The 103,198-nt window shown below is 70.9% G+C and carries 94 protein-coding genes and 2 pseudogenes (2 of these 96 only partly in view); 49 read left to right on the forward strand and 47 right to left on the reverse strand.

All coding sequences use genetic code 11. The features are described from left to right. The 4 genes from ACSRUE_RS11005 to ACSRUE_RS11020 form a co-directional block, all read right to left on the reverse strand. Window positions 1-3,914 carry the 5' portion of an AAA family ATPase gene (locus tag ACSRUE_RS11005; protein WP_441290965.1) on the reverse strand. It extends 1,111 nt beyond the left edge of the window, so the window shows 3,914 of its 5,025 coding nt (coding positions 1-3,914); the start codon lies at window positions 3,912-3,914; the stop codon falls past the left edge of the window. 909 nt (window positions 3,915-4,823) lie between these two features. Next, window positions 4,824-5,069 carry a hypothetical protein gene (locus ACSRUE_RS11010; protein ID WP_441290966.1) on the reverse strand — a complete coding sequence of 82 codons (246 nt, stop codon included), beginning with the start codon at window positions 5,067-5,069 and terminating at the stop codon, window positions 4,824-4,826. 396 nt (window positions 5,070-5,465) lie between these two features. Then, window positions 5,466-5,861 carry a type II toxin-antitoxin system VapC family toxin gene (locus ACSRUE_RS11015; RefSeq protein ID WP_437943399.1) on the reverse strand — a complete coding sequence of 132 codons (396 nt, stop codon included), beginning with the start codon at window positions 5,859-5,861 and terminating at the stop codon, window positions 5,466-5,468. Next, window positions 5,858-6,097 carry a hypothetical protein gene (locus tag ACSRUE_RS11020; protein ID WP_437764093.1) on the reverse strand — a complete coding sequence of 80 codons (240 nt, stop codon included), beginning with the start codon at window positions 6,095-6,097 and terminating at the stop codon, window positions 5,858-5,860. The genes ACSRUE_RS11015 and ACSRUE_RS11020 overlap by 4 nt, the downstream gene beginning before the upstream one ends. Before the next feature lie 757 nt (window positions 6,098-6,854). Here ACSRUE_RS11020 and ACSRUE_RS11025 point away from each other — a divergent pair. Further along, window positions 6,855-7,166, forward strand: coding sequence for a LysR substrate-binding domain-containing protein (locus tag ACSRUE_RS11025; RefSeq protein WP_441290967.1), 312 nt, complete (start codon window positions 6,855-6,857; stop codon window positions 7,164-7,166). A 320-nt stretch (window positions 7,167-7,486) separates the two neighbouring features. On the opposite strand, the gene ACSRUE_RS11030 is transcribed toward ACSRUE_RS11025, so the two are convergent. From ACSRUE_RS11030 to ACSRUE_RS11055, 6 genes are all read right to left on the reverse strand, one after another. Next, the gene (locus ACSRUE_RS11030) at window positions 7,487-7,621 is read right to left on the reverse strand and encodes a hypothetical protein (protein WP_441290968.1); all 135 of its coding nucleotides are present in this window, start codon (window positions 7,619-7,621) and stop codon (window positions 7,487-7,489) included. Between the two features lie 340 nt (window positions 7,622-7,961). Further along, window positions 7,962-8,912 (reverse strand): TauD/TfdA dioxygenase family protein, encoded by a 951-nt coding sequence (locus ACSRUE_RS11035; RefSeq protein WP_441290969.1) that lies wholly within the window; start codon window positions 8,910-8,912, stop codon window positions 7,962-7,964. A 1,089-nt stretch (window positions 8,913-10,001) separates the two neighbouring features. Next, window positions 10,002-10,496: a DUF3368 domain-containing protein gene (locus ACSRUE_RS11040; RefSeq protein WP_441290970.1), complete on the reverse strand. Its 495-nt coding sequence runs from the start codon at window positions 10,494-10,496 to the stop codon at window positions 10,002-10,004. After that, the gene (locus ACSRUE_RS11045; RefSeq protein ID WP_441290971.1) at window positions 10,493-10,780 is read right to left on the reverse strand and encodes a UPF0175 family protein; all 288 of its coding nucleotides are present in this window, start codon (window positions 10,778-10,780) and stop codon (window positions 10,493-10,495) included. The genes ACSRUE_RS11040 and ACSRUE_RS11045 overlap by 4 nt, the downstream gene beginning before the upstream one ends. A gap of 159 nt (window positions 10,781-10,939) precedes the next feature. Continuing rightward, entirely contained in the window at window positions 10,940-11,233 is a 294-nt protein-coding gene (locus ACSRUE_RS11050; RefSeq protein WP_441290972.1) for a hypothetical protein, read from the reverse strand. 89 nt (window positions 11,234-11,322) lie between these two features. Beyond that, the gene (locus tag ACSRUE_RS11055; RefSeq protein ID WP_441290973.1) at window positions 11,323-11,883 is read right to left on the reverse strand and encodes a hypothetical protein; all 561 of its coding nucleotides are present in this window, start codon (window positions 11,881-11,883) and stop codon (window positions 11,323-11,325) included. A gap of 85 nt (window positions 11,884-11,968) precedes the next feature. On the opposite strand from ACSRUE_RS11055, the gene ACSRUE_RS11060 reads away from it, so the two are divergent. The 5 genes from ACSRUE_RS11060 to ACSRUE_RS11080 all read left to right on the forward strand — a co-directional run bounded on the left by ACSRUE_RS11060 (window position 11,969) and on the right by ACSRUE_RS11080 (window position 15,786). Next, window positions 11,969-12,232, forward strand: coding sequence for a hypothetical protein (locus tag ACSRUE_RS11060; RefSeq protein WP_441290974.1), 264 nt, complete (start codon window positions 11,969-11,971; stop codon window positions 12,230-12,232). 580 nt (window positions 12,233-12,812) lie between these two features. Beyond that, window positions 12,813-13,244: a hypothetical protein gene (locus ACSRUE_RS11065; protein WP_441290975.1), complete on the forward strand. Its 432-nt coding sequence runs from the start codon at window positions 12,813-12,815 to the stop codon at window positions 13,242-13,244. A 126-nt stretch (window positions 13,245-13,370) separates the two neighbouring features. Further along, a complete protein-coding gene (locus ACSRUE_RS11070) occupies window positions 13,371-14,720 on the forward strand; it encodes a helix-turn-helix domain-containing protein (protein WP_441290976.1) in 1,350 nt (449 codons plus the stop codon). Further along, window positions 14,717-15,532, forward strand: a complete 816-nt coding sequence (locus ACSRUE_RS11075; protein WP_441290977.1) for an ExeA family protein — start codon at window positions 14,717-14,719, stop codon at window positions 15,530-15,532. The genes ACSRUE_RS11070 and ACSRUE_RS11075 overlap by 4 nt, the downstream gene beginning before the upstream one ends. After that, window positions 15,529-15,786: a hypothetical protein gene (locus ACSRUE_RS11080; RefSeq protein ID WP_437277927.1), complete on the forward strand. Its 258-nt coding sequence runs from the start codon at window positions 15,529-15,531 to the stop codon at window positions 15,784-15,786. Before ACSRUE_RS11075 ends, ACSRUE_RS11080 begins: the two co-directional genes overlap by 4 nt. A gap of 392 nt (window positions 15,787-16,178) precedes the next feature. Here ACSRUE_RS11080 and ACSRUE_RS11085 read toward each other — a convergent pair whose 3' ends face one another. From ACSRUE_RS11085 to ACSRUE_RS11110, 6 genes and pseudogenes are all read right to left on the reverse strand, one after another. Continuing rightward, window positions 16,179-17,192 carry an ImmA/IrrE family metallo-endopeptidase gene (locus ACSRUE_RS11085; protein ID WP_441290978.1) on the reverse strand — a complete coding sequence of 338 codons (1,014 nt, stop codon included), beginning with the start codon at window positions 17,190-17,192 and terminating at the stop codon, window positions 16,179-16,181. A 334-nt stretch (window positions 17,193-17,526) separates the two neighbouring features. After that, the gene (tnpC, locus tag ACSRUE_RS11090) at window positions 17,527-19,209 is read right to left on the reverse strand and encodes an IS66 family transposase (RefSeq protein WP_441290979.1); all 1,683 of its coding nucleotides are present in this window, start codon (window positions 19,207-19,209) and stop codon (window positions 17,527-17,529) included. Between the two features lie 42 nt (window positions 19,210-19,251). Beyond that, window positions 19,252-19,623 carry an IS66 family insertion sequence element accessory protein TnpB gene (gene tnpB, locus ACSRUE_RS11095; protein WP_437296052.1) on the reverse strand — a complete coding sequence of 124 codons (372 nt, stop codon included), beginning with the start codon at window positions 19,621-19,623 and terminating at the stop codon, window positions 19,252-19,254. Beyond that, complete coding sequence (tnpA, locus tag ACSRUE_RS11100; protein WP_437296051.1) at window positions 19,620-19,961, reverse strand: IS66 family insertion sequence element accessory protein TnpA; 342 nt, start codon at window positions 19,959-19,961, stop codon at window positions 19,620-19,622. Before tnpA ends, tnpB begins: the two co-directional genes overlap by 4 nt. 85 nt (window positions 19,962-20,046) lie before the next feature. Next, window positions 20,047-20,849: pseudogene (locus ACSRUE_RS11105) on the reverse strand (IS5 family transposase). A gap of 29 nt (window positions 20,850-20,878) precedes the next feature. Next, complete coding sequence (locus ACSRUE_RS11110; protein WP_441290980.1) at window positions 20,879-21,094, reverse strand: helix-turn-helix domain-containing protein; 216 nt, start codon at window positions 21,092-21,094, stop codon at window positions 20,879-20,881. A gap of 457 nt (window positions 21,095-21,551) precedes the next feature. On the opposite strand from ACSRUE_RS11110, the gene ACSRUE_RS11115 reads away from it, so the two are divergent. The 3 genes from ACSRUE_RS11115 (at window position 21,552) to ACSRUE_RS11125 (ending at window position 24,009) form a co-directional block, all read left to right on the forward strand. Continuing rightward, window positions 21,552-22,502 (forward strand): integron integrase, encoded by a 951-nt coding sequence (locus ACSRUE_RS11115; RefSeq protein WP_441290981.1) that lies wholly within the window; start codon window positions 21,552-21,554, stop codon window positions 22,500-22,502. A 365-nt stretch (window positions 22,503-22,867) separates the two neighbouring features. Then, entirely contained in the window at window positions 22,868-23,377 is a 510-nt protein-coding gene (locus tag ACSRUE_RS11120; protein ID WP_441290982.1) for an RNA polymerase sigma factor, read from the forward strand. A 5-nt stretch (window positions 23,378-23,382) separates the two neighbouring features. Then, window positions 23,383-24,009, forward strand: coding sequence for a JAB domain-containing protein (locus ACSRUE_RS11125; RefSeq protein ID WP_441290983.1), 627 nt, complete (start codon window positions 23,383-23,385; stop codon window positions 24,007-24,009). A 286-nt stretch (window positions 24,010-24,295) separates the two neighbouring features. Here the strand turns inward: ACSRUE_RS11125 and ACSRUE_RS11130 are convergent, their stop codons facing one another. Continuing rightward, the gene (locus tag ACSRUE_RS11130) at window positions 24,296-24,601 is read right to left on the reverse strand and encodes a hypothetical protein (protein WP_441290984.1); all 306 of its coding nucleotides are present in this window, start codon (window positions 24,599-24,601) and stop codon (window positions 24,296-24,298) included. A 24-nt stretch (window positions 24,602-24,625) separates the two neighbouring features. Next, the gene (locus ACSRUE_RS11135) at window positions 24,626-24,751 is read right to left on the reverse strand and encodes a hypothetical protein (RefSeq protein ID WP_441290985.1); all 126 of its coding nucleotides are present in this window, start codon (window positions 24,749-24,751) and stop codon (window positions 24,626-24,628) included. 44 nt (window positions 24,752-24,795) lie between these two features. Between ACSRUE_RS11135 and ACSRUE_RS11140 the strand changes: the two genes are divergently transcribed. Both ACSRUE_RS11140 and ACSRUE_RS11145 read left to right on the forward strand, forming a co-directional pair. After that, window positions 24,796-25,065, forward strand: coding sequence for a hypothetical protein (locus ACSRUE_RS11140; RefSeq protein WP_441290986.1), 270 nt, complete (start codon window positions 24,796-24,798; stop codon window positions 25,063-25,065). A gap of 242 nt (window positions 25,066-25,307) precedes the next feature. Beyond that, complete coding sequence (locus ACSRUE_RS11145) at window positions 25,308-25,475, forward strand: hypothetical protein (RefSeq protein ID WP_441290987.1); 168 nt, start codon at window positions 25,308-25,310, stop codon at window positions 25,473-25,475. 21 nt (window positions 25,476-25,496) lie between these two features. Here the strand turns inward: ACSRUE_RS11145 and ACSRUE_RS11150 are convergent, their stop codons facing one another. Continuing rightward, window positions 25,497-26,156 carry an HNH endonuclease gene (locus ACSRUE_RS11150; RefSeq protein ID WP_441290988.1) on the reverse strand — a complete coding sequence of 220 codons (660 nt, stop codon included), beginning with the start codon at window positions 26,154-26,156 and terminating at the stop codon, window positions 25,497-25,499. A gap of 910 nt (window positions 26,157-27,066) precedes the next feature. On the opposite strand from ACSRUE_RS11150, the gene ACSRUE_RS11155 reads away from it, so the two are divergent. From ACSRUE_RS11155 to ACSRUE_RS11170, 4 genes are all read left to right on the forward strand, one after another. Then, window positions 27,067-27,654 carry a hypothetical protein gene (locus ACSRUE_RS11155; protein WP_441290989.1) on the forward strand — a complete coding sequence of 196 codons (588 nt, stop codon included), beginning with the start codon at window positions 27,067-27,069 and terminating at the stop codon, window positions 27,652-27,654. A gap of 28 nt (window positions 27,655-27,682) precedes the next feature. Continuing rightward, window positions 27,683-28,108, forward strand: coding sequence for a hypothetical protein (locus ACSRUE_RS11160; RefSeq protein WP_441290990.1), 426 nt, complete (start codon window positions 27,683-27,685; stop codon window positions 28,106-28,108). Between the two features lie 386 nt (window positions 28,109-28,494). After that, window positions 28,495-28,686, forward strand: coding sequence for a hypothetical protein (locus ACSRUE_RS11165; RefSeq protein WP_441290991.1), 192 nt, complete (start codon window positions 28,495-28,497; stop codon window positions 28,684-28,686). Next, the gene (locus ACSRUE_RS11170) at window positions 28,661-29,149 is read left to right on the forward strand and encodes a nucleotidyltransferase (RefSeq protein ID WP_441290992.1); all 489 of its coding nucleotides are present in this window, start codon (window positions 28,661-28,663) and stop codon (window positions 29,147-29,149) included. Before ACSRUE_RS11165 ends, ACSRUE_RS11170 begins: the two co-directional genes overlap by 26 nt. Before the next feature lie 204 nt (window positions 29,150-29,353). Here ACSRUE_RS11170 and ACSRUE_RS11175 read toward each other — a convergent pair whose 3' ends face one another. The 3 genes and pseudogenes from ACSRUE_RS11175 to ACSRUE_RS11185 form a co-directional block, all read right to left on the reverse strand. Continuing rightward, window positions 29,354-29,746, reverse strand: a complete 393-nt coding sequence (locus tag ACSRUE_RS11175; RefSeq protein ID WP_441290993.1) for a GFA family protein — start codon at window positions 29,744-29,746, stop codon at window positions 29,354-29,356. Between the two features lie 190 nt (window positions 29,747-29,936). Then, window positions 29,937-30,641: an NADPH-dependent F420 reductase gene (locus ACSRUE_RS11180; protein ID WP_437974755.1), complete on the reverse strand. Its 705-nt coding sequence runs from the start codon at window positions 30,639-30,641 to the stop codon at window positions 29,937-29,939. Between the two features lie 430 nt (window positions 30,642-31,071). After that, a pseudogene (locus ACSRUE_RS11185) lies at window positions 31,072-31,512 on the reverse strand (oxidoreductase); the annotation flags it as partial. A gap of 48 nt (window positions 31,513-31,560) precedes the next feature. On the opposite strand from ACSRUE_RS11185, the gene ACSRUE_RS11190 reads away from it, so the two are divergent. From ACSRUE_RS11190 to ACSRUE_RS11205, 4 genes are all read left to right on the forward strand, one after another. Continuing rightward, entirely contained in the window at window positions 31,561-32,181 is a 621-nt protein-coding gene (locus ACSRUE_RS11190) for a glutathione S-transferase family protein (RefSeq protein ID WP_441290994.1), read from the forward strand. 718 nt (window positions 32,182-32,899) lie between these two features. Next, window positions 32,900-33,232 (forward strand): RNA recognition motif domain-containing protein, encoded by a 333-nt coding sequence (locus ACSRUE_RS11195; RefSeq protein WP_441290995.1) that lies wholly within the window; start codon window positions 32,900-32,902, stop codon window positions 33,230-33,232. Window positions 33,233-33,557: 325 nt separating this feature from the next. Then, a complete protein-coding gene (locus ACSRUE_RS11200) occupies window positions 33,558-33,740 on the forward strand; it encodes a hypothetical protein (RefSeq protein ID WP_044966793.1) in 183 nt (60 codons plus the stop codon). 545 nt (window positions 33,741-34,285) lie between these two features. Continuing rightward, window positions 34,286-35,509, forward strand: a complete 1,224-nt coding sequence (locus tag ACSRUE_RS11205; RefSeq protein ID WP_441290996.1) for an MFS transporter — start codon at window positions 34,286-34,288, stop codon at window positions 35,507-35,509. A 9-nt stretch (window positions 35,510-35,518) separates the two neighbouring features. On the opposite strand, the gene ACSRUE_RS11210 is transcribed toward ACSRUE_RS11205, so the two are convergent. Next, window positions 35,519-36,316: an alpha/beta fold hydrolase gene (locus tag ACSRUE_RS11210; protein WP_441290997.1), complete on the reverse strand. Its 798-nt coding sequence runs from the start codon at window positions 36,314-36,316 to the stop codon at window positions 35,519-35,521. Between the two features lie 210 nt (window positions 36,317-36,526). Here ACSRUE_RS11210 and ACSRUE_RS11215 point away from each other — a divergent pair, with 210 nt between their 5' ends. Then, a complete protein-coding gene (locus ACSRUE_RS11215) occupies window positions 36,527-37,150 on the forward strand; it encodes a glutathione S-transferase family protein (RefSeq protein ID WP_441290998.1) in 624 nt (207 codons plus the stop codon). Between the two features lie 114 nt (window positions 37,151-37,264). Here ACSRUE_RS11215 and ACSRUE_RS11220 read toward each other — a convergent pair whose 3' ends face one another. From ACSRUE_RS11220 to ACSRUE_RS11235, 4 genes are all read right to left on the reverse strand, one after another. Beyond that, a complete protein-coding gene (locus tag ACSRUE_RS11220) occupies window positions 37,265-39,436 on the reverse strand; it encodes a penicillin-binding transpeptidase domain-containing protein (RefSeq protein ID WP_441290999.1) in 2,172 nt (723 codons plus the stop codon). 1 nt (window position 39,437) lies between these two features. After that, entirely contained in the window at window positions 39,438-39,818 is a 381-nt protein-coding gene (locus ACSRUE_RS11225; RefSeq protein WP_441291000.1) for a BlaI/MecI/CopY family transcriptional regulator, read from the reverse strand. Between the two features lie 55 nt (window positions 39,819-39,873). After that, window positions 39,874-40,281 (reverse strand): hypothetical protein, encoded by a 408-nt coding sequence (locus ACSRUE_RS11230; protein ID WP_441291001.1) that lies wholly within the window; start codon window positions 40,279-40,281, stop codon window positions 39,874-39,876. Window positions 40,282-40,413: 132 nt separating this feature from the next. Beyond that, window positions 40,414-41,040: a hypothetical protein gene (locus tag ACSRUE_RS11235; RefSeq protein ID WP_441291002.1), complete on the reverse strand. Its 627-nt coding sequence runs from the start codon at window positions 41,038-41,040 to the stop codon at window positions 40,414-40,416. 609 nt (window positions 41,041-41,649) lie between these two features. On the opposite strand from ACSRUE_RS11235, the gene ACSRUE_RS11240 reads away from it, so the two are divergent. The 4 genes from ACSRUE_RS11240 (at window position 41,650) to ACSRUE_RS11255 (ending at window position 45,492) form a co-directional block, all read left to right on the forward strand. Next, window positions 41,650-42,324, forward strand: a complete 675-nt coding sequence (locus tag ACSRUE_RS11240; RefSeq protein ID WP_441291003.1) for an HAD hydrolase-like protein — start codon at window positions 41,650-41,652, stop codon at window positions 42,322-42,324. Between the two features lie 112 nt (window positions 42,325-42,436). Next, window positions 42,437-43,435 (forward strand): hypothetical protein, encoded by a 999-nt coding sequence (locus tag ACSRUE_RS11245; RefSeq protein ID WP_441291004.1) that lies wholly within the window; start codon window positions 42,437-42,439, stop codon window positions 43,433-43,435. Continuing rightward, window positions 43,425-44,606: an alpha/beta hydrolase family esterase gene (locus ACSRUE_RS11250; RefSeq protein WP_441291005.1), complete on the forward strand. Its 1,182-nt coding sequence runs from the start codon at window positions 43,425-43,427 to the stop codon at window positions 44,604-44,606. The genes ACSRUE_RS11245 and ACSRUE_RS11250 overlap by 11 nt, the downstream gene beginning before the upstream one ends. Window positions 44,607-44,790: 184 nt before the next feature. Continuing rightward, a complete protein-coding gene (locus tag ACSRUE_RS11255) occupies window positions 44,791-45,492 on the forward strand; it encodes a tRNA-uridine aminocarboxypropyltransferase (RefSeq protein WP_441291006.1) in 702 nt (233 codons plus the stop codon). A 15-nt stretch (window positions 45,493-45,507) separates the two neighbouring features. Here ACSRUE_RS11255 and ACSRUE_RS11260 read toward each other — a convergent pair whose 3' ends face one another. From ACSRUE_RS11260 to ACSRUE_RS11275, 4 genes are all read right to left on the reverse strand, one after another. After that, window positions 45,508-46,368 carry a CAP domain-containing protein gene (locus ACSRUE_RS11260; RefSeq protein WP_441291007.1) on the reverse strand — a complete coding sequence of 287 codons (861 nt, stop codon included), beginning with the start codon at window positions 46,366-46,368 and terminating at the stop codon, window positions 45,508-45,510. 75 nt (window positions 46,369-46,443) lie between these two features. Further along, entirely contained in the window at window positions 46,444-46,923 is a 480-nt protein-coding gene (locus tag ACSRUE_RS11265) for a hypothetical protein (protein ID WP_441291008.1), read from the reverse strand. 49 nt (window positions 46,924-46,972) lie between these two features. Then, window positions 46,973-47,497: a hemerythrin domain-containing protein gene (locus ACSRUE_RS11270; protein ID WP_441291009.1), complete on the reverse strand. Its 525-nt coding sequence runs from the start codon at window positions 47,495-47,497 to the stop codon at window positions 46,973-46,975. 183 nt (window positions 47,498-47,680) lie between these two features. Next, complete coding sequence (locus ACSRUE_RS11275; RefSeq protein ID WP_012240084.1) at window positions 47,681-47,908, reverse strand: hypothetical protein; 228 nt, start codon at window positions 47,906-47,908, stop codon at window positions 47,681-47,683. 275 nt (window positions 47,909-48,183) lie between these two features. Between ACSRUE_RS11275 and ACSRUE_RS11280 the strand changes: the two genes are divergently transcribed. Then, the gene (locus ACSRUE_RS11280; protein WP_441291010.1) at window positions 48,184-49,467 is read left to right on the forward strand and encodes a hypothetical protein; all 1,284 of its coding nucleotides are present in this window, start codon (window positions 48,184-48,186) and stop codon (window positions 49,465-49,467) included. 18 nt (window positions 49,468-49,485) lie between these two features. On the opposite strand, the gene ACSRUE_RS11285 is transcribed toward ACSRUE_RS11280, so the two are convergent. Both ACSRUE_RS11285 and ACSRUE_RS11290 read right to left on the reverse strand, forming a co-directional pair. Continuing rightward, window positions 49,486-50,379, reverse strand: coding sequence for a class I SAM-dependent methyltransferase (locus ACSRUE_RS11285; RefSeq protein ID WP_441291011.1), 894 nt, complete (start codon window positions 50,377-50,379; stop codon window positions 49,486-49,488). A 288-nt stretch (window positions 50,380-50,667) separates the two neighbouring features. After that, complete coding sequence (locus tag ACSRUE_RS11290) at window positions 50,668-51,375, reverse strand: TVP38/TMEM64 family protein (protein WP_441291012.1); 708 nt, start codon at window positions 51,373-51,375, stop codon at window positions 50,668-50,670. 62 nt (window positions 51,376-51,437) lie between these two features. Between ACSRUE_RS11290 and ACSRUE_RS11295 the strand changes: the two genes are divergently transcribed. Beyond that, window positions 51,438-52,187 (forward strand): TetR/AcrR family transcriptional regulator, encoded by a 750-nt coding sequence (locus ACSRUE_RS11295; protein WP_441291013.1) that lies wholly within the window; start codon window positions 51,438-51,440, stop codon window positions 52,185-52,187. Between the two features lie 39 nt (window positions 52,188-52,226). On the opposite strand, the gene ACSRUE_RS11300 is transcribed toward ACSRUE_RS11295, so the two are convergent. Beyond that, the gene (locus ACSRUE_RS11300) at window positions 52,227-52,499 is read right to left on the reverse strand and encodes a DUF2277 domain-containing protein (protein ID WP_441291014.1); all 273 of its coding nucleotides are present in this window, start codon (window positions 52,497-52,499) and stop codon (window positions 52,227-52,229) included. 389 nt (window positions 52,500-52,888) lie between these two features. Here ACSRUE_RS11300 and ACSRUE_RS11305 point away from each other — a divergent pair, with 389 nt between their 5' ends. Then, window positions 52,889-55,666, forward strand: coding sequence for a hypothetical protein (locus tag ACSRUE_RS11305; protein ID WP_441291015.1), 2,778 nt, complete (start codon window positions 52,889-52,891; stop codon window positions 55,664-55,666). Between the two features lie 111 nt (window positions 55,667-55,777). Here ACSRUE_RS11305 and ACSRUE_RS11310 read toward each other — a convergent pair whose 3' ends face one another. After that, window positions 55,778-57,217, reverse strand: a complete 1,440-nt coding sequence (locus ACSRUE_RS11310; protein WP_441291016.1) for a PAS domain-containing protein — start codon at window positions 57,215-57,217, stop codon at window positions 55,778-55,780. Window positions 57,218-57,887: 670 nt separating this feature from the next. On the opposite strand from ACSRUE_RS11310, the gene ACSRUE_RS11315 reads away from it, so the two are divergent. The 12 genes from ACSRUE_RS11315 (at window position 57,888) to ACSRUE_RS11370 (ending at window position 77,527) form a co-directional block, all read left to right on the forward strand. Continuing rightward, the gene (locus ACSRUE_RS11315) at window positions 57,888-59,102 is read left to right on the forward strand and encodes an ATP-binding protein (protein ID WP_441291017.1); all 1,215 of its coding nucleotides are present in this window, start codon (window positions 57,888-57,890) and stop codon (window positions 59,100-59,102) included. A gap of 342 nt (window positions 59,103-59,444) precedes the next feature. Further along, the gene (locus ACSRUE_RS11320; RefSeq protein ID WP_441291018.1) at window positions 59,445-61,004 is read left to right on the forward strand and encodes a cation:proton antiporter; all 1,560 of its coding nucleotides are present in this window, start codon (window positions 59,445-59,447) and stop codon (window positions 61,002-61,004) included. Between the two features lies 1 nt (window position 61,005). Continuing rightward, window positions 61,006-61,710, forward strand: a complete 705-nt coding sequence (locus ACSRUE_RS11325; protein WP_437764148.1) for a potassium channel family protein — start codon at window positions 61,006-61,008, stop codon at window positions 61,708-61,710. A gap of 38 nt (window positions 61,711-61,748) precedes the next feature. Beyond that, on the forward strand, window positions 61,749-63,053 hold the full coding sequence (locus ACSRUE_RS11330; RefSeq protein ID WP_441291019.1) for a monooxygenase: 1,305 nt from the start codon (window positions 61,749-61,751) through the stop codon (window positions 63,051-63,053). A 145-nt stretch (window positions 63,054-63,198) separates the two neighbouring features. After that, window positions 63,199-63,786, forward strand: a complete 588-nt coding sequence (locus ACSRUE_RS11335) for a hypothetical protein (RefSeq protein WP_441293078.1) — start codon at window positions 63,199-63,201, stop codon at window positions 63,784-63,786. Next, the gene (locus tag ACSRUE_RS11340) at window positions 63,783-64,061 is read left to right on the forward strand and encodes a hypothetical protein (protein ID WP_437764150.1); all 279 of its coding nucleotides are present in this window, start codon (window positions 63,783-63,785) and stop codon (window positions 64,059-64,061) included. The genes ACSRUE_RS11335 and ACSRUE_RS11340 overlap by 4 nt, the downstream gene beginning before the upstream one ends. Before the next feature lie 231 nt (window positions 64,062-64,292). After that, entirely contained in the window at window positions 64,293-64,682 is a 390-nt protein-coding gene (locus ACSRUE_RS11345; RefSeq protein WP_441291020.1) for a nuclear transport factor 2 family protein, read from the forward strand. Between the two features lie 316 nt (window positions 64,683-64,998). Next, on the forward strand, window positions 64,999-69,069 hold the full coding sequence (locus tag ACSRUE_RS11350; RefSeq protein WP_441291021.1) for an nSTAND1 domain-containing NTPase: 4,071 nt from the start codon (window positions 64,999-65,001) through the stop codon (window positions 69,067-69,069). Between the two features lie 130 nt (window positions 69,070-69,199). Next, on the forward strand, window positions 69,200-70,213 hold the full coding sequence (locus ACSRUE_RS11355; RefSeq protein ID WP_441291022.1) for an ADYC domain-containing protein: 1,014 nt from the start codon (window positions 69,200-69,202) through the stop codon (window positions 70,211-70,213). Between the two features lie 244 nt (window positions 70,214-70,457). Then, window positions 70,458-71,660, forward strand: a complete 1,203-nt coding sequence (locus tag ACSRUE_RS11360; RefSeq protein ID WP_441291023.1) for a ferritin-like domain-containing protein — start codon at window positions 70,458-70,460, stop codon at window positions 71,658-71,660. Between the two features lie 193 nt (window positions 71,661-71,853). Continuing rightward, on the forward strand, window positions 71,854-72,687 hold the full coding sequence (gene ypfJ / locus ACSRUE_RS11365) for a KPN_02809 family neutral zinc metallopeptidase (protein WP_441291024.1): 834 nt from the start codon (window positions 71,854-71,856) through the stop codon (window positions 72,685-72,687). 202 nt (window positions 72,688-72,889) lie between these two features. Further along, a complete protein-coding gene (locus ACSRUE_RS11370) occupies window positions 72,890-77,527 on the forward strand; it encodes a capsule biosynthesis protein CapB (RefSeq protein WP_441291025.1) in 4,638 nt (1,545 codons plus the stop codon). 307 nt (window positions 77,528-77,834) lie between these two features. On the opposite strand, the gene ACSRUE_RS11375 is transcribed toward ACSRUE_RS11370, so the two are convergent. From ACSRUE_RS11375 to ACSRUE_RS11385, 3 genes are all read right to left on the reverse strand, one after another. Continuing rightward, window positions 77,835-78,593, reverse strand: a complete 759-nt coding sequence (locus ACSRUE_RS11375; RefSeq protein WP_441291026.1) for an NAD-dependent deacylase — start codon at window positions 78,591-78,593, stop codon at window positions 77,835-77,837. 115 nt (window positions 78,594-78,708) lie between these two features. Continuing rightward, window positions 78,709-79,071 (reverse strand): GFA family protein, encoded by a 363-nt coding sequence (locus ACSRUE_RS11380; protein ID WP_441291027.1) that lies wholly within the window; start codon window positions 79,069-79,071, stop codon window positions 78,709-78,711. Between the two features lie 197 nt (window positions 79,072-79,268). After that, window positions 79,269-80,036 (reverse strand): SDR family NAD(P)-dependent oxidoreductase, encoded by a 768-nt coding sequence (locus ACSRUE_RS11385; RefSeq protein WP_441291028.1) that lies wholly within the window; start codon window positions 80,034-80,036, stop codon window positions 79,269-79,271. A 73-nt stretch (window positions 80,037-80,109) separates the two neighbouring features. On the opposite strand from ACSRUE_RS11385, the gene ACSRUE_RS11390 reads away from it, so the two are divergent. Both ACSRUE_RS11390 and ACSRUE_RS11395 read left to right on the forward strand, forming a co-directional pair. Continuing rightward, on the forward strand, window positions 80,110-80,289 hold the full coding sequence (locus tag ACSRUE_RS11390; RefSeq protein WP_441291029.1) for a hypothetical protein: 180 nt from the start codon (window positions 80,110-80,112) through the stop codon (window positions 80,287-80,289). Next, the gene (locus tag ACSRUE_RS11395) at window positions 80,283-80,573 is read left to right on the forward strand and encodes a hypothetical protein (RefSeq protein WP_441291030.1); all 291 of its coding nucleotides are present in this window, start codon (window positions 80,283-80,285) and stop codon (window positions 80,571-80,573) included. The genes ACSRUE_RS11390 and ACSRUE_RS11395 overlap by 7 nt, the downstream gene beginning before the upstream one ends. A 29-nt stretch (window positions 80,574-80,602) precedes the next feature. On the opposite strand, the gene ACSRUE_RS11400 is transcribed toward ACSRUE_RS11395, so the two are convergent. Both ACSRUE_RS11400 and ACSRUE_RS11405 read right to left on the reverse strand, forming a co-directional pair. Next, window positions 80,603-81,892, reverse strand: coding sequence for a putative metal-binding motif-containing protein (locus tag ACSRUE_RS11400; protein ID WP_441291031.1), 1,290 nt, complete (start codon window positions 81,890-81,892; stop codon window positions 80,603-80,605). Between the two features lie 246 nt (window positions 81,893-82,138). Then, the gene (locus ACSRUE_RS11405; protein ID WP_441291032.1) at window positions 82,139-82,600 is read right to left on the reverse strand and encodes a PIN domain-containing protein; all 462 of its coding nucleotides are present in this window, start codon (window positions 82,598-82,600) and stop codon (window positions 82,139-82,141) included. A 238-nt stretch (window positions 82,601-82,838) separates the two neighbouring features. Here ACSRUE_RS11405 and ACSRUE_RS11410 point away from each other — a divergent pair, with 238 nt between their 5' ends. The 3 genes from ACSRUE_RS11410 to ACSRUE_RS11420 all read left to right on the forward strand — a co-directional run bounded on the left by ACSRUE_RS11410 (window position 82,839) and on the right by ACSRUE_RS11420 (window position 85,383). Beyond that, on the forward strand, window positions 82,839-84,239 hold the full coding sequence (locus tag ACSRUE_RS11410; protein WP_441291033.1) for a hypothetical protein: 1,401 nt from the start codon (window positions 82,839-82,841) through the stop codon (window positions 84,237-84,239). Between the two features lie 157 nt (window positions 84,240-84,396). Next, window positions 84,397-84,954 carry a hypothetical protein gene (locus tag ACSRUE_RS11415; RefSeq protein ID WP_441291034.1) on the forward strand — a complete coding sequence of 186 codons (558 nt, stop codon included), beginning with the start codon at window positions 84,397-84,399 and terminating at the stop codon, window positions 84,952-84,954. A 120-nt stretch (window positions 84,955-85,074) separates the two neighbouring features. Next, a complete protein-coding gene (locus ACSRUE_RS11420) occupies window positions 85,075-85,383 on the forward strand; it encodes a hypothetical protein (RefSeq protein WP_441291035.1) in 309 nt (102 codons plus the stop codon). Window positions 85,384-85,437: 54 nt separating this feature from the next. Here the strand turns inward: ACSRUE_RS11420 and ACSRUE_RS11425 are convergent, their stop codons facing one another. Then, complete coding sequence (locus ACSRUE_RS11425) at window positions 85,438-86,835, reverse strand: cytochrome-c peroxidase (protein ID WP_441291036.1); 1,398 nt, start codon at window positions 86,833-86,835, stop codon at window positions 85,438-85,440. A 460-nt stretch (window positions 86,836-87,295) separates the two neighbouring features. Between ACSRUE_RS11425 and ACSRUE_RS11430 the strand changes: the two genes are divergently transcribed. Continuing rightward, complete coding sequence (locus ACSRUE_RS11430) at window positions 87,296-90,100, forward strand: protein kinase domain-containing protein (RefSeq protein ID WP_441291037.1); 2,805 nt, start codon at window positions 87,296-87,298, stop codon at window positions 90,098-90,100. A gap of 5 nt (window positions 90,101-90,105) precedes the next feature. After that, complete coding sequence (locus tag ACSRUE_RS11435; RefSeq protein ID WP_441291038.1) at window positions 90,106-91,974, forward strand: PEGA domain-containing protein; 1,869 nt, start codon at window positions 90,106-90,108, stop codon at window positions 91,972-91,974. Between the two features lie 19 nt (window positions 91,975-91,993). Here ACSRUE_RS11435 and ACSRUE_RS11440 read toward each other — a convergent pair whose 3' ends face one another. Continuing rightward, window positions 91,994-92,524: an FHA domain-containing protein gene (locus ACSRUE_RS11440; protein WP_441291039.1), complete on the reverse strand. Its 531-nt coding sequence runs from the start codon at window positions 92,522-92,524 to the stop codon at window positions 91,994-91,996. Between the two features lie 305 nt (window positions 92,525-92,829). Between ACSRUE_RS11440 and ACSRUE_RS11445 the strand changes: the two genes are divergently transcribed. Next, window positions 92,830-94,776, forward strand: coding sequence for a ribonuclease R family protein (locus ACSRUE_RS11445; protein WP_441291040.1), 1,947 nt, complete (start codon window positions 92,830-92,832; stop codon window positions 94,774-94,776). A 19-nt stretch (window positions 94,777-94,795) separates the two neighbouring features. Here ACSRUE_RS11445 and ACSRUE_RS11450 read toward each other — a convergent pair whose 3' ends face one another. The 4 genes from ACSRUE_RS11450 to ACSRUE_RS11465 all read right to left on the reverse strand — a co-directional run bounded on the left by ACSRUE_RS11450 (window position 94,796) and on the right by ACSRUE_RS11465 (window position 100,656). Further along, window positions 94,796-96,661: a hypothetical protein gene (locus ACSRUE_RS11450; RefSeq protein WP_441291041.1), complete on the reverse strand. Its 1,866-nt coding sequence runs from the start codon at window positions 96,659-96,661 to the stop codon at window positions 94,796-94,798. Between the two features lie 34 nt (window positions 96,662-96,695). Beyond that, window positions 96,696-98,777: a serine/threonine protein kinase gene (locus ACSRUE_RS11455; protein WP_441291042.1), complete on the reverse strand. Its 2,082-nt coding sequence runs from the start codon at window positions 98,775-98,777 to the stop codon at window positions 96,696-96,698. A 108-nt stretch (window positions 98,778-98,885) separates the two neighbouring features. Then, complete coding sequence (locus tag ACSRUE_RS11460) at window positions 98,886-100,277, reverse strand: ABC1 kinase family protein (protein ID WP_441291043.1); 1,392 nt, start codon at window positions 100,275-100,277, stop codon at window positions 98,886-98,888. A gap of 40 nt (window positions 100,278-100,317) precedes the next feature. Next, window positions 100,318-100,656 (reverse strand): DUF3634 family protein, encoded by a 339-nt coding sequence (locus tag ACSRUE_RS11465; RefSeq protein ID WP_441291044.1) that lies wholly within the window; start codon window positions 100,654-100,656, stop codon window positions 100,318-100,320. Window positions 100,657-100,872: 216 nt separating this feature from the next. Here ACSRUE_RS11465 and nadA point away from each other — a divergent pair, with 216 nt between their 5' ends. Further along, entirely contained in the window at window positions 100,873-101,832 is a 960-nt protein-coding gene (gene nadA, locus ACSRUE_RS11470; RefSeq protein ID WP_012240033.1) for a quinolinate synthase NadA, read from the forward strand. Window positions 101,833-101,853: 21 nt separating this feature from the next. Here nadA and ACSRUE_RS11475 read toward each other — a convergent pair whose 3' ends face one another. Beyond that, complete coding sequence (locus ACSRUE_RS11475) at window positions 101,854-102,687, reverse strand: hypothetical protein (protein WP_441291045.1); 834 nt, start codon at window positions 102,685-102,687, stop codon at window positions 101,854-101,856. Between the two features lie 160 nt (window positions 102,688-102,847). On the opposite strand from ACSRUE_RS11475, the gene ACSRUE_RS11480 reads away from it, so the two are divergent. Continuing rightward, window positions 102,848-103,198, forward strand: partial view of a DUF4920 domain-containing protein gene (locus tag ACSRUE_RS11480; protein WP_441291046.1) — the 5' portion only. 192 nt of this gene lie beyond the right edge of the window; 351 of the gene's 543 nt are visible here — the first part of the coding sequence; its start codon is at window positions 102,848-102,850; its stop codon lies off the right edge, out of view.

The raw sequence follows: 103,198 nt of genomic DNA on the forward strand, positions 1-103,198 counted from the left end.
CCGAGCCCGCGGTTGGTGCTCGTCGAGCGGCCCGTGCTGTGCCCGGCGCGCGCGGGCGCGGGCGGGGCGAGCAGGTCGGCGCGGGTGAGCAGCAGCTGGCTCGCCTTGGCGGCCGCGCCCCAGCGGGCGAAGCCGACGTGGGCGTCCTGCAGGTAGGCGCCGGCCAGCGCGCGACGGTTGCGGCGCAGGTGCAGCCGCGCCGCGCACTCGCTCGCCAGCGCCGCGTGGAGCACGAACCCGCGCGCCTGCGCCTCGGTGATCGCCTGCTCGTAGCCCGCGATCGCCTCGGCGTCGCGGCCGGCCAGGCGCGCCGCCTCGGCGTCGAGCAGGTGCTGGAGCGCCACGAACTGCGACGGGTTGCTCGTCGACCACGGCCGCAGGGCCGCGCGCTCGCGCTCGAGCTGTCGCGCCAGCGCCTCGCGCTCCGCCTCGCCGGCCGCGTCCCAGCGGGCCGCGGCGACCAGGCCCGAATAGGAGTACTGCTCGGGCGAGTACATGTGCCCGGCCCCGGCGCCGCTCTCGTGCAGCTCGCGGGCGCGGGCGGCGAGCTCGAGCCCGCGCTCGTACTCGCCGTACAGGTAGGCGAGGCGCAGCTTGCTGACCGCGTAGAGCCACGGCACGAGCCCCCCGGGCGGCATGTGGGCGACGAACGCGTCCTCGTCGAAGCCGTCGCCGCCGAGGGCGCTCGTCGCCGACTCGCCCATCAAGTTGACGACCACGCGGCGCATGAACTCGACCACCGCCGTCGACGCGACGTCGCGGGTCTTCCGCAGGAGCGCCGTGACGTCGTCGATGCGGGCCTCGGCGCCGCGGATGTCGGCGTCGGCGATCAGCGCCAGCGCGGCCGATTGCAGGCAGTAGAACGACACGTAGGCGAAGTTGCCGACCTCGAGCGCGACGCGCCGCGCCGAATCGCGGTACTCCTCGCCGGCCGCGTACGGCTGGCGGTAGAACACGACCGACGTGCCGAACAAGAAGTGCACCATGCAGCGGGTGCGCAGGTTGCCGGTGCGCTCGTTGAGCTTGACCCCGAGCTCGCCGAACTCGTAGGCCTTGCCGAGCTCGCCGGTGACGCCGGCGAGCAGGAGGCTGTACACCGCGTAGCTGTAGTCCGACCCGTCGACGTTGCCGTGGCGCAGCGACAGGTTGACCATGTGCAGCACGATCAGGGGGAACAGCGCCGGCCTGCCGACGAACACGGGCCCCGACATCGACGCAAGGAGCCGCATCACGACCTCGACGTCCGGGTCGCGCGCCGGCGGGGCGTCGAGCAGGGCGCCGATCCGCCGCTCGCCGAGGTGCTCGTGGGCCGCCGCGAGCGCGGCCGCGACGGCCTCCTGCAGCGCCGGGCCCTCGTCGGGCAGGCCGATGCCGTACATCGCCAGCGCCGCGCGCCCGGCCGCGACCACCGCCGCGAAGTCGCCCATCGCCGCGTGCAGGAGGACGCGGAGGTCGTAGACCTGCGCCCGCTCCTCGCGGGAGCGCGCCCGCGCGAGCGCCTCCTCGAACAGCGCGTCGGCCTCGGCGAACGCCCCGCACAGGTACGCGCACTCGGCCAGCTCGACGCGCAGCGCGAACCCGAGCTCGAACCAGCGCGCCCACGGGTCGGCGCCGAGGCACTCGCAGCCGGCCTGGAAGTACTGCCGCGCCGCGTGGTAGGCCGTCGCCGCGCGCGCCCGCCGGCCCGCGCGGAGGTTGAGTCGCGAAAGCTCGAGCCGCTCGTCGCCGCCGATCCGCGGCAGCGCCAGGTCGAGGTGGCCGACGACCTCGAACAGCGCCTCGTCGGGCACGCCCGCCGGGTGCGCGTCGCGCAGCAGCCGGCCGACGCGCAGGTGCGTCGCCTCCCGCACCTCGCTCGCCAGCAGCGAGTCGGCGGCCTGCTGCACGCGGTCGTGGAGGAAGCGGTGGAGATCGTCGCCCTCGCCGCCGGCGAGCGGTACCACCAGGCCCTCGCGGATCAGCTCGCCGAGCGCCGCGGTCGCGTCGTCGTCGCCGTCGTCGCCGCCGACGGCCGCGAGCACGCGCCACGAGAAGCGATAGCCGACGCACGCGGCCCGCTGCAGCAGCCGCTGGGCCGCGGGGGTCAGGCGGCGGATCTTGCTGGTGACGAGGGTAACGACGTTGTCGGTGACGTCGCGCGCCTGCACCTGCGCGTCGTCCCACACCCACCGGCGCGCGGCGGGGTCCCAGCGCAGGAGGCCGTCCTCGGCGAGCAGCAGCAGGAATTGGCCGATGAAGAACGGGTTGCAGTGGGTCTTCTCGCCGACGATCCGCGCCAGCGCGGCGACCTGCGGCCGCTCCATCACCAGCGTGTCCGCCAGCAGCTCCTCGACGTCGGCGAGCGCCAGCGGACCGAGCGGCACGTCGCCGACCTCGACCCCCGCCGCGCGCAGATCGGCGAGCGCGGCCGGCAGCGGGTGCTCGCGGCCGACGTCGTCGTCGCGGTACGTGCCGAGCACCAGCAGGTACCTGCATTCGGCGTCGAGCAGCATCTCTTGCAGGAGGCGCAGCGACGCCGGGTCGACCCACTGCAGATCGTCGAACACGAGCACGAGCGGGTGGTCGGCGGCGGCGAAGACCCGCAGCAGGGCGGTGAAGATCAGGTTGAAGCGGTTCTGCGACTCGGCCGGGCCGAGCCGCGGGACCTCGGGCTGCGGGCCGACGATGAGCTCGAGCTCGGGGATCAGATCGGTGAGGAGCTTGCCGCTGCTGCCGAGGGCGGACGCGAGGGCGCGCCGCCACGCCTCGAGGACCTCGGGCGCGGCCGTCAGCAGGGTGCGGCACAGCTCGCGCAGCGCCATGGCGATCGGGGCGTACGGCGCGCCGTGGTCGTACTGATCGCACTTGGCGGCGACGAAGAACCCGCCGCCGCGGGCGACCGGCGCCGCCAGCGTCTGGACCAGCGCCGACTTGCCGGCGCCGCCGGGCGCGCGCACGAGCAGCAGCGTGCGCGCGCCGTCGGCGACGCGGGTGAAGGTCGCGAGCAGGGCGTCGATCTCCTGCTGCCGTCCGTACAGGCGCGGCGGGATCCGCGGGGTCGACGGCCGGTCGGCGCTGCCGAGCGCGAACGGCTCGATCGTCCCCGTCGCTGCCCACGCGGCCGCGCAGCGCTGCAGGTCGGCCCGCAGCCCGGCCGCGCTCTGGTAGCGATCCTCGGCCGCCTTGGCGAGCAGCTTCATGATGATGTCCGACAGCACCGGCGGCACCTTCGGCATCAGCGCCGCCGGGGCGACCGGCACGCGCGCGAGCTGGCTGTGGACCAGCGCCATCGCGTCGCCGGCCTCGAACGGCAGCACCCCGGTCACCAGCTCGTAGAGCGTCACGCCGAGCGAGTACAGGTCCGAGCGCGCGTCGACCGGCCGGTTCATGCGCCCGGTCTGCTCGGGCGACATGTACGCCAGCGTGCCCGCCATCCCTGCGCCCGCATCGACGCGCGGCGCCCCGTCCTCGCCGCCGGCGATCGCCAGGCTGAAGTCGATCAGCTTCACCTGCCCGGTCGCCGGGTTGTAGACGATGTTGTGCGGCTTGACGTCGCGGTGCAGCAGCGGATAGCGGTGCAGCAGGTCGAGCGTGCCCGCCACCTCGACGCCGATCGCCAGCACGGCCGCGAGGTCGAGGGCGCCGGCGTGGAACAGCACGTCGAGCGAGCGGCCGCCGCAGTCCTCGAGCACCAGCGCCAGCTCGTCGCCGATCGTCTCGAGCGCGTGCGGCTTGATCACCCCCGGCAGATCGAGCGATCGCAGCACCGCGAACTCCCGCCGCAGCGCGCCGTGGATCGCCGGCGCGAGCGGCCCGCCCTTGCCGATCTTGACGACCACGCGGGCGCCGTCGCGGGCGCGGACGGCCCGATGGATCACCACGCCCTCGCTCTCGTGCAGCTTCGCGGTGAACGTGTACGCGCCCTGTTCTGCCATGCTCTTGTGCCTCGTGATCCGTCGATCGTCGCGCCCAGCCGCCGCGCGAATCCTCGATCGCGCCACCGCTTCCGAGCGTACGTCCCGAGCGTACGTGACGCGGCGCGACCGGGTAAAGCATCCGCGCCAGCGCATCGTCGCATCGCTTACCGCCGCGGCGATCCGAGGCTCGCGGAGACCGCGGACTGTGCGCGGCAACACGCGCCGGCGTCGGCTGCAAGTGCCGGTCAGGCGCCTCTTGCTGACCGGCAAAGCTCCTGCGGAGCGGGGTACGTCGACGCAAGATGCTCCCGCCACGCCGCTCCAGTCGCAGCAGTGTCCGGGGACATCGCCACTCTCCGAGGCCGCGTGCTGCTCCGCCCCACGTCGCGCCGGACCTCGATGACGATCGCCAGCACGAGCGTGCCCTTTTCGTCTCGAAGCTCGAGCACGCGGGCGGCCTCCTGTGCAGCCCGTCGGCCCTCCTGAGCAGCCCCGGCGGGCCTCCTGCGCAGCCCCGGCGTCGTCTCGCGCGCCTTTGTGGTTGCTGCGCAATTGTTCCTCCCTCGTGCGCCCCCCTCCGCCAGCTCCGTGGCCCGCTGCCCGCGGCGCCGGGCACGCCGCTCCCTTCGATCTGATGCGCGGCACACCGCCTCTCCTGGCCCTCGGCCTGAGCGCCTCCTTTGAAAGACCGTACCCCGGTCTTTACCCGCCCGACGCCCTGCCAATCTGCCGCGGTCCGGGCAGCCCGCGAAGCGCGCTGCCCGGACCGTCGGCAGCATTGGCTCGTTGGGCAGCTCCGCGTGTATCGCGCGGCTCACAAACGCGGCTCCCATGGAAGTTAGTCAAAGCCTGGTTCCTGCAGACTCGTGCTTCTTGAGCTTCACGCCCATTCTCAGGCTTCTCCGGCGGCTGCGAGGACGTGCTGCTTCAGCGCGGCGCCGCCAGCGCGATGGCCGCAGCCTCTCCGGGGTCGAGCTGCACGAGGAGCTGCCGCAGAAAAGGCCCATCGAGCGGCGCGGCCACGACCAACGCATTGGCACCTGGCGCCTCACGCCAAGCGCCGAGGGCGTGCTGGCCTCGATCGAGCTCGTCGACCACCTGGGCGGGAACGAGCACGCGCCCGAACAGAAGCCCGAGCAACGGAAGCTGTCCGATCCGGAGGAGGTGCGACACGGGCGTGTTGTTCTGTCGTTCTCGAAGCAGGGCACGTGGTGCTTGCTCCAGATTCGTGACGGCGTTCGACTGTGGATCGACGCTCCGTCGGCCCAACGTCGCAATCAGCTGTGCTGCGCGACGAAGGCGCGCGCGGCACCGTCGGCGCACCCGGCCAGGGCATCGGGCGCATCAGCGAGGCCGGCTGGGAAGCGGACTGGGCCGGCGACGGCGGCTGGGGCACGCCGGGCCAGGGAGGCGGCGGACGCGGCGGCCGCAGGGGCGGGCTCGGCGTGTGCGGCGCGGCGTCCAAGGGGGGCGCCGGGGGAGGATCGGGAGGGGCCGGCGGCTGGGCGGACGAGGCGGCGACGGGGGCGAGAACGGCTACCCGAGCATCGGCATCGTCGCGCTGCACGCTCATGCATCTGCCCAGATCACACGGACATCGTAGGGCGTCATGAGCCGATCGGCGGTGACGAGCTGGATGTCCTCGACCTGGGCCTGCGCGACCAGGATCCGATCCAATGGATCCTTGTGATGCGGGGGAAGTCCGGCGACCTGGAGGGTGTGCCGTTGCTCGATGGGCAGAGAAAGGTGACCGAGGGCGGCCATGCGAGAAGGAATGTATTCGGCAGGCGGGATGGGAAGGGAGAGCTTTCCGAGCGCGTGCTTGATGACGATTTCCCACGCTGTCGCTGCCGAGATGTAGACGTCAGTACCTTCTGCGACGAGCATCTCCACGACGTCGCGCCTGATCCTCTCGGGGTCGGCGACGAGCCAGAGCCAGCAGTGTGTGTCGAGCAGCAACCTCATGTCTCGCCATCGAACGCTCGCTGTAGGTCCTCCGGCAGCGGCGCGTCGAAGTCATCGGCGATCTGGACCGTACCCCGATCCATGCCAAGCGCTGCCCGCTTGTCGCGTGGCGCAGCCTTCTGCGGGGCGGTGATGAGGACGATCACCTCCGCTGGACCTTCTGGAAGGTCTGCGGGCACCAGCAGCTCTACCCGACGGTCTGCGGGGATGACGATGGGGATCTTGGCGGCTTGCACGGTGCTTCCTCCTGCGCCGTTATCGGCGATCTCAGTCTAGCGTCAGAGCTCCCCGGCGTCACGCGCGATGCCCGAGGCGGGCCGCCCGGTGCGCGCGGCCCGGACGAACACGTCCGGCAGGCGCCGGCCCGACCCGGCGCGATGTGCCGGAACCTGTGCCTGAAAGACCGTACCCCGGTCTTTATCCGCCCAACGACTGCGGTTCTGCCCGCGAGTTGGGCGGCACGTGCCGCGAGAAATCCGCCGGGATGGGCACAAGTTCAACCACCGCCGACCACGATTGGGACGAGGCCGGAGAGGTCGATCTGCGCGACGATATCGACGGCGAATCAGCGCGTCAGAGTGCCTTCGATGTCCCATCGGGTAATTGGTCGAGGGCGTCACCTTCACGCTGGGGCCGCCGGGCAAGGGCGGCATCCGCTGGGACGACCAGGGCGAGATGATCTCGGGAGAGGACGGCGTCGCCGTGGAGACGCTCCGGTTTCCTGAATGGCTGGATTGGAGCTCGCCCAGCGAGCCGCGTCGGTGGAAGCGGGCGCGTCCTCAGGCCCGGGGGGGAGGACCACCGAGCGCGGCACAGAGCCGCCGCTGATGGGCTGCGTCGTTACGAAGTTCTTCATCGAGCCACCGCGACCGGGCCTGGCGGGCCGTGCGCCGTGTTCAGCATCTGCCTAGAGGAGGCCATGGCGAGGCCCGCCATCGCCCTTCCGTGATAGGAGACCGCACCAGTCGCCGGTATGTACGGGACGCTTCCCACGTGGTCGCGGAGCCGCGCGCGCGGGTCGCGGTCAATTCGCCCGCTGCGGCGGTGGTGGCGGCCAAGGCAGGCCTGGGGATCACGAGAGCCCTGGACTACCAGATCGCATCGGAGCTGCGAAGCGGAGCCCTCACGCCGCTCCTCGAGGCCTTCGAAGTGCCTGCTCTTCCGATCCACCTCGTCTTCTCCGGTCAGGGCCGCCTACCGCTGAAGGTCCGCGCCTTCCTGGACTGGATGGCGCCCCGGCTGCAGGCCCGGCTTGCGGCCGAAGGCGTCGGGGCGCTGGCGGGGCAACCGAGGCCAGGCGCCTAGCGGCCCGCCGAGGCGACGGCAGCCTCTCGTTTTACGAGAGGGAGCCTCACGATCTGATCCACTGCAGCGCCGCCGGCGCGACGGCTACCTCGTCAATGATGGAATCGGAATAGCGCATGATGTTACTCCTCCACGAGCTCCAGAGGCGTGCAGATAATCGGAGGCTCGAAGCCACCAGATCGGCAGATCTCCTCGCTCTTGGGGCGCATCGTGGCGTTGGCGAGCGGCTCGCCGCTACGACGTCGGGTGCAGAGCCCGGGTTGGCTCGTCACTGGACGTCCAACCATCAGGGCTTGATGGGACCGCATGCGGCGCTCCCATCACCTCTTTCTCCAGTAGTCCTCGGTCGTCAGCTCGGTCTCATCGAGGCTCTGGATCAGCGCGGCCGCCACGGCCGCTCGGTCCTCCGCCGACAGACGCAGCGCTGCGACCAGGACATTCTCGACGTCGCTCATGATGCAGGGAGCTTACCGCAAGTTCGGTCGGGTCACGAGCCGGGCCCGCCTCGGCGCGGGTCCTGGGCGAGGGGCCGTGGCTCGCGGCGGCCCTGGTCCTTGGTCCGCTGCCCGGCGAGGGCCGGCATGCAGGTCACGAAGAACGGAGCCTGGCTCCTTCCCGACCAGAGGCCGCTCGTACCCGAGCTGAAGCGTTCCTCGCCGCCGGCGAGCCGCCCGCCCGGGCTTCACGGAGAACTCGATCCGCCTTGACAGGCGGCCATCGTCGGCACGGTCTTCGGAGCGCGAGACCACCCGACCAGCCGGGGCGCCGGCGCGGAGACGGCGTGGGGGCGCGGCGTCAGCCGAGCACGCCGAACAGCTCGCCTTCGAGCGGCCGCGAGCGGAACCCGTCGGGCCCCTGGGGCAGCTCGCCTGCGACGGTGATGCGGCGGACGACGCGCGGCAGGTCGAAGTGGGCGTAGTCGATGGGGCCGGCGTGGGCTGTGGCCTGGTTGTCCCATACGGCGATCGCGTTGGGCGTCCAGCGGAAGCGCACCGCGTACTCGGGCCGTGTCACCTCGTCGGCCAGCATGTCGAGCAGCGCCTGGCTCTCGCGCTCTCGCAGGCCCACGATGTGGCTCGTCGTCCCCGGGTTGACGAACAGCGATTTGCGGCCGGTCCGCGGGTGCACGCGCACGAGCGGGTGAAGCGCGGCGAACGGGCCCACGGCCCTGCGGCCCGGCCTGGGCTCTGCGCTATCGTAGCTGCTCGTGCGGTGGACGGCCTGGAGCCCATCGACGAGCGCCTTGATCGTGGGCGACAGGCCGTCGTAGGCGCACTCGAGGTTGCTCCAGAGCGTGTCGCCGCCGTACGGCGGGATCTCCACGCCGCGCAGGATGGAGTACCTGTTCGGGTTGGCGACGAAGGTGATGTCGATGTGCCAGCCCTTGTAGTCGCGCGGCGGCTTGGCGGTGGGGATGGAGAGGTCCGACCGGTGGTTCTCCTTGTACTCGGCGGCCTTTCGTTCCCAGATCTCCGGGTGCTCAGGGAGCCCCAGCGCGATCGGGTGGGCCGGCGTCAGCGGGCCGAAGGAGCGGCCGAAGGTGAGCAGCTGTTCGTTGGAGATGTCCTGCTCGCGGAAGAAGATCACCTTCCATTGGAGCAGGGTTTGCTCGATTGACTGCACCGTGGCGGGGTCCAGCGGCTTGCGCAGGTCGACGCCGTGGATCTCCGCCCCGATCACGGGCGTCAGCGGTCGTACATCCAGCCGCAGAGGGTCGGTGTGTTGTTCGGCAATGAGGGCGGACATGGCACTCTTCTCGCAGTCTTGAACGAGCCTGGACGCCAGCTCGCGGCTCGCCCTGAGCATGCGCCGTTCCAGTCCGGTGACTCGAGCAATTCTTGTAGGGCCGCACAGCTCGGGGCATGGCGCCACCCCGCCGTGGCGACGCGGTCGCGCGGTCCGTCGCGCCGAGCGCGCGTGGAGCAAGGGGGTGCTCTCGACGATGCACGGCGAGGGGGCGGAAGCGTGATGTGCCGCCGCGCCTGTTCCGCAGGCAGCAGCCTTGCGGGTGCAGTGTTGCGCACGAAGCAGTCCCCGGGGGGACCGAGCAGCGAGGTCGGCTAGGAAGCGGACTGGGCCGGCGACGGCGGCTGGAGCATGCCGGGCCAGGGCGGCGGCGGAGGCGGCGTGCGGGGCGCGCGGCGCGCACGGCAGGCAGTGAGGTGATCGCGGGGCGGGGGACCAGGCGGAGCGGCGGCGCGGCGGCCTCCTGCGCACTGCGCAGCGCCGCCGGCCGTCCTGCGCAGGCCATTGGCCTTCCTGCACAAGACCCGGCGCCTTCCTGTGCGGCCCCGTCGACCCTCCCGCGCAGCCCCGGGGGGTCTCCTGCGCGGCCTGGGCGCCTTCCTGTGCACCCGCGTTGGTGTCCTGCGCAACATTCGCCCCTGTCCTGCGCGGCCTCCGCGCCCCTCCTGCGCGCCCCCGTTGGTGTCCTTCGTCACCATCGTCTGGCTCCTGGGCAGCCCCGGTGGGTCTCCTGGGCAGCCCCGGCGTCGTCTCGCGCCCGTGGCCGCGGCGGCGCCGTCCGCGATGCAGGAGAACTGCACGCTCGGCGGGCTGTGGTGGTCATGCATCTGCCCAGAGCACACGGAAATCGTAGGGCGTCATGAGCCGATCGGCGGTGAAGAGCTGGATGTCCTCGACCTGGGCCTGCGCGACCAGGATCCGATCCAATGGATCCTTGTGATGCGGGGGAAGTCCGGCGATCTGGAGGGTGTGCCGTTGCTCGATGGGCAGAGAAAGGTGACATCGCACGGCTCACAAACGCGGCTCCCATGGAAGTTAGTCAAAGCTTAGTTGATGCAGACGTGTGCTTCTCGAGCTTCACGCCCATTCTCAGGCTTCTCCGGCGGCCGCGAGGACGTGCTGCTTCAGCGCGGCGCTGATGTGAAAACCTTGACGACCGAGCGCGTCGATCCACGCTCGCACCTCGCCAAGGTGCCCCTGACGTTTCCCCTCGAGCAAGACGCCGAGGGTCCCCGTCATCCGTAGCCCGTGTCGCCGGCCCACCTTTCTGCCGTCAACCTCGTCGATGAGCAACAGCGACGCGCTCCTCTCGACCGCCAGCGCGATGGCCGCAGCCTCTCCGGGGTCGAGCTGCACGAGGAGCTGCCGCAGAAAAGGCCCATCGAGTGGCGCGGCCACGACCAACGCATTGGCACCTGGCGCCTCACGCCAAGCGCCGAGGGCGTGCTGGCCTCGATCGAGTTCGTCGACCACCTGGGCGGGAACGAGCACGCGTCCGAACAGAAGCCCGAGCAACGGAAGCTGTCCGATCCGGAGGAGGTGCGACACGGGCGTGTTGTTCGTCACCACCAGCGGCGTCGTCATGGGAGTCCGCCACTGCCCGCGGCTCGCCGGAACGCAGCGAAGTCGGCGAGATCCTCATCGAAGTCCTCGACCGTGAGCCGTGACGGGATCCCGCGCTGCCCGAGGAGGTCGTCGAAGGCAACCCGATCCATCCCCGACAGCCGGCGAGCGGCGGCCTTGGGCAAGAGCTCGCGAGCGTACAGCTGCACGGCCAGCTCCCGCTTGAGCACGGCCTCCCGCTCGAGTGGCGGAATGCGTGCCTCGTCGAGGATGTCGTCCGAGATTTCGAGGTTGAACGTTCCCATGCTGCCTCACGTCCTGCCGGTGCACCCCGACGATCCCACCCGACGCCGCCGCCTGCAAGGCCGAGATGCTCCCCGCCCTACACAGCCCGCGGTCGACGGCCGGGCGAACGTTCACGTGACCCCGGGGTCCACTCCAGGCGAATCTCGCGTCGACGCAGCTCACTCATCGTCGGTGGGATCGTCGTCGGGAGCGACGTCCGCCGGGAGGGCGCGCTCGCCCGTATTCTTGAGGGCGGACCACGTGGGCGGATTCTCGATGGCCGCACCGAGGCGGCGCATGTCCTTCTCGAAGTAGGGCACGTAGTGCTTGCGTATCGAGTCGTAGCTCGACTTCGGCAGCGCTCGCTCCTTGACCTCGTGAAGCAGTTCGTTGATGCGGTCGTTGCTCATGCCGCCGAGGACGCCCCCATAGATGATCGCGCGGTGGGCGGGATGTCGTCGTTTGCCGGCCATAGAAATCCTTTGCGTTCAGAATCAAAAATCCAGATTCGTGACGGCGTTCGACTGTGGATCGACGCTCCGTCGGCCCAACGGCTTCCCGCTCACCCGCGGGGCGCCGTGCCGAGCTTGCGAGGCACAGCCGCACCGTCGGGTGCAGCGGGTTGTTGGGCGGCACTGAATGCGAGCAAAAATGCCCGCAAAGCGCGAAGCCCGAGTTCCTCCGGGTCATGCCCCAAGCGGGCCGCCAAGCGATTCCACTCGGTGCGCTCGTCTTGCGACTGAAAGGTGACGAACAGGGTGCGCGTGTCGTAGTTTTTGGCCAAGACAGGCCACAGCTGATTGTGGCTATGGGACTCACCCGTCCTTTTGATCTGTGCAACGAATACGGTGCCTTCCAAGCGAAACTTGCGATGCTCCTGGTCCCTATTGCAGTAGCCGCGGGAGTGCTCCGCGATCAACCCGAGCACATCGTCGTACTCGACTGGGTCGCCATCAAGGATAGCGCTCCTGATCTTCGCATCCCAAGTCTGGTCGAAGCGGCCGACCGCTTCTTCGTCGGACATGCAATCCCGCTCCTCGAAGTCCGTTCCGAAGAGATGGTACCTGCTCGGACGAATGAAGTAGACCTTCTGCTTCCTCGGGATATCGTTCATGATCAACATGGTAACTCCTGTACCCACGACCCAGCTACTCTTCCGCTTGCTGGCCGTGCCGAGCTAGTCTCTGCATGAGATATTCGTTACGGAGGTGAACTCGACATTGGTATCTGTTACCGGCCAAGGTCGCCTGAATGACATCCAAATCGTACTCCGTAACCTCGCAGCGGTGCGCAGCATCAATCAGGACGTCTTCGGTCGACTGCCAAGCACTCACTCGCATGTGGGCGGCGAGTCGTCGCTTCGCTCGATCATCGGTCAGCACACCACCGCCGTCTCGTTCCGCGACAAGAGCGCACGCGATTTCCCCGAGGTCAGCGGTGCGCGGCCCCATGTTACTGAGCACCGTCGTTGATGCCGATGGTGCGCCTGTCGATCCAGCTCTTTGATGGCGGGGTGCTCGACCTACCAGAGAACACCATCGCCGAGGCGGATCAGGCGCGATGACGGGGGAGGTGTCCGAGGGCAGCAAGCTGGCAGGGCGCTCCCCGGCCATGCATTGCGCCGAGTCCGATGAAATTCTCATCGTAGCTCGTCCTGAGCACGATCGCGCCGGTCGAATCCAGGAGCACAGGAAAAGAGGGAGCGCGCATTGCGTTCGCCTCTCGAAAATTACCAGCACGACTCCTCACCCGTCGGCGTAACGAACGGAGTAGGTCAGCGGCAGGAGCGGAGCATCGGCGCGGCGCCGGCCACAAAATAGGCGACGGGAGGAGCTCGTTTGGCCGCGTGCCCCCTCCCGTCGTGCTCCGAATCGCTTGAAAGAGCGGAGCCCTCAACAGATCGTCCATTTGGACCTCGATGTCAAAGGCTGGCTCGCTTCCCCGCCCACCGTAGACCGCGCGCGGCCAGCCCGCTGCCCCCGTTGCGGCGCGGCGGGGTGCCCGCTGGGGGGCGGGTTGGGGCTGTGGGGTCACGGAACGCGCTCGCGGCAGGTGCGCGGGCCGCTGGCTGCCGGCGAGCGCGGCGGGCTCGTCACGATCGAGGCGCGCCGCTATCGATGCCGCCGCTGCAGCGCCGCAATCACGGTCGTGCCACGGGGCATCGCGCCGCAGCGGCACTTCGCCGCGACCGCGATCGGTCTGGCCCTGCTGCTCGTCGGCGTTGCCGGTGCAGCGCTCATCGAGGTACGGCGGCGCGTCAGCCCCTGGTCCGCCAGCTTCGATGCTGACAGCTGGGTGACCGTGCGGCGTTGGCTACGCGCCATCGACCAGGGGCGCCTCTCTGCTGCGGTCCGCCCCAGTCCCCTCGCTTCATCGCTGCGGCAGCGGGCCGAGCGGGCCGCGATGACGCTCGTCGCGATGGCGCCTTGTGCGGCCGAGGTCCCCGAGGCCGCCGTCATGGCGGGCGCTGCGCGGGCTGCGTGATGGCAACAGGCCCGCTCGTCGGGCTCATGTCGGACCCCACCCGGTTGGATCCTCGGTCGGCGGAGCGCCTTGCGCTTGGATGGCTGTGCGGCCGGTGCGGTGTCACCGGCGCGGAAAGGACACGACGTGCAAGACCTCCTCCAGCCGAAGGACCAATCGGAAGCGGTGGCGCTCTATCGCAGCGAGATCATCGGCTCGCTCATGCACCGCGAGCTCGACCGCGGAGAGCTCGCCGAAGCGCTCGCCGAGCTGAGCAAGCAGCGGTTTCGCCCACCGCGCGCCCATTCCCCGCGCACCTACTCCGTCCCCACGCTCGAGCGCTGGTATTACGCGTACAAGACCGAAGGTCTCGAGGGCTTACGCCCCAAGCCCCGCAAGGACAAGGGGCGGGCGCGCGAGCTCACCCCCGAGCAACGGCAGATGCTGCTCGAGATCCGAGAGGAGCACCCGAGCGCCTCGGTCTCGCTCATCCTCGACACCTTGATCGCGGCGGGCCGCATCGACAAGGGCGCCATCTCCGCCACCACGGTGCGACGGCTGTATGCCGAGCACCACCTCGATCGCGTCGCGCTGCGCGATCGCACGGGCGGCAAGGTGCGGCTGCGCTGGCAGGCCGAGCATCCCGGCGCCCTGTGGCACGGCGATGTGTGTCACGCGTCGCCGATCCTCGTTAACGGCAGCCCGGCGCCGGTGCGCATTCACGCGCTGCTCGACGACGCCTCGCGGTACGTCCTCGCGATCGAGGCGATGAGCGCCGAGCGGGAGGTCGACATGCTGGCGCTCTTCATCCGGGCGCTGCGCAAGCACGGCGCTCCCGACGCCCTCTACCTGGACAACGGCTCGACCTACCGCGGGCACACCTTGCACCTTGCGTGCGAGCGACTCGGCACCACCCTGATCCACGCCCGCCCCTACGACGCCCCCGCGCGCGGCAAGATGGAGCGCTTCTGGAGGACGTTGCGCGAGAGGTGCCTGAACTTCACCGGAGCGCTCGGGTCGCTCCACGACCTCAACGTCCGGCTCTACGCATGGGTCGACGAGCACTACCATCGCACACCGCACGCGGCGCTCTTCGGCAAGTCCCCCGCGCAGGTCTACGAGGAGTATCCCCACGTCACCGACGACCTCGACGAGCGGAAGCTGCGCGACGCGCTCACGACCCAGGCCCGCCGGCGCGTGCGGCGTGACAGCACGCTCTCGATGGATGGGGAGGACTGGGAGACCGATCTCGGCTTCCTCGCCGGCCACCTCGTCACGGTGTCGAGGTGCCTCGTCACGCCGAACGAGCCGCCCTGGATCGAACACGAGGGCAAACGCTTCGCCCTGCACCGGGTCGATCCGGTGAAGAACGCCCATCGGCCGCGACCGGCCTGCAACCTCGATGTCGCTCACGAGGCGCGCGTCCCTTTTGACCCGCCGAAGGCCCTCCTGGACAAGGCCCTCGGACGAACGCCCCGCGATGACGAGGAGGGATGACCATGGACTTCTGCAGCTACTTCAGCTTCACCGCAGAGCCATTTTCCAAGGAGGTCGAAGACGGCGAGCTCTGGCTCCCCCCGTCCAAGCAGATGCTCCTCGAGATGCTCATCGAGGCGGTGCACGCCAGAAAGAGCGTGCTGCTCGCCGGTGACCCCGGCGTCGGCAAGACGTGTCTGCTCCGCGCGCTCCGTCATGCCCTTTCGCCGCAGACGTTTCGCTTGACCTACTGCGCCAACGTGACGCTTGGACGCCGGGACTTCTATCGACAGCTCTGTCTGGCCCTCGGTCTCGCGCGCTGCAGCACCGCTGGAGACGTCTTCTACGCGGTCAGCACGCACGTCGAGGAACTCGCAAAGGAGCGCGTATTTCCGGTCTTCGTCCTCGATGAGGCCCATCTACTTCATCAGGACACACTCGATCATCTTCACATCCTCCTTAATTACGCCTGGGATAGCCGCGCACTGCTTTCGCTCGTGTTGCTTGGCTTGCCCGAGCTCGGCGAGCGGCTCCGCGTGCGCCGCAATCGCTCCCTGTATTCGCGCCTCCATTACCGATTGACCATCGACCCGCTCACGCCGGACGATACGGCCGACTATCTGCGCGTACGTCTCGGCCGAGTCGGCTGCACCAAAGAGCTCTTCACCTCGGACGCGATCGCGATGCTGCACGAGGCGGCCGCCGGCAGCCTGCGCGACACCGACCGACTCGCCACGGCCGCGCTCCGCGCCTCTGCGCGCAAGAAGCGCAAGCTCGTCGAGCGCGACGTCCTGAGCCGCGTCCTGCAGCTGGACGCAGAGGAGGCCGGATGAACCCCGTCCCCTTGGCCGAGGGGGACACGCGGCGCGGCGACGCCGCGGGCAGCGCAGCCGCCGCCCTCGTCGCGGCCCTCGCGCTCGCCCGCGACGCGCTCACCGCGCGCTACCCGGGCGACCCGGATCCGCTTTGCCCTCGCCTCTACGCCGTCGACGTCGTGCTCCACTACCTCGATCGGCTCGACGACGCTCTCGCTCGCTACCACGCCGTCCTCGACGGCGATGACCGCCTCCCCCTCCGCATCGACTGAGAGCGCCGGCGCTCTGCGACCGCCGCAGTCACCCGACGCATCGCCTCGCTGCAATCGCGGTGAGCGGAGATCCAGCTCGATAATGGCCATCACAGAGCCGGATCTTCCGGCCATCAAACAGCCTGCTCGGTAACACCCCAAAGACGCGATGCGAGTCAGGTCTCCTACCGAGAGAAAACTCACGGAGATCTGCCCCGTGGAGATGGCCGCATGCGCAGCCTCACGCGTGTCGCGATGGGAGCGCGGACCAGTGAGCTCGTACTTGTAGACGTATTCGGGGACGCGCAGCGGCGATCGGCAGCGTACCAGAGTGCGGACGTGTCCGATTGCGTGAAAATTGATGAACACGCACGTGTCGAGCATCCAAACCTTCACTCTGAGCGCGTCGTCCGTCATAGTGCCATCCCCATCGACTGCGCGAATTCATGGGCATCGCGCAAGTTCATACCCAGAACCTCGGCATAGCGTCCGAAAGTAATCTTGCCCTCAATCAAGGCCCGTCGCAGGAGTTCCAGGAGCTGTGAACTGACGCCGGTCTGTAGCGCACGGTTGCGTCGCTGACTTTGCGCCTCCGTGAGACCATCGGGCACTTCAGGGTCACGCTTTTCGGCGCGCGAAACGACGACTGGCTTCTTCCTCTGAAAAGACCGCGCGGTTCGCTCGCTGATCCAACCCGCATCAAGCATCCTATAGACTACGGTCTCAGTGTTGAGATGATACTCAAGCGCGATTCTGCGAATGAGACGCAACAAGCCATCGATGTCTTGCGGCCGATCGTAGGAAGCAAGCGCGGCTGAGGGGAGCAAAAAATGCGCGGCAAATCTGTTCGCGCGCAGCTCAGCGAGTTCTGCTGAGCTGTATCGATAGGAAACGACGCACCCCTCGGCCTCAATCGTATCGCGATCAAATAAAGCATGAGCATATTCATGCGCCGCAGAGAAGAACTGCCTATAAAGATCGTCGTCATAGTTGACGAGAATGCAGATTCCAGAATGCGGATGCACAACGGTAAGGCCCGATAGGTCGGAGTCCTCAAGAATGTGCCGAAGCACTCTGCATCCTTGGGAACGCAGAACGTCGAAAATATTGTGAACGGGAGCAACTCCGAGCCCCAATCGAACGCGCTCTGCCTCTGCGGCATGTGCAGCCTGCTCAATGTGCTTCGCACGGCGAAGCTGGTGTGGCGGATAGAGGGGCGGGAGCGAAGGACGACTGGCACCGACAATGCTCTCTACCTCGGCTTCGGCGAGGCACATTGCCATGAACCGTCCAATGGCATAAAGATCGGCGGGCTTCGGATCCGAGAGTGCACGGTACACGCGACGGGTTTGTTCTTCGTCCGCATCCAGCTCAGTGGAGATGAAGTAGCGGAAATCCCTATTAAGTATGCGTTCTGTAGACCCCATCCTCGCGCGGTCCGCGCAGTCGCCGTAGATTCGCGGCGCGATGCGAGGGCGAGAGCGGCCTACGGAGCAGAGTGGCGGAGACCGGCAGCGAGCGGCGGAAGGCGCGATGGCCCCCAGCGCCGCGGCCAGCGTCGTTCGCAGGCGCAGGTCGAAGCCGAAGGCGGCCGAGGCGCCTACGGAGCCGGCGTTGTCGACAAGGCGCCGAACACCACGCGCCGACAGGGGGAGCGTCGACGAGGTCGCGCCAGCACGTCCAATCCGGCGAGCTGCGCGCCCGACAGCCGGAAAGCATGCGTCCGTGCCCGCGGCAGCGGCCGGCGATGCCGACGATCGATCAGCTGGGCGTCGCGTCCGGCGCCCGGGGCCACGGACTGGCCGCGAGCCGCTGCCGAGCGTCGGCGTTCTCGAGGGTCTGCTTCCAGGACTTGGGAGCGAGCTCGATGACCCGCTCGGGAGGCCAGGTGGGCAGCAGGATCAGCACGTCGCGCAAGTAGGCCCAGGGCTCGATGCCGTGCAGCGCGCAGGAGGCGATGAGCGACACGATGGTGGCGTTCCACTCGGCGCCGTCCTTGCTGCCCACGAAGAGCCAGTTCTTACGGCCCACGGCTTCACGGCGGAGCTCAAGCTCGCTCCGGTTGTTGTCGAGGCGGAGCCGGCCATCCTCGAGGAAGCGAGTGAGTGCGGTCCATTGGTTGAGCGCGTAGCCGATGGCGCCTGCGATGGGGCTCCTCGGCAGGACGAGCAGGTCCTCTGTCTCAAGCCACGCGCGGAAGGCCACGAGCACGGGCTCGGCATCCGTCCGGCGCTGCTCGGTTCGACGGTTCGGAGCCAGCTCCTTGGTCGCCTTGTCGATCGCGTAGAGCTTGCGAATGAAGCCGATGGCTACCGTCGCGCGGTCCCGGTCGGAGGTCATCGCCTCGAAGAACTTTCGCCGGCAATGGGCCCAGCAACCGACCTCGGTCACCCCCTCGGTGCGGAAGAGCTGCTCGTAGACGTTCGAGGCGTCGGCCTGGACATAGCCCTTGTAGCCGCGGAGGAACTCCTTCGGGCCATCCTGGTTGTGATGCGGCGTGAAACGGAACAGGACGTGCTCGCGGTCCGCCACCAGGACCCAGAAGTGGCCCCGCCGGCACTTCTCCTTTGCTTGCACGAGCACGCCGGTGGCGTCGATGGCGATGCAGTGCGCGTTCAGGGCGTCCTTGGCCATCGCCCCGACGAGGATCGCGAGCTTGTCGGCGCACGACTCGACCCAGCCGCACAGCGTCGAGCGCGAGAGGTGAAGGCCCCAGCGCTCGAACATCTTCTCCTGCCGGTGGAGCGGCAAGTGGTCGGCGTACTTGCTGACCAGCACGTGCGCGAGCAACCCCGGACCGGCGAGGCTGCGCGGGACAGGGCTGTCGGGGACGTCGGCGATCGTGATGCCTTGCTCGGGCTCACCTTTGACCGCGAACTTCGGCCTCACGATCTGCAGTCGCACGAAGCTCGCGGGCCGCCACTCCAGCGTCTCCGACACCTCCTCGCCGATGCGGACAAGCGCGGTCGCGCGCTCGTCCTGCGCCTCCGGCGGCAACAGCTCGATCCGCTCGACCGGCAGATGCTCGGGCAGCCGTTGCCGCCCGTGCGGGCGAGCCTGGCGCCCCTTGTCCCCGCCTCCGGAGGAGCCGTTCGGCGCCGCGCCATCGCGACCGTCGGGTGAGCCGGTCGCGCCCGCATCCGGCTGCGCCCCGGTGCCCGCGAGCATCTGCACGATCGCATCGAAGGCGAGCTGCATCTGCCCGGGGTCGACGTGCTCGGCCTTCTGGCCGAAGATGTGCCGGCGAAGCCGCTCCAGCTCGATGCTGGCGAGCTCGTAGAGCTTGCGGTACTCGTCCCGCTCGTGGGCAGCGCGCGCGAGCTTGTCCTTGAGCTCGCGAATCTGCTCTTCGACCGGCTTGCTCACGGAGCGGTAAGTACTCGTGAGCTCTTGCTTTTTGAAGGGGCTTGTGGAGGAAAATTTATGTCGCTCGAGGCAATGCAACCGTGGGGGCTACCCAGGAGCGTGCGAGGCTGTCAGGCGAGATCAGGGGACCTGCGGCGGTGCGGTCTCGGCGAACGGAACCGCTCGCCGCAACTTCGAGGGCGACAGGGCGATGCCTTCCAGGATCTTCGCGAGCTCGGCGGCGTCAATAAGGACGCTCGTGGCTCCCGGAGTGACGGCACGTGGGGCTCGAAATGCCCCACGCTCGAGCCTTTTGTAAAGTAGACAGTATCCGCTGCGGTCCCACCAAAGGGCCTTGCAGCGATCGGCCGCCCGGTTGAAAAAGAGAAACAGCGCTCCGGAGAGCGGGTCTTGTCGCAGCACCTCGCGCACGACGGCAGCGAGACCATCGAACGAGCGCCGTAGATCGAGCGGCTCGGTGGCAACGTAGATCGAGACGCGGCCAGGGATCATCGTGCCCCCCCGAGCGCACGAACAACGCGCGCCAGCGTAACCTCGTCGAACGACGGCGGGACGCGGACGACCGCCCCGTCCGGCAAGACGATCTCCAGCGCCGCGCCCGAAGAGGGCGTCGTGGCTGCAGGCGGGGCGACCACCACGGGCAGCAGCGCCGGAAGCGTCGCCTTCTCCGAGCGCTGCCGGTGCTCGCTCCGCTTCATGCCCAGTCGGCGGCTCCAGGAGTACAGTGTGCCGGCGTTGACCCCCTCCTGCTCCGCGAACACGCGGGCGGAGTGCCCGCTCTTGTGCCAGCGCGCCACGCGGTCGCGCCAGGTGCGTGTGCTCTCGTCCATCGGTACCTCCGGCGCGGGTTTCTAAGCGGCGCAGAGGCTCGAAGACAGGATGTGGTCCGCAGAACGCGTACCCTATTAAGAGCGCCTAACAAAAGCCCGTCGGGATATAGTTGAGGCAGATCAGGCATACGGCGAGCAGGAGGAACGCTCGGTGAATGTCGGCACGGCGCTCATACCGCACGGTCAAGCGCCGGAAGCGCCGGAGCCAAGCGATCGTCCGTTCGACGACCCAGCGGTAACGGCCGAGTTTCTCCGACGACTCGATGCCCTTGCGAGCGATGCGGGGCACTATGTGGCGCAGATGACAAGCCAACCGCAGGGCCGGGTCGTCGTAGGCCTTATCGGCATGCAGTTTCTTGGGGCGGCGCCGCGGTCGGCCGCAAGGACGCGCGATCGGCGGCACCGCGTCCACCATAGGAGTGAACATCCTCGAGTCATGGACGTTCGCCGGCGTCATCTCAACGGCGAGCGGGATACCATTCTGATCGACCAGAAGGTGATATTTCGAGCCCGGCCGGCCGCGATCCGTGGGGTTCGGGCCAGTTTTTTCACCCCCCTTTTTGCCGGAACCAGCGAGGCATCCAGCGCAGCACGCTCCCAGTTGATCCTATCGGCTTCGCCGAGCTCATCAAGCAAGACCTCGTGGAGCCGATCCCAGACGCCAGCCTGCTGCCAGTCGCGCAACCTGCGCCAGCACGTCATGCCGCTGCAGCCGAGCTCTTGCGGGAGATACTCCCAAGGGATCCCGGTCTTGAGCACGAACAAGATACCGGTCAGCGCGATCCGATCGGGCGTACGCGGCCGGCCCCCCTGCGGCTTCGGCTCCGTTTTCGGCAATAGAGGTACGATTCGTTCCCAGAGTTCGTCCGGCACCAACAGCTTGCCCACGCTGTATTCTGCCGCACCATCAGCTTCCTTCAAGCAAGCGGGGTGAACGGGCTTTTGTTAGGTGCTCTAAGCGCGCGAGCCGCAATAAGAATGTAGTCGCCCGGCAACGGCGAGAGGGTGCCCTCTTCAAGCTTGTCGACGACGGTCAACTCCACGCCGAGAGCTTCCGCCAGAGTGAGACGCGAAACGCCAACGTCCTGGCGCACGGCTCGAATGCGGTTGCCGATCTCGACGCTGCTGAACATTGCGGTTTTACTCCTTAGCTTAGCTTGCTTAGGCTTCGGCACTCTTCTGTTAGCCACACCGGCCGCCCGCCCAACGTCGCAATCAACTGTGCCACGCGCAATATCTTCGCGTTTTCGTATGTAGGCTGCAGGCCGTGGCGCCTATCCCCGAATTCTCGCAGATTAGTCGCAGCACCCCGTAGCATATCTTCGGATTCCCGCGGATAGGTCGCGATCTTTCGCGGGCTATCTGCGCATCTCCGGAGATAGGCCGCCGCTGCATAACTACGTATCATCCGCTGATGGGCTTCGGACGGCGACGGCGTACCGCGGGCAAGATGCGTGCCTGTGGTTGATTGCCTCGGGCGACTGAAGTGCGGCCGAAATATCCTCCGGCCGCCGCAACTCGCGCCCGCCCTGCGCCGATAAGGGTCAATGCGGGTCCGACGAACCCGTCCCAACCACTCGGAACCATCCCATGACCCTCATCGAAGCCGTACGCGCCATCATCCGACGCCTGCATTACTCTCCGCGTACCGAAGAGGCGTATGTCCACTGGATCCGGCAATTTATCCGTTTCCATCACGGCAAGCACCCACGGCAGATGGGTGCGGAAGAGGTCACCGCCTTCCTCAACGATCTTGCGATCGCGCGCCGCAGCGCGGCGTCCACGCAGAACCAAGCGCTGTGCGCGCTCCTCTTCCTTTACAAATGGGTCCTCGACCTGCAGATACCCCGGCTCGAAGCGCTCGAACGTGCCCGCCGGCCGGAGCACCTCCCCACGGTCCTCTCGCGACAGGACGCTCTCACCTTGCTCGAGCACCTGATCCGACCTTTTCGACTCATCGGCGAGCTCCTCTACGGAAGCGGCCTCCGCCTCCTCGAAGCGCTTTCGATTCGCGTCAAAGGCGTCGACCTCGATCGACGGCAAATCATGGTGCGCCGCGGAAAAGGACAGCACGACCGGCCGGCCTTGCTCCCCGCTCGGGCGCGCGACGAGCTGCAGGCCCAGCTCGACGCCGTGGCGCAACGGCACAAGAAGGAACTCGCGGCTGGCCGCGGCGAGGTCGACCTGCCCCACGCTCTGCGAGCGAAGATGCCAGGAGCAGCCACGAGCCTCGCCCGGCAGTACCTCTTCCCCGCCTCTCGCCCTTGCACCGATCCAGCGACTGGTCGACAGGTCCTCTACCGCCTGCACGAATCGGCGGTGCAAAGGGCCGTGCACGATGCCGGCCGCGCGACGGGGCTCACCAAGCGCGCGACATGCCAACCCCTCCGCCACAGCTTCGCGACCCACCTGCTCGAGGCGGGCATCGACATCCGGACGATTCAGACATTGCTCGGCCACAAGGATGTGCGGACCACGATGATCTACACCCACATCGTCGACCGTGGCCCTCTCGGCGTGATCAGCCCTCTCGACCGCTGACCGCCGCTTCCGCGTGGAGCGCCTCGACCTCCGGACCCACCCCCTCGTGCCGCCCCCACGCATCGTGGAAAGATAGCGTATCCGAGGGCTGCCCCACCTTGTCAAGGAGACCAGCGCAGGACCGTGCAGGCTCTACACCGGACGAAGGCGCGAGCGGGCCCTCGATGCCCTACCCCTCCGAAAGCGAAGAAGTGGCCCTGCAATGGCACGGCAGAACAGCGGCAGGGCTGTTCAGGTTGCCGCAGCTTGCCGAGTTCTCCACCACGCGGGACGGCGTCCGAAGCCGCAGCAAAGCACGCGCCGGCGATGCGCCAAGTGGAGAAGCTCGCGGTTGGCTGCGGGCTGTCGAGGTGCGGGCACCGGGAATGGCTGTCAGGTCCCGGCGGAATGCTTGCGCGGCCGGTCGCGCCCTCCGCGCCCGCGGCGTTCTCCCCGCCGATCTCGACGACCTCACCCAGGACACCCTCCTCGGCGCCTGGCGCAGCATGCGCGCCGGCCGCTTCCGCCCGCCCCCCGCGCTTCCTCCCGCCGACGCCCTCCGCCCCTGGCTCGCCGGCATCGCCTCGCGGCAGGCCTCGCACTACCGCGACAAGGCGCACCGCCGCTACGAGCTCGCCGCGGCCGACCCTGACCGCCTTTCCGCCTTCGCCGCCCCCTCTCCCGAGGCCCGCCTCGTCGCCCGCGGCCTCCTCCGCGCCTTCCACCGTCTCCGCCCCGAGCTGCGCGAGATCCTGTCGCTCGCCGCCACCGGTCTGTCCTCGCTCGAGATCGCCGCCTCCCTCTCGCTCCCGCGCCCCACGGTCGTTACCCGCCTCCGCCTCGCGCGCCGCCTCTTCGCCCGCGCCCTCACCCGCTCTCGGGGGTGGCCCCGATGAGCCCGATGAGCCGCGCCCCCGTGGACGCCCCCGCCGAGACGGCGGCCGAGCTGCCGACCGCGACCGAGGCCGCCCTCCTCGAGATGGTGCTCGGTCTGCCCGGCGTCGGTTCGCGCATCCTCGGCACGGCCGCTCTTCCCTCCCTCGGCCGCCTCTCGCCAGCGGCGCTCGCCGAGCGCACCCAGATCGCCCTCTTCGACGCGACCCGGCTCGCCGCCGCCTTCGAGCTCGGCCGCCGCTACCATGCCGCCCGCGCGCGCCGGGGCGCGCTCCTCACCGACGCCGCCCGCGTGGCGCGGTACTTCGGCCCGAGGCTGGCGTCCCTGGTCCACGAGGAGCTCTGGATCGCGGCGCTCGACAGCCACGGCCGCGTCCGCGAGACGCGCCTGCTCGCCCGCGGTTCCGACGACGCCCTCCACGTCGGCCGCTCAACCGTCCTGCGCACGGCGCTGGAGATGGCCGCTCACAGCTTCGTCCTGGCCCATAACCACCCGAGCGGCGACCCGACGCCGACCCGCGAGGACGAAGCGATGACCCTGGAGCTGCGCCACCTCTCCGCGGAACTGCACGTCCCGCTCACCGCCCACGTCATCGTCACGCCCAGCGGCCGCTACGCCGCCGTCCACGAGTAGGCCCTCGGGGCGCGCAGCGCCCCTGCGCATCCAGCCCGCCACCTCCAGCGCACCACCCCCGCCCGCATCTCCGTAGCCTCCGGCAGCCGCACAATCAGCTGGAGCGGGCGGAGCCGAAGGCGGTGCCTTGGTTCTCCCAACCTCGGTCGGGTCACTCCGCCTCGTGGCCGGGGACCGTCGCCTCTCACGACGAGCGGCGCGTCCACGCGCGGGTCGAAGGGATCGTCCGGCAAGAAAGGCGTGGTCGCGCGGACAGAGCTCACGCCGGACGAAGCCCTGTCAGGGGTCAAAGAGCGACTTCGGGTGGATCTGGAGGGATCACGATGCGCGGCGAGCTCGGAGCGGTAAGCCGGAGGAAGTCCGAGCCGTTGAACGTCACGAGCGCATCCGCGCCGGCATGCTCGGCAGCCGCGAGGTGCAGGGCATCGAAGAGGACGCCGGAAGAGAGCAGGCGATCGGTACACCGCTGCATCGCCTCGTCGTACACGGCCGGATCCACTGGGCGAACGTCGTACACACTCCGGACCCGACGGACGACTTGCAACGCCTGCTCCGGGCTCGCTCGCGCCGGCTTCGGCAGGCGGGTGAGCACGGACCAGAGCTCCGCGAGGGCGTGTCAGGTGGCCAGGCCGCTCACCCGTCCCTCGGCCACCGCGTCGATCCAGACGACGGCGCGACCGTGGAGCGGATGCGCCCGGTGCAGCCCGGCGACGAGCACGCTCGTATCGAAGGCGACCTTCACGAGTCTCCCTGGATCCGGTCCGCTCGTGCATCGCGATCGGGGCGATGGTCGAATACTTCGGCCGGCATGGCGGCGTCAGCGTCGACGAGCAGCAGGCCATGCCGTTCGGTCAAGGTGACGCCCTCACCTCGATCTGGATGATCTGCAGCAGGGACGTCGCTGGCGGCCTCGTGCGCGACCAGCTCGATCACGCGAAGCCGATCGGTTACCGGGAGGGCACGGTGGCGGCGACGGTCGGCCCCGACGGTCATGCCCGGCAGGATGCCATCCCCGCAGCCAGGAAGGAAGTCGAGGATCGGTTGCAGATGCCTTGAACAGGCGGAGCGAGCGCGGCCGCGTCCTCGGCGAGCAGCGCCGCGACGTCGTCCAGAATATCCGCATTAACGGGCAACTCCTTGCACAGCCACGCTATCTGCTCAGGCTGAAGCGGCGAGATCATCACGCCCAGCATCTCGGCCACCTCGCGGGTGCTCGGCGGCATGGCCGCCCTCGACGTCATGCTGGCCGATAGAACCACCCCAGCGGCGACCCGACGCCGACCGGCGAGGACGAAGCGATGACCCTGGAGCTGCGCCACCTCTCGGCGGAGCTGCACGTCACGCTCACGGCCCACGTCATTGTCACGCCCAGCGGCCGCCACGCCAGCCTCCGAGCTGCTCCGTTCTCATATCGAGGAGGCCGACCGGCGCTGCTGTCAACACTGCATGACAAGCGAGGCCAATAGCGGGATTCCCCTGACCTGCGATCACATCACGCCGGTCCCGATGGGCGGCCCGAATTTGCTGGGCTGAGGATATTTTACGGGGACGTGCTCAATCGAAAACGTCACCGATGGCCTTTCCACGAGCTTCGCGCCCATGATTTGACGTGCCTCCGCCTCCGCCATCGCGAGCTTCAGGTATCGGCGCAACAGGAGCAATGGAGGAAACTTCTCCTTGGACGCGTACCACTCGAGCAGGTCTCGTGCATTCTTGCTGCTGTTGCAGGAGCGGCACGCCCAGACCAGATTGTCGCCCGATTCGGGACCACCTCGATGCCTGGGGATCAGATGGTCACCATGGAGCTTTGGCGGCGGCGTGGCGCCGCAGTAGACGCATCGATCACTCGGCATGTCGCGAACATCGGCGAAGAGCGAACCGACCTTCATGGTGCCCGCGCGAAGCCCCTTGAACAGCCTAGCGCGGATCATCCAGCAGCGAGTGTCGTAGCGCGCGAGCCCTGCCTCCGCAGCGGCGCACGCGGCCGCGAGACAGGCGTACGACCAATGGAGCAATTCGCCAACGGTCTCGACCTGGCCGGTTTGCTTCTTCGTCGGAGCAGGCGCAGCCCCCTCCGAGGTGGTCGAGTCCAGTGAGCGCTCCGCGTCGCGCGCCTTCCGTCCTCGGGACTTGGTACGTTCTTCCATGACCCTTCTCGAGACTACAAGGTGCGACTATTCACGATCTGCGTCCCAGTTCCTGCCGGACGCGCGGAGGGGTTCGCCAGGCGCGAGGCATGCCACACGCTCCGCCTCAGCATTGCGACAGATCTGCTCCAGGCGGGAACCGATATCCGGGCGATTCAGAGAGTGTTCGGCCGCAAGGATGTACGGTTCACGACGGTCTGTACCCACATCGTCAACCACGGCTCTCGCGGCGTCATCAGTCCTCAGGGCCGCTGGCCGCCGCCACCGCGTGGAGCGCTTTGACCTCCGCCACCGCCGTGTCGTGCCGCCTCCATGCATCGTGAAAAGATAGCGTATCCGACGGCTCCTCTGTCTTGTCAAGGAGACCAGCACAGGCGCACGGGGGATCCATCGCGGACGACCGCGTGAACAGGCCCTCGTGGCCTATCCTCCGAGCCGAGGAAGTGGCCCCGCAACGGCCCGGTCAGTCATCGACCTGACACTTGATGGCCGCCCCTTCTCGCTCCCGCGCCCCACGGTCGTCCCCCGCCGCCGCCTCGCGCGCCTCCTCGTCATCCGCTTCCTCACTCGCTCTGGAGGTAGCCCGGATGAGCCCGGCGGGCCGCTTCCTCGTTGCCGCCCCCGCCGAGGGCGGCGGCCGAGCTGCCGGCCGTGACCGAGGCCGCGCTGCCGTCGCTCGGTCGCCTCTCGCCCGCGGCGCTCGCCGAGCGCACTCAGGTCGGACCCGTGCGATGACGGCCGGCGAGACGCCTTGGTCCTCACCGACGCCGCCCGCGTGGCGCGTCACTTCGGCCCGAGGCTCGCCTCCCTGGCCCACGACGAGCTCTGGCTGGCCGGGGAGCAGCGGGGGTGCTCCTCGTGCTAGGCTCGACGGCGAAGCGGGCTTGCCTCCCGCGTCCACCCCTGCTCGATGTCGACCGCCACCGTCACCCTCGCTCTCCCCGAGGCGCTCTACCAGCGGCTGAGGGGGACTGCGCTCGCGACCCGACAGCCGCTCGAAGCCGTGATGCTGCGGGCGCTGAGCCTCGGCAGCCCTCCCGCCTGGGACGACGCGCCCCCGGAGTTCCAGGTCGACCTCGCCTGCCTCGACAAGATGGACGACCAGGCACTCTGGCAAATCGCAAAGAGCCACAGGTCCGAGGCAGAGCTCGCGCGCCACGACGAGCTGCTCGACCGGAACGCCAAGGGGCTCCTCACGCCGGGGGAGCGTATCGAGATCGAGCGTCTTCGCCACGAGAGCGACCTGTTCATGCTCCGCAAAGCGCACGCTGCGGCGCTCCTGCGATGGCGCGGGCACGCGGTCGCTTCGCCCTCCGACGCCGAGAAGAGCTGGGATCAGCGGATACTCGAAAGAGTCCCCTCCGGCGTTGATGCATCGCTCATCGCCGAGAACCTGCGCTTGACTCCCACCGAGAGAGTCGAGCGGATGCGGAAGGCACTGGAGTTCATCGAGGAAGCGAAGGCAGCCCAGGGTCACCGACTTTCGGCGCGTCGTTGAAGCGCTCGTCGGTGAGCGTGTCGATTTCGTGATCATCGGCGGGCTCCCGCTGGTAATTCAAGGATCGAGCCGCACGACGAACGACATCGCTATGTGCTACTCGCGCGATCGCGAGAACTTGCGGCGCCTCGCACGCGCCCTGGCTCCGTTCCATCCGACGCTTCGCGGGTTTCCTCCCGAGTTGCCCTTCTTCTGGGATGACCAGACGTTATGGAGCGGGCTCAACTTCACGCTGAGCACGGATATTGGCGCCATAGACTTGCTGGGCGAGGTGCCCGGAGTGGGTAGCTTCGACGACGTTGTGAAAGGGTCGGAGGAAATCCAGCTCTACGGCTCCGCGGTTCGAATCCTGGGGCTGGACGCCCTGGAACGCGCCAAGCGCGCGGCCGGTCGTGCCAAAGATCTGCTCGATCTCGGTGAGATCGCTGCGATCCGTTCGCGCCGATCCCCCTGATGCTGACCGACGTCGGCCCGCGAGAACGAAGCGACGCCGGCTACCGCAAGCCGGCTACCGCAACCTGGGTCGGGTCACCCCCGGCGTCGGCCCGCGCCTCCTCGGCACGGCCGCTCTCCCCTCGCTCGGCCGCCTCTCGCCCGCGGCGCTCGCCGAGCGCATCCAGATCGCGCTGTTCGACGCGACCCGGCTCGCCGCCGCCTTCGAGCTCGGCCGCCGCTACCACGCCGCCCGCGCGCGCCGGGGCGCGCTCCTCACCGACGCCGCCCGCGTGGCGCGGTACTCAGCGAGACGCCTGGCGTCGCATGCCTGGCTGGAGTGCGGCACAGCGCGCCGCGATGCGGGGGCTCGTCCGTCGTATCCGTGCGTGATACGCTCCACCCAAGATGGTCGATCCTGAAGCGGCACCTCCGGTCTACAACGAGGACGGCGTCGACCTCACGCTCATCCGCTGGATGTTGAGCCTCACGCCAGAGGATCGGCTCGCCACCCTCCAGGCCCACATCGACTTCGTCACGCTCGCCCGTGAGAGCAGGCGCGCGCGAGAACCGCATGCCCGCTCCGACGAAGATCGCTGAACTCCTCGGGGTGCTCGCCCGGCATGGAGTCGACTTCATTGTCGTCGGCGGCGTCGCCGCCGTGATCCAGGGAGCCCCCGTCAACACGTTCGATCTGGACGTCGTACACGCTCGCACGCCGGACAATATCGAACGGCTGCTCGGTGCGCTGCGTGAGCTCGATGCCGTCTACCGGATAGATCTCCAGAGGAGGCTTTCACCAACCGCCTCTCATCTGGCCTCCAGTGAGCACCAGCTGCTGGCGACCAACATGGGAACGCTGGACCTTCTGGGCACAATCGAGGAAGGGACATCGTACGGCGAACTCTTGGCCGACAGCGAGGAGCTGGATCTCGGTGGGATCTCGATACGTGTCATCACGCTCGAACGGCTCATCGCGATCAAGGAGAAGCTCACCCGACCCAAGGACCAGCTCATGCTCCAGGTGCTCCGCGCGACGCTCGACGAACGGAGACGGACCTGAGCACGGATGCCGTTGGCATCTCTCGCGTCCCTCGTGCACGAGGAGCTCTGGATCGCGGCGCTCGACGCCCACGGCCGGGTCCGTGAGACGTGCCTGGGTGGGAGGTCGGCTCCGCTGGATCTGGCAAGGAGCTCGGACGTCGGCCGGGAGCGAGCGCGGGGCGAGGGAGGGCACCCCGCCGGAACACCCCACCGTTCGTGCGACCTACTCTTCAAAGCGACCCGTGGCGTCACGATCGCGGTCGTATCGTCTCGTGAGTGGAAACGGCGGCAACCAGGACTCGCGACGAACGATCCAGCTTTCGTAGGTAGGCATCAGCTGATCTGGGGCATCCAGGGATCCTAGGTTCACTTCGATTTCGTCTGCGCTGCGCGCAAAAATAGACGAGCCGCAGCGGGGACAGAAGAACCGCCCGGCGTAGTCGCGGGTTTCGCCATCGATCGTCACCGCATCCTGAGGGAACACCGCAGAAGCGTGAAAAAGGGCTCCATGATGCTTGCGGCAGTCGAGGCAGTGACAAAGGCCGACCCGGTAGGGGAGTCCCGTCGCCACGATTCGCACGTCGCCGCACAGGCAGCCGCCGGTGAATCGGTCCATGCTGCGTCTCCTCTAAAATCAAGCGGTCGGAATGGTTGCAGCGAACAGCACTGTCATCGCTATTGCGCTGAAGCCCAGCCGGTGAAGGCAGGCTCGGGAAGATCCGCCGCATCAGCGACGCTTGGATCAATCTGAGGAACCTGTGTCCTCGAGGCAGCCGCTGCGGCCGACGGTTCCGCTTGCGCTCGGATCAGCTCGGGCTCTGTGACGCGATGAGCGATCGCAGCCAGTCGTCCGAGGCCTTGCGGTACTCGGGGATGCGGCTCCGCTCGGCCGCGGCGAGCGCCTCCTTCAGCCGAGGCGCGTCGAGGTCGTGGATGTAGCCGGGGGTCCCCGGCTGCTGGCGCCACGAGTCCTCGAGGCCGCCCGCGTCGACCGCATCGAAGCCGAGCTCGTCGACGAGGCGCATGACCTTCGCCCGCGCTTCCGGCGGATCCCCCGCGATCGGGAGCGCGACGCGCCCCGGCGTGCCCTTCGGCTTGCCCTTCGCGAGCAGGCTCTCGAAGTAGATGTTGTTGAACGCCTTGACCACCGGCCGCCCGATCTGCTCGGCGACCCACGCGCTCTCGACCTGCCCCGCCTCGATGGCCGGGATGCTGCCGTCGCGGACCGGGTAGTAGTTGTTGGTGTCGATCACGACCACGTCGGCGGGCACGCCGGCGAAGAGATCCTTCGGCAGGTCCACGACCGCGCGCTGGGGGATCGTAACGACCACGATCTCGCCGCCGCGCGCGGCCTCCGCGGCCGTGACGGGGGTGGCCCCGCTCTCGGCGGCAAGCTCGCGGAGCGTGTCCGGCCCGCGCGAGTTCGCGATCACGACCTGGTGACCGAGCTTCCCCAACAGCTTCGCCAGCGACCCGCCGATCGAGCCGGCGCCGATGATTCCGATCTGCATTCGTCACTCCTTCGAGCCGAGCCGCCCGCGATCGAGCGCGGACGCCGGCGGTCCAGGTGCATCGTGTGACGCAGACGGGCGATCGCTCGCGCCGTTCACGTCGGGGATGGGCTGTACCACGACCAGCCGCCTTCGGCCCGCGCAGGAGAAGCACACTGCGCCCCGCCGGCGCTGCGCCCCTGCGCATCCAGCCGCCAGCCTCAGCGCATCGCGCCGGCCCACTGCTCCGCAAGCCTCCGGCAGCGGCGGCTCAGGCTGGCGGATGGCGCCCCCGCCCCATCTGGTCCGGCCTGGTGGAGGGCCATCGCGGAAGTCTCTGGTCACAACACCGGGCAGGCTCCGCGCAATGACGGCCGGCGAGATGCCTGGCGCCGCATGCCTGGATGGAGTGGAGTGCGGGCATCGTGCCGAGTGGGTCCGGTGTTTGCCGTCAAACGGTGGGCACAGTGCCCCCGTCGATCAGGTACTCGCTCCCATGGATGGACGCCGCCCTGTCGGAGGCAAGGAATGCGACGAGCTCCGCGACCTCTTCGGGCCATGCGGGACGCCCGATGGGGATACCACCGAGCGCGTTCATGATGCTTTGCCGGGCCGTGTCCTCATCCGTACCGGCGCCGTCGGCAAGGCGCTTCACCAGGGCGTCGGCTGCCGTCGTGCGGATCCATCCCGGGGCGATCGAGTTCACGCGGACGCCCTTCGGTCCCAGCTCCTTGGAGAGCGCCTTGCTGTACGTGGACAACGCAGCTTTCGCCGACGCGTACGCGATCGTCGCGTCGTGGAGAGGGAGCCGGCGCTGGATGGACGAAACGTGGAGGACGACCTCCGCGCCTCGCGCGATCATGTGCGGGAGGAGCGCGCGATCGAGCGCGACGAACGAAGCCCCCTTGCGGCTCGCGCGCGGCGGGGCTCTGCTCGCCGCATGTCCGACCTCACATTCTATTACGCCCCCATGACGAGCGCAGACCGGGTGCACTGGGCGCTCGAGGAGCTCGGCGTCCCCTACGAGAAGGTCAAGCTCGACCTCGCGGCGGGAGATCAGCGCAAGCCCGAGTACCTCGCGCTCAACCCGAACGGCAAGGTCCCGCTGCTGGTCGCGGAGGGGAAGCCGATCTTCGAGGGGCTCGCGATCCTGCTCTACCTCGGCGAGCGCTTCGGCGTGGACAAGGGCCTCTTCCCGCCGCTCAGCGCCGATCGCGCCGAGGCGTTCAAGTGGATGGCCTGGGGCAACGTCACGCTGTTCGAGGCGACGACGCGGCTCCTGCGCAACACCCTGGAGCGCTTCCCCGCCGACGAGCGCAACCCCAAGGTAGCCGAGGGCGCGAAGCAGGACCTCGCGAACGGGATCGAGATCCTCGACCGCGCGCTCGAGGGCAAGGAGTACCTCGTGGGCAACCAGTTCTCGATCGCCGACGTGTCGCTCGTGACCGCGCTGCCGTTCCTGGCCCGCTTCGGCGTGGACCTCTCGCCTTTCGCGAACGTGAACGCGTGGATCGCCCGCTGCACGAGCCGGCCCGCGGCCAAGCGGGTCAGGCCGGGCTGACGTCTCCGCCCTGGCCGCCCCGCCGCGCTGGCGGCTATCTCATGAGCTTCGTGAGCGCCAGCCGCGGCGGCGGCCACCCAACGCCCAGGCCGACTGGATGAACTGCCGGCTGCTCGACAGGCTGCGCGAACGTCCGCTCCGGACGACGTGTATCCGCAGTACCGGATGCTCCCCTGCTGCGCCAGCAGCAGACGCGCGCGACGGGGCGCCGGGGAAGGGGAGCTGCGACAGACGGATGGGCTCGTCGAGGTCGCGCGTAGAGCTCGCTAGCTTGTTCGCGGACAGCCGCCTCGCACGGTCTCCGGCCGCACTGCCCGCCGCGTCGCGGCGGGATCATCGGCGGGTTGCGCTGGGGCACAGCGGCCGGCTCATCGCTGATGAGCCGGCGCGGCGCTGCGCGGCCCCTCCGCGCTGAGGGTCGCAGGTTCGCCGCGAGCCGCTGCAGGGGGGGAACGAAAAAGATGCTGTGCCGCTTGCATATCGCGTTGTAGCGGAGTAGAGTGCCGTTTCCTCACGACGTCACTGGCTCTCGACACGATGCTTTCTCTCTCCCTTTCATAAGGGAGGCTATTGCTCGCGCGGATGACTGGACGACGCACCGTGTGCTTGCGCAGGTTTCGCTGCGCGGCACCTTACCGTTCGATCCGTAGCGGCTTCATCGAATGGCAGGCGGAAGAGCGCTCGCGAGCGCGTCTAGAAGCCGTGAAAGCAACGTGTCATGGGTAATCGTCTTTACGTCGGCAATCTTTCGTACAACACTTCGCGCGAGTCCCTCGAGGCCGCGTTCGCCGGCAGCGGTGAGGTCCGGGAGGTCGCGATGCCGACCGACCGCGAGACCGGCCAGCCGCGCGGGTTCGCGTTCGTCACGATGGGCTCGGCCCAGGCGGCGAACAGCGCGATCTCGCAGCTCAACGGCATGATGCTCGATGGGCGCTCGCTCAAGGTGAACGAGGCGCAGGAGCGCCCGGCCGGCGGCGGCGGCGGCGGCGGGCGCGGCTTCGGCGGTGGCGGCGGTGGCGGCGGGCGCGGCGGCGGCCGCGATCGTTACTGAATCGCTCCGTTCGTTCGATCGACATAGGGCGGCGGACCCCCGAAGGTCCGCCGCTTTTTTTTTGCTTATCGATAGAGCTCGCGGGTGAGCCAGTCGCCGGATTCAGGCAGATCGCCGAATGCGTTGCAGAGGGCGACCTTGCGTGCTCGCACGTCCGGAATCAATGGGTCTTTCCGGTGAGGATTCACGCTTGTTGTCGAGTCTCTCCCTGGACCGTGAGCGGATGCGCTTCGTGCACCGAACCGGTCCGGGTGGAGCTCCCGACGACCGCGGAGCTCGCGTCAACCACCACGCCCGTCCAGGGGCGTCCTGAGATGGAGTCATCATGCAACGACAGACCGCGTTGAAGCGACAGAAAGAGCGCGCTCGTATCGAGAAGCAGCGCGAGAAGACGGCGAGCCGCCTCGAGCGCCGCAATGACAAGCCGTCGAGCGTCGCCCTGGCGCCGGGAGAAGATCCGGATCTCGCGGGCATCGTCCCGGGACCTCAGCCGCAGATAGTCGACTGAGGCCCGCGGCCGAGGGGAGCCTGCCGGCCGAGGGCGACGTCACCTCGGCGGTCCAACCCACCTGCTCGAGGCCAAGGGGACAAGCGCGCGTATGGCCGCGGGCTGTCGAGGTGCGGACACCAGGGTCCGGCTGTCAGCGCCCAGCGGCCGCCACGCCGCCGTCCACGAACAGGCCCTCGTGCGGCGGAGCGCCCCGCCGCCGGCGCGCTGCGCCCCTGCGCATCCAGCCGCCAACCCCCCCCGCTGTCGACGACCCAGCCGCCGCCCTCGCCGACGCCCGTCAGCCCGAGCCCGCCCTCGAGCGTCCGTTTTGAAAGACGCGTATCCTTAATGACGGATGTTACCCTTGCTGCGCCAGCAGCAGGCGTGTGCTGCGCGTGTGCTGCTGGAGCAGCAGGCAGCGGGAGGCGCGGCGACGAGGCGGTCGCCATGGCCCTGCTCCGGCTCGGGAGCGTGGCTTGCAAGGCGCCGGCGCGGCAGCACCACCCGATTCGGCACGGCGGACGAACGCGCCGATCGACAGGCCGCTCGCCTCGGTTCGCCTGATGACACCTTCGCCGCCTCTCCCCCAGCGTTATCTCCTCGGCTTCATGGCGCTCGGCCTGCTCGCGGGCTCGAGCAACGGCGTGGCCAAGGTGGTCCTGCCGCTGTATGCCGCCTCGCTCCACGCCTCTCCCTGGCAGATCGGCCTGGTCGGCGGCCTGCAGTTCACCGGCATGCTGCTGCTCTCGATGCCTGTCGGAGGCTTAATCGACCGCCACGGCAGCCGGCCGCTGTTCCGCTTCGGCGGCCTCGCGGGCGCGGCGCTGTACCTGCTCGGCTTCACCCACATGGATCGGCCCTGGCAGCTCATCGCGGGCGTGATCCTCTTCGGGCTGCTCAACCCGTTTCGCATGGTCGCGACCCAGACCGAGTTTCTTCACCTGCTCCCTCGCCTCGGCCCGCGCAAGGCAGGCTGGCAGCGCGCGTCCCACTCGCTCGGCATGTTCTTCGTGGGCCCGATGCTCGGCGCGCAGCTCCTCGGCCTGCTCGGCTACACCGGCGTGTTCGTGGTGACCGGACTCGGGCTGCTGGCGACGGTCTTCGTCGGCGATCGCGTGCTCTCCGGGGCTCCCCCCGGCCGCGGGCGCTCGGCCACGCCGCTTCTCGAGCGCCTGCGCGGACAGGTCGGGATCATCCTGTCTCGCCGCGAGCTGCGCCAGAGCATGCTCATCGAGCTGTGTGGTCAGATGGCGATGTCCTACTTCGCCGTGTTCGTTGTGGTGATCGGGATCCGCGAGTTTCACCTCTCGGTGCCCCAGGCCGCGAGCCTGGTGACCCTCCAGGGCGCCGTGTTCGTGCTGACCTTGCTCCTCGCCGGGGGCGCCCTGGCGCCGCTGCGCGACGCTGCCCGCTACGCGATCGCCTTCTCGCTGCTGCTCGCGACCGAGCTCCTGCTCGCTTTTCCCCTCGGCGTCGCGTCGCTGTGGATCGGGGCGGTCTTGCTCGGGCTCGGGCTGGGCGTGCAGCACCTCACGAGCGTCAACCGCTTCGCGGCGCTCACCGCCGAGCTCGGCCGCGGCCGGGTGGGCGGCCTGTTCTCGCTCTCGGGACCGGCCGGGGGCCTGATCGGCGCGGTGGCGGGCGGCTCGCTCGGCCAGCGCTTCGGCCTGTTCAGCGGCTTTCGCGTGCTCGCGGCGCTCTATGCGGTGCTGATGGTGTGGCACGGGCGCGGCATCCTGACCGAGAACGCCCAGCCGGTCGCGCTCGCCGAGGGCGAGCCGGAGTGACCGCAGCAGCTACGCCAGCTCACGCAAGAACGACAGGACCACCTCTCCCAGGCGCTCGGGTTGTTGAAATGGAAGTCCGTGGCCGGCGTCCTGTACCTGTTCGAACCGTACGCGTGGGTTGAGACCCCGCAGCTCCGTTGCCATCTCGAGCGTGACGACGGGGCTGTCGTCACCGATGACGAGCAGGCTCGGGACGTCAATCGCGCTCACCACGTCGCGGTACGCGGGGTTGGGCGGCGTGAGAACGTCGAACGCGCCCATGCGGGTCTTCAGCCTCGCCTCGGCTTGCAGCTCGATGATCTCGAGCGAGCGACGCGGGTCTCGGGCTCGGGCCTTCGCAACGAGGTCCGACTTCTGCAAGCCGAGGAGCTGGCGGTGTTGATCGGCGACGTCGCTGGCGTGCACCTCGCGCTGGCGCTCGGGGCTCAAGAACGTCGGGTCGACAAGGATGAGGCCGCGGACGACCCCCGCCCCTCGGCTCGCCACCACCGCGGCGGTCATGCCGCCCATCGAGTGGCCGAGCAGGACCGGACGAGAGAGCGAAAGGTCGTGGATGAGGCCCACGACGTCGCTCGCGTGATCGTCGTACCGGTATCCGTGGGGCGGCGCGCTCGAGCCGCCGTGCCCTCGGGCGTCGGGCATGACGACGTCGAACTCCCCTTCGAGCGCCCGCGCCAGGGGAGTCCAGCAGGCGCCGCTCCCCATCAATCCATGGAGCAGGACGACGGGAACCTTGGCGCCTCCCGTCCGGAGGTAGTGGAGGGTGACGCCGTTCGTTTCGCAGACTCCGCTGATCCAGGTCGTCATGGGGCTGTTCCTGCCTGCCGCAGCTTCGCACGTGGGATGTCTCCCGTCGCCCATTGCTGCGCGACCGCCGCGCGCGCGCGCTGCTCGCGAGCCCGGCGTCGCTCGACCGATGAGCTTCCCATCCGCTTCCCGCCTCCCCGCCTTCATGGTCAGATCGGGCCGCGGCCAGCCCGCCTCTCGAACCATGGATCGCGAGCAAGGAGACCAGCGATGATCAAGGTCTACAACTTCGCGCGCGGGGCCCGCGGCCTGCGCGTGATGTGGCAGTGCGAAGAGATGGGTTTGCCCTACCAGGTCGAGATGGTCTCGTTTCCGCCGAGCGAAGCCTACCTCGCGCTGCATCCGCTCGGCACCGTGCCGTTCCTCGAGGATGAGGGCGGCGTGGCGATCCACGAGTCCGTCGCGATGATGCTCTATGTGGCGCAGCACTACGGGCCCACGCCCCTCCTGCCCGGCAAGGGCGATCCGGCGCTCGCGCGCGTGCTGCAAATGGCCGTGTTCGGCGAGGCGACCCTCGGGGCAGCCGTCAATGCCCTGCTGACGGCACATTTCGGCGCGCCGGAGGCGGACAAGCGCAACTGGTCGGTCCGCGCGCACGAGGCGAGCGTCGAGAAGGCCTTGCGCTTCACGGCCGACATGCTCGGCGACATGCCTTTTCTCGCCGGCGAGGGCCTTACGCTCGCCGACATCTCCGTGAGCACCGCGATCGGAATCTATCGCGGCGCCCTCGGCAAGACGCTGCCCGGCGAGCTCGTCACCTACCAGGAGCGGATCGCCGCGCGGCCGGAGTACCAGCGCGCGCGCGCGAGGTGCCGTGGCGAGGACAGGGGCTGAATCCGAACGCGATATGCATCGCTCCTGGGAAAGTTGACGCGGCAGTGCCCGCCGCGTGCGGCGCCGCCGGCGTGGATCCGGGCGGGGCAAGGGGCTCGCGCCCGGACCCTCCCATCAGCGCCCGAGCGCCCGCGCGGTGATGCGCGCGAACACCGGCCCCGCCACCTTGCCGCCCGTCGCGTGCTCCGCGGCGACCACCGCGCCGACGAGGATGACGAAACGCGGCTGCTCGGCCGGCGCGACCCCGATGAAGCTCGCGTAATTGCGCGGCTCGCCCGCCGCCGATTTCTCGTCCGTGGTGCCGGTCTTCCCGGCGACCCGCACCCCTTGAACACGCGCCGCTTTGCCCGTCGCTTGCTCGTCGCTCACGACGCGCTCGAGCATGCCCATCACCGCCCGCGCCGTCTCGGGGCGGAGCACGCGCTCGTTCTCCGGGTGGTGCTCGAAGAGGACGCTGCCGTCCGCGCCCCGCGCGCGCCGGGCGAGCGTCGGCGCATTGAACACGCCGTCATTGGCGATGGCGGCATAGACAGCGGCCATCTGGAGCGGGCTGGCCATCGCGGCGCCATGGCCCGATGCCAGGGCCCCGCCGCGGAGCGAGCCGTCCGCGATGACCGGAGGGACCTCGCCGACCGGCGCGCCGCGGAGCTGGATGCGCATCGCCTCGCCGAAATGAAAGCGCCGGAGCCAGCGCCCGAGCGCCTCGCCGCCCAGCTTGTCGAAGATCCGCGAGGCCCCGATGTTCGACGAGAGCGCGAGGATCTGCGGCACCTCGAGCCACTCGTTCGGGCTCGCGTCGCGGAGGATTTCCTTGCCATAGCGCCGCGCTCCCTTGTCGCAGAAGAACCGGTCGGTCATCGCAATGGCCCCCTCGTCGAGAGCGGCCGCGATGGTGAGCGACTTGATGGTCGAGCCGCTGACGCGCGGCGCCGCGGCGGTGCTCGGATCATGGATGGCCAGCACCTCGCCGGTCCTTGGATCGAGCACGATCGCCGTGGCGGCGACAGGGTGCCATTCGTCCTCCAGCCGCTTCAGCTCTTCATCGACGATCGTTTGGATGTCGCGATCGATCGTGAGCTCCAGGCGATCGGCCGGGGCGCCCAGCACGGAGGCGACCTCCGCGGTCAGATGGGCCAGAGAGGCCGGCGCGGCGATAGCAGCGGCGGAGGTGGAGGTCAGAACGGACGAGCCCGCCGGCGCAGAAGCGACCGGCGCAGGGCTCCCGGACGGACTGGCCGCCACCGCCGCGACAGGTCCTTCCTTGCCGGCGGTGACGCACGCCACCACGCCGAGCAGCGCCGCAGCCGACGCGGTGATTGCAACGCCCCGCGCCGCCGACGTGCGCAACGACCCTGCCCGCGGTCGCACGATGGCCTCGATCCGCGCAAAGAGCTGCGAGGGCTCCGCCATCCCGAGCGCTCCGCCCGGCACCTCACGGAGCCGCGCCGCGCTCGTCGCGATGGCCAGCAGGTGCTCGGCATATTCGGTCGGCCGCGTCCCGCTCGCCAGGACCCGCTCGTCCGCCGAGAGCTCGCGCTCCATGCGGAGCCTGCGCGCCGCGAGCCACACCAGCGGGTTGAACCAGTGCATTGCACAGGCGAGCTGCCCCACGATCTGGGCAAGACAATCGCGCTGCTGGACGTGCGCCAGCTCGTGTAGCAGCACGGCCCGCCAGCGCGCCTGGCTCCACTCGATCGCCTCCCGCGGCACCAGCACGACCGCCGAAAAGACCCCGGTCACCGCCGGCACATCGATCTCGGAGCTGGCGCACACGCGGGCTTTCATGCGCGCTTCGCCGAGGGTCGCCGTGATCCCGGGAAACGAGAGCGGGGTTGCGCGCCGGGCGATCCCACGCGCCTTGGCGAGGCCATGGGCCAGGCGAGCGAGCACCGCAAATGCCCCGAGCGCCCACACGGCAAGGAGCACCGGGCCCCACGGAAAGGACTGCTTTGCCGGGGCGACGGGCGTGGACGGCGCCTGCGCCACGGCGTGGGAAACAGGCGCGACGGAGGGCGCGGCAACGGCATCCCCGATGGGCTCGGCGAACGGCCTCCCCGCGTCCGCGACGCCAAGCTCGGCCACCTGCAGCACCCGCCACGCCGGAACGAGCCGCGAGGCGACCGGCACCAGCGCCGCGGCCGCGAGCCCGAGCACCAGCACGAGGCGGCGCGTGGAGGCCGGCGCGCGGCGGAGCAGCGGCATCACCGCGAGGGCGAGCCCGAGGAGCACGGCGCCCCGCGCGGCATCGACGAGGAACGGCAGCGGGCTCATCTCGATCGGGCTCATCTCAACCCCCTTCTTTCTTGGCGCGCTCGATCACCTGGGCGATGCGATCCAGCTCTTCGCGCGATAGCTTGGACTTCGACGTGTCGACCAGCGCGGTGACCGCTTGCTCGACCGAGCCTCCAAAGAACGTCCGCACGACCTGCGCCAGCGCGCTCCTGCGAGCCTCGCTCGGGGCCGTGACCGGCGTGTAGACGTAGCGTTGCCCTTCCTCCACGTGCTTGACGTGCCCGCGCTCCTCCAGCAGGCGCAGCAGCGCGCGGACCGCGGAGTAGCTCGGCGGATCCGCGAGGTTGTCCTTCACCTCGTGCGCGGTCGCGCGCCGCAGGCGGTACAAAATGTCCATGATCTCGCGCTCTCGGCGCGTGAATGGCGGCTTCGGCATGACGTCCATCCGTAGCCTGGTGCTAAGAAATTAGCAAGCAGCGTGTGCTAATTTCTTAGCACGTACGATCCACCCGGAGACCCGAGGCTATCCGCTGGCCTAAGGGCTTCTGGCGCAACGCGACCACCGTGACCTCGTACTTGTCGAGGTGGAAGTCGCTCACCGTCGCCGTGTAGCTCCGGTCCAGATAGTCCACGCCGTCGTAGCTTCGAGCGAACGTTCCGCCGGGGACCGGCAAGCTCTCGCAGCAGTCCTCGTCCCCCGATGGCCCGCAGGTCGCCGGCAGCCCGGCGCAACTTGGCGCCGTTCCAGCTCGGGCGCCCGCGTGGCCGCTGCTTCGATCCCCGGCGAGCGTCTCGTCCGCCGCGATCCTCTCCTCGTTTCCGCAGGTGCAACCTGCCGAGAGCAGCAGCCCGAAGAATGCGATGCCGACGGCGTGATAAGGGCGGGCAAGCGAGATCATAGGTCACCCACGATGGTCGGTCCCTGCTCCCCTCCGAGGAGCAGGGCTCACCGCTGCTTTGCACACAGATCTTTGCGGACACGCGCGCGCCCGTCGACATCGCAGCGCGGTCTCGCTCGGCCTGTGCTCCGATCAGCCCCCGAAGAACGCCTTCGCCTGCTCTCCCAGCACGTTCTCGCCCTTCGGGCTGCTGGCGTGGCAGCCGTCGCTGACCTCGCCCGCGTCGTTGTCGAGGATGAACTTCCCGAGGTAGCTCATGTTCTCGTTGATGGTCGAGTCCTTGGCCAGCTCTTGCGCCTTCATGTCCGTCCAATCGGCGCCGCCCGCTCCCGCGATGAAGCAATCGTGCCCTGCGTTGTAGACAGGCTGGCCCACGATGTAGATATGCGTGCCCGGGTTGACGTGCTGGCGCGCCGCCTTGACCATGTCACGGAGCTCCTGGTCGGTCGCCCGCTGCGACAGGATGCAGATCTGGACCATGATGGCCTTGACGACGTCTTTCCCGCCGATCGACTCCATCTTCCGGTCGAAGAGCTGCCAGGAAGAGCTGTTCGGGTTGGTCCAGTTCTGGACCACCATGGCGCCGGTCTGATAATTGTCGGCGTTCCACATGATCTTGCCGCCGACGCGCTTGTAACCAGTGCCGATGTTGTTGGCCATCGAGCAGCCAGTGTACGCGACCGAGTTGTCGCCTGTCGGAGGCAAGCCGTCATCCCCGCCGCCCGTCCCGGGATCGCCGCCGGTGCTCGTGCTGCTCACCGACGCTGGTCCGCTCGCGTCTGCGCCGCCGGTGCCGCCTTCGCCGGTGCCGGAAGCGCCGCTGGTAGCGCCGCTCGGGGCTCCTCCCGCGCCGGTCGTCCCCGTTGTCGCTCCGGCAGAGCTTGAGCTTCCAGCGCCTGTCCCCCCGCTCGTCGAGCTTCCGGTCGTGGAAGCGCTGGTGCCCGTCGTTTCACCGGTCGCTGCGCTCTCCCACTCCGAACCCTCGTTCGAGTCGACCTCTGAAGCGCAAGCTCCGAGGCTGAGCACGGCCATCCCAAGAGCGCAACGGACCACCAGTCGGGAGGAAAGAACAGGACAATTCATCGTCGTCACCTTCTGTTAGGGGGCGCTGGTCAGGACCTGCAGAGACTCTCGGTTCGCGTCCGACCGTCCTTGTTCTATTGCCGCTGCGACCCGCGTGAATAGACGGCGAGATCGCCGTCGCCCCCCTTGGACAGATCTGTCATCCCCCTCGTTGATCTCGAGAGCCATCACGGTGCCAGTCCTCCGAGGGGAGCGTCACCGAAAAGTTCCGTTCGGTCTGACCTCGCGTCTGTGCCAGTTCGCGACCCTTGCCGTCGCGCCCTTCGGTGCCCTACGTGCGCCGCCATGCGCACGTTGTTTCTCGATCTCGACGGCACCTTGACGGATCCGGCCCCTGGCATCGCCGCCTGCTTCGTGCACGCGGCCCATGTGCTCGGGCACGGCTCGATCGGCGTCGCCGAGGTGCGCCGCTTCATCGGTCCGCCGCTGCGCGAGGTGTTCGCCGAGATCCTGGCGACGCGCGACAGCGTCCGTATCGAGGAGGCCGTGCGCGTCTACCGCGAGCGCTTCGGCACGCTCGGCCTGTTCGAGAACAGCGTGTATCCCGGTGTGCCAGAGGCGCTCGCGCAGCTCCGCCAGGCGGGCCACGGCCTCTGTCTCGTCACCAGCAAGGCGGCCGTCTATGCCGAGCGCATCGTCGACCACTTCGGCCTTCGCTCGCACGTGCCCCGCGTCTACGGCGCCGAGCTGTCCGGCGAGCGCTCGACCAAGGCCGAGCTCATCGCGCACGCCCTCGAGCGCGAGTCGCTCACCCCCGCCGACGCGTGCATGATCGGCGACCGCGAACACGATGTCCTCGGCGCCAAGGCGCACGGCCTCGTGGCGATCGGGGTGACCTGGGGCTACGGGTCGCGCGCGGAGCTGGAGGCTGCAGGCGCCGACCGCATCGTCGACACGCTGGAGGAGCTCGTGCTGGCGGTGCGTGGGTTGAGGGAGACCCGAGGTCGAGCGGCTCGATGAGGCCGCGCCCCTCCCACGCCCGGGGGGTGTCGGGTTTGTCACTCCCCCCGCGGGCCTGTGCGGCGTTACTCTGTGGCGCGCAACGAGGCTTCTCGTCGATACTTATCAATTTATGACGGTAGAGCTGATTCATGCCATCGTTCGTCAGACCACCGTCCTCATCGCCCAGCTGGCGACCTCGGGCGGCTGGCGTGCCCCTCTGGCCCAGCTCGCAGACCAGGTGTTCCAGGACCTGGTCACCGAGCTCGAGCGGCAAGGCGTCAGCCGCAAGGTGAGCGCCGACATGTTCGGCATGGGGCTCCGGACCTATCAACGCCGCGTCCGGCGGATCACGGAGAGCTCGGTCGAGCGGGGCCGTTCGCTCTGGGAGGCCGTGCTGGACCACATCCGCCGCCGGGGGATCACGCCGCGGGCCGAGATCTTGAGGGCGTTCGCCGGCGAGGACGACGTCCTGCTCCGCGGGGTGCTCTTCGACCTCTGCGAGAGCCGCCTGATCTTCCAGGCGGGGCAGGGGGCTCAGGTGGTGTATCGCGCGGTGTCCGACGACGAGCTGGGCGCGCTGCGCGCGATTCGCTCCGGCGAAGGCGTCGACGAGCTGGTCTGGGCGATCATCTACCGGGAAGGCCCGCTCGCGCGCGACGAGCTGCTGCAGCGGACGCACATCGAGCGCGCGGAGCTCGACGCCGCCCTGGGGCGCCTCGTGGAGTCGGCGCGTGTCGAGCGGACCGGGGAGGGCGCCGGGGCGACGTACAGCGCCGGGAGCCTCTATGTGCTGCTGGGCTCGCCCGTGGGGTGGGAGGCGGCGATCTTCGATCACTTCCAGGCGATGGTGAAGACCATCCTGTGCCGGCTGCGCGAGGATCGCTCCGCGCCCGGCCTCGGCGATCGCGTCGGGGGGAGCACGTATACCCTCGATGTGTGGCCCGGCCATCCGCACGAGCAGCGGGCCCACGAGACGCTTGGGCGCCTGCGCGCCCAGCTGGTCGAGCTGCGCGAGCAGGTCGAGGCCTTCAACGCGGCGCACGAGAGGCCGGACATGTACACACAGGTCGTTCTGTACATCGGACAGTGCTTGATCCAGCAGGACAGCGGGGGCGGCGATGCGATCTAGGGTGGTCGTGACGGCGTGCCTCATCGCGGGCGTGACGGGCGGGGCGCTCCTCGGCTCGGCCTGCAGGGACATCGGCCCTCAGACCGGGAGCGAGACCAACTTTCTCAGGAGCTGCGATGCCAGCTGCGCGGACGGCCTCGCCTGCATCTGCGGCGTCTGCACGCGCGCCTGTTCTGTCGCCGGCGAATGCGCGGCGCTCGCCTCCGGCGCCGCGTGCGTGGCCGTGGCGGAGCGGCCTGGCGAGGCGGCCTGCGCCGCGGCCGAGAGCGCTGCGTTCTGCGATCTCACCTGCAGCGGCGACGCCGATTGCGAGGCCCTCGGCGCGCCGTTCCGCTGTCAGGGCGGCTTCTGCCGGGTGCCTGACGATGGCGAGGCGACCGCGTGCCCGGTCACCACCCTTGCGCCCGGCGACAACGACCGCACGGTGACGGTCGGGGACACCACCCGGAGCTACGTCGTTCGCCTCCCTGCAAACCACACGGGCGCGAGCCCCATGCCGCTTGTGCTCGATTTTCATACGCTGGGCGGGACCCCGGCGGAGGAGGCCGAGGCCTCGGGATACCGCGAGCTCGCCGAGGCCGAGGGGTTCCTCGTCGCGTGGCCGCAGGGCATCGACGGCGCGTGGAACATCGGTCCGTGTTGCACGACGTCGCGCGACGTCGACGACGTGGGGTTCGCGCGCGCCCTGGTCCAGGAGGTCCAGAAGGAGGCGTGTGTCGACGTCAAGCGGGTCTATGCCGTCGGCGTCGCGAACGGCGGCGGGATGGCCTACCACCTGGCCTGCAACGCCGCGGACGTCTTTGCCGCGGTCGCTCCCAGCGCGTTCGACCTTCTGGCGGCGTCGGAGCAGCCCTGCCAGCCGTCACGGCCGGTGACCGAGATCTCGTTCCGGGGTACCGCGGACTTGCTGGTGCCTTACGAGGGCGGGGCCCAGCAGGCGCCGAACGGCGCGAACATCACCTTCCTCGGAGCCGCCGGCACCTTCGAGAGGTGGGCCGAGCTGAACCGGTGCACGGGATCCCCGAGCGCGGCGGACAGCGACGGTTGCTCGACCTACTCAATCTGCGCAAACGGCGCGGAGGTGACGCTGTGCACCGCGGAGGGCGGCGGCATGACCTGGGGGAGCCCCGAGATCGGGTGGGCCACGCTGAAGCGGCATTCGCTTCCTTGAGACGGAGGCGGCGACCGATTCCGACGCCGGCCGGCCACCCCGCGTCGGCGCTCACCACCAGCCGATGTCCTGGATGACTATGCCGGCATCATTGACGACGATGCCGGCGTCGAGCAGCGCCTCGATGTGCGGAGTCGTTTGACCGGGACGGCCGGCGCGTGGGAGAACGCCCGGCCCGGACGCGATGACGTTCCTCCCGCTGCAGCCGCCCGATCTTCCCGCCATCCGCGCGCGCGGGACGCCGCGCTGCCGCGGCTGCGGCTTGCCGCAGGCGATGTGCCTCTGCGGCGCGCTGCCCCGGCTCTCCGTGCGCACGCGCGTCGTGCTGCTCACCCACCGGATCGAGCGCACGAGGAGCACCAACACGGGCCGGCTCGTCGCGCGCCTGCTCGAGGGCGCGGAGGTGCGCGTGCGCGGCGAGATCGCGCCGCGGCCGCGCCCGCCGCTGCCGGAGGGGCGCCGGCTCGTGCTCTTCCCGTCGCCCGAGGCGCGCGCCCTCACGCCCGACGACGCGAGCGGCGAGCCGGTGGTGCTGCTCGTCCCTGACGGCAACTGGAACCAGGCGCGCCGCGCGGTCCACCGGGACGCCGACGCGCGCGGCGCCGAGCCGGTCACGCTGCCCGAGGGCGCGCCGAGCCGCTACGGCCTGCGCCGCGCGCCGCACGAGGGCGCCCTGTCGACGCTGGAGGCCGTCGCGCGCGCGCTCGGCCTGCTCGAGGGCGCGGCCATCGAGCGGCGCATGATGGAGGCGTTCGACGTGTGGGTGCACCGCGCGACGCGCGTGCGGCTCACCGGCAAGCTCGAGGAGGGCGCGGCGGTCCTGGGAGAAGATGAATCCGCCGAGGCCCGCGCGAGCGCGGCCTCCGATGGATCAGGCGGCCCGTGAGCGTCTCCGCGCCCGTCACCGGAAGTTCTGCACCGCCCAGACGCTGCCGTCCGCGAAGGTGTGGAACCCGCAAGCCACCTTCGTGAAGCGGGTGCTGCTCATGTTGATGAAGTGGCCGTGCTTCTCGAAATCCTCGCCCGGCCCCTCGTCCCACATGACCTGCAAACACGAGACGATCATCGATTCCGGCGGGCCTCCCCACCCGGGGCACTCGTTCTGGGCGTTCTCGTTGCAAGCGCCGAACGCGCCGTGAAACTCGCCGGTGTTCCCGTCGGACTCGGCCTCTTCATCGGAGCACGACTCCGCCTCGACCCAGCGCGCGAGGGGCGCCAAGCCGAGCGTGGCGCGGTGCTCGTTGATCGTATCGACGCACAGCTGCGCCGCGCCGGTGGCGCCGCCCGAGCCGCCAGCGCCGCTCCCGGAGCCCTCGCCGCTCGAGCCCCCGGTGCCGGCCGTGGTCGAGGCCGTGGCCGAGCCCCCGGCGCCCTGCGCGGAGGAGCCGCCGGCGCCCTCGGCCGACGAGCCGCCGGTGCTCGCCGTGGTCGAGCCCCCGGCGCCGCCGGCGCCCTGCGCAGCCGAGCTGCTGGCGCCGCCGGCGCCCTCGGCCGACGAGCCGCCTGTGCCTGCCGTGGCCGAGCCGCCGGTTCCCTGGGCAGACGAGCCGCCGGTGCCCGCCGCGGTCGAGCCGCCGTTGCTGGTGCTCGGCCCGCTGCCGGAGTCTCCCGGGTGGATCACGGCGCCGGCGCCGCTCGACGGCCCGTCGCCTTCGCCATCGCGCGACGCGTCGCCCACCTCACCGACGCAGCCCGACAGCACAGCACCGATGAACGTCGCGGCGAGCGCGACGGCGCATGAAGGAGTCCGAGGGTTAAGCATCCGTCGAGTCTATGGGGCATTCGACGCATGCTCAACATCGACCGATCCTGCTTCACTTTTGCATGCTTGAGCGGCTCAGGCTCGATTGGCGGGCTTCCCGCGTGTCTGTGCGGAGAGAAGCGCGCGTGTCGCATGAATGTGTGTTCGTTTGCTTCGTATTCCACCCGTGCGAGACAGGACACCGCATGCCAGCGAGCTGCGACCGCCCTTCAGATGTCGTCCCCGCGGCCCGGCGGCCCGTGGAAACTTGAACGCTCGCCGGGCCCTGGCCTCGTCTTCCGCTTCCGCCGACCGAGGCGCGCGGCGCCTCCGCTGGAGATAGACGATCGTCGCGCCGGCGAGCGCGTTCGCGACCATGAGCGAGTTCGTCGCCACGAAGACCCAGCTCTGGAGCATCCAGCTGTAAATGACGAACCCGAACGACGCGGCCAGCTGGCCGACGAAGAGCCACCTGGAGATGCCCTGGCTCGTCTTGCTCCTCCACTGCTTGTAGACCTGATTGCCGATGGTCAGCACGAGGACGCCGGAGCTGACCCAGCCGATCGCGTCTTTCATGTCTCACCGCCGGACCGCCGCTCGGCCTCTCTCCTCGCGCAGGGCCTCGTCAGGCCCGTGCCGCGCCGTTCGCGTGGCCCTCGTAAATCGCGTGGCTCGCCTGGTCCGCCGACGTCTTCTTGTAGCCCGCCGGCAGGAGCGCCTCGTAGCCCTCGGCCAGCCGCTGCTCGAACTCCGCCTTCATCGACCTGCCGAGCTCGGCGAGCCGCTTCTCGTCCACGGCCTTCTCGACCGCCGGGAAGAGCTCCTTTTCCTCCTCCTCGACGTGGTGCTGGATGAGCTCCTTCAGCGTCGTCACGCGCGCCTTGAACGAGAGATCCTCCGGGGAGGTCGAGAGCAGCCGCTTCAGCGCGAGCTCGGCGATGGCGTGCTCCTCGAAGCTCTCGAGGATCAGGTCCTCCTTGATCTGCTGCACCGCGGGATAGAACGTCTCCTGCTCGATCGCCATGTGCGCGGCGAGCTCGTTGGCGAGCTCGGCGAGCACGAGCGCCGGATCCGATCTGCCGCTCTCGAGCTGCTTGAAGAGGGACTCCACCTTGCGATGCTGCTTCTCGAGCAATGACGTCGCTTTCATTTCCTGCCTCCATGGTGCGCCGCGCCTCGGCGCGGCCGGGGTGGTTCGGGTTTCATCGCCGGCCGGGGCGCTCTCGCGCGCGAGGCGCTCCGGCCAGCCTTGCTCACGGCTCGACGCGCGGCGAGGGGCGAGCGCACGGGCTCGCCCCTCGCCGCGCGAACGGCCCGAGATCGCTCGGGGCCGCTAGTCGGTCTTCTCCTCGATCTTGTCCCCCGCCTTCTCGGCCGCGTCGCCCGTGGACTCCGCGGCGTCCTTCGCCTCGTCCTTGACGTCGCGCGCGGCGTCGTCCACGGCCTCTCCCGCCTTCTCGGCCGGTCCCTCCGGCTGAGGCTTGCTGCCGCCGCAACCGATCACACCGACGCAACCGATGACCATGCTGCCCAGGAGCAGCGATCGAATCCCTGTTTTCACGGTATCTTCTCCTCCGCGCTCGACCATGTCAGCAATGCCTGGGCCAAGCCGCGCCGAGCGCCCGCGCGTGTTCCTCGTCACCACACCCTCGGATCCGGGGATCGCGCCCCTGAGACACATCGCCTCGACCGTGGCGTCCTGCGACGCGCAATGGCCGCCCGCCCAGATCCGGGAGGAGGGCGCTCGTGGCGCAGGGGAGGCCCCGGCCGGCGGCGCGGGCGCCTCCGCTTGGCCTCCGCGGCGATCGGAGCAAGACTCCCGCCCGGAACCGCGACATGAACCACGACTTCGCCAGCGCGCTCAGCGCCATCTTCACGGGCGAGCGAGCCCGCCTGCTGCACGTGATCGTGCCGGCACACGTCCACGGCCACACGCTCGCGCTGCTGCGAGCGCTCGGTGAAGCAGGCCCGGCGCCCCGTCCCGTATGGGTCCTGGCCGATCCGGTCTACGGGCCCAGCCGCGGCTGGGCGGCCCGAGAGCACGCGCTGTCGCGCGAGCTCGGCGCCCCGGCGGCCCTCGCGACGCCCGAGCACGGCCCGCTGCGCGAGCCGCTCGACGCCTTCGCCAGCGCCCTCGCGGCGCACGTCGCCGCCAGCGCCCCGGACGGGACCGCGGTCGTCGTGCTGGCGCCGCAGCACATCGATGACCCGCGCGCCTATGCCCGCGACCTCTTCTGGCTCGCGCATTGCCCCGACCTCGCGCTCGTGCGCTGGGTCCTCGTCGATCCTGCCCACTCGAGCGTCGGCGATCTGCTCGCGCGCCTCGGCGAGGGCGCGTCCCGCGTCGTGTGGCCGGAGGCCGACGGCGCGGCCATCGCCGATCTCGAGCGCGTGATCACCGAGCTCTCGGCGCGCGGGCGGCGCCTCCCCGCCGATCTGGAGCTGCGCATCGCCGCCGAGTCGCCCCTCCGCGCCCCGGAGCTCCTGCCCGCGCGGCGCCTCCTGCACGAGGCGGACACGTGTTTTCACGCGGGGCGGCACGCCGAGGCCGCGGAGCTCCAGCAACGGGCCGAGGAGATGCTGGCGAGCCGGGGGCTGGGCGAGGAGGCCGTCCACATCACCATGCAGCGCGCGCGCTCGCTGATCGCGGCGGGCGTTGTCGAGGAGGGGCAGCGGGTGTTCGTCGCCGCGCTGAAGGAGGCGGAGCGGCGCGGCCTGTTCGCGATCGTGCCCGAGGCCTACGCCTCGCTCGGCAGCCTGCACAGCAAGCAGCGCCGCTTCCTGGACGCGTCGGAGGCGTACGCGCGCGCCGGAGAGCTCGCGAACCGCCGCGGGAGCCACGAGTTCGCGGCGGACATGCACCGCTGCTCCGGCCACGCGGCGCTCAACGCCGACATGCCGGACGCCGCGGCGACGGCGTGGCGGCGGGCGTTCGAGCTGCTCGGCTCCGTGGCCCCGATGGTCGGCGCGCTGGAGAAGCCCCAGCAGATCGTCGTGCTCGGGCTCTCCCTTGCCGACGTCTTCGAGGAGCACGGCAACCTCCCTGCCGCGCGCGGGCTGCGGGGCCACGCCGAGGCCATCGAGACCCGCCACCCGCGGCGCTCCGCGACGTGGAGCTGAGGCGCGGCGCCGGCCGGGTCAGGCCGGCGGGCGCGCGGGCGGCGGGGCAGCGCCCGGGCCGGGCCGCTCGGCGACGAGGAGCCGGGTGTTCGTGGCCGGGTTGGACGGCGCGAACGGGGCTCCGAGCTGCCGGGCCCAGTCCGCTGCGCCCGTGTCGCGCAGCGCCCGGAACCCGGCCCGCTCGACCTCGGCGAGCATCACCTCGCGCCGGCGCAGGCCGATGAGCGGCTCGCTCCAGAGCCACGTGAGCAGGCGGAGGATGCGCTGCGTCCGGCGCGGTTCGGGCGGTTCCATGTAGTACACGAGGAGCACGCTGCCCGGCGCCGAGGCGTCGGCGAGCGCCCGCAGCGTGGACCGCAGCGCCTCGTCCGACAGGTACATCACCACCCCCTCCCAGACCCACGCGGTCGGCTCGTCGGGTCGATGGCCGGCCGCCGAGAGGCGCGCGGCGAGCGCGTCGCGCTCGAAGTTGACGGGCACGAAGGTCAGCTGCTCCACGAGCGGCGGCAGCCCCGCCGCCTTGCGCCGCTTGAAGGCCTGCGTCGCCGGGTGATCGATCTCGAAGAACCGGGTCGCCGAGAGCGCCTTCATCCGGAAAGCGCGCGTGTCGAGCCCCGCCCCCAGGCTCGCGACCTGGCGGCACCCGAGCGCCACCGCGCGCTCGAGCTCGATGTCGATGGCCATCACGCGCAGCGGGACCGCGGAGAGCCGGCCGAGGGCGCGCGCGCGCTTCGCGGGGTCCAGGCGCCGGAGCCGGCGCGCGAACAGCGCGAGCGCGGCGCTCCACCGGCGCGACAGCAGCCGGTGGACGACCGGATCCTCGAAGCCCGGGACATCGGTCAGGCCCTGGTCCGCGAGCGCCCGGATGAGGGCGACGATGGATGCCGTCTGGCTGGGGCGACGCTCACGCATGCCTCGTGCATAGCCTCCGGCGGCGGGCTTTCAACGCGCGAGGCCCTGGGCAGCGGCCCCGCGGCGCGGTGACGCGAGGAAATTTCGTCGCTTCCGGTTCATCGATCCCGACCCGGCAGCTCCGAGCGGCGCCGTCGCCGTCCAGGCCGGACACGGGGCGGCGCGGCTCGGCGGCGGCCGGGACTCCGGTGCTCGGATCAGCCGCCCGTGGTGTCGATGAATCTCCCCGTCTCCCCGCCTCCCTGTTCAATTTTTTCTTCTCTAAAATGCCGGCAAAAGAGGCATCGGTCAGGAGGGGACGACGCCGCGCCTGGAGCAGCGCCTGGCCAGCCATAGAAGGACCATGACGGCCACCGCGGCGGCCCCCATTCCGGCCCACGCCGACGGGGGCGCGTCGCGCAGGGCGTCGAAGACCCGCTGACCGAAATAGGCAGTCGCCAGGAGCGGCAGGGCGTACCCGGCCAGCGAGCCCCAGAAATGCGTCCAGAAGCGCACCCCGGAGACGCCGAAGAAGACGTGGAGCATGGGCGGCATCCAGAGGACAAGGCGGAGCACGAACACCGTCAGGAACGCCCGCTGCTTCAGGGCCTCGTCGTAGGCGCGGAAGCGCGCCGGCACACGCGCGGCGACCCAGTCGCGGGCGACGAAGCGCGCGAACGAGAAGCCCACGACGCTCGCCGCCATGGTGCCCGCCATCGAGAGCGCGAACGCCACCGGCCAGGGCCAGATGAGCGGCGCCGCCAGGATGAACACCGTGCCCGGCACGCCGAACGGCTGGAGCGCGGCGTAGGCCAGGACGAACGCGACATACCCCCACGGCCCGAGCGAGAGGAGCGCCTGCTTGATGCGCGCGGGCTCGCCGAAGATCTCGAACAGCCCCATGCGCTGCGCGACGACGAGGAGCGCGGCGGCCGCGGCGACCACGCCGAGCTTCGCCCCCCGGCGGGCGCGGAGGGGAGAGCGCGCGGGATTGGCCGGGGAGGCGGGCTGGCGCACCCGACGTACCTGACAGCCCACCTGCGCACCGTCAAGGTTCCTGTTGACAATTTGATCAATTATTGTCAATATTGACCATCGTGAACGAGGGCGAGCCGCGCTCCACCGACAGACCCGCCGAGGATCTGCGCCGCCGCAGGCTGATGGACGCGGCGTTCACGGTGTTCCTGCGCTTCGGCTTCCGGAAGACGTCGATGGACGAGGTAGCGCGCGTGGCGGGCGTCTCGCGGCAGGGCCTCTACCTCCACTTCGCCACGAAGGAGGAGCTCTTCCGCGCGTCCGTGGGGCACTTCCTCGACGCCGCGCTCGCCGCGGCCGCGGCCGCGCTCGCCGACGCGGAGCGCCCCCTGGAGGAGCGGCTCGTGGCCGCGTTCGACGCGTGGATCGGCCGGTTCGTCGGCGCGCTCGGGGCCGGCGCGGCGGATCTCTCGACCGCCGCGAACGAGCTCGTCGGCCCCCTCGTCGCCGAGCACGAGGGGCGGTTCGTCGAGGCCGTGGCCGAGGCCTTGCGCGCCTCCGGGCTCGCGGCCGCCTACGCGCCCGCGGGGGTCACCGGGCGCCAGCTCGCGGACACCCTGGTTTCCTCGGCGCGCGGCCTGAAGTACGGCGCCGCGACGCGCGAGGCCTTCCTCGAGGGCATGGCCATCGCCGCGCGCGTCGTGTGTTTGCCGGCGCGGCGCGCCCGGGAGGCGAGGGCGGGGCACTCACCGCACGCGGCGCCATCACGGCAAGGAGAGCCGCCCGCGCCGGGCCCTCGCCGCGAGGGCAAGGGGCGCGGCGCGGCGCGCAAGGGGCGCGGCACGGCGCGATAGCCGGAGGGCCGCCCCAGCGCGGCGCGGCGGCCCTGCGCCTCAGCCCCGGCTGAAGCGCAGCCGCGAGCGCTCGCGCGCCTTGGTCGCCTCGACCTCGCGGTCCCGCGGCGCGGTGGTCGTGGACAGCGACGCCATCAGCACGCGCGCCGCGGCCGCGACGTCCTCCACGGCCTGCGCGAACGCCGCTTCGTTGGCCTGCGACGGCCGGTTGAAGCCGCTCAGCTTCCGCACGAACTGCAGCGACGCCGCCCGGATCTCCTCCTCCGTCGCCGGCGGCTCGAAGTTGAACAGCGTCCTGATGTTCCGGCACATGGCGATCTCCCGAGGCTCGATGTGTACGGGGGACGATCCTAGTCTCGAGCCGCGCCGGCGGTCCAGGCGCTCCGCGCGCTGGCGCACACCACAGTCGTTGACGCGGCCACCGTGTAGGCGATTCGCGCATACACGCGGCGAGATACGTGGCGAGACGCGCGGCGAAATACGCGGCGAAACACGCGGCGAAATACGTGGCGAAACACGCGGCGAAATACGTGGCGAGACACGCGACAAACGCGACACGGCCGCATCACGACATCACCCTTGTTGGCTGCCCAACAGGGAGCACACCAGCGGCATCAGGAAGTTCTTGATTCCTCAAGGATAACCGTGCACTTCTATACTGAGGAGTCCTTTTGCCAAAGCCCCCTGGCAAGGAGGTCGGTATGCGCCCACATCGTGCACTGCGCTCCCAGAATCGCCTGCTCTCCACCGCCGCCACGCTCGTTTGCCTCGCTGTCGGGGCAAGCGCGGAGGCGGCTCCGTCGTACACCCTCTTCGAGAGCGGTCAGGTCCGACCGCTCGCGCTGTCACCAAGCCGAAACCTGCTCTTCGCGGCCAATACACCCGACAACCGTCTGGAGATCTTCTACGTCTCGTCGGGTGGTCTGACACACATTTCATCCGTGACCGTCGGCCTGGAGCCCGTCGCCGTCGCCGCGCGCAACGACGGCGAGGTATGGGTCGTCAATCACCTCTCCGACAGCGTCAGCGTCGTCGACGTCTCGTTCCCCTTGCGGCCGCGGGTCGTGCGCACGCTCCTCGTCGGGGACGAGCCGCGGGACATCGTCTTCGGCGGTCCCGGGCGGTCGCGCGCGTTCATCACCGCCGCCCACCGCGGCCAGAACGCGCCGTTCGATCCGCAGCTGACGACGCCCGGGGTCGGCCGCGCCGACGTGTGGGTGTTCAACGCGAGCGCCATCGCGACCCAACCATCGCTCGGAGGCACGCCCCTCACGATCCTCTCCTTCTTCACCGACACGCCGAGGGCGCTCGCGGTCAGCCCGGACGGGGCCTCGGTGTACGCCGCCGGCTTCCACACCGGCAACCGCACGACCGCCGTGCACCGCGCGATCGTGGAGGACGAGGGCGGGATGCTGCCGCCGTTCACCAACCACCTCGGGGAGCCGCAGCTCACGACGTCGCTCATCGTCCAGCACGACGGAACCCACTGGGTCGACGCCGGGGGCAACCCCTGGGACGACTCGATCATGTTCTCGCTGCCCGACAAGGACGTCTTCGTCATCGACGCCACGGCCAATCCCCCTGTCCAGCGGCCCGGCAGCGCCGGCTTCTTCACCGGCGTCGGGACCGTCCTCTACAACATGGTCGTCAACCCGGCGAACGGGAAGGTCTACGTCTCCAACACCGAGGCGTTCAACCTCGATCGCTTCGAGGGCCCGGGCACCTTCGCCGGCACGACCGTCCGGGGACACCTGCACGAGAGCCGGATCTCCGTGCTCGGCAGCGGCGGCTCGGTCCTGCCGCGGCACCTGAACAAACACATCGATTACTCGACCTGCTGCGCTCCGGTGCCCAACGCCGAGAACGCGAAGAGCCTGGCCACGCCGGTCGACATGGCGGTGACGAGCGACGGATCGAAGCTCTACGTCGCCGCGTTCGGGTCGAGCAAGGTCGGGGTCTTCCAGACGGCCCAGATCGAGAATGACACCTTCACGCCGAGCCTCGCGAGCCAGATCCAGGTCACCGGCGGCGGGCCGAGCGGGCTCGCGCTCGACCAGCCGCGCGGCCGCCTGTACGTGCTCACGCGCTTCGACAACTCCATCTCGATCGTCAACACGTCCACGAACACCGAGACGGCGCACATCGCGCTCCACAACCCCGAGCCGGAGAGCGTGGTCCGCGGGCGGAGGTTCCTCCATGACGCGAGCTTCTCGTCGGCCCACGGCGACTCGTCATGCGCGAGCTGCCACGTCTTCGGCGACCTCGATAGCCTGGCGTGGGACCTCGGCAACCCCGACGGGGACACCGTGACGAACCCTGGGCCGTTCACGAACATCAACCCGCCGTTCCCCGCCGACACCTCGCTGAAGCCCATGAAAGGGCCGATGACGACCCAGAGCCTGCGCGGCATGGCCAACCACGGCCCGATGCACTGGCGCGGCGACCGCACGGGCGGCAATGACGCGTCCACCGCGCAGCCGGACAGCGGGGCCTTCGACGAGCGCGCGGCGTTCGAGAAATTCCAGGGCGGCTTCACCAACCTGCTCGGCCGGCACGCGCCGATCCCCGACGAGGACATGGAGGCGTTCACGGACTTCATCCTCCAGCTCTCGTATCCGCCGAACCCGATCCGGAACCTGGACAACTCGCTGAACACCGATCAGCAGGCCGGGCGCGATCACTTCTTCCGCGAAGGCGGCGCTGGGACCTTCTCGTGCAATTCGTGCCATACCCTGGACCCGGACGGGAACGCCGGCACCAGCGAGCCTTTCCCTGGCTTCTTCGGGACGGACGGCGCGAGCATCGGCCAGGAGAACGGCCAGAGCTTCAAGATCCCCCACCTGCGCAACATGTACCAGAAGATCGGCATGTTCGGCATGGCCCCCGTCCCGAGCCTCTTCCACCTGGGAGACAACGACTTCAAGGGCGACCAGATCCGCGGCTTCGGGTTCATGCACGACGGCGCGATGGACACGCTCTACCGCTTCCACCAGGCGATCGGGTTCGAGCAGAGCGAGTTCTCGCCGAACGGCTTCCCGCCCGGCGCGCCCGGCGAGCTCCTCCGCGAGCAGGCCGTGGAGTACATGCTCGCGTTCGACACGAACCTCGCCCCCATCGTCGGGCAGCAGGTCACGCTCGGCTCGCACAACGCCACGGCGGCCTGGCCGCGCATCGATCTGCTCCGCCAGCGCGCCGAGGTCGGGGAGTGCGATCTCGTGGCGAAGCTCCCGTTCCTCCTCGAGGAGACCGGCCTCCTCTATATCGGAGGTGGTCAGTTCACCGCGGCGCGCGCCGCGGCCCCGCCCTTGAGCGATCTCGTCCTGCGCTCGCTCGCCGCGCTCACCGGGCACCCGGTGACGTACACCTGCGTGCCGCCGGGCTCGGGCACGCGCATCGGCATCGACCGCGACGGCGACGGGTTCCTCGACGGCGATGAGTGCGACGCGGGCACGGATCCCGCGGATCCGACGAGCCACTGAGCCGCCGCTGCGTCGACTGAGTCGACGCCAGCGCCGCGCCGCGCCGCCCTCCACGCGGCGCGGCCGGCGCGACGCGGCGCGGCCGCGCTCCATGCGGTACGGCGCGGCGCCTCAGCGGCGGCGCGCGCCCATGCACCAGCGCAGCGCTTCCTTCAGGCTGCGCAGCGTCTTGACCTGCGAGAGATCGAAGCCGAGGCCGACCATCGTCTGCGCGACCGGCGGGCGGATGCCGGTGACCACGCCCTTGCAGCCGAGCAGCGTCAGCCCATTGACGATCTTGATGAGGTGCTGCGCCGTCGTCGTGTCGACCGAATCGAGCCCGGTGAGGTCGAGGATGGCGAAGGCGGATTGCTTCTCCACCACGCTCGCGAGCAGCGACTCCATCACCATCGCCGCGCGATCCGCGTCGACCGAGCCGATCAAGGGGACGATGAGCACGTCCTGCCAGACCTCGATGATGGGGCTCGACAGCCGCGCGATCGACTCCTGCTGATCCTGCGTCAACCGCAGCTGCTCCCGCAGCTGCTGCTCGACGCGGAGCTGCTGCGTGATGTCCTCGCAGATGGCGCCGACGCCGGTCGTCTCCCCGAGGACGTCCTTCTGGGGAACGAACCTCGTCCGCCAGATCCTGTCTCGCCGGACCTGCTCGACCTGCGCGATCTCCCCGGAGAGGGCGTGCTCGAAGGCAGCGCGCACGTCCTCGGTGTCGCCGCACAGCTCGCGCATGTGCTTGCCCAGCTCGCCTCGCTCCGTACAACCGATCTGCGCGAGCGCCCCGCCCTGCGCGATCACGCAGAGGCCGGCCCTGTCGAACGCCAGGATGGCGATGGGCATGCTGTCGATGCAAGCGCGGAGCAGCTCCCCCTTCACGGCGAGCCTGACATCGTCGGCCAGGTTGATGCCGAACGTCTGGACGCCCACGATCTCGCCGTCATCGTCCCGGCGGGGGGCGTAGTGCACGATCCAGTGCACGCCCCCGGCCACGGTGTCCGTGCGGACCGGCTCCCCCGCGAGGACGCGCTGGCACAGGTCCATGATCTCCGCGTCCGCGCCGTAGAGATCGAACATGTTCCTTCCGACGAGCTGATGTGGTTTGATCCCCATGCTCTCGAGCCCGTTGCCGTCGGAGACACGGAGCGTGCCCGCCCGATCGCACCACCAGACGATCGCATCCATCGTCTGGAACACGTCGACGAGGATGCGCGCCTGGTCCTCCCACACCCCGCGATCGGGCTTCACGGCAGCCCAGAGCGCCGTGTCGTCGGCTCGCCACAGCGTCCAGTGCAGCGGGACGCTCTCCCCGCGGGCGCCCACGACGCGCGCCGCGGCGGAGACGCTGCCCGCGGCGGCGCGCGCGCCGGTGATCCGGGCTGACAGCTCGCCCCGATCGTCCTCGTGAACGCGCTCGAGGAGCCGCCCGGACGGGCCAACGCAGCGCTCCCAGGCCGCGTTGCAGGCCACCACCTCCCCGGCGCTGGAGAGCAACGCCAGCGGTGTGGGTGTGCCGTCGAGCAGTGTCTTACACGAGAGCGAAGCGAGCCTGTCGTCCATTGAATCCTTGCAGGAGGCCAGAAGCGACGAGCCTCGGCGCGCCAGCCCCAGGCTTCTCACGGTGGGTGAACCAACGCGCTGTGGGCGCCGTCACGACGCCGGGTGCGAAGAGGTGGGATGCTGCTCGGATTCTCGGCGCTGGGGTCATCGAGCCTGGCACCATGGCGAACCGTAACGTGGTGATATCATTTGGGGGCGCCGAGACGCCAGCCTCATCGCTAGACGCGCCGCGGCGGATCGAGGCCCGCGCGACCCCGGCCGGAGGGCGAGCGCCCGCTGCCCCACCACATCGCCCCTCCGCGCTCGTCATGAAGCGATGGCCGACAGCGGTTCTGGCGGAAGGAGGGGTCTGCTGCTTGTGCGAGGACGCGGGCGGGCGCGGCGCTCGGGGAGGCGCGCCTGCATCCGCCGCGCCGAGAGGTCGGCCTGGAGCTCGCCGCGTGGAGAGGGAGAGCGGCCGCCGCTGCACGGCCGCCGAGCGCGAGGCGGGCGCGCGGGCACTGGCGGTGACGTGCCCCGGGGACGTCGTTTAACGCATCGCGCTCGCCTTGTGGTGCGCGCCAGCGCGCGTTAGAGACCCTGCCGAATGGAACCGGAGGGCCACGAGAGATTCGCTGACTCGGACCCGAGTTTCCGACAACTCCATCCTTGCGAGCGCCTCATCAGCGTCGTGCAGGACCTCTCGCTGGCCCGCGACCTGCGGGCGATCATGCAGATTGTCGATCGGGCCGCCCGCGACCTCACGGGCGCCGACGGCGCTTCCTTCGTGCTCCGCGAAGGCGACCTCTGTTACTACGCGCAGGAAGACTCGATCGCGCCGCTCTGGCAGGGGAAGCGGTTTCCGATGTCGGCGTGCGTCAGCGGTTGGGTGATGCTGAATCGGAGGCCGGCGGTCATCGGCGACATCACGCGCGATCCCCGGGTCCCGATCGACGCTTATCGGCCGACCTACGTGCGGAGCATGGCCATGGTGCCGATCCGCGCGCGCGCTCCGCTCGGGGCGATCGGGACCTACTGGAGCTCCATACGAGAGATCCCGCAGAGCGAGGTGTCGCTGCTCCAGGCGCTCGCCGGCAGCGCCGCCGTGGCCCTGGAGAACGTCGCGCTCCACGACGGCCTGGAGAAGGGCGAGGCGCGGGCGCGCGAGGTCGAGGCGGCGAACCGCGCTCTCGCGGAGAGGCAAAAGGCCCTGGAGGAGCTCCATTGGCAGAACGAGGCGCTGAGCGAGTTCCTCGCGCACGATCTCAGGAGCCCCGCCGCCGGCATCATGCTCGCCGCGCAGGCGCGCCTGAAAAAGCAGGATCTCCCGGATCCGGAGCGGCGCCGATGGAATGCCGTCCTCACCTCGGCCGAGGTCATCCAGCGCACCGCGCTGAACCTGCTCGACGTCGCGAGCCGCCAGCGCGGGATGTTCGTGCTGCGGCTCGCCGAGCTCGATCCGGCGTCGCTGTTCGAGGGTGTGGCCGAGATCCTGGAGCCGCTCGCCGCGTCGCGCGGGCAGCGAATCGAGCTCTGCCCCGCCATGCCGAGCTGTCTTCTCCGCGCCGATGAGGAGCTCGTGCGGCGCGTCCTGCTGAACCTCGTCGACAATGCGCTCCGTCATAGCCCGGCCCACGGCGCGGTGCGCCTCGAGGCGCGGTGGCTCGACCCGGGCTGGGTCGAGCTCGACGTGTGCGACGAGGGCCTGGGGATCCCGGCCCACCTGCGCGACCGCATCTTCGACAAGTACGCGCGGCTCGCCGACGGGGGCGCGATCTCTGCGGCCGGCCGCGGCCTCGGGCTGACGTTCTGCCGGCTGGTCGTCGAGGCGCACGGCGGCAGGATCGACGTGAGGGACAACGAGGGGCGGGGCAGCCGATTCTGCGTTCGGCTGCCGGCAGGCTGACAGAAGGGCATCGAGAGCGCTGAGAGCCGGTGTCGGGGGCCGCTCCTGAAGCATTCCTCGAATTTTTTTTCGCCCCATGACGACGAAGCGATGATGTCGTCGATGTCGTGTCATGTGATCTGTCGATATCGCACCTCTTCCCGGGCGGCCGAGCGAGAGGCGCGCGCACGCGAGGCCGCGCGCGCCTCTCGTTCGGCCGCCCGGCGACGCCTCTCGCGTCTTGCGATTCCGGAGGCGATCAGGTAGCGCAGGATCCACGGTGAGCTCTCCCGCGGATCCCGTGCACATCGCGACGCGCCCGCCGCGGGCGCCCTCCCTCGCGCCGCGGCTTCGAGGTGCCTCATGAGGGAGCGGCTCGAGAGCCTGCTCCTCGTCCTGGCCGTCGGCTCGGCGGTCGCGATCGGGGCGAAGCGCGTCGCGATTCCCTACAACGTCGCGCTCGTGCTCGTGGGGCTGCTGCTCGTCGTCGTCGACGTGCTCCCGAAGGCGCCGATGGACCCGGAGGTCATCCTCATCGCGTTCCTCCCGGTGCTCGTGTTCGAGGGCGCCCTGTTCGCCGACGCGGACAGCCTGAGGAGCGCGAGCCGGCCAATCCTCGCGCTCGCCGTGCCGGGCGTGCTCATCTCGCTGCTCGGCACCGCCGCGGTGGCGACGCAGCTGCTCGCGCTCCCGTTCGCGGCGGCGCTCCTCCTCGGCGCGCTGCTCTCGATCACCGACACCGTGAGCGTGCTGCTCGCCTTCCGCAGCGTCCGCGTGCCGCACCGGCTGGCGGCCATCATGGAAGGCGAGAGCCTCTTCAACGACGGGACGGCGCTCGTGCTCGTGGTGCTCGCGTCGCAGGTCCTCGCGAGCGGCACCTTCAACGGCGCCGAGACCTTCCGCGCGCTCGCCCTGGCCATGATCGGCGGCGCGGCCGTCGGGGGCGCGTTCGGCGCCGTCGGCGCGTCCCTCCTCCGCCGCACGCCGGATCACCTGACCGCGATCCTCGCCTCCATCGTGCTCGTCTTCGCCACGGCCCTGCTCGCCGAGCGGCTCCACGCCTCGCCGGTCATCGCCGTCGTGGTCCTCGGGGTGATCGTCGGCAAGGCCGCGCGCCGCATCCTCGAGCCCTCGCGCGTGCTCGCGCTCCAGGGCTTCTGGGAGACGAGCGGCTTCTGCCTCAACGTGGTGCTCTTCGAGCTCGTCGGCATGCAGATCCAGGCGGACATGCTCGTGCGCGAGGCGGCGTCCATCGGCCTCGCGCTGATCGCCCTGCACGGGGGCAGGGCGGTGGCCGTCTACGGCTGCTTCGGCGTGCTCCGGGCGCTCACGGGCGAGGTCTTGCCCCTCCGCTGGCAGCACGTGATGCTGGTCGGCAACATCAAGGGCGCGCTGTCGATGGCGGCGGTCCTCAGCCTCCCGAGCGGGCTGCCGTACCGCGACCGCCTGATCACGATCGTCTTCGGCGTCACCTTCGTCACGCTGGTCGCGCAGGCGCTGCCGTTCGCTCGGCTGCTCAAGTTCCTGCGGGTCGCGATCCCGACGGCGGACAGCGCGCTCGACGCCGCGAAGGCCACGCTCATCGCGGCGCGGCGCGGCCAGTCCGAGCTCGACGATCTGCTCGCGTCGGGCCTCGTGTCCCGCAAGGAGCACGCCGAGCGCCGCGCCGCGTTCCAGCGGCAGGTCATCCAGGCGGAGGTGGCGCTCCAGACGCCGCAGGGCGAGGTGGTCCGCGACCACCTCACCGATCTCGCCCTCCTCTCGGCGCAGAAGGCGGCGGTGCTCGACGCGGCGAGGCGCGGCCTCATCGCCGCCGAGACCGCGCACGCCCACGTGAACCAGATCGACAGGGCCATGGTGGAGCTCCCCGGCGGACACGCGGCGCCCGCCGCGAACCCTCACGAGCACGAAGGAGAGAGCTGACATGCGCGTTCTCATCGCGGGCGCCGGGCGCGCTGGGCTGAGCGTCGCGGTGCACCTCGCGAAGATGGGCCACGACGTGACGACCGTCGATCGCGACGAGTCGATCGCCAACAGCGCGTTCGAGCGGCACGGCCTCGTCTCGCTCGTGGGCGACGCGACCGACGCCGGGCTCCTCCAGGAGGCCGAGGTGGCGCGCGCCGACGTGGTCGTGGCGATGCTCCGCCGCGACGCCGACAACCTCGCCGTGGCGCTCCTCGCGCAGGCCGGGGGGGCCAAGCGCGTCATGGTGCGCATGCGGGACCCCGCCTACCGGAGCGTGTACGTCCGCGCGGGCGTGGACCAGATCCTCTCCGAGATCGACGTCTTCATCGGCGCGATGGCCACCGCCATCGAGCACCCGGGCGTCCGCCACGCGATGGTGCTCGGCGCCGGCGAGTCGGTCGCGTTCGAGCTCGACGTCCCGGTCGACTCGGTGATCGCGGGCCGCACGGTGAGCACCATCGCCGGCAGCGCGAGCTTCCCTTCGTCGTGCGTCTTCGCCGGCGTCTACCGCCCGGATGGCCGCGTCGAGGCGCCGCGCGGCTCCTCCGTCGTCGCGGGGGGCGCCACGGTGCTCCTCGTGGCCGCGCGCGACGAGCTCGCCGAGGTCATCGCGTTCTTCCTCCGGCGCGAGCCCGCGAGCGGCGGGGGCAACGAGCGCCGCTGACACGAGGCAGGTGTTCTATGACGAGGTGCGCGGGGACCATGGGCTCATGGGCATGGCTTGCGGCGGCGCTGGCCGTCCTCTCTGCCTGCGGCGGCGATGACGCCGGGGCCGCGGCGGGCGGCGGCGTCCAGGTCGCCGTCTCGTACTACCGGGACGTCAAACCCATCTTCGACGCGCGGTGCGCGGGGTGCCACAGCGACGGCGGCGTCGCGCCGTTCTCGCTCGAGGGCCACGAGACCGCGGCGTCCTGGGCCGCGCCCATCAAGCGGGCCGTCGTCGAGCGCACGATGCCCCCCTGGCCGGCCGACAACACCTGCGCCGAGTACGTGGGCGACCGCTCCCTGTCCGAGCAGCAGATCCAGACCATCGCCGCGTGGGTCGATGGCGGCGCGGCCCTGGGCGATCCGGCGGACGAGGGCCCGCCGATCGACCCGCCGGCGAGCGCCGCGCTCGCTCGTGTGGACCGCACGCTCGAGATGCCGGTCGAGTACACCCCGCAGACGGGGCCCGACGAGTACCGCTGCTTCGTGATCGACTGGCCGGAGGAGGCCGTGCGGTACGTCACCGGCTTCGGGATCAGGCCCGGCGAGCGGCGCGTCGTCCACCACGTGATCGCCTTCATCGCGGCGCCGGACCAGCTCGCCGAGCTCGACGCCCTCGACGCGGCCGACCCGGGCCCGGGTTATCCCTGCTACGGCGGCCCTGGGCTCAAGCCGCGCTGGCTCGGCGGCTGGGTGCCCGGCGGCGGGAGCATGATCTTCCCGCCGGGCGCGGGCACCCGGATCGAGCCTGGCTCCAGGCTGATCATGCAGGTCCACTACAACACGCTGACGGCGGGCAAGCTGCCGGATCGCACCGCGATCGACGTGATGCTGGAGAGCTCGGTCGAGCGGGAGGGCACGATGCAGCCGTGGGCGAACCCGGCCTGGCTCAGCGGCGACTCCATGCTGATCCCTGCCCTGGAGAGCGACGTCGTCCACCGCTGGGGGGCCGATCCCTCCCGGGCGCTCGCGGGCAACGAGCCGATCGAGATCCACTGGGTGGGCCTCCACATGCACACGCTCGGCACGCGCGCGCGCCTCGAGATCGAGCGCGCCGGCGGCGGCTCGGAGTGTGCGCTCGACATCCCGCGCTGGGACTTCCACTGGCAGGGAAACTACAGGTTCGCCGAGCCCAAGGTGCTCGAGCCGGGCGACAAGCTGTCGATCGAGTGCCACTGGGACAACACGCCCGAGAAGCAGCCGATCATCGACGGACAGCCGCGGGTCCCCGGGGATGTCGTCTGGGGAGAGGGCACGACCGACGAGATGTGCCTCGGCACGTTCTACATGACCGGGCGCTGAGCGCAGGCTTGCCTGATGCGATCTTCGGGGATCGCGGCGTGGCTGCGTATAGGCTGCAAGACCAACCGTTGGATCCTCGTCCGTGCGGAGCAGCCTCCGCTTTCCGTCGGATCTCGGCGTCGCCAAGCTGGGCACGGACGTGGTGGTGACCGGCGACGCGATCGCCCCCGAGAAGGTGAGGGTGCTCGACGTCGCGGTGCGGGTCAGGCAGCGGCTCACGCCCCTGCGCGTCCACGGGCAGCGCTTCTTCTTCAACCGCAGCTCAAGCCGTCCGTCCCGCCGCAGATTACCAGCATGGTGGGCCGGTGGCCTGACCAGGTCTGGGCTCTTGTCTATGCAGGGCCAGGGATGCGCGCCATCGAGGGGCCGATGCCTGGTGCCACGCTCTGGACCCAAGTCAGCAGGAATGTGGTGGTTCGTTGGGACGACGCCTCTGTTTGCTGGGTGGAACACCCCGAGAACGAGTGGGTTGGTGAGTGGGCTGACGGGGTGCTCGTCACGGGATCCGACGGCAGGTTCAGATGGGCGGACGGCGCGGACACGCCGATCGATCCCGTGCTCACTCAGGGTATTTTGCATACAATCCTTATGTTTACCAGGGCCGGCGAGGTCATCATCCTCAGGGCAAGTCTTTCTGTGCGCACAGGCGCACTCCATGCCAGTGCGCATTTACCGTCTGGCGGAGAGCTCGCCTCGAGCAGCATCCCGAGCCGACCGTGGCCGTAGCGGGTGAGCCCCCAGCGCAGATCGTTGCGCTCGACGAGCGCGCCGCAGGGATCGCACTGGCTCCGCGTCGCGTGCTGCGGCCACACCCTCTATGCGATCAACAGCCACCACCTCGCGCTCCTGGAGATCTACATCGCCTGTCCCCTGCGCGAGCGCCTGCGGATGCATTGGGCCGACCGCGACTACCTGGCCACGCTGCCCCGGTGGATGTGCCTTGCCAAGAACCGCAAGAGGGTTCTCCGCAGTCTACGGGTCTTGCGGAACAAGCTGGTTGATTCATGATTGGGTCGATGGCTACGCGGTTGACTCGGCCTCATGGGCCGAACTGAAAGACGCGCCTGTTCGCGCGCTCCGCGGTGCGCCCCAAGGCCTTCGGACCCCCCCCAGGCCGCCGCCGTCCGATGCCCGCGATCCTGCCGGCGCTGTCCGCCACGCCACACCTCGTCGCGGCCTGACTTCACCGTCGACGGCGTCAGAGCGCGCGGGTAACACTGCGTGGAGCCCCGGGCCTCCATGACCGATGAACACCCCGCCTTCGGGCAAGCCATCCGCGACGTCATGGAACGCCGCGCCCGCGCCCTGGTGACGCGCGACCTCGCCGCGCTCGCGCTTCTCCTCGCAGACGACTTCTCGTACGTCAATTCCCAGGGGGCCCTCTGGGGGAAGGCCGATTACCTGACGGCGGTCGCGGGGGGCGCGCTGCGCTGGAGCGCGCAGACCGCGGAGGAGGTCAGCGCGCGCAGCTACGGCGAGCTCGCCGTGGTGACCTGCGTGGTGCGCGACGAGGGGACCTGGCACGGCGAGCCGTTCAGCGCGCGGTTCCGCTCCACGCAGGTCTATGCGCGCCGCGAGGGCGTGTGGCGCTACGTAGCGGGCCAGTCGACGGGCCTGGACCAGGGTTGAGCGCGGGGGGAGGACCCTTGCTCGTGGCGTGCGCCCTCTTCGGCTTCTCCCTGACGCTGGTCATCTCCTGCCTCTGGCGCCTGGCCGACCAGCCCTCGGAGGGCGAGAAGATCCTCCGGAGGCTGCGGGCGCCTCCGCAGGCACGCGTCGGCGACGTCGCGGGGCAGGAGACCGCGCGGCTCACGGGCGACGTGCGGCGCGCCGGCGAGGGGCTCCGCGCGCCGCTCGCCGCGCTGCGCGGCGTCAGGCGGCGGACCACGCGGAGAACGCTCGGCTCGAGTATAGTCCCCGGGCGCTTGGCGCGAGGCGGGCCCTCGTGAAAGAGAAGATTGCTTCAACCCTCTCGCGGGCGATCCCGCGCCCCGGCGGCGCGGAGACGGAGCCGCGGGCGGGCGATGCCCTGCCGCCGTCGAGCTTGGGCCCGGAGAGCCTCGCCCCGGCGAGCTTCGGCCCGGACAGCCCCGGCCCGTCGAGCTTCCACCCGCCGAGGCGGTTCGAGGAGTACCGGCTCCTCCAGAAGCTCGGCAGCGGCGGCATGGGCGACGTCTACCTCGCGCACGACACGCTGCTCGACCGCATGGTCGCGGTGAAGTTCATCCGCGCGGCGACCGCGGACGCCGAGGTGCGCGCGCGGCTGCTCGCCGAGGCGCGCGCGGCCGCCCGCATCCATCATCCGAACGTCGTCGCCGTCTTCCGCGTGGGCGAGCTCCGGGGGCGGCTGTTCGTCGTCTCGGAGTTCGTCCGCGGTCAGAGCCTCGATCGCGTCGACGTGCCGATGCCCTCGCGCCGCGTGCTCGAGCTCGGGGCGGGCCTCGCGCGGGGCCTCGCGGCCGCCCACCGCCGGGGGGTGCTGCACCTCGACATCAAGCCGGCCAACGCGGTGATCACCGCGGAGGGCGAGGCGAAGCTCCTCGACTTCGGCCTCGCAAAGCTGCTCGAGCCGGCCGCGCGGCCCGACGCGCGCGGGGCGCGATTCGACGTCCCTGGAGGGCGATCCGACGTCCCCGGAGGGCGATCCGACATGCCCGGAGGGCGATCCGACGCGCTCGGCGCGGACGCGCTCTCTGGCGGCGAGGCCCTGCGAGGAGCGCAGGGCGACGCCGACGCGGCGATCGCGCCCGGCGATGAGCCGCTCGAGGGCGAGTTCCGCGAGGCGGCCGAGATGGCGGCGCGCCTGCTCGACGCGACGACGAGCGTCGGCGGCGGCACGCCCCACTACCTGCCGCCCGAGCTGTGGCGCGACGAGCTCGCGACGCGCCGCTCCGACGTGTACTCGCTCGGCGCGCTGCTCTTCGAGCTCTGCGCCGGCGTCCCGCCGCACCACGACGTGCCGATGACCGAGCTCCAGCTCGTCGTGCAGACCGAGGCGCCCCGGCCGCTCGCCGCCCTCGCGCCGGGCGTCGATCCGCGGCTCGCGGCCGTCATCGAGCGGTGCCTCGAGATCGACCCGGCCGATCGCTTCGCCTCGGGCGACGAGCTGCGCGACGCCCTCGAGCAGCTGCTCGCCAGGAACCGCCACGCCTCCGTCGCCCCGGAGGGCAACCCCTACCGCGGGCTCCTTGTCTTCGATCTCGAGCACCGCGCCGTGTTCTACGGGCGCAGCGCCGAGACGGGGACGATCCTCGACCGGCTCCGCTCCGAGCCCATGATCGTCGTGGCCGGCGACTCGGGCTCGGGCAAGTCCTCGCTCTGCCGCGCCGGCGTGCTCTCGCTCGTGCTCGAGGGCGCGCTCGGCGGCGGGCGCGCCTTCCAGGCCGCCATGATGGTGCCCGGCCGGCACCCGCTCGCCGCGCTGGCCGCCGCGCTCGAGCCGGTCCTCGGCGCGCCCGCCGAGCGCATCGCCCAGGCCGTGCGCGCCGCGCCGGGCTCCCTCGCCCGCGACCTGCGCGCGCGGCTTGGCGAGCGCGGCGGGCTCGTGCTGTTCATCGACCAGATGGAGGAGCTCGCGACGCTGAGCAGCCCGGGCGAGGCGGCGCTCGTCGGCGAGGTGCTCAGCGCCTTCGCGGCGCGCTCGCCCTCCCTGCGCCTGCTCGCCACGGTGCGCGGCGACTTCCTCGCGCGCGTCGCCGGCATCTCCGGCCTGGGCGACGACATCGAGCGCGCGCTCTACCTGCTCCGCCCGATGTCGGCGGACAAGCTCCGCGAGGCCATTACCGGGCCGGCGCTGGCCAAGGGCGTCGCGTTCGAGTCCGACGCGGTCGTCGACGCGCTCGTCGAGTCCACCGCGCGCGCCGAGGGCGGGCTGCCGCTCCTCCAGTTCGCGCTCGCCGAGCTCTGGGACGCCCGCGCCGCGCCCGACGCGCCGCTCAGCAGCGCCGACCTCGCGCAGATCGGCGGGGTCGAGGGCGCGCTCGCCCGCCACGCCGATCGCGTGCTCGGCCGCATGCCGCCCGAGGTCCACGCGGCCGCGCGGCGGCTGCTCGGCGCGCTCATCACCCCGCAGGGCACGCGGGCGCGGCGCGCCGAGGGCGAGCTCGCGGAGAAGGGCGGCGACGGGGCGGCGCGCGCCGCGCTCGACGCGCTCGTGCAGGGCCGCCTCCTGTTCGCCCGCGAAGGCGAGCAGGGGACGGTCTACGAGATCGCCCACGAGGCCCTGATCCACGGCTGGGGGACGCTGCGCCACTGGCTCGAGGAGCAGCGCGAGCAGCGCGCGACGCGCCAGCGCCTCGAGGCCTCGGCCGCCGAGTGGGAGCGGCTCGGCCGGCGCCGCGACGCGCTCTTCAGCGCCCGCCAGCTCAAGGAGGCGAGGGGCCTCGACCCCGCCGAGCTGCCGCCGCGCGAGGCGGCGTTCCTGAGGGCGTCGCGGCGCGCCGTCCTGACGCAGCGCGCGATCCGGTGGGCCCTCGCCGTGGGCGTCCCGCTCGTCGCCGCGCTGCTCTACGGCACGCTGGAGCTCAGGGCGGCGCGCCAGCTCGCCGCGCGGGCGGACAGGAAGATCCATGAGGCCGCGCTCACCTCGTCCGCCGCGGCGATCGAGCGCGCCGAGGCCGAGGAGCTCCGCACGGAGGCGCTCTCCGCCTTCGATCGCCGGCTCCGTGACGAGGGGGAGGCGCTCTGGGAGCGCGCGCAGCGGCGCGCCGCCGAGGCCGAGCGGCTGCAGCTGCAGGTGAGCCAGAAGCTGGAGGCGGCGCTCACGCTCGACGGCGCCCGCAACGACGCGCGCGCGCGGCTCGGCGACGTGCTCTACGAGCGCGCGCTCGCCGCGGACGCGCGCGGCCACGCCTCGCTGCGCGACGAGCTGCTCCAGCGCATGACCACGTACGATCCCGACGGCGCGCGCCGGCAGCGATGGAACGCGCCCGCCGAGGTCGCCATCGAGACCGATCCCCCCGGCGCGGACATCACGCTGGAGCGGTACGAGAATGACGCGGAGGGGCGCCGGCAGCTGACCGGCCAGCGCCTCCTCGGGACGACGCCCTTCGCGAGCATCGCGCTCGCGCAGGGCTCCTACCTGCTCACCTGCGAGGCGCGGAATCGCACCATCGTGCGTTATCCGTTCCTGGTCCAACGCGGAGAGTCATTGAAGCTCTCCATCCCCCTGCCGCACGCCGGGGACGTCCCTCCCGGGTACATCTACATCCCGCCGGGCCGGTTCCTCTTCGGCGCCGCCCTCGACGACATGTACCGGTGGGCGTTCCTCTCCACCGTTCCTCTCCACGAGATCCGCACAGGCGCGTACCTGATTGCGCGACACGAGACGACGTTCCAGGAGTGGCTCGACTACATCCAGGAGCTCCCGAAGGAGTCCCGCGGCAGCTCGTCCATCCAGGCGGGCAACGGCGCCATGACAGGCGCCCTGGGGCTGCGCCGCCAGCCAAGTGGGGTGTGGCAGCTCACGATTCAGCCCACGGTGCACGCGTATACGGCGCGCGCAGGGGAGCCGCTCGTGTACCCATCGCGGGCGGTCCGCGCGCAGCAGGACTGGCTTCGTTTCCCCGTCACGGGCATCTCCTTCGCTCAGGCCACCGAGTATGCCGCGTGGCTCCACAGGACAGGCCGCGTGCGCGGAGCCCGCCTCTGCACCGACTACGAGTGGGAGCGCGCGGCGCGGGGCGCCGACAGCCGCATCTTCCCGCACGGGGACAGGCTGTCTCCCGGCGACGCCAACTTCGATGAGACCTACGGCAAGGAGAGCTCCACGATGGGGCCGGATGAGGTGGGCTCGCACCCCGCCTCACGTAGTCCGTTCGGGGTCGATGACATGGCGGGAAACGTGCTGGAGTGGGCCATTTCTTCGATCGAGACCGACAAAGTGCTGTTGCGAGGTGGTGCTTATATCTATGATCAAACCTCGGTCCGAAGTGACAACCGGACCGTCGTTGATGGCACCTTCCTCGACCCGGTGATCGGGCTCCGCATCTGCGCCTCGTTCCCTCCACCACCGTGAGGGCGGCGAGGCCTGCGGCGCTCGAGCCGACGCGGGCTCCATCGCTCGCGTGATCGGGGCCCGACCGCCCGAGGGAAGACCGTCGATGCGCAAGGCGTCACGGCTTTAGCGGCAGCGTCCGGAGGCGATCATGTTGAAGCGAGGGTTCCTGGCAGGGTCGATGGTCGTGCTGAGCTCGGTCGGCGCCGGCTGCGTCGCGGAGTTCGACGGCGGCGAGGTCGAGGTGGAGTCGGCGGAGAGCTCGTTCGCCATGAGCCGGCTCAACAACATCGGGCTCAACGGCACGAACCTCAACGGGGTCCGCTTCAACGGAGTCCGCTTCAACGGGGTCCGCTTCAACGGGGTCCGCTTCAACGGCGTCTCGCTGGACGCGACGACGCTGGTCGGCACGCGCGAGGGCGACGGCGCGTCCGTCGCCGGGGCCGACTTCATCGGCGCGGACCTCGAGGCGGTCCTGGACGATGGGTCGTCGGTGGTCGTCCGCGTCACGAACGTCGTCGAGCGCGACGGGATCCAGTACTACACGGTGAAGTACGACGCCGGCTCCGGGGTCTGGATGAACATCTGCGGCGAGGGCCTCGACGCGATCCCGGTGAAGGGGACGTGGAACGCGACGACGGGGGTCCACTCGGACGACGGGGGCATGTTCACGTTCGCCTGCCAGGGCGCGGCGATCGGGAAGTGCGCCGAGTGGGGCTACAGGGAATGGATGACCGCGGCGGAGTGCAACGCGAGCGGCTGCGAGGACAGGGATCTCTCGTACTTCCATCAAGCGTGCATCCGCATGGTGCGCGCGGACTACTGCGGCGACGGCGTGCCGCACACGCAGACCGGGACGGCGATCGACGTCTGGGACGCGCTCGGCATCCAGACCGAGACCGTGGGCTCTGGCATGAGCCTCGAGGCCGAGTGGACGGCGGACGGCGCCGCCTGCGTCAAGCACACCCGGTGGCAGGGCCCCGGCGGCAGCAACCCGGATCGCGACTACATCATGGCGCATTGCCCGGAGCGGTGGGCCGGGGACGATCCGAGCTGCGGCGGGAGCACCTCGACCTTCCACAAGGAGAACGGCTTCGCGACGCCGCTCGGCCAGCGGCGCGTTCTGCGGAACGCGTCGTTCACGACCAACGTGAGCCCCCAGTAGGCGGCGCCGTCGCGCAGGTCCGGGCGCGGTCACGCCCGGGCCGGGGAGTGCCGGAGTGTGTCAGCGCTGCGGCGCGACGATCGAGGGGAGGTGCTGCGCTTCCCGCAGAAACCGCTGGTCTCGACGCGATCGCGCCCCGGCCGGCGGTGGACCATGTCTTGCGATAGAGCAGGTCACAAGCCGCCCTGTTCCAGGCTCCTCGCAGCGCTCATGAGGCAGCGGGCATGGGCTGGAGGTGCACGTCATGCTGCTCGACCGATCCTTTCGACGAACGCTCATCGCCCGTCTCCTCCTGAGCGCCGGCCCCTCGACGGCCGCAGCGCTCCTCGTCGCAGCGCCGGGCTGCGGGGAGGCCGCGGCCGAGGCCGAAAGCGCCCAGGAGCTCCGTTGCTTCGACTGGTTCGAGGAGCTCGGGGCTTGCCTGGACCGCGACGCAGCGCTGGAGGAGTTCAGCACCATCCACCGGCCCTGCGACGGCAAGGACGTGGAGCTGGAGAAAGACACGATCGTGTCGGTGGAGAGCGACGCGACCCGCCGTGACGGCGCGTGCTGTTACGAGGTGATCGTCGAGGAGAACACCATCGACTGCGCCGCGGTGGGACGGCCCTTCTCCCTGGAGGGGCACCGGGTCACGGCCGCCCCGCGGCCGGCCGAGGCGGGGTGGCTCGCGCGTGCGACGGCGAGCGGCGCCGGCGGGCAGCAGCCTTCGCTGGCGGATCTGACGGACGAGGAGCGGGAGACGCTCGCCGGTGGCTGGCTGCGGGGCGCGCTGGAGGAGCACGCGTCGGTGGCGTCGTTCGCGCGCTTCGCGCTGGATCTCATGACGCACGGCGCGCCGTCGTCGCTCGTCGAGGCGGCCCACATTGCCGCGCTCGACGAGGTAGGTCACGCCCGCCTCGGGTTCTCGCTCGCGTCCGCCTACCGGGGCGCGCCCGTGGGACCGGCGGCCTTCCCGATGCCGCCGGCGGTGCCGATCGCCGCGGAGCTCGCGGCGCTGGCGCGCGCCGCCGCGGAGGAGGGCTGCGTCGGAGAGACCGTGGCCGCGGTGATCGCGGCGGAGCAGCGCGCCCGAGCCGAGGATCCCGCGGTGCGGGCGGCGCTCGAGGTGATCGCGGAGGACGAGGCGCGGCACGCCGAGCTCGCCTGGCTGACGGTGGCGTGGGCGATCGGGGCCGGCGGCGAGCCGGTCCGCCGCGCCGTGGCGGAGGTGTTCGAGGCCGCCGCGGCGTCGCTCGGGCGCCCGCTCCCGCCGGGGGACGAGCCGGGCGGCGGTCGCGCCGCGGCGCTCGCGGCGCACGGCCACCTCGCCGTGGCCGAGGTGCGCGCGCTGCAGGGCGCGGCGCTCGCCCAGGTGGTGCTGCCGTGCGCGCGCGCGCTGGGGCTCTGGGAGAGGAGCGCTGCCCAGAGCACCGGGCGAGTCGAGGAGAGATACCGCCAGGACGCCTGAAGGCGCAGAGAGGTGTCTTCTCGGGAGACGCCGACAGAGGTCTCGTGTTCTTCGTGGCAAGGCGCAGGGGGCGATTCGTTCGCTCGCGCGCCGCGCGACCAGGCCGGCACCACCAGGCGTGCAATACCCTCACGTCCTGACCGAAAGCTAAGGTACCACCCGATGCGCAGTCCACGCTATACATGCGCTGGCCATGCGCTGGACACCTGGGAAACGCAGTGAAAACCTCCGAGACCTCCGCGGCGCATCCGGTGGGGCGAAGCTCGGTGTGGGCGGGACGGTGATCCTGCTCGTGCTCTCGCTGGTCTTCGGGAAGGATCTCCTGTCGGGGCTCGGTCAGGGCTCCGCGATTCCCGGCGCGCAGAGCGGGCGCTCGAGCTCGCCCGAGGAGGAGCGGCTCGTCGACTTCGTCTCCTTCGTCCTCGATGACACCGAGGCCGTGTGGACGCAGGTGTTCAGCCGGACGGGGCAGCGCTATCCGGCGCCCGTGCTGACGGTGTTCACCGACTCCGTGAGGTCGGGCTGCGGTATCGGCGAGTCGGCGATGGGCCCGTTCTACTGCCCGGCGGACCGGACGGCGTACATCGACCTCGGCTTCTACCGTGAGCTCAAGGCGCGGTTCGGCGCGCCAGGCGACTTCGCCCAGGCGTACGTGCTCGCCCACGAGATCGGCCACCACGTGCAGAACGTGCTCGGGACCGAGCGCCGCCTGCGCCAGCTGCAGGCCGCGCGCCCCGGCGAGAAGAACGCGCTCTCCGTGAAGATGGAGCTCCAAGCGGACTGCTTCGCCGGCGTGTGGGCCCACTCCACGCAGAAGCGCGACCTGCTCGAGGCGGGCGACGTCGAGGAGGCCCTCCGGGCCGCGTCCGCGATCGGCGACGACCGGCTGCAGAAGGCCGCGACCGGCAGGGTCAACCCGGAGACGTGGACGCACGGCTCGTCGGCGCAGCGGGTCGCCTGGTTCAAGCGCGGCATGCAGGGCGGCCGCGTCGAGGACTGCGACACGTTCGCCGAGAGCTCGCCCTGAACAGGCGCCGTCCGCCTTCCCGCGCGCGGGAAGGCGAGGGGAGCGCAGATCGCGCGAGCGGCGGCTCGCGACAGCTCCGCGCGACGGTGTACGCTGCTCGCCCGCCGATGGTCTCGCCGCACGGTGCCCCTCGCTCCCCGACGCAAGGCCGCCTCTGCCCTCGAGCGCGTGCCCTTCGCCTTCGCGCGCTCGCGGAGGCGCCGTGAGCGCGCGCGAGGCGCCTGACTCCTGGGTCTCCGCGCCGCGATCGATCGCGGAGGTCATCGAGGACAGCCTCCCCCAGATCGAGGTGCGCCTGCGCCCGCGCGCCATCGCCACGGTCGTCGCCCGCGTCACGGCCGACCTGGGCGACGAGGAGCACCCGAGGCCCGCGCTGCTCGCCGCGCTCGCCCGGTGCGCCGACGGCGCGGCCGCCGAGGTCGACCGGCTGCGCAGCGCCGAATCCGCGCTCGTGCTGGCCTACCAGTCGGCCGCCACCCCCGCCGAGCGGCGCGAGCTCCTCGCCCGGCAGCTCCGCGTCTGGGCGCGAGAGCGCGAGCAGCGCGCGACGAGCGGCGCCGCCTCCCTGCTCGGCTGGGTCGCCGCGCGCGTCGAGCAGGCCGGCGACCTCTCGGCGCTCGGCCGCAACCTCGACCTCGAGGCGGCCCAGGAGCGCTTCGCCACCGCCATCGCCGACCGCCTCGACGAGATCGAGGTCGCGTACCACGCCCTCACCCACCTCGCGAAGCACCTCGACGACCCGTCCGACGCGGTGCACGTCGCCCGCGACGGCGGCGTCCTCCGGCTCGCCATGGCGCACGCCGAGCCGAGCCGCCCCGCGCCCGTCCGCCGGGCCGCGCTGCTCGCCGCCGTCGCCCTCCTGCACCGCCTCCCGGCGCGCGAGCGGCTCGGCCACCTCGGGCTCGACGCGGCCCGCTCCGCGCTGGCGTGGTCGCGCGGGGTCAACGCGTCCCGCTGGGTGCAGATCGCCGCCCTCGAGATCGGCGTCCTCCTGTTCCCCGACGAGGCGTTCTCCCTGCTGGCCGAGCGCCTCCGCGCGCGGGACGCCGCCGACAAGGACGGCCCCATCCTCCGCCGCAACGCCCTGCGCCTGCTCGGCGCGGCGGCGCGCCCGTCCGCCTCGGTGATCCCGCTCGACCGCGGGGCGCGCCTCGGCGGCGCCCCGCGGGACCCGCGCCGCTGGAGCGGCGCGCAGGCCAGCCGCGCCAGCCGGTCGAGCATCGCGCCGGAGGCCGCCGCCGCCTCCGGAGGCGCTCGCGAGGGCGCCGAGGGCGAAGGGCCGCCCGACACACCCGCGCCCGACTCGGCGCCCCGGCTCAGCGCCGATCCCGCCGCCGGCGCGCCGCCTGCCCGCGCGGCGCCCACGGGCGCGGACCCGCTCGCCATCGCGCTGCTCGCCCGCGACGACCCGAGCGAGCACGTCCGCCAGGAGCTCGTTCGCCAGCTCGTCGAGCTCGACGGCGCGGAGGCCCTCACGGCGCTCGTCGAGATCGCCGAGGGCGACGGGTCGCCTCGCGTCCGCGGGTACGCCCTGCGGGAGCTCTCGCGGCACGCGACCGACCAGGCGGACGCCGCCCCGTTCGCCGAGCGCGCCGTCCGGTTCGCCCTCGCGAAGCCCGGCCCGCCGCTCGCGTCCCGCGCGGCCCTCGAGGCGGTGCGCACGCTCTGCGCCGGGCCCTACGCCCCGCTGCCGCCGGGGACCTTCGTCGAGCTGCTCGCCGAGTTCGCGAGCCGCCCGGCGATCTCGCCGGACCTGTCGGACGAGGCCGCCGCCGCGCTGCGGCTGCTCGAGGTCGAGAGCCGCCCGGTCGCCGAGCACATCCGCCAGACGCTCCTCGCCGCCGCGTCGGAGCTCCTGGAGGGCGAGAGCGCGCCGGTCGAGTTCCCGGCCGACGCCGAGCCCCGGGACGTCGAGCGCGCGCTCGCGGTCGCGTCGCGCGGCGACATGACGTACACGCTGCGGCGCCGCGGCCGGGGACGGTACCTGCTCACGCGCGGCGAGCCGCGCGGCTTCCGCCTCTGGCGGCTCATCCACGAGATGCGCACGCCGATGCCGGACAAGCGCAAGGGGTGGATCCACACGAACGGCCGCCTCTTCGCGGGCGAGCTCGTCGCGCCGCCGGTCGGCATGGCGGAGGTCACGCCGACGCGCGTGCCGGGCGAGCGCCACGTCTACCCGCCCGTCGGCGGCTGGGGGCCGTTCGTCCCCCGCATCGACGACCTGCTCGCCGCTGCCAGCCTGACCCAGCGCGAGATCCGCCTCATCACGGCGCGCGGCACGGTCACGGTGCGCGGCCCGGCCAAGCTCGCGCACCGGCTGCGCGCCCGCGCCCTGCTCACGCTGCGCTACGACCGCTACGCCCAGGCCCGCATGCGCGCGCTCGTGGCGCAGGAGCCGGCCGAGCAGAAGAAGTTCACGCTGATGACGGGCGAGCTCGGCTTCACGGTCGCGCTCGGCGACACAGGGGGCGAGGTCGAGGGCCGCCCGTACGCGATCGAGCCGCACCTGCCGGGCAAGTACCTCGCGGTCGCGCTGCCGCCTTTGCTCCAGAGCGGTCGCGACTGGCTCGCCGGCCCGTCGGTGCCGGTCTGGATCGACGGCTTCTTCTCGTACCTCGTCTCGCCGGCGGGCAACGTCCCGACGCAGCTCGCGTGGATCGTGTTCCTCGTCCTCGCGTACATGGTGCTGCGGGCCGCGTGGATCGCGGCGCAGATCGAGCGCGCCCGCCGGGGCATCCCGCTCACGATCGGCGGCTGGGGCACGCGCGGCAAGAGCGGCTCGGAGCGGCTCAAGGCCGCGCTGTTCCACGCGCTCCGCTACGACGTCGTCGTGAAGACGACCGGCTGCGAGGCGATGTTCATCCACGCCATGCGCGACCTGCCGGCGCAGGAGATCTTCATCTATCGCCCGTACGACAAGGCCACGATCTGGGAGCAGCGGAACATCCTCACGGCCGGGCGGAACCTCCGCGCCCAGGTGTTCCTGTGGGAGTGCATGGCGCTCCAGCCGCTCTTCGTGGACACGCTCTGCTCCGAGTGGATGCGCGACGAGATCACGACGCTGACGAACGCCTACCCGGATCACGAGGACATCCAGGGCCCCGGGGGCGAGGACGTCGCCCGGGTGATCGCGCGCTTCATGCCCACGGACGGCCTGTCGTTCACGACGGAGGAGCAGATGCTCCCGCTGCTCAAGGACCAGGCGCAGCGGAAGGGGACGAACCTCGTCGCGATCCCGCCGATCGACGCGGACCTCCTGCCGGTCGACCTCCTGGATCGGCTCCCGTACCAGGAGCACCCGCGCAACGTGGCGCTGGTGCTGGCGCTCGCGGACCATTTCGGCGTCGATCGCGAGTTCGCGCTGGTCGAGATCGCGGATCACGTGATCCTCGATCTCGGCGTCCTGAAGACGTACCCGACGGTGCAGTACCGGGGGCGGAAGCTGACGTTCTCGAACGGGATGAGCGCGAACGAGCGCGCCGGGTTCATGTCGAACTGGACGCGGCTCGCGTTCGACAAGCACGACATCGACGCGACGCCCGGCAAGGCGACGGTGATGGTGGTGAACAACCGCGCCGACCGGGTCGCGCGGTCGCGCGTGTTCGCGCAGATCATCGTGGAGGACATCGGGGTCGATCACGTGGTGCTGATCAACTCGAACCTCGGCGGGATGATGCAGTTCATCACGGAGGGGCTCGACGCGCGGCTCCGGGACATGGTGATCACGGGCGACGGGGGCAAGGAGCGCGCGCTCGAGCGCTTCGACGAGCAGATGAAGAAGGTGGGCGTCCCGGCGCGGGCAGGCGCCTTCGAGGAGGATCTCACCCGGATGCTGCGCGCGCTGCCGGCGATCGACGAGGCGGCGGCGGCGGCGATCGTGGGCGGCCCCGGGGTTCTGGGGAAGAAGGGGGAGCCCGAGGCGATCGAGGCGGCGGTGAAGCAGGCGCTGGAGGCGCACGCGCCGCCGGCGGGCGAGGACGACATCCGCCCGGACATCATCCACCACGCGGCGCGGCTGTCGCGCCGGCTCGCCCGCCGCGACAAGGCGCGCGCGGAGGTGGAGGCGGCGCTGTCGCGGGGCGCGGACGCCGAGGCCAACCAGGCGTTCCGCGCGGCGTTCCGCGAGCTGTGCCTCGAGCGCATCGCGGTCCTGTGGAACGCCGACGCGAAGGGGGACAAGGTGATCGACTTCATCACGCGCGAGATCCCGCCGGGGTTCGACGCGCGGCTGATGGGGTCGCAGAACATCAAGGGGACCGGGCTCGACTTCGTCTACCGGTGGCTCTCGATGGATCGCGTGAGGACGGCGATCGAGCGGATGCAGAGCAACGCGTCGGCGCGGCGCGAGGTGCTGACGTTCTTCCTCTCGTACTCGGATTTCGGCCTGATCGATCTGCGCGAGGCGCTCGCCGCGACGCGCGCGGCGAAGGCGCAGGGGGGCGCCGGGTGGGCGGAGCACGCGAACCTGATCGACGGGGCGATCCGCAGGCTCGAGGCGCTCGACAAGGAGAAGACGGCGGCGCTCGTGGTGACGGGCAAGACGGGGGTCGGGACGAAGGTGCTGCTCCGGGTAGAGCAGTTCGTCGATCACATGGACTCGGTGCGCCGGACGCGGTGGGCGAAGATCGTGATGGACGACCTGTTCGCGATGCGCATCGGCCACGGCCAGGCCGCGCTGCTGCTGCGGGAGATCGTGGGACGGCAGAAGGGCGGCTGGCTGGCGAAGGATCTCGCCAAGTGGGTGGAGAAGCGCAGGGCGTGGCTGGAGAGCCGCCGGAAGAAGCAGCCGAAGAAGGCCGAGCCGGCCGCGCCGCCGGGGGCGGCGGCGGAATCAGGGTGACGGCGTGACGGCGTGACGGGACGGAAGCGGGCAGCCGGGGAGGGGCGGGCGGGCGCGTCGAGGCGGTGCCAGGGTGCGACGGGCTGGTGGTCGACCTGGACGAGCTCTGGGGCGAGCTCGACCGGCTGGGGGAAGAGGAGCCGGCCGAGTCACCTTCTCCGGCTCAGCCACCGGACGGGTCGTTCCACGAACCAGGGACGAGCTCGGGCGGAACATCGACTCCGACGGGCAGCCATGGCTGAACAATGCGGTCCTCGCCGTCGTCTGGCGGCAGCCCGAGCAGCTGCCACGCAGCGCGCGGAGCCGGTCAGCCGCCGGGCTCGATGCGGGAGAGGATCCCCTCCAGCGCCTCGACGGCGCGCATCGGGAGCCGCACCGAAACGGCGGTGGAGATCGCGGTGAGCGCCGGGTTGATCTCGATGGTCGGAACCCCGGAATGCGCGGCCTCCAGGACCGGCCTCGTGATGTAGGGGAACAGGCTCGACGTCCCGATCGAGACGACCACGTCGAAGCCCCGCGCGAGCTCCCGCCGGAGGATCTCGACCTTCTCCAGCGGGAGCATCTCCCCGAAGAGGACGACATCGGGCCGGAGCACGGCGGCGCACGCCGGGCAGCGCGGGCACGGGGCGAGCTCCGCGTAATCGTCGACGTGCGCCTCGTACGGGCAGCGCGTGCAGAGGATGCGGTGGAGATCTCCGTGGATGTCGATGACGTTCGTGGAGCCCGCGCCACGGTGAAACCCGTCGACGTTCTGGGTGAGCACCCAGCAGCGCGCGAGGCGGCGCTCGAACCGGGCGATCGCCGCGTGCGCTGCGTTGAGCCGCGCGCCGCGGCACGCGCGCTCGATCTGGTGGACGTACTTCCACGTGACCTCGGGGCGCCGCTGGAACATCTCGCCCGAGAGCGCCTCCTCGATGGCCATCCCCTCGTCGGTCGCCTTGTCGCCGTAGAGCCCTCCGATCCCGCGGTAGGTGGGGATGCCGGAGGCCGCGGAGACCCCCGCGCCGGTGATGAAGAGGGCTGAGCGGGCCGAGGCCAGGAGCGCGCTTGCTCGATCGATCGACATCGGGCGCCCAGTCTACCCGTGTCGCCCGAGCCCGCGCCCGCGGATTGGCCAGGTGCGCGAGCACGGGCGCAGGGCCGGCGGTGGTCGGCCGCGGCCCCGGCCAGCCGGGGCGCGACTACAGGCTCTTCCCGTCGAATTTCATGATCTTGAGCGCGTCGATATCGACGTCGTCCAGGCAGCGGACGTTGATGGCGCACATCTCCTGTCCGTTGGGGCCGACTCCCCGCGCGAACGACTCGACGCCGCAGACCGAGCAGAACACATGGTGAATGACCTTCTTGTTGAACTGGTAATCGGTGAGAACGTCGCCACCCTCCTTGAGCGTGAGCTGGTCCACCGGCGCGAAGGCCAGCATCGCGCCCAGCTTCGAACAGCGCGAGCAGTTGCACATGACCACGGGAGCGCTCAGGTCCACGTTGACCTCGTAGCGAACCTTCCCGCAGTGACAGCCTCCTGTATAGGTCTTGAGCTCCGTCATGCGCGCATGGTGCCACAACGAGCCGGCCGCGCGCCGCGAAAACGCGAGGCGCCGCGGCGGGGTGCGCCTGCGCAATCGATGTTCCGCGCCGAGGCGTCGCAGCGGCAGGTCGCTCGCGCCGCATTGCATTCTGTCGGAAACTTTTCTCGACTCAGGCTGTCGAACGACGCCGCTCCTCGGCGAGGGGCCGTGCCCGCCTATTGCTCCTCGTAGTTCCAGGTCAGCCCGCCATCGACGAAGTAGGTCGAGCCGGTCACGTAATCGGCGTCTGCCGAGGCGAGGAACACGGCGAGCCCGGCCACGTCCTCCGGCTTTCCCAGGCGGCCCAGCGGGATCTGGTCGAGCAGCGCGCTCAGCTTGTCGCGATCCTTGAGCAGAGCGGCGTTGATCTCCGTCTCGATCGCGCCCGGCGCGATGGCGTTCACGGTGATCCCGGCGCCGCGCAGCTCCACGGCGAGCGTGCGCGTGAGCATGCGGACGCCGCCCTTGCTGGCGCAGTACGACGCGAAGTGGGGAAACGGGAGATCCTCGTGAACCGAGCTGATGTTGATGATCTTGCCGGGCCGCCGCGCCTCGCGCAGGTGACGGACCATCGCCTGGCTCCCGAAGAACACCGCTTTGAGGTTGGTGTTCATGACGTCATCGTAGTCCTCCTCGGTCACCTCCCAGAACGGCGCCCGCTTCTCCAGCCCGGCATTGTTGACCAGCACGTCCAGCCGGCCGAAGCGCGCGACGGCCTCCTGGATGAGCCCTTGCATGCTCTGGACGGAGGCGACGTCGACGGCGAACAGATGACCTCGCCTTCCGGCGGCCTCGACCTCTGCCAGGGCTTCCTCGGCACCCTCCTTGCTCTTGTGGTACGTGAGCGCCACGTCGGCGCCTTCCCGGGCGAACCGGACAGCGATGCTGCGGCCGATGCCCCGGCTGCTCCCTGTGACCAGCGCGATCTTGCCTTGCAGTCTCATGGGGACCTCCTGTCTTCGCGAGCATTGTGCGCGCCGCGCCCCGCGGGGATCGCCAGGAGATAGAATACCGCGCATGCGCATCGCCTCCCTGCTGCCGTCCGCGACCGAGATCGTCTGCGCGCTGGGCGCCCAGAGCGAGCTCGTCGGTGTCTCGCACGAGTGCGACTTCCCCGAGGGGCTGGCCGGCCTCCCGGTGCTCACGCGCCCACGCTCTCGCCGGCCGCGCTCGCCGCGCTCGATCCCGACGTGGTGATGATCAAGCCGTGCGGCTTCACCCTCGAGCGCACGCTCGATGAGCTCGCTCTCCTCCCCCGTGTGCTGCCCTGGGCGACGTATCGGGCCGTGGCGCAAGGCCGCGTGTACATCGCTGACGGCAACGCCTTCTTCAATCGCCCAGGTCCCCGCATCGTGGAGTCGCTCGAGATCCTCGCGGCCTGCGCTCACCCGGCCCTGTTTGCCGACGCGCGCCGCGCGCATGCCCGGTCGGTGGTGCGGATCGACGCGGAGCTCCGGCGGCACGCCTTCGAAGACGAGTGACCCCGGCGCTCGACGCCTGCAAGGAAGGCTTACCCTAGGGGGCCACTCTTCCGCAGGCGCCGCAACGCGAGGAGGGCGAACGGCGAGACGAGCGTCAGCAGCCGCCACGGAGACCCGCCGCGGGGGGCGCCGGCGTCGATGGCGCAACCGCCGCTGTCCGCTCCTCCCTCGTCCGGCGCGCCGCCGCCCGCGGAGCCTGCAGAGGCAACCGCGCCGCCGGCGCTTCCGGAGCTTCCGACGCTCCCGGCGCTGCCAGCGCCCACGGCCGTGCCGCCGCCGGTCCCGCTGCTGCACGTGCCGCTCGGGCAGCCCTCGCCGGGCGCGCAGAGGCCCGGGTCCTCGTCGACCTCGCCGTCGCAGTCGTCGTCGAGCGCGTTGCACACCTCGGGGCTCGGTTCGCCGGGCGTGCATGACCCGGGGGTGCACGCGGTCGCTTCCCGCGCGCACATCCCGACGCCGCACACCTCGCGCACGCCCTCGTCGATCCGGCCATCGCAGTCGTCGTCGACGAGATTGCATATCTCGGGCGCGTCCGGGTGGACGTCGGGGGACCTGTCGTTGCAGTCGTTGGAGCTCGGCGCGTACCCCTCGGGGGGACACTTCGCCATGACGGTCGCGCCGAAGAACGAGCCGTAGCCGTCGCCGTCGGCGTCTTCATACTGCGTTGTGACCTCGAGGTTCTCGTCGATCTCGCCGTCGCAGTCGTCGTCGATCTCGTTGCACGCCTCTTCCTGACCGGGATGGATGTTGACGCTGTAGTCGTCGCAATCGCCGCCGCGGTCGGCGTGATCGGCCGGCCGGGTGCAATCGACCCTGGGCACGCTGGAGTCGCCGTACCCGTCGGCGTCGCGATCGAGGTAATACGTCGTCCCGGTGCATCCGTAGGCAAACGCGGTGTCGGCGGACGAAGCGCCGTCTCCGCGGGGGCTGTTGTCGCCGTTGGCCGCGAGGGCCCACACCTGGACGACGACCCCGCCCGGAGCGCCCGGCGCGATCCACTGCGCGTCGAAGCGGACGACCCCGCCGCTCGCCCGCTTCGGCGCGTCGTGGACGAGCTGGTGCTCGTCGATGAGCTTGGTGCCTTGACCGTTGATGGGGGAGAGCCGGCCTGTTTCGGTGAGGAGATAGATGCCCCCGGCGTTGATGTTGGCAGACCGGATCTGCACCTGCAGAGTCACCGTCTCGCCGGCCGCCGGGTTCTTCGGGCTATGGTCGATGGTGATATCCGGCACCGCGCCGCCGGTGTGGCAGCCGTTGCACCCCTCCACCGCCGTCCCGGCGCGGCGGGCGTGGGCCTGCGACGCAGCCAGGGTGGTCAAAAGGGCCAAGCTCACCGGGAGGACCGGTGAAATAAGCGATGTACTTCGCATGCGCCTCGCCGCGCAGCTCAGGCTCGCGAGCTCCGCGCGCTCCGCTGCGACGCTCAGGGATAGCCGCCCTCGCCGGGTGCGACAAGTGCATATGCGCGGAGTGTAAACTTGCGCCGTGGCCGTCCAGGATTGCTGTTTTTCGACGTTTCTGGGACGGCAGGTAGCGTGAAGCGCATTGCGGCTCGCTGCAATGCGTTATCCGAATTCGAGCCGAACGTGCTGTGGCCTTGTCACATCGCAGACGACACCGTGGTACTTGAGGAGCCCTTCGTCGAGCGTCACCACGGTCGCATCCGCGCGGCGGGCGGCCCACAGGTACACGAGGTCGGTCGCGTTGGCGAAGGGCCTGCGGCCCCGCATGCGCCTCGTCAGCTGGGCGAGGAACTCCGTGATGGCGCCCGCGTCCTCGGGCGCGACCAGCTCGATCGCGAGGCCTCCCAGCGGGCTCGTGGCCGCGGGCGCGGCCCGCCGCGACATCGCGAGCCGCTGCTCTGCGACGTACACCTCCAGCCATAGCTCGGGCGGCGCGAGCACGCGCGCCGCGCCCGCGGCCACGGCGGCGCGGGCGCGCTCGAGAAAGGCGATCGCGTCCGCGTGCCCGGGCTCTGCGGGCTTCATCGAGGCGATGGCGACGGAGCTATCGAGAACGATCCGCATGAGGCCTCATCGGTACGGACGCACCCTCGCACCGCTCCAGATCTGTCCGGCGGGCCGGGTGGTTTGGTGACATCGAGACCCGGTATCCAGGACCGCGGCCGGATGGAAAGTCGACCGGTAGCATGGGCCGAGGCCGCATGCCTGGCGGCAGGGCGATGGCACACGCTGGCACGGCGGGCTCGCACGGCGGTCGAAGCCACGGGTGTTCGCCCGGTACATGCCTTGCTTGTCGCCGTCCATGCGAAAGTTCCTGCTTCGAATCCTGGTCGCGTCCCAGTGGGGCGCGAGCCTTGCGCTGGTGTCGGGCTGCGGCACGCACGTCGAGTCCGGCCCCAGCTCCAGCGCGCCTGAAGGCGTGGCATCGGGGGTGAGCTCCGGCTCGAGCTCGACGGGAGGCGCGGCATCGGGGGTGAGCTCCGGCTCGAGCTCGACGGGAGGCGCGACATCGGGGGCCGGCGGAGGTGGCGAAGTCGATCCTCCTGACGCCTCGGCGCCGCTCGATCCCCATCCGGATCCGACCTGCGTTGGACCGTTTCACGACGGTGGCTATTACGGCCAGTGCTGTTACGAGGTGCACTGCACGGCGCCGGTCGGCGGCGCCTGCCCTGCGGCCTCCGAGGCGGCGCCGCACCTCGACGACCTGCCGCCCGGCTCGGGGACGTGCACGTGCAGCGCCGAGGGCGAGGGCGCGGCCGGGTGGATCCAGGGCCCCTACGCGAACCGAAAGGCCTCGGATCCGGCGCGCTGCTGCTACCTCGTCGGTTCCATCTCCTGTGAAGGGCGCCCCCTCCTGGTCCGTGGCGAGCCCCGCGTCGCGCCGCTCGCGCACGCCCCGAGCGCGTGGTCGCAGACCGACGCGCGGCGCTTCGAGCGCGCGCTCGCCGACGCCGACCTGAGCGCGCTCGCGCCCGCCGAGCGCCGCGAGCTCGCCCGGCGCTGGGCCGAGCGTGGCCAGAACGAGCACGCCTCGGTCGCCTCCTTCGGCCGCTTCGCGCTCGCGCTGATGGCGCAGGGCGCCCCTCCCCAGCTGCTCGAAGCGGCGCACCGCGCGGCGCTCGACGAGGTGCGGCACGCGCGCGTCGCGCTCGCGATCGCCTCGGCGTACGCGGGGGAGCCGGTGGGCGTCGGCCCGCTGCCCCTGCACGGCGCGCTCGACGACCTCGGCTCGCTCGAGGCCCTCACCCTGGCGACCGTCGTGGAGGGCTGCGTCGGAGAGACCCTCTCGGCCATCGAGGCGGAGGTCGCCGCGCAGGCGGCGCGGCCGCCGGCGGTGCGCATGGCGCTCCAGGCGATCGCGCGCGACGAGGCCCGCCACGCGGAGCTCGCCTGGGCGTTCGTCCGCTGGGCCGTCACGACGGGCGGCGCGCGCCTTCGAGGGCGCGTCGCCGCGGCCTTCGCGCGCGCGCTCGACCAGGTGGGCGCCGGAGCGCCGGGCATGGCGGACCGCGATCTCCCGCCCTCCCACGGGTTCCTCGCCGAAGGCGAGCTCCACCGGCTGCGGCGGCAGGCCGTGGCCGACGTGCTCCGCCCCGCCGCCGCCGCGCTCGTCGACGAGCGTGGCTCATCCGCCGGACGAGAGTTCAGCGGCGCTCGCGGGAATGACGTGCTGCGCGGCGGCGCGACGTACCTGCCGACGTGACCTGGCGCCGGGCAAACGCCGTTCTCCTCGGGGCCGGGCCCGACCTCGCGGACGCCGGCGCGCTGCCGAGGCGGCGCGCCGGCGACAGCCTGGATCCAGGCGCGCAGTCAAGCCCTGGGCACGATCTTGCTTGCGCGTCGCGACGAGGTGGAACGACATGGCTACACTCTCGACGTCTGCATGGGTGCTGCATGAGCTCGGTCTGGCCGCGGGGTTCGGTGGCCCCCTCTTTGGCCGGCTGGCGTTGCGCCAGGCGGTCAAGGACATCCATTCCGAGGCCGAGCGGGGCAAGGTGCTCTCTGACGCATGGCAGCGGTACAACCTCGTCAGCGCGATCTCGCTCGGCACCGCCGCGGCCACCTGGTTCATCGGGCGGACGGTGATCTCGGGGCGATCGATCGACCGTGAGACCCGCGATCTGGTGCGCTTGAAGGACCTCCTCCTGGGCGCGACGCTGGCCACGAGCGTCGCCAGCATGCTGGGCGGACAGCAGATGCGCGAAGAGGCGCCCGACGGCGGAATGCCTCTCCTCAAGGAGGGTGAAGCGCCGGCGCCGCGACCGCGCGCGAAGGCCGCGGCGCTGCAGCGGCTCCTCGGCGTCATGGGGCCGCTCAACATCGCCCTCACGGCGGGGGTGATCGGCGTGACCACGGTCCTCGCCATGAAGTCCGGTCGTTCGGCGAAGTGGAGCCTCCTCTCCCGGCTGCTGCCTTGAGCTGCGCCGCTCCCGGGAGCGGTCGCCGGAGAGCGCCGGCGCGCCGCCCTGGCGGCTGCCCACTGGCGTCCACCTGGACGGCGCCGGCGCGCGGCGCCGCGCTCGTGATACGGTGGGCCGATGAAGGTGATGACAATCATGGTGCTCGCCCTCGTCGCCCTGGGCTGCGGCGACGAGCACGGCGAGGAGGGGTGCCCTGAGCTCTGTGAGCAAGCCGTGGAGTGCCCGGGGGGCGCCGCGACGGAGCAGAGCTGCCTCGCGATGTGCAGCGCCGATACGGAGGCCGCCGAGGAGGCTGGTTGTCACGACGCGTGGGAGTCGTACCTCGAGTGTCGCAACCACGCCGAGGACAACTGCGATCCCGCGAAGTACGACGAGGAGTGCAGCATCCAGAAGGAATCGCTCAGCAGCTGCCTGAACCGCAGCTGAGCCGGGGTGCCGGCGGGCGCTCGACCGCGTGAGCGCCGCCCGCCCGGCCCGCGGCTACTCGAAGCGGTGGACCTCGCGCCCGCTCGGGAGCTCCTCCGGGATGAGCGCCTCGAGCCGCTTCGGCGTCGCGCGCGGGTCGAGCAGCGCCTCTCCCACGAAGGCGCAGAGCCAGCCGATCTCCTCCTCCGTGAGGTCGATCGGCGCCTGCAGCAGCGGGTCGACGGCGGCGAGGACCGGCGCGAGCGGGCCCATCTCACCCCGCAGGTCGCGATCGAGGTGCTTGTTCGTGTACTCCGTGGCCGACGTGTAGACGTCGAGGTGGTGGCGGATGGCGCCTTCCAGCGACGTGAACGCGCCGTTGTGGAAGAACGTGGGCTGGAGGGCGACGTTGCGCAGCGGCGAGGTCCTGAACTTGTACCGATCGGCCGGATCCCCCGTGACCTGCTCCAGGCCGAAGTCCTCATCGGCGTTCGGGCCGTCGAAGACCACGTTCGAGTGCGCCGGATCGTCGGTCGGCGCGATCTGCGGCACGCCGATCGCGTGCTGCTGGAAGTCGCTGAACATCTCGTTCGACTCCCCCGACACCGCGTGGCACCTGACGCACCCCGCCTCGCCGAAGAAGAGCAGCGCGCCGCGCTTCTGCTCCGGCGTCATCGCGTGCCGGCGGCCGCGGGCGAACCTGTCGATGGGCGCGTCGGCGAACGTGAGCGACATCTCGAACTCGGCGATGGCGGCCGCGATCATCTCGTAGGTGATGTCGTCCCCTCGCTTCACCGCCTGGAAGCTCTTGGCGAACCGCTTCCGGTACGCCTTCACGTCGTTCACGCGCGCCGTGGCCTCCTCGCGCACGACATCGTGCGATTGCGGCGCCTCGTACCCGGTCATCTCCGTGACCTCGGTCGGCGGGATGAACGCCTGGGCGTTGAGCAGGTGCGGCAGGGAAGAGAGCGACATCCCCTCCGGCGCGGTGAACGAGAACCCCTGGCTGTTGTCGAAGGGGTCGCCGGACACGGCGAAGAACCGCGAGTTCCACATCAGCGCGGGATAGAAGGCCGTGTTGATGATGGTGGGCGCGCGGCGCTGGTTGCGCGGCCCTGTGCGGTGCGGCCCGACGACGCCGTTGCTGTCGATGCCGATCGCGATCGACTGCGTGTCGGCGAAGCCCGCGGTCGGCGCGTGGCAGCCTGAGCACGAGTTGTCGTCGTTCAGGCCGAGGAGGCTGTCGAAGAAGAGGTCACGCCCGAGCTTCGCGAGCTTCTTGTCGAGCTTCCGCCCGAGCCGCGACTCCAGGGTCGACTCGATCTCTCCGGTGAACCCGTGTCGTGCGAGCACCTTGACGAGCTGCTCATCGACGGAAGAGCCCTTGGCCCGCGCCGGCCGCGCCAGGATGAGCGTGAGGACGAGAAAGGCCGTCAGGGCGGCGAGCGCGCGCCCGAGGGATCGCAGGGTCATGGTGCCTCCGGGTCCCCCGGCGGGGGAGGCGCACATCGGGGTGCGCGCTTGAGATCAACCAGTCCTGCCCAGATCCTGACCGAGCGGCGGCGAATGGGATGATGGGAGTCTAGACTCGTGAGCTTTCGATCGGCAAGACAAATGAGACAAATATTCCATGATTCAAAGGGCTTACTGCGTGTTCATGCGTATCCCCTCGTATCCCCTCGTATCCCCCCGTGCTCTTGCGTGTCCCCGCGTATCCCCTCGTGTCCTTGCGTATACGGCGGTCCGTTCACCGCGTTACCTGCGGTTGTCGCGCCTACATTCGGCGGGCGCGCCGCGGTGCGGCGGGCGTGGCGTCGTTGTAGGTGCGTGGCCGGCGCTCCGCGACGGTGCGGCGCCCGCGCGCAGCGCGCCTCCGAGGTCGCGTGCCACTCATGCTTTGTGGGGCGCGATGGGCCGTCGTATGCTTGAGGACATGGGCCGGACAGCACCTCTGGTGGATCCGACGGCGCTCGTGGGGGGCGCGCTCACCGGCGGATATCGGATCGTCCGCGTCCTCTCCGCGCAGGGCTTCGGTGTCGTGTTCGAGGCCCGGGGCCCCTCGGGTCGCCGCGTCGCGCTCAAGGTCTTGCGGCCCGAGGTCGTCACCGAGGACACGCTGTCACGGCTCACCCGCGAGGCGAGCGTCACCGCGAAGCTCGACAACGCGCATGTCGTCCCGATCGTCGATGCCGGCCACGACCTCGAGCGCGATCTCGCCTACCTCGTGATGCCGCTGCTCGACGGGACCGACGTCGCCGCCCTGCTCGCCGAGACGGGGCCGCTCGCGCCCGATGTCGCCGTGCGGATCGCGCTCCAGGCCGCCGCGGGGCTCTCGGCGGTGCACGCCGCGGGCCTCGTCTACCGCGACGTGCGGCCGCCGCGCATCTTCCTGGAGCACCTCGAGAGCGGAGAGATCCTCGTCCGCGTCTTTGGTTTCGGGCTCTCGAAGGGCTGTGACACGGCCACCTCCGCCCCTGGCAAGGCGGCGAGGAGCACCGGTCCTCTGCGCGACGAGTCGGGGCCGCAGGACCGCTCCGCGGACGTGCGGGGCGACGTGTTCGGCCTCGCGGCGACGCTCTACGAGATGCTCTGCGGCGTCTCGCCGTGGGCCGAGCTCGACGTCACGGCGGACACGGCCGAGCTCGGCCCCGCGGACACGGCGGCGGACGCGCCGGCGTCGTCTCTTGCGCATCTTGCGCAGCTCCCGTCGATCCAGGATCGCGCCCCGTGGATCGAGGCGCGCCTCGCGACCGCGCTCTCGCTCGCGCTGCACAGCGACGTCGACCGGCGCTATCCGTCGATCGAGGCGTTCGCCGAGGCGCTGCGCGCCGCGTCGGGCAGCGAGGAGCGCATCACCATCGACATGCTGAGGCCGCTCGATCCCGAGCTGCGCGAGGCCGTCGCCGAGCGCGCCGGCGCCGAGACCGATCCGCTGGTCGGCCGCGAGCTCGGCGGCCGGTACGCGGTGCGCCGGCTGATCGGGCGCGGCGGGATGGGCGCCGTCTACGAGGCGGAGTCGCCCGAAGGGCGGCGGGTGGCGGCCAAGATCATCTTCAAGAGCGCCGTCGGGCAGGACGACCACGCCGTGCGCCGCTTCATCCGCGAGGCGCGCGCGGTGACCGCGATCCAGAGCCCGCACGTGGTCAAGACGTTCGAGCTCGGCACGGATCTCACGCTCGCGACGCCGTTCATCATCATGGAGCTCCTGCACGGCGTCGACCTCGCCAAGCTCCTCAGGATGCGCGGCCCGCTGGAGCCGGAGCCCGTCGTGCGCGTGTTCATCCAGGCGGCGCGCGGGCTCGCGGCGGCGCACGCCGAGGGGATCGTGCACCGCGACATCAAGCCGGCGAACCTCTTCCTGCACGCGCCGTTCGAGGGCGCGGCCCAAAGGCCGTCGACCTCGATGGCGCCGCCGTCCGCCCGGCGCGGCCCGCTCGCTTCGGGGCCGCCGTCCACCCGGCGCGGCCCGCTCGCTTCGGCGCCGCCGTCCACCCAGCGCGGCCCGCTCGCTTCGGCGCCGCCGTCGGTGCGGCGCTCCTCCGGCTCGGTCCGCCCGCCGTCCTCGGGGCGGCGCCCGTCCGGCTCCATCCGCCCGCCGTCGTCGAGCGATCGCAGGATCGTGGTCAAGGTGTGCGATTTCGGCATCGCGAAGCGCACGGGGGATGGCGTCTCGCACGAGCTCACGCGCGCCGGCGGCGTGCTCGGGTCGCCCATCTACATGTCTCCCGAGCAAGCGAAGATGGCGAAGGACGTCGATCACCGCTCCGACATCTGGAGCCTCTCGGTCTCGCTCTACCAGGCGCTCTGCGGGAGCTGCCCCTGGGATCCCAACGCCTCGCTCGCCGAGCTCCTGCTCGCGATCTGCACCGAGCGCGTGCCGCCGCTCTCCGGGGCCGCGCCGTGGGTCTCCCCGGCGCTCGCGGCCGTCGTGCACCGCGGCCTCCTGCGGGATCCCGCGGAGCGCTGGCAGAGCATGGAGGAGCTCATCGCCGCGCTCGAGCCGCACGCGGAGGGCAACGGCGTCGTCACGCTGGATCAGCTGCGGGGCATCGACCCCGAGCGGCGCGCCGGCGCCACCCCGATCTCCGCGCTGCGCGAGTCCAGGCTCTCGCGATCGGTCGAGGGGGAGGAGCGATCCATCGGCGGCAGCTCGTTCACCGCCGTGAAGGAGCCTTCCGGTGTGGCACGGCGGCGCTTCGTCGGGGCGGCGGTCACGGTGGTCGCCCTGGCCGCGATCGGCGGCGGTCTCGCGCTGCGCGCCTCGACGGGCAACGAGCCGCTCGCGTCGCCCGCCGCGCCGAGCGAGCCCGCGCTGCCCGTCGCGCCCGCACCCGCACCTGCGCCTGTGCCTGCGTCCTTCACCGCCGTCGTGACGCTCCCGAAGGACGCGATGGTGCGGGTCGACGGCGCGGCGCGTCCGGTGAGCGACGGCCGGCTCGACCTGACGGGCAAGGCCGGCGACACGTTCGAGATCGAGGTGACCCGCGGCGGCGCGACCACGAAGGAGACGGTGTTCCTGCTGAGCGACGGCACGATCCGCCCTGATCGCATCGATCTCCAGCCGCCCGCGCCGGCCTCTGCGTCGGTCGCGGCCTCCGAGCCTGCCCCGCGCCGTGACAGGAAGCGCCGCGTCCCGCGCGGCGCTCTTCCCGTGGCCGAGCCAGCTGCGCCCTCCGCCACGGGGGCGCCTGCGGCTCCGCCGGCTCCGACCGCGGTGGTGCCGGTCGACCGGTGGTGAGACCGATGCCGTGCGCCCGTCGCGCCCTGCGGCGCTGCTTTGCGGCCTGTGCGCTCGCCGTGGCGAGCGCGGCGCCTGCGCCTCCGGCCCGCGCGCAGCCCCCGCCGGCGGCGGCTGTCCCGGGCGCGCCACCCGAGCCGCCTGCGCCGGCGCCCGCGTCGCCCGCGCCGGAGCCCGCGCCGGCCGCGTCGCCGGACGAGGCGCTCGCCCGGGCCAAGGCGCTCTTTCAGGAAGGGAACGAGCTGCGCAAGATCGGCGACTTCCAGCGCGCGCTCGAGCTCTACCTGAGGTCGCGTCAGGTCGTCGCGTCCGTGCCCAACACGCTCAACGCCGCCTTCTGCCTCGATCAGCTCGGGCGCTACGACGAGGCGCTCGAGCTCTACGAGGCGCTGCTCACGGAGCTCCGCGCGGAGCTCGGCGAGCCGGAGCGCCGGAGCGTCGCGTCCGCGATCGCCACGCTGCGAGCGCGGATCGGCAGCGTCGTCGTCTCGTCGAACGTCGATGGCCTGGTGCTCATCGACGGGAGGCAGCGCGGCCGGCTCCCCCTCGCCGGCCCGATCCGGCTGCTCCCCGGGGATCACACGCTCCGTGTGGTCAAGGACGGCTGGCACACGTTCGAGCGGATCGTGACCGTCAGGGTCGCCGAGACCAGGTCGGTGGACGCGAAGCTCGATCCGCTCGCCAGCACGGGCCGGCTGAAGATCGAGGACGAGCGGCTCGTCGGCGCCGATCTCACCATCGACGGCGCGCTGATCGGCCAGCTGCCGTGGGAAGGCGCGCTCGCGCCTGGCCCGCACTTTTACTCGGTGCGCAAGGGCAATTTCGGCTCTGCGCCCCGCGAGGCGAACGTCATCGCGGGGCAGCTCGCCGTCGCCACGGTCGAGGCGGGGCCGCTCGGCGAGGAGGTCCGCGTCGTCGCCCAGCCGCTGAGCGCGGAGCTGACCATCGACAGCGTCCCGGTCGGCAAGGGGCAGTGGCGCGGGGCGCTGCCGCTCGGGCGCCACACCTTCGAGGCGCACGAGCCGGGCTATTTCTCGCGCACGCTGCGCGCGACCGTCGACAACACGACGAGGGGCGACATCGTCCTGCCGCTCGCCATCGACGACGCGCACCCGCGCTGGGGTCGGAGGGTCGGCGTCTTCCGGTTGGAGGCGACCGGCGGCTATGCCTTCGCCTCGTCGCTCGAGAGCGACGCCGAGCGGAGCTGCGGCAGCTACAGCTGCTCGGGCATCTCGCGCCCGTCCGGCGTTCTGGCCGGCGTGCGCGGCAGCTACGAGTTCCCGATCGGCGCCGCCATCGAGCTCACGGCCGGGTACCTGAGCCTCCGCACGACGCTCGATCGCTCGCTCGACGCGACGTACGCCGCTCCGCGCGGGGGCGACGAGAGGCTCCCCATCCGCTACAGCTTTCACGACGACATCGGCATGGCCGGCGTGACGGTGATCGTCGGCGGCAGCTATCATTACGGGCTGTCGTCATGGCTCGACGTCGGCGGCGCGCTCGGGCTCGGCGTGGTGCTGGCCGAGATGAGCGACGAGGTGACCGGCACGGCGTCCGACGCGGAGAGGACCGTCAGCGTGGCCGTGCAGAACGCGGGCAGGGCCGTCCGCGCCGCCGCCCCGTTCGCGATGCCCGAGCTGAGGCTCCGGCTGAAGCTCGGGCGCCTCAGCGCCAGCGCGGGCCTCGGCGTCGGCTTCTTCCTCGTCGACGGCCCGCCGCTCGAGACGGGCAGCACCTACGTGGTCGGGGCCGAGTGCGACGAGGCGCACCCCACGGTCGACTGCGCGCCGGGCAAGAAGGTCGTGTTCGAGGAGCTCGCCCACGGTACGTTCACGATGTTCTTCCCGAACGTCTCCGCGGGATACCGGTTCTGAGCGCCGCCGCGCGCGGCGCTCACCGGTTCGCCTGGTCCCTCGCGAGGCGCGCCTGCTCGCGCACGAGGTCGAAGAGGGCCGCCGCATCGAGCAGCGACGTCGTGAGCCGGCCGAACTGGAGCACGTCGCCCACCGAGACCTCCTGCGGCTCGCCCTCGGAGAGCAGCTTGCCGTTCACGCGGGTCCCGTTCTGCGAGCCGTTGTCGATGAGCACGAGCTGCCCCTGCTCATTCCGCCGGAAGTGCGCGTGCAGCTTGGACACCGAGGGGTGACGCAGCACCACGTCGCAGTTGCGCGTGCGGCCCACCGAGATCTGGTCGAGATAGGGATTGCCCTTCGCCTTGACGAGCTGGAACACCTCGCTCGCTGGGCCGGGCGGAGGCGGCGGTTTCCGGTGCGCCGCCGGCGATGCGGCGACCGTCCGGAACGCGATCTGCTGGTTGTCCGGACCAGCCTCGGACACCACGAGGAGCAGGTTCGTCACCTGGCGGACGAAGCGGTCCCGAGGCATCACACGCGCTAGCTCGATGATGTCCCCTGAGTCTTCCACGATGTGCCGAGTATAAGCCGATCCGGCGCCGCGAACCGTCCAGGGAGGCACTTTTGCCGTGGCGTCCCGGCGTCCCGTCCATGGACGGGGGCCGGCGCACGTGGAACCGCGATGCCGCCCGCACGTCATCGCAGCGCGGCGCGAGGCACCCCGGGCCTCCGAGCGCATCTCGGCATGCAGCGCGCGGCGCCGCGACGTCACGCGCCGCTTTGTTTACCGTGTTGCAGTAATTCTCTTGCGTCGATGCGAGCTCGACGGGCAGCTTGTGCTCGAACGCGCCGGGATCTGGCGTACCTTCCGCGCCTATGCACGCACCCGTTCGTGGACGCATCTCGGTCAACCCCCGTGGCTTCGGGTTCCTGAACATCGAGGCCTCGCCGGAGAAGGCGGGGGGGCCGGGCAGGCCGGGCTGGGCTGCCCTCGGCTCGGCGACCGCCTTCATCGCGCCGCCCGATCTGAACCCGTTCCTTGACGGCGACGTCGTCGACGCGGTCGTCGTCGAGGCGGAGCCGGGCCGCTTCAGCGCGTCGCAGCTCGCCCTCGTCCAGCGCGATCGCTCCGAGCTCTTCGGGACGGTCGTATCGCACGCGAAGCGGCCGCACCTCCGGGTCGATCGCCTCGTCTCCAACACGGACTGGCCGTTCAAGCCGGGCAGCGCCGACGACCTCCCCGAGGGCGCCGCGGTGGTCGCCACCATCGAGGGCGCGGTGGTCGTCCCGGCGCGCGTCGTCGCGTCGGAGGCCGACCTCGGCATCGAGCGGTGCCTCGCCCGCAACGGCGTGCGCGCCGTGTTCTCGGGCGAGGTCCTCGATGCGTCGCGCGCGGTGGTCGCCGCTGTGTCGGTCGAGCGCGAGCTCGCGCGCGGCCGCCGCGACCTGCGCGACGTCATCACCGTCACGATCGACGCGCCCGTCACCACGGACATCGACGACGCCGTCGCCGTGCTGCCCGCCGGGCCCGACGGGGCGCTCCGCGTCCTCGTCTCGATCGCCGACGTGGACACGTTCGTCCCCGAGGGCTCGCCGCTCGATCTCGAGGCCCGCGCCCGGGGCACGAGCGTCTACCTGGCTGGCCGCGTCATCCCGATGCTCCCCGACGCGATCTCCGGCGACGCGGCGAGCCTGCTCCCCGGGGTCGATCGGCTCGCGGTCACGGTCGAGCTGCGCATCGACCCCGAGGGGGGCATCACGTCGATCGACCTGCACGAGAGCGTGATCCGCTCGCACGCCCGCCTCTCGTACGACGCCGTCGAGGAGTTCCTGACGACGGGCCGCTCCGCCGGCATCCCCGAGGCGGCCCGGCCGGTCGTGCGCTGGCTCCGCACCGCGGCCGCGCGGCTGTCGACGGTCCGCGCGGCGCGCGGCGGCGTCGAGCTCGATCGCGAGGAGGCGTACGTGACGCTGGACGCCGAGACGCGCGAGCCGACCGCCGTCTCGCCGCGCTCCGACACGGGCGCGCACCGCCTCATCGAGCGGCTGATGGTGGCGGCGAACGAGGCGGTGGCCAGCTGGCTCGTGGCGCGCGGGCTCCCCTGCGTCTTTCGTGTCCATGACGAGCCGACCGAGGAGCGCGTCCGCGCGCTCGAGCAGTTCGCGCACAACTTCGGCGTCGAGGCCGGCTTCGGCGCGCGCCTGAGCCCCCTCGGCCTCGCGGCGTTCGAGGCGCAGTACAGGGGCTCCGAGCTCGCGCCGGCCATCCGCACCGTGCTCGGCAAGGCGCTCGGCCCTGCCCGGTACACGGGCGCCGGAGGCCTGCATTTCGGCCTGGGCGCCCCGCTGTACCTGCACTTCACGTCCCCGATCCGCCGCTACGCCGACCTCGCGGTGCACCGCGTGGTCAAGCGCTATCTCCAGGGCCACCGCGACCAGCGCGTCGACTCCGAGGTGCTCGCGTCGCTCGCCCACCACCTGAACGCGCGCGCGCGCAGCGCCGCCAAGGCCGAGACGGAGCGGCACCGCATGCTCGTGGCGCGCCTCTTCGCGTCCCGCGTCGGCGAGGAGATCGAGGGCTACATCGTATCCATCAAGCCGTTCGGCCTCGTCGTCCAGATGGTCGAGTCCGGCGCGACGGGCACGATCGCGCTGGAGGCGCTGCCGGGCGGCCCGTATCGGATCGACGCCGCCGCCCAGGCGCTGGTCGGCGCGAGCCGTCGCTACGGCGTCGGCGAGCCGATCCGCGCCGCCATCGCGGCGACCAACGAGGAGCTCGGCCGCGTCGACCTCGTCCCTGCGGGCGCCCGCGGCGCCCCGTGACCGGGGCCGCGGCTCCGGTCTACGGCGACAGGAGCACGACGAACGCGTCGGTCCCGTTCGCCACGTGCTCGCCGAGGCCGAAGTCGATCTTCCCCTCGGCGGTGCCAGAGAGCGCGATGACCCCCGTGCTCGGCGCGATGGCCGCCGCGTTCGACTTCTGGTTGCCGGCGGCGCCGAGCACCTTCCCCCAGAGGTGGTTGCCATCGGCGTCGAGCTTCGCCACGAACGCGTCGAAGCCGCCGCCGCTGGGCAGCGGCCCGCCGCCGAGGTCGACCACGCCCTGGACCGAGCCGGTCACCACCACGCCGTTCTCCGCGTCCGTGGCGATCGACGTGCTCTCCTGGGTGCCGTCTCCGGCGAACCACCGCGCCCACACGGGTACGCCGTCGGGGGCGAGCGACGCCACGAACGCCGTCTGCACATCGTTGGAGGGGAGCGTGCCGGCCGCCCCGAAGTTGAGCTCGCCCATGTACGTCCCGGTCACGAGCACCGCGCCCGAGGGAGCGACGGCGATGCCGGTACCTGCCTGCGACGCCGTGTCTCCATAGTCCGAGAGCCAGACGCCGTTCCCGCTGCTGTCGAGCTTCAGGACGAACAGGTTCGGCCCGAGCCCGGTGTTCTTCACCTGCCGGGGGCCGACGGTCAGGGTGCCGTTGTACCGGCCGGTGACGAGCACGCTGCCGTCGTTGCCGACGGCGGCGCTGGTGGCGAACTGGTTCTTGTCGTCTCCGTAGATCCTGGTCCACAGGGTGGCGCCGAGCGGATCGTACTTCCGCACGAAGATGTCGGTGCCGCCTGCGCTGGTGGCGCAGACCGGGACGGGCGGCGACGAGCAGAGCAGCGAGCCGCTGAAGTAGCCGGCGATCACGATGTTTCCGGCGGGGTCCACCGCGATCGAGCGCAGCGTCTGATCGGCCGCGTCTCCGAGCTGGCGTGCCCAGCCTTGCTCGCCCTTCTCTCCGCTCATCGTGACCACGAAGGTGTCGAGCGCGTTGACGCTGCGCAGCGTCGTGCCGCCGAACGTGAACGAGCCGTAGAACGTCCCGCCGAGCACGAGGTTGCCTTCAGGCGTCACAGCGAGCGCGTTGAGCGTCTCGGCGCCGCTGCCGCCGAACCTCACGCTCCAGCGGTGCTGTCCCGAGGGGTCGAAGCTCGCGACGTACACGTCGGAGGTGCCGATGCTGACGAGGGTGCCCGTCTCCTTGCCGGTCAGGTTGATGGTCCCCGAGAAGGTGCCGCCGATATAGACGTTTCCCTGCGCGTCGACGCCGACGCTGGTCGCGCTCTGGGTGTTCTGGTCACCGTAGAGGGCGGCCCAGAGCGGCGCGCTGCAGGCGAAGCCGTCGCAGTCCTCGTCGGTGTCGTCCGTGCACGTCTCTCGTTGCGGGGTGACCTGGCCGTCGCACGGCCGCCACGACGTGCCCGAGAGATCGCACATCTGTAGCCCCACCGCGCAGAGCCCCACGCCGCTCGTCCCCTCGGGGCCGCTGTAGCAACTCCTGATCTGGCCCGGGGTACACACGCACCCCGCGTCGGGCTCGTTCGTCGCGCCGTCGCAGTCGTCGTCCACGGTGGTGCTGCAGTCCTCGGGCCTCGGGACCACGGCGCCTTCGCACTCGCCGAAGCTCTGGCCGTCTGGCTGGCACCTCCGCACGCCCGCCGCGCACACGCCGACACCCTCGGTGTCTGCCGGGCCGGGATAGCAGGGCTGCACGTCGCCGGAGCTGCAGAGCGGCGGCGCGCCTCCGCTGCCGCCTCCGCCGTCGCCGCCGGCGTCGGGACGTGGGCCGATCGGCACCGGGTCCGAGCACGCTCCCGAGAGCGTGAGCGCCAGCGCAGACCCGACGAGCATCGATCGAGCGCGCGGGGTTGTCCTCGTCACCATGGGGGGGCGGAGCTCCATGTTCGGCGATCTGGCTTCAGTCCTGGCGTGATTTTCTCGTCCGCTGTTTCTTCTTGGTCAAGTCGATGATGAACGTGCTCGCGGGCGGCGCGCTCGCCGGCGCGTTCGGCGCGTCTGGGCGCATCGTCTCTGGCTCGTTCACGTTGCTCCGCGATCCTGGCTCGTTCACGTTGCTCCGCGATCCTGGCTCGTTCACGTTGCTCCGCGATTCGTCGGTGCTCTCCGACGACGGGGAGAGCTGGGTCGGCCTGGCGCTCGCGCTCTGGGCCGGCAGCAGATCGTGCTGGACCGCGTCGCCCTGGGGTTCGTCGCGGAGCGCCATCCAGACCGCGAGCACGCTCACGATCATGAGCGCCATGCCGCCGAGCGCGAGCGGGATCACGAGCTTCGGCGGCAGCCTCGGCTGAACGTGGCGCGGCGCCCATGCGGCGGCCGGCTGCTCGCCGTAGGGCGCGCTGGCGCTGTGCGGCGGCGAGGGCGCGCCGTAGGCCGAGCCGGTGTTGTGCAGCGACGAGCCGGTGTTGTGCAGCGACGAGCCGGTGTTGTGCAGCGACGAGCCGGTGTTGTGCAGCGACGAGCCGGTGTTGTGCAACGACGCGGGCGCGCCGTGCGGCACGCCGTGGGGCACGCCGGCGCTGTGCCGCGAGGCTGGCGCGCCGTAGGCCGGTCCGGTGTTGTGCAGGCCGGAGCCTGTGTTGTGGAGCGAGGCGGGCGGGCCGTGGGGCGCGCCGGCGCCGTGCGCCGGGGCGGGCGCGCCGTAGGCCGGTCCGGCGTTGTGCAGGCCGGAGCCTGTGTTGTGGAGCGAGGCGGGCGCGCTGTGGGGCGCGCCGGCGCCCTGCCGAGATGGGGGCGCGCCGTGCGCTCCGGCGTGGCCGGCGCCGGTGTTGTGCAGGGCCGAGGGCGGTCCATTCGGCGCGCCGGGGACGGCCTGCGCCATGCCGGGGTGGCCTCCGTGCGCCTGGGCCGCATCCATGGCGCTCCCGCGCGGAGCGCCGGGCGCCGCCATCGTGGCGGCCTCCCACGAGGGCGCCCCGCTGTTGCCTGGGCCGAGCTCCGACCCGATCGCGGGCGCCGAGCCCATCTCGTTCCATCTCGCGCCCGACGGGGCCGCGGGCCGCGGCGGAGGCGCGGCCTGCGCGTCCGCCGAGGCGGCCGCCGACAGGAGCATCGGGGAGAGCGGCGGCGCGCCCGCCGACGGCACGTCGCCCGCCGCGAGGCGCGCCGACGCGTGCGGCGGCGCCGCTCCATGCAGGAGCGCGCGCACGTCGGCCTGCATCGTGCGTGCGTCCGGGTAGCGCCGGTCGCGATCGAACGCGAGCGCCCTGTCCACGACGAGGCACAGCGCGTGCGGCGTCTCCGGCGCGACGCTCGCGAGCGGCGGCGCCGCCATGGTCGCCATCTTCACGAGCAGCTCGGACTCCGTGCGCGCCTCGTGGATGCGCCGCTTCGCGATCACCCGGAACATGGTCGCGCCGGCGGCGAAGAGGTCCGCCCTGTGGTCGACCGAGATGCCGCGCACCTGCTCCGGGGCCATGTACGACACCGTCCCGAGCGTCGCGCCCGTGCGGGTCCGCATCGCCGTCTTCACGCCGTCGCGCATGCGCGCGATGCCGAAGTCGAGCACCTTGAGGCGCCCGGTCTTCTCGACGAAGAGGTTGTCGAGCTTGATGTCGCGGTGGATGATCCCCTGCCCGTGCGCGGCGCCGAGCACGTCGAGCAGCTCATCCATGAGCCGCAGCATCTCGCCCAGTTCGATGTTGCCGAGCCGCTGGAGCCGGTCGGCGAGCGACTCGCCGTCGAGGAGCTCCATCACGAGGAACGGCGCGCCGTCCTCGGTCACGTCGATGTCGCGGATCTCGACCACGCCGGGGTGCTGGAACCGATTGACGGCCTGCGCCTCGCGCTCGAACCGGGCGCGCAGGTCCTTCGAGCGCGCCACCTCGGGGTGGAGGATCTTGATCGCCTCGCGCCGCCCGATCTTGTGGGTCGCGGCATAGACGGCGGCCATCCCGCCGATCCCGACGAGGCGATCGATCGTCCATTTGCCCCGCAGGGTCGTTCCTACGCGCCTTTCGCAGGCCGCCCTCTCGTCGTCCATGCCCCGATCGAATGTCACAGCGTGCGGGATCGAGGTCAAGGTGAGAGCCGCGGCGGAAGCGACCTCGGCGCGCCTCTCCGCGCCGACGAGCCTACCAGCGATCCTCGCTCAATCGGGGACGGGGTGCACCCCGTCGCGCACCCAGGGATCGATGGTCCGTCGGAACGCCGCCTCGGTCCGGAGCCCCGCCAGCACGGACGCGAGCCCCCACTGCAGGCGATTCACGAACGTGAAGTCCTGCGGCATCTTCGGCACGTGGGGGATGGTGGGCATCTTCTCTCCCTCCTTGAGGGCGAGCCCCCGGATGCCGCGGGTCAGGTACGCCACCGTCTCGCGCGCCTTCTCCGGCGAGCACTTCCAGGTCCCGTGCGTGCACAGCGGGACCATGAGCTCCATCGTGTAGCTCCGGTAGAGATCCCAGCTCTCGTCGGCCGGGTCGTAGCCGAGCACCTCCACGCACGCCCGGTCGAACTCCTTCCAGTCCGCGTCCATGGCGGCGCGCATGTAGCGCTTCATGCCCGCCACGAGGTCGGGCGGGAGCTGCTTCACGCAGCCGAAATCGAGGATCGTGACGCGGCCGTCCTCGTGGAAGCGGTAGTTGCCCGGGTGCGGGTCGGCGTAGAGCCAGCCGTACCGGAGCATCGAGCGGAAGGTGAAGCGCCAGATGGAGAGGCCCGCGCGGTTCTTCGCCTCCTGGCTGCCGCGCTCGCAGAACTCGGCGTAGCTCATGCCGTCGATGAGCTCGAGCGTGAGGACGCGCCTCGTGGTGAGGCTGTGGTGGACGCGCGGGATAGAGACGTCCTCGTCCCCGGCGTTCATGCGGCGGAACAGGTCCGCCATCTCGGCCTCGCGCGCATAGTCGAGCTCGGACAGGAAGACCTTGCGGAGCTCGTCCACGGTCTGCCGGGCGTGCAGCTTCTTGGCGAGGGGCGCCATCATCGCCTCGAGCATCGAGACGCTCTTCAGGTCGTTCTCGATGGCCCTGTCCATGCCGGGGTACTGCACCTTCACCGCGACCCGCTCCCCCGACCTCGTCGTGGCCCGGTGCACCTGTCCGATGCTCGCCGCCGCGAACGGCTCGCGCTCCCAGGCCGCGAACACGTCCTCGGGCGGGGTGCCGAGCTCCTCGCGGATCATCTGCTCCGCGGCCTCCGGCGACAGGGGCGGCGCCTTGTCGAGCAGCTTCTTCAGCGTGGCCTGGAACTTCTCCTCGTATCCCGGCGGCGCGAGCCCGTCGATGTAGCTCGCCATCTGGCCGAACTTGAGCGGCAGGCCCTTCATCTCGCCGAGCGTCTTCAGCATCGCCTCGGCGGTCTTCTTGACCTCCTGGGCCATCCTCCTCCGCGCTTCGGCCTCTTCCTCCTCGGTCCGGGTTGCGCCGAGGACGCGCTTCGCGCCCTCGATGGCGAACGGGATCGTGCGGGGCGCGAGGCCGGCGAGGCGCGCGAGGCGTCCCAGCTTGGAGGTCGGCGGATTGTCTCGGGGTTTGTCGTCGGCCATGCGGGACTGACTCGCTAGGGTGGAAATGTCGGCGGCGGGGTCATGCGCCCGCGCGGCGCTTCGGGGCCGCGCGGATCTTCGGAACCGGCCACATGGAGACGGTGTTCCTCAGCTGCTGAGCCTGCTCGGGAGAGATATCCCCTTCCACGTGGACCCGGGCGCGCCGGTCCTCGACCACGACCCGCACCGCGCCCCGCCCGACCGGCGCTGCGCGGAGGACGTCCGTGATGTCGTCGAGCAGCCGCTGCGGCATCCGGCCCCGGAGCATCCGGACGTTGCGCCCCTCGACGCGCACGTAAAATAGCTCATTTGCGCGCAGGAGCGCCACGACGAGCGGTATGACGAGGGCGAGCAGGGCGACGGGGATCAGGAGGGACATGGGTGGCCGCCCACGACGAGAGCTCCTCCCCAGGCCCACCGCGGGCCTCGATCGTGGACCGGTGCCGGCCGTTGTCAACGAGGGAGACGCGGCTGGAGCGCCCTGCGCGGCCGGAGCGCCGGCGAACGCCGCACCGGCTGCGTGGCCGTGGCTGGAGCGCGCCGCGCGGCTCGGGGCCCTGGCCAGCGCGCCGCGCGGTGCCTACCTTGGGCAGCCATGACGAGCGCCGCGCCCCAGCCTGCCGCCATCGATCCGCGCCTGGATCTGCACGACGAGATCAGCCGCCTGAAGCGAGAGAGGAACGCCGTCCTCCTGGCCCACTACTACCAGGACGGCGACATCCAGGATCTCGCGGACTTCCTCGGCGACTCGCTGCAGCTCGCCCAGCAGGCGAAGAAGACGACCGCGGACGTCATCCTGTTCGCCGGCGTGCATTTCATGGCCGAGACGGCGAAGATCCTGAACCCCGAGCGCATCGTCGTGGTCCCCGACCTCGCGGCGGGCTGCTCGCTCGCCGACGGCTGCCCCGTCGACCGCTTCCGCGCCTGGCGCGCCCGGTACCCCGGCGCGGCCGCGATCTCGTACATCAACTGCTCCGCCGAGGTGAAGGCCGAGAGCGACTACATCTGCACGTCGTCGAACGCGGAGAAGATCGTCCGCGCGATCCCCGAGGGGCAGGAGATCCTCTTCGCGCCCGACAAGAACCTCGGGCGCTGGCTCGTCGAGCGGACGGGCCGCCCGATGCGCCTGTGGCAGGGCAGCTGCGTCGTCCACGAGACCTTCAGCCTGCGCAAGATCGTCGCGCTGCGCGAGCGCCACCCGGACGCGAAGCTCATCGCGCACCCGGAGTGCGAGGAGCCGATCCTGCGGATGTCCGACTACATCGGCTCGACGACCGCGCTGCTCAAGTACACGACCGCGGACGACGCCCTGAAGTACATCGTCGCGACGGAGAGCGGCATCGTGCACCAGATGCGCAAGGCGTCGCCGCACAAGGAGTTCATCGAGGGCCCGCCGGAGGGCAACTGCGCTTGCAACGAGTGCCCCTTCATGCGGCTCAACACGCTCGAGAAGGTCTATCTCGCGCTGCGCGATCTCGCCCCGCGCCTGGAGATGGCGCCCGAGCTGCGCGAGCGCGCGCGCGTCCCGATCGATCGCATGCTGGCCCTCAGCTGAGCTCGCCGCGCGACGCGGCGATCACAGCACGAGGGAGAGGCCGAGCGTCTGGACGAACGAGCCTCGGGCCTGCGGCAGCGCGCCGACGCTGCGCCGCCGCCCCTGGGCGTCGATGGCCTGGCCTTCCCGGGTGGCGTCGCCGCCCCGGCCGAGCAGGAAGGCGCCCGAGGTCTCCAGCTCGATCGTGAGCCAGCGGCGGATGATGTCGAACGACACCCCGAGCCCCAGCGGGATCTCGACGTACGACGCGCCGCGCTCGCGGATCGTGAACTCACCCCCGGGGTCGGAGACCCGCATGCGATCGAAGTCGAACCGGTCGTAGCCGACGCCGACCGACAGCCACGAGCGGGCGCGCTCGCCGAGCGGAAGCGTGGGCGCGAGGCGCGCGCCGAGCGCGAGGGTACGCACCGTGGGCGCGCCGTCCTCGCGTGGCTCTGCCGTGATCGGGCCGGGCTGCGCGAGCGCGCCCGCCTGGAGCGCGAGCTCGTGCTCGGCGTGCACGAAGAAGGCGGAGAAGCGCAGGTAGTCGAAGATCTCCCAGCGCGCGTGGGCCCCGACGCCGATCGCCGGCTTCAGGCGAACCCCCGTCGGCTGGCCCGCGGCGTCGTCCGAGCCGAACCGGTTGACGAGGGCGATGTCCGCGCCCACCTCGATGTGCCTGGCCCACGGCAGGCGGGTCCGGGGGGGCGCGGGCGGCAGCGGCGGCCGCGGAGGTCCCGGTGGCCGCTCGGCCGAACCGGCATCCTTGGAGGTCGCGGCGCTCGAGGGCTCCTCGGCGTGCGCGGTCGAGGCGCAGGCGAGCGCGACCGCGCACGCCGCCGTGCCTCGTCCGACGCGGGCGCGAGCGGTTCGCATGCCCGCCCTTGTAGCAGGCTTTTGTGAGCGGCCGAGCCGCCAGCTGCGCTCGCGCCCCCCCGCCACCTGCCGCTGGGCCGCCGGGCCCGCTCCGCCGCCGCCGAGGTGCTCTTCCCTGGCCCGGTGGCAGGGGCCCGTCGGGTCGGGCAAACTCGTCGCCATGCGTGCAAATCCCATCGCCTCCCTGTTCTTCCTGGTCCTTGCGCAGCTCGGCTGTTCCGCCGAGCGCAAGCCCGACGCCGAGCCGGCTCCTGGGGCCGGGCTTCCCGCCGCCGAGGGCGCATCGCCGATGCAGGCGTCGGCTTCCGGGATCGCGCGGCTCGAGAAGAAGCAGTTTGGCGCGCCCATCACGGAGAGCTCGACGACGCCGCTGCCGGTGCTCCTGCAGGAGCCGGGCAAGTTCAGCGGAAAGACCGTCCGGACCGAGGGGGTCGTCTCGGCCGTGTGCAAGTCGATGGGCTGCTGGATGGAGATTGCCGACGAGTCGGGGAGCGCCCACATCAAGATGGCG

It is taken from the genome of Sorangium sp. KYC3313, from assembly GCF_052075895.1.
In the GTDB taxonomy this organism is placed as follows: Bacteria; Myxococcota_A; Polyangia; order Polyangiales; family Polyangiaceae; genus Sorangium; species Sorangium cellulosum_B.

Excerpts from the sequence above, each read along its gene's own strand:
- ACSRUE_RS11015 (WP_437943399.1), bottom strand. The coding sequence starts at position 5,861 with ATGAGGTTGCTGCTCGACACACACTGCTGGCTCTGGCTCGTCGCCGAC.
- ACSRUE_RS11030 (WP_441290968.1), bottom strand. The coding sequence starts at position 7,621 with ATGAGCGACGTCGAGAATGTCCTGGTCGCAGCGCTGCGTCTGTCGGCG.
- ACSRUE_RS11035 (WP_441290969.1), bottom strand. The coding sequence starts at position 8,912 with ATGTCCGCCCTCATTGCCGAACAACACACCGACCCTCTGCGGCTGGAT.
- ACSRUE_RS11040 (WP_441290970.1), bottom strand. The coding sequence starts at position 10,496 with ATGACGACGCCGCTGGTGGTGACGAACAACACGCCCGTGTCGCACCTC.
- ACSRUE_RS11045 (WP_441290971.1), bottom strand. The coding sequence starts at position 10,780 with ATGGGAACGTTCAACCTCGAAATCTCGGACGACATCCTCGACGAGGCA.
- ACSRUE_RS11050 (WP_441290972.1), bottom strand. The coding sequence starts at position 11,233 with ATGGCCGGCAAACGACGACATCCCGCCCACCGCGCGATCATCTATGGG.
- ACSRUE_RS11055 (WP_441290973.1), bottom strand. The coding sequence starts at position 11,883 with ATGTTGATCATGAACGATATCCCGAGGAAGCAGAAGGTCTACTTCATT.
- ACSRUE_RS11075 (WP_441290977.1), top strand. The coding sequence starts at position 14,717 with ATGACCATGGACTTCTGCAGCTACTTCAGCTTCACCGCAGAGCCATTT.
- ACSRUE_RS11080 (WP_437277927.1), top strand. The coding sequence starts at position 15,529 with ATGAACCCCGTCCCCTTGGCCGAGGGGGACACGCGGCGCGGCGACGCC.
- ACSRUE_RS11085 (WP_441290978.1), bottom strand. The coding sequence starts at position 17,192 with ATGGGGTCTACAGAACGCATACTTAATAGGGATTTCCGCTACTTCATC.
- tnpB (WP_437296052.1), bottom strand. The coding sequence starts at position 19,623 with ATGATCCCTGGCCGCGTCTCGATCTACGTTGCCACCGAGCCGCTCGAT.
- tnpA (WP_437296051.1), bottom strand. The coding sequence starts at position 19,961 with ATGGACGAGAGCACACGCACCTGGCGCGACCGCGTGGCGCGCTGGCAC.
- ACSRUE_RS11110 (WP_441290980.1), bottom strand. The coding sequence starts at position 21,094 with ATGTTCAGCAGCGTCGAGATCGGCAACCGCATTCGAGCCGTGCGCCAG.
- ACSRUE_RS11115 (WP_441290981.1), top strand. The coding sequence starts at position 21,552 with ATGACCCTCATCGAAGCCGTACGCGCCATCATCCGACGCCTGCATTAC.
- ACSRUE_RS11120 (WP_441290982.1), top strand. The coding sequence starts at position 22,868 with ATGGCTGTCAGGTCCCGGCGGAATGCTTGCGCGGCCGGTCGCGCCCTC.
- ACSRUE_RS11125 (WP_441290983.1), top strand. The coding sequence starts at position 23,383 with ATGAGCCGCGCCCCCGTGGACGCCCCCGCCGAGACGGCGGCCGAGCTG.
- ACSRUE_RS11140 (WP_441290986.1), top strand. The coding sequence starts at position 24,796 with ATGGTCGAATACTTCGGCCGGCATGGCGGCGTCAGCGTCGACGAGCAG.
- ACSRUE_RS11145 (WP_441290987.1), top strand. The coding sequence starts at position 25,308 with ATGACCCTGGAGCTGCGCCACCTCTCGGCGGAGCTGCACGTCACGCTC.
- ACSRUE_RS11150 (WP_441290988.1), bottom strand. The coding sequence starts at position 26,156 with ATGGAAGAACGTACCAAGTCCCGAGGACGGAAGGCGCGCGACGCGGAG.
- ACSRUE_RS11155 (WP_441290989.1), top strand. The coding sequence starts at position 27,067 with ATGTCGACCGCCACCGTCACCCTCGCTCTCCCCGAGGCGCTCTACCAG.
- ACSRUE_RS11165 (WP_441290991.1), top strand. The coding sequence starts at position 28,495 with ATGGTCGATCCTGAAGCGGCACCTCCGGTCTACAACGAGGACGGCGTC.
- ACSRUE_RS11170 (WP_441290992.1), top strand. The coding sequence starts at position 28,661 with ATGCCCGCTCCGACGAAGATCGCTGAACTCCTCGGGGTGCTCGCCCGG.
- ACSRUE_RS11175 (WP_441290993.1), bottom strand. The coding sequence starts at position 29,746 with ATGGACCGATTCACCGGCGGCTGCCTGTGCGGCGACGTGCGAATCGTG.
- ACSRUE_RS11180 (WP_437974755.1), bottom strand. The coding sequence starts at position 30,641 with ATGCAGATCGGAATCATCGGCGCCGGCTCGATCGGCGGGTCGCTGGCG.
- ACSRUE_RS11190 (WP_441290994.1), top strand. The coding sequence starts at position 31,561 with ATGTCCGACCTCACATTCTATTACGCCCCCATGACGAGCGCAGACCGG.
- ACSRUE_RS11195 (WP_441290995.1), top strand. The coding sequence starts at position 32,900 with ATGGGTAATCGTCTTTACGTCGGCAATCTTTCGTACAACACTTCGCGC.
- ACSRUE_RS11200 (WP_044966793.1), top strand. The coding sequence starts at position 33,558 with ATGCAACGACAGACCGCGTTGAAGCGACAGAAAGAGCGCGCTCGTATC.
- ACSRUE_RS11205 (WP_441290996.1), top strand. The coding sequence starts at position 34,286 with ATGACACCTTCGCCGCCTCTCCCCCAGCGTTATCTCCTCGGCTTCATG.
- ACSRUE_RS11210 (WP_441290997.1), bottom strand. The coding sequence starts at position 36,316 with ATGACGACCTGGATCAGCGGAGTCTGCGAAACGAACGGCGTCACCCTC.
- ACSRUE_RS11215 (WP_441290998.1), top strand. The coding sequence starts at position 36,527 with ATGATCAAGGTCTACAACTTCGCGCGCGGGGCCCGCGGCCTGCGCGTG.
- ACSRUE_RS11220 (WP_441290999.1), bottom strand. The coding sequence starts at position 39,436 with ATGAGCCCGATCGAGATGAGCCCGCTGCCGTTCCTCGTCGATGCCGCG.
- ACSRUE_RS11225 (WP_441291000.1), bottom strand. The coding sequence starts at position 39,818 with ATGCCGAAGCCGCCATTCACGCGCCGAGAGCGCGAGATCATGGACATT.
- ACSRUE_RS11230 (WP_441291001.1), bottom strand. The coding sequence starts at position 40,281 with ATGATCTCGCTTGCCCGCCCTTATCACGCCGTCGGCATCGCATTCTTC.
- ACSRUE_RS11240 (WP_441291003.1), top strand. The coding sequence starts at position 41,650 with ATGCGCACGTTGTTTCTCGATCTCGACGGCACCTTGACGGATCCGGCC.
- ACSRUE_RS11245 (WP_441291004.1), top strand. The coding sequence starts at position 42,437 with ATGACGGTAGAGCTGATTCATGCCATCGTTCGTCAGACCACCGTCCTC.
- ACSRUE_RS11250 (WP_441291005.1), top strand. The coding sequence starts at position 43,425 with ATGCGATCTAGGGTGGTCGTGACGGCGTGCCTCATCGCGGGCGTGACG.
- ACSRUE_RS11255 (WP_441291006.1), top strand. The coding sequence starts at position 44,791 with ATGACGTTCCTCCCGCTGCAGCCGCCCGATCTTCCCGCCATCCGCGCG.
- ACSRUE_RS11260 (WP_441291007.1), bottom strand. The coding sequence starts at position 46,368 with ATGCTTAACCCTCGGACTCCTTCATGCGCCGTCGCGCTCGCCGCGACG.
- ACSRUE_RS11265 (WP_441291008.1), bottom strand. The coding sequence starts at position 46,923 with ATGAAAGACGCGATCGGCTGGGTCAGCTCCGGCGTCCTCGTGCTGACC.
- ACSRUE_RS11270 (WP_441291009.1), bottom strand. The coding sequence starts at position 47,497 with ATGAAAGCGACGTCATTGCTCGAGAAGCAGCATCGCAAGGTGGAGTCC.
- ACSRUE_RS11280 (WP_441291010.1), top strand. The coding sequence starts at position 48,184 with ATGAACCACGACTTCGCCAGCGCGCTCAGCGCCATCTTCACGGGCGAG.
- ACSRUE_RS11285 (WP_441291011.1), bottom strand. The coding sequence starts at position 50,379 with ATGCGTGAGCGTCGCCCCAGCCAGACGGCATCCATCGTCGCCCTCATC.
- ACSRUE_RS11300 (WP_441291014.1), bottom strand. The coding sequence starts at position 52,499 with ATGTGCCGGAACATCAGGACGCTGTTCAACTTCGAGCCGCCGGCGACG.
- ACSRUE_RS11305 (WP_441291015.1), top strand. The coding sequence starts at position 52,889 with ATGCGCCCACATCGTGCACTGCGCTCCCAGAATCGCCTGCTCTCCACC.
- ACSRUE_RS11310 (WP_441291016.1), bottom strand. The coding sequence starts at position 57,217 with ATGGACGACAGGCTCGCTTCGCTCTCGTGTAAGACACTGCTCGACGGC.
- ACSRUE_RS11320 (WP_441291018.1), top strand. The coding sequence starts at position 59,445 with ATGAGGGAGCGGCTCGAGAGCCTGCTCCTCGTCCTGGCCGTCGGCTCG.
- ACSRUE_RS11325 (WP_437764148.1), top strand. The coding sequence starts at position 61,006 with ATGCGCGTTCTCATCGCGGGCGCCGGGCGCGCTGGGCTGAGCGTCGCG.
- ACSRUE_RS11330 (WP_441291019.1), top strand. The coding sequence starts at position 61,749 with ATGGGCTCATGGGCATGGCTTGCGGCGGCGCTGGCCGTCCTCTCTGCC.
- ACSRUE_RS11345 (WP_441291020.1), top strand. The coding sequence starts at position 64,293 with ATGACCGATGAACACCCCGCCTTCGGGCAAGCCATCCGCGACGTCATG.
- ACSRUE_RS11355 (WP_441291022.1), top strand. The coding sequence starts at position 69,200 with ATGTTGAAGCGAGGGTTCCTGGCAGGGTCGATGGTCGTGCTGAGCTCG.
- ACSRUE_RS11360 (WP_441291023.1), top strand. The coding sequence starts at position 70,458 with ATGCTGCTCGACCGATCCTTTCGACGAACGCTCATCGCCCGTCTCCTC.
- ypfJ (WP_441291024.1), top strand. The coding sequence starts at position 71,854 with ATGCGCTGGACACCTGGGAAACGCAGTGAAAACCTCCGAGACCTCCGC.
- ACSRUE_RS11375 (WP_441291026.1), bottom strand. The coding sequence starts at position 78,593 with ATGTCGATCGATCGAGCAAGCGCGCTCCTGGCCTCGGCCCGCTCAGCC.
- ACSRUE_RS11380 (WP_441291027.1), bottom strand. The coding sequence starts at position 79,071 with ATGACGGAGCTCAAGACCTATACAGGAGGCTGTCACTGCGGGAAGGTT.
- ACSRUE_RS11385 (WP_441291028.1), bottom strand. The coding sequence starts at position 80,036 with ATGAGACTGCAAGGCAAGATCGCGCTGGTCACAGGGAGCAGCCGGGGC.
- ACSRUE_RS11390 (WP_441291029.1), top strand. The coding sequence starts at position 80,110 with ATGCGCATCGCCTCCCTGCTGCCGTCCGCGACCGAGATCGTCTGCGCG.
- ACSRUE_RS11405 (WP_441291032.1), bottom strand. The coding sequence starts at position 82,600 with ATGCGGATCGTTCTCGATAGCTCCGTCGCCATCGCCTCGATGAAGCCC.
- ACSRUE_RS11410 (WP_441291033.1), top strand. The coding sequence starts at position 82,839 with ATGCGAAAGTTCCTGCTTCGAATCCTGGTCGCGTCCCAGTGGGGCGCG.
- ACSRUE_RS11415 (WP_441291034.1), top strand. The coding sequence starts at position 84,397 with ATGGCTACACTCTCGACGTCTGCATGGGTGCTGCATGAGCTCGGTCTG.
- ACSRUE_RS11420 (WP_441291035.1), top strand. The coding sequence starts at position 85,075 with ATGAAGGTGATGACAATCATGGTGCTCGCCCTCGTCGCCCTGGGCTGC.
- ACSRUE_RS11425 (WP_441291036.1), bottom strand. The coding sequence starts at position 86,835 with ATGACCCTGCGATCCCTCGGGCGCGCGCTCGCCGCCCTGACGGCCTTT.
- ACSRUE_RS11430 (WP_441291037.1), top strand. The coding sequence starts at position 87,296 with ATGGGCCGGACAGCACCTCTGGTGGATCCGACGGCGCTCGTGGGGGGC.
- ACSRUE_RS11435 (WP_441291038.1), top strand. The coding sequence starts at position 90,106 with ATGCCGTGCGCCCGTCGCGCCCTGCGGCGCTGCTTTGCGGCCTGTGCG.
- ACSRUE_RS11445 (WP_441291040.1), top strand. The coding sequence starts at position 92,830 with ATGCACGCACCCGTTCGTGGACGCATCTCGGTCAACCCCCGTGGCTTC.
- ACSRUE_RS11450 (WP_441291041.1), bottom strand. The coding sequence starts at position 96,661 with ATGGTGACGAGGACAACCCCGCGCGCTCGATCGATGCTCGTCGGGTCT.
- ACSRUE_RS11455 (WP_441291042.1), bottom strand. The coding sequence starts at position 98,777 with ATGGACGACGAGAGGGCGGCCTGCGAAAGGCGCGTAGGAACGACCCTG.
- ACSRUE_RS11460 (WP_441291043.1), bottom strand. The coding sequence starts at position 100,277 with ATGGCCGACGACAAACCCCGAGACAATCCGCCGACCTCCAAGCTGGGA.
- ACSRUE_RS11465 (WP_441291044.1), bottom strand. The coding sequence starts at position 100,656 with ATGTCCCTCCTGATCCCCGTCGCCCTGCTCGCCCTCGTCATACCGCTC.
- nadA (WP_012240033.1), top strand. The coding sequence starts at position 100,873 with ATGACGAGCGCCGCGCCCCAGCCTGCCGCCATCGATCCGCGCCTGGAT.
- ACSRUE_RS11475 (WP_441291045.1), bottom strand. The coding sequence starts at position 102,687 with ATGCGAACCGCTCGCGCCCGCGTCGGACGAGGCACGGCGGCGTGCGCG.